The sequence below is a fragment of the Nocardia coffeae genome, assembly GCF_019890715.1.
Lineage (GTDB): Bacteria > Actinomycetota > Actinomycetes > Mycobacteriales > Mycobacteriaceae > Nocardia > Nocardia jiangxiensis.
Window position 1 is genome coordinate 57,672 of sequence record NZ_JAINZY010000006.1, and the last position, 115,343, is coordinate 173,014.

Below are 115,343 nucleotides of genomic sequence, written 5' to 3' on the forward strand. Positions count from 1 at the left end.
GCGGCGGCTCTCGGTTGGATGGTGTGCGAACCCATTGACATACATATGGCATTGTGGCATACATCTGTCATGCGAATTGCTCATCGCGACACCTACGACGCGGTCAAGGCCGACCCGACCGCACCGCTGACGGTCGAGCGGCCGCCGCTGTTCAGCCCCGCCGCAGCGGCACAGGACGAAGCGAATCCGACATCGGCGGTCGGCCGGTTCGGGGCGATGCTCCTGCCGCTCGAGTACACGACGTGGGTGGACGAGTCGACCTCCTACGTCGATACCTGCTATCTGGGGGATTGGTCGCCGCTGAGCAAGGCGCGCATTGAGGGTCCGGGTGCGGGCGAGTTCCTGAGCCGACTGGGGACCAACGACCTGAGCGCGTTCCGGGTCGGTGCGAGCAAACATCACCTGCAACTCGACGACAACGGCTGGATCGCCTCGGAAGGGATCCTCCGTCGCACCGGCGCACAGGAATACGTGTACACCGCCGGAAGTACGAGCTGGTTGCAGTGGCAGGCCGGGCTGATCGGGCGCGAGGTCGAGGTCACGGACGTGTCGGCGGAGAGTTTCGTCTTCGGGCTCCAGGGTCCGCGCTCGCTGATGGTGCTGGAACTGCTCACCGATGCGGATCCGGGCTCGATCCCGTTCAACGGCAGTATGCGGATCGATGTGGCCGGGACGACCGTGGACGTGCTGCGTACCGGTATCTCCGGCGAACTCGGCTACGAACTGCACGGTCCGGCCGAGGCGGCCGACGAGATCTGGCGAGCCGTCCGCGACGCGGGCCGGGTGCACGGCCTACGACAACTAGGTTTTCGCTCGCAGCCGGTGCAGCACGTCGAGGCGGGCATCGCCACCAGCGGGCTCGACTATCTCCCGGCGTCCATCCTGACTCCCGGCGCCCCATGGGAATTCACTCGCGGACTGCCGGGCGGCAGTTTCGTCGCGGGCGAGGTGACCGAATACTTCCGTCGGCCTGCGGAACTCGGGTGGCGCGGCCGGGTGCACAGGGGGCACGAGTTCATCGGGCGCGAGGCTCTTGCCTCGGCGGGTGAGCCCGCACGCACGCTCGTCGGGCTGGAATGGAACGTCGAGGATGTCGTCGGGATCTACCGCGCGCTGTTCGAGACCGGAGACCGGGTCGATCCGATGGAGATGCCGAAGGCGGCCGGGCCGTCCTTCGATCGCGTGCTGGTCGACGACGCGGATGTCGGTGTGTCCAGCGGCCGGGAGTACAGCGCGAACCTGCGCGGCACACTGTCGTTGGCGGTGATCGAGCGGGCGCACGCCGAGCCCGGAACCCTGGTGACGGTCGTGTGGGGCAGGCCCGGCACCCGCCAGGTGCCGGTGCGTGCGACGGTGCGCCGCTTGCCGTTCAAACCTGACCGTCGTCGGATCGACCCGAATCGCTAGTGCGCCACCGGCGCCAGCGCGGTGATCGATTCCCGGTCGACACCGAGTGTGCGAGTTCGCCGGTCGGTTAGGCTCGACGGCGTGGAAATCGGTGCCGTGTCGACCAGTGGCGTCGCGACTCGGCCCGGTTACAGCGCGGCCAAGCAGCGAACGATCGATACGGCGCTACGGCTGTTCGCCGAACACGGCGTCAGCGGCACCTCGTTGCAGATGATCGCCGATGTGGTCGGCATCACGAAAGCCGCTATCTACCACCAGTTTCGGACCAAGGACGAGATCGTGGTGGCGGTCGTGGAATCCGAACTGGCCGGGTTGGCGGCGGCGGTGTCGGTCGCCGAGTCCCAGGACGACGCGGTGCGAGCCCGGCAGGTGCTGGTCGAGCAGGTGGTCGCGCTCGTGGTGCGGCGCCGGCAGTTGGTCGGCATGTTGCAGACCGATCCGGTGCTGGTGCGCTCGCTGGCGGAGAACGCGCCGTTCCAGCGGATGATCGAGGGGCTGATCGCGGCGCACATCGGCGATGTGGGCGACAGCGGGGTCAAGGTGAAGGTCGCGATGGTGTCCGCCGCGATCGGCGGTGCGGTCACCCATCCGCTCGTCGCCGACCTCGACGACGAGGTGCTGTACGCCCATCTGCTCGAGATCACCCATCGGCTGCTCGAGATCCCCGGCTGACCGCGCTGTTCACCGGGCGACGGTGAGCAGTCCGGCCTGGCTGCGGGCGATCACCGCGGACCACAGCGTCCACTGGCCCGACGGGATCAACGGATCGAAACCGGTGAGCACCGCGACCCGTTTGAGTCGGTAGTCGACGGTGTTGACGTGGATGTTGAGCCGGTGCGCGATCGCCTGACGGCTCAGCACGCCGGGCAGGTGCAGACGCAGGGTCTGCATCAGATGCGGGGCGTGTTCGATCGGGGCGAGCACCGCGGCGAGTTGGTCGCGGGCCGGACCGGGGCGGGTCAGTTGATACTCCACGGCCAGATCCGCGAGCCGGTACAACTTGCCGATGCGGCCGAAAACCAGTGCCAGATCGAGTAATTCGTGCGCTCGACGGACCGCGTCGCCGATCGCGCCCGGTGTCGCGGACGTGGTGGCCGCGGTGAGGCCGACTCCGGCCGCGGAGGACAGCCGCGTGAGTATCCGGTCCAGGATCGCCTCGTCGACGGGGGAGGGGATCAGCAGGGTGCCGCCCTGATCGGACAGCCGCGCCAGTGCCGTGCGGCCGGTCCGGCGTTCGAGTTCCAAGGTGACCCTGGTTCTCGCGGTCGGACGCAGCGGGCCTTTCCTGCCGCGCAGGGGAAATGCCACCGCCACTACCGCGTAGGAGGGCGCCACCGCGATACCGCATTCGCGGGACAGGCCGGTGGGGTCCTCGCCGTCGAGCAGCGCGGAGATCAGCCGCTGTCGCGGGGATTGGCGATCGCCGAGTTCGGTCAGATACGCGGTCGAGATCGTCGCCAGCACCGAGGTCAGGGTTTCTACGACCGCATCGGGCAGTCCGGAGTCCGTCGCGGCGCACGAGTCGAGACGGTAGGCGTGCACGACACCGTCGGTCAGGTGTTTGTGCACTGCCGCCAACGGAATTCCCGCTTGCGCCCATTCGATCGCGGCGGTCTCGGCCTCGTGGGTGGTCCGGGTGGAGGCGACGCCCTCGACGATCGAGCCGACCAGGACGCGGCCGGCCCGGGTCGCCATCGGGTCGGAATCCGTCGGGGGCGGTGAGAGGGCCAGAGACGTCGAACCGCCTGAGTTCATCTCTGTCTCCGATTCTCGTCGTCGAGTGGTGAACGGCGGGAGATGTCGGAATATCGCGCAGTGCCGAACATCGAAACCGTGACCTAGCCGATCAGCTAGTCAGAGGCTAGCCGAACGGCAAGCCGGGGACAAGACCTCTTCTTCCGCAGATCGGCGCTGTCGGTTGCGGCAATGATTCGGCGCCCTCGGAAAACCTGAACTAGCCGATCAGCTAGCTGGTATGGCATAATGTTCGACCGGCGTGCGGTACCGGCTTCGAATGCTATTTCGTGCGCGTATCAACCAGGCAGCCGGAAGAGTCGTTGCGCCAGATGCATCAAATGGGATCGCAGGGTTGCGTTGTCGAAATTCGCGACCAGAGGATGTGCGGCCGCGCCGCCGATGGCGGCCATCAACATCGCGGCCGGAACCTCCGGAGTCCCCGTCGAATCACCCGTCTCCAGCACCGCGAACAATCGATCCATGACCCGATGGAACGGCTCGTAATCGGCGAGGAACTCGACGATGACCGGATCGGTCTGCAACATCCCGACCAGGCCGCGACGTTCGATGGTCAGGTCGATCATCCGGCTCAGCACCATCTCGCGTGCGGTCACGTCGCACTGTTCGGCCTCGGCCTCGTCGACCGCGGCCTCGAGCCAGGCCAGTTCGGTGGTGGCCACGCCGAGCACGATCTCGAACTTGGTGCGGAACTGGAAATAGATCGCCGCCTTGGTCACCCCGACCGCGTCGGCGATCATCTGCAACGACGTTCCGCCCACTCCGTGTTGACCGAACAGTTCCACCGCCGCGGCAATGGTGCGCGCCTGTGCCGGGCTGTACGCACCACGATCCGCCGAATCTGCCGGCGCGGTGTCGAGGGAACTCACAGGACGAGAATAAGCGATAAATCAGCTGGGCGGTAACCGGCGAGGCGGTTTTCCGCCGATGGCGGTGTCGCTGTTGTGGGCGGGGTCAGGTTCCCGGCTTTCGACTCTGTTGATTCCCCGGATATTCGTTCTCCGGATCGAGCGTTCTCGGCCCCGTCGCTAGCGTCGTTGCCGCAGTCCGAAGGGATTTCAATTCTCGAATTCTATGTCGCGTGCATTTCCTGCACGTATTGGAGGTCGATCGATGTCTGTCATCACCCGTCGTGCGCTACTCGGTGGGGCGGTAGCGGCGGGAATAGCCGGTGCGGGAACACGAGTCGCGGGCGCGGCCGGGAATCCGGTCGGAGCCGCGGTCGGCAGGGTGCGGGTCACGCGGGAGGAGCATCGGGCGATCGTGATCGGATCCGGCTTCGGCGGCGGGGTCACCGCGTTGCGGTTGGCGCAGGCCGGTGTGCCGGTGCTGGTCCTCGAGCGCGGACTGCGGTGGCCGACCGGGCCGAACTCCGAAACCTTCCCGCGCGCAACGTCTCCCGACAAACGGATCCTGTGGTACGGGTCGGCGCCGGAGCTGTTCGGCAGGCCGGTCGGGTTCGATCGGTATGCCGGTCTGCTCGAGACGGTGACGAGTGCGAACATGACCGCGTTGTGCGCGGCCGGTGTCGGCGGTGGATCGTTGGTCTATCAGGGAATGACGCTCGAGCCCGCGAAAGCGGTGTTCGAAACCCAGCTTCCGGAACAGCTGGACTGGGACACCATGCACCGGGTGCACTACCCGCGGGTGGCGAAGATGCTCCAGATCGCCGTCGCGCCCGACGAATTGATCGAAACCCGCAACTACACGGCCGTGCGGGTCTTCGCGGATCATGTGCGAAGGGCCGGGTTGCCGGTGTCGAAGATCCCGATGCCGATCGACTGGAACTACGCGCTCGACGAGATCCACGGCAGGATGAAGCCGTCGTACACCAACGGCGACGGCGCCTTGGGGGTGAACAACGGCGGCAAGCATTCGGTCGATGTCACCTATCTCGCCGCCGCGGAGGCGACGGGGAAGGTCACCGTGGCGCCCCTGCACCACGTCACCGATATCGAGCGGGCGAAGGACGGCCGCTGGACGGTGCACGTGGACCGGACCGATGCCTCGGGCAAGGTCGTGGAGAACAAGGTCCTCACCACTCCCGCACTGGTGATGGCTGCCGGGAGTCTCAACACGACGCGATTGCTCGTGCGCGCACACGCCGAAGGGCGGATCCCGGATATGCCCGACGGGCTCGGCGGCGGATGGGGTACCAACGGCGATCGCATCTACACCTGGACCTGCCTGGATGCCGATGTCGGCTATCCGCAGGGCGGCCCGGTCGTGTACGGCAGCCTGAACTGGGAGAACCCCGCCACCGCCGCGACGGTGATCCAGGCGTCGATTCCCCCGATGGGCCTGGACGCACGCACCACGATGCTGGTCGGCTACGGCGTCAGCAATGCCCGTGGCCGGTTCGTCTACGACTCCGCCCGGGGCGAGGCCGTGCTGCAGTGGGCGAAGGAGGGCGATGCCGCCGCGCAGAACGGTTACATCGGACCGCTGGTCCGCAAGGTCGCGGGCCCGGCGAGCGTGCTCACCGACACCAATGCGGCGGTGCCGTCCACCTGGCATCCGCTCGGCGGTGCGCCCATGGGACCGGTGTGTGATCTGGACGGCCGAGTGCGCGGACACCGCGGCCTCTACGTCCTCGACGGCGCGCTGATTCCGGGCAACTCCGCGGCCTGCAACCCGTCCATGACCATCGCCGCGGTCGCCGAACGCGCCCTGGACAACCTCGTCCGCCACGACGTGGGCTCGATCATCTGAGCCGTCCGCAATACCCCGGCCGTCACAGGACAGGGCGGGCGCCATCGTTCCGGCGCCCGCCCTGTCCGCTGGTCGGCGGGGTGGTTACGGGGTGATGATTCCGGCGGTGCTGGGTGTGCGGCCGTGTCGCATGACGAGGGCGATGACGAGTGCGACCAGGACCATGGCGGCCATGAACCAGAAGGTGAGGACGTATCCGCGGTCGGCGAAGACCTGGGGGATGGGCTGGGTGACCGAATGTCCCATGACCTCGATGTGGGCGTTGAGCGGGTGCGCGGCCTGGAATGCGGCCAGGATGGCGGTGCCGATGGCCGAGCCCAGGCCCATCGTGACGCCGAGCATGCCCGAGCCGATGCCCTGCTGTCGTTCGGGCAGGGCGTCGACGATCAGGACCGAGCCCGCGGTGTAGAACAGCGCGAATCCGATGCCGAACACTCCGGCCAGGATCGCGAACGCCTGCCACGAGTAGTGCGGGATGGCCAGTGCGAAGCCGACCGCGCACAGGGCGGTGATGACGCAGGCGACGATCGCGTGGATGCGCACGCCGATCCGCCGGGCCAGCAGGCCGCTGATCGGGCCGACGATCATCGCGACGATGCCGGTCGTGATGCCGATGTGCAGGGCGTAGGCCAGCAGGCTGAAACCGCTACCGTAGTGGTAGCCGGGATCGAGCGTCACGTGCACCACCGACGACGGTAGCGTCACACCGGTCATCTGGTGCGCCTGGTCGATGACCCCTTGCACCACAGACTGTTTCAGCCCGTCCGGGCTCGGCGTCTGGGTCATGTAGCCGGTCGCGGTGGGCATGACCGCCAGCACGCCGATGCCGAACAGCATCAGCAGGAGGGTGAGGCTGACCTTCGGGCTCAGCAGCAGGCGCACGTCCATGATCGGTGCGCTGGAACGGAATTCGATCAGTACGAAGGCCGCGACGAGGATCAGGCCGCCGATGAGCCAGGCGAGTGTGGCCGGATGTCCCCATTTCCATTCCTGGCCCTTGTCGACGTAGATCAGGATCAGCAGGGTGCCGGCCGAGAGGGCGAGGATGCCGAAGGGCTGGATGCGTTGGCGGACCCGGAGTTTCGTCTCCGGTACGACGACGGCCATGACGGCCATCGCGGCCAGCACGTAGATGACCAGGAACCAGAACATCGCGCGCCAGTCGAAGTTGTCGACCAGCAGTCCGGCGATGACCGGGCCGAGCACGGCAGAGAATCCGACGCCGCTGGCCACGACGCCCAGCGCTGTCGGAATGTGCTTGCGTGGCAGCAGGTCCCGGACCAGGCCGTAGGTGATGACGGTCATCGCGACGGTGAACGCCTGCAATCCGCGCCCGACCAGGAACACCCACCAGTTGCTGGTGACCGCGTCGATCAGGCTGCCGATCAGGAAGAACACCCCGCACAGCAGGAAGATCTTCTTCTTACCCCACATATCGCTGAGCTTGCCGAGGATCGGTGTGGTCGCCGCGCCCACGATGCCCGGCAGGATCACCGCCCAGTTGATGTCGGCTCCGATGTCCGAGAACGTCTTGGTGATCTTCTGCAGAGCCGAGCCGACCATCGTCAGCTGGAAGGTGGTGACTTCCGAGAGCAGCACCATGGCGACCACGATGGCGAGGATCCGCCACCGCGAGGCGTCGTCGGCGAGGCGGCCGGTATCGGGCGGAGCTATGTCGTCCGATTCCGGAGTGTTGGGCAAGGTGGCCATCGGCCCTCCCACGCGGAGTTGGTAACAAGACTCTTCGAAAGGTAGAGCGTTGTTCTCGCGGTGTCCGGCGTATGCGCACTGTGAAAATGCACAGGAATGCGCGCTCGTCCTTTGGCGCGGATCGGCGGGAACAGATGCGAAGAAAGGGACCGGCCACAGCTGTGGCCGGTCCCTTCTCGGGTGTTCTCCGGTCGATCTAACGCATCGCGGGGCATTCGTCCGGTGCGGGCGCACCGCGGAGCCTGCCGTCGATCCAGTCGGTGGCGCCGTTCGCTCCGTTGAGCATGGCGGATACGTGATCGCCGGGGACCGTGCGGAATTCGGCGCTCACACCGAGTTCGCACTGGCGGCGGTACATCTGGCGGGGTCCGTCGATCGGAATCCAGAAGTCGTTGTCGCCGTGGTAGATGTACAGCGGGACAGTGGATTTGCGGTCGGTCAGGCTCGTGAGGCGCTCGATCCGCGCGGCGATATCGCTCTCCAGCGGGTGATCGATGTTCGTCGCGACGTCGATCGGGATACCCACCGCGCCCAAGGGGCCGTCGGCCTCGCCGCAGATGTCCTTCAGCGGCGAGATCGCCGCCCACTGGGCGAGATGATTCATGTACCGCAACATCTCGGGATGCTCCCGGGACATCGCCAGCGTCACCGACAGCAGGATGCCCGATGCGCTGTGGCCGTTGAACACGTGCGCCACCGCGCCGTAATCGGTCACCAGACCGCCGATCGCCGCACCCGCCAGCGATCCGCCCAGGTCCGGCGCGTACTCGTGCTGGAGCATCGCGGTCGCGTAGGCGGCGATGGCCCCGCCGGAGTAGCCGGTCACCGCGTAACGGCTGTCGCGGAATTCGGTGGGGAACTGCGACCGCACGGCCCGAATCGAGTCGAGGGTCAGATGCCCCGCGACGACCGGTTCGGCGTACGCCATGTACGGCCCCTCGTGATCGGGGATGAGCACCGCCTGCCCCTTGTTCAACGCCGCCGCGACCGAGGGCAGGAAGACGTTGATGCCGTTGTTGTCCCGAACGCCGTGCGCGATCGTGTATCCGGGAGTGCAGGGCAATCCGAGGGCGTTGATCGGCATGGTGTCCACGTCCACCGGCCGGGGGCCCGGACCGGGCCACGCGGCGCCGGGGACGAGCAACGTCGCCGTGCCGAACGAGGGTGCGCCGCTCGAGGAGGTCGTCCGGAACTTCAGCAGCGACGCGCGCGCGAGCGGGGCGTTGAACATCGCGGCCGCCGTCGCGGTGATGTCCCGCGTCTGGATCGACTGCCCCGGACTCAGGTCGGCGAGGTCGGCGGGCCAGCTGTCGAACGTCGGATCCCCTGTGGGAGTGGGCAGTACGGACTTCCACAGGGCCGAATCCGTACCGTCCGCCTGCTGTGGCGCCGGTGCGGGAAGTTGCGGCAGCGGAATATTGCCGTCGATCCATTTCTGCAACGGGGACGGCGCCGCGTCACCCGGCGTCGTGGAGAATTGCGGATCACCGGATGACCCGTCATCCGCGTGCGCGGGCTGTACCGTCCACAACGTACAGCTGGCGATCAGTGTGATTACAGTCAGTATCAGGGTTCTCAAACCAGCATCCTTGTTCCGAGTGCCGTATCGCTGCACGCCCTTGTACATCAGTATTTGTCGGTACTCATTCCGCTCCGATGCCCGTTCGGGCAGGAGTGTTCACCGTGTGTGACAGAAACGTCGTTCGTGTCAGTGCGCCGGGCATTCGTTCGGCGCGGGTTCACCGCGAAGGCGGGCATCGAGCCAATCGTTCAATCCGGGATATCCGGTGAGGAAACCGATCAGATGCTCGCCGGGGACGTCACGGAACACCGCGGGCACGCCCTTGCCGCACTGCTGCTGATACATCTTCTCGGCATCCTCGATCGGCAGCCACCAGTCGAGTCCGCCGTGGTAGATGTACAGCGGCACACCCGATGTCCGGTCGGACATGTCCAGCTGTGCGTACATCTTCTCCGCGTACGGGCTGTCCAGCGGGTCGCCGATGTTCGCGGCTATATCGATCGGGAATCCGGCCACGCCGAGCGGTCCGTCCGCGTCGCCGCAGATGTCCTTGATCGGCGAGGTCGACACCCATTGGGCGAGATGATTCATGTACTGCAACATCTCGGGGTGTTCGCGCGTCATCGCCAGCACCACCGACAGGAGAATGCCGGATTCGATATTGCCGTTGAATCGGTGCGCCACATCCCGGTAATCGGCGACCAAACCGCCCGCGGCGGCTCCGACGAGAATATTCTTCAGGTCGGGCGCGTATTCGTTCATCAGCATGGCCGCGCCGTAGGCGGCGATCGCGCCACCGGAATATCCGTTCACGGTGAAACGGCTGTCGGTGAATTCATTCGGCGTGCTGTTGCGCACCGCACGAATGGAATCGAGCATCACATGTCCGGCGATGTTCGGTTCGGCGTAGGCCATCCGCGGGCCCTCGTGATCGGGCAGCACGACCGCGTACCCCTGACCGAGCGCCGCCCACACGGTAGGCAGGAATACACCCAGATCGGTGTTCGGTTTGTCGAATATCCCATGTGCCATCGTGTAACTCGTGGTGCAGTGCGCCCCGAGCGAGTTGATCGGCAGTGCGTTGACCTGGACGGGCCGAGTGCCCGGCCCGGTCCACTTGGCGGCCGGGACGATCAGCGTCGCCGTGCCGAACGAGGGGGTGCCCGTCGCCGAGGTGGTCCGGAATTTCAGCAGGACCGCGCGTTGAATGGGGACCGCCACGAGCGGGGCCGCGGTGGCCGTCACGTCCCGTGCTTCGAGGATCTGGCCGGGATGCGCGGCGGCGAGATCGCCGGGCCAGGCATCGAAGATCGGATCCCCGGTGGGCGGGGACAGCACGCCGCGCCACAGGGCTGTGAGCTGGTCGTCACCGGTGTGCGGCAGTGCCGGAACGGTGTTGTCGATCCACTGCTGCAGTGGCGTGGGCCCCGCGGTGCCGGGCATCGGCTGCGTGCTCGGGTTGATCTGCGCACCCGGATCGGCGTGCGCCGATTGTGCTGTCACGGAGGTACATCCGACCAGCGCCGCGGTAACCGCAACGGCCAGTAACGCTTTCACAACGAATCCTCGCATCGAAATACCCGGTTCGGGCGAACCTTCACGAGTATCGGTCCCCGGTACCGCTTTTCACGAATCGACGACCGATCTCTGTGACCGATTCGGCATCCGCCGAAGCCGACTTGTGCCGGATCCCAACCTCCGATCGGGGAAATCTGTCGGAGACTCTACCCGCGCGCGGAAGTTCCACCACGCGTGCGTGATTCGGTCGTACCGTGGGGGATTCGGTCTAATCGGGCGCGTGTGACCCGGTCATCAGGGCGGCGAGATCCTCCGGCGCCAGGAAGGACGGCGGGGGCGGCGGACCCCAGTTGTACAGCCCCTTGGCCCCTTCGACGACCTCCGGCTTCCACAGTGCGTCCTCGACGATGCAGTCCAGATCGCTGTAGTACTCGGAGAAGTTGCCCGCCGGATCCTTCAGGTACCAGAAGAAATTCGACCCGATGTGGTGGCGGCCCAGCCCCCACACGTGACGTTCGGGATTGCCTTCGAGCATCGCGGTCGCGCCCCGGCCGACCTCGTCGACGTCCTCGACCTCCCAGGCGGTGTGATGCAGGAAGTTCAGCGGAGCCTGCTGGACCAGGACGTTGTGGTGGTCGGTGGAACACCGCATGAAGGCGGCGAGTCCCGGAACCTCGTCGCTGATCCTGAAACCCAGTCCCTCGGCGAAGAACCGTTGGCTGGCTTGCTGATCCAGCGATCCGATCACGACGTGTCCGAGTTTGCGCGGACGCACCGGGGCGGTGCGCCCGATCCCGTCGGCGCGCGCGTTGACCCGGTCGATGCGGCCCGGACCGTTGGTGGCCGCCGGGGCCGCAGGTTGTTCCCGGATCTCGGGGGAGACCGCGACCACCACGGTGAGTGCGGAATTCGGGTCCTCGACGGTCAGGTTGTCCTCATCGAGCCGGTGGGTGACGCCGAGCTTGTCCAGTCGTGCGGCGATGCCTGCCAGATCGTCGCTGTCGTGCACGCCGAGGCCGAGTTCGAGCAGTCGGCGCTGCGGAGTTCGGGCCAGCCGCAGTTGTTCGCCGCCGTCGACGGTGCCGAACCGATTGCCGCCGAGGTCGGCGAGTCCGAAATCGCGGTAGTAGTCGGCGGTGCTGTCCGGATCGGGTACGCCGATGGTGATGGCGGTCAGACGGTGCAGTCCCATTGTCGGATCTCCTGAAATTTGTCGGAACTGGTTGTGTCGCAGATGGCTTCGAGATTCAGTGTGAGCAGGCGGCGATGCCGTCGAGGATCGGGGTACGCGGGCGGGCGGCGAAACGTGAATGGGTGCCGAAGGTTCGGTGGCCGTAGACCAGCGGAGCACGCTGACTGGATGCCGCGCGGGTGACCAGGCCGATCAGCAACAGATGATCGCCCGCCTCGACGGTCTGCCACAACTCGCAGGCCGCCCAGCCGGCCACCCCGTCCAGGCGCGGCAGGCCGTCGGTCGGCGACCAGTCGGTGGCGGAGAATCGGTCCGCGTCGCGGCGGGCGAAGACCATCGCCACCTCGTCCTGCGTGGCGGCCAGCACGTTGACGGCGAAGCGGCCGGATTCCTCGATGCGGGTCAACAGCGCCGAGCGGCGGTCCAGTGCGATCGAGAGCAGTGCCGGTCGCAGCGACAGTGATGCCAGGGAGCTGACGGTGGCGCCGTGCGGTCCGTTCTCATCCGCGGTGGCGACCACGGTGACCGGTGCGCACACCCCGGCCATCAGATCGCGAAACTGCTGGTCCAGCATGGTTGCGCACCTCTCCGGCGAATAAATCATGATTAATTGGTTCACCCAGTCTGCGGTGATCCCGGTCACGCGTCAAGGGGGTGGGGTGAATTAATCATGATTTTTTGGGCACGGGGTGGCTCAATCGTCATGATTAATTGCTAGAGTGACCTCAGCGCCGGGTGGCTTGCCGCGAGTTGCGGCTCCCTCGGGGTGAGGAGGGAACGATGAGCGCAGGCGACCACACGGGCGGCGGCGAGGACGCCGCCATGATCGACGCTGCCTCCGAAGGCCCGGCCTACTCGCGTGAGATATGGTCCCGCGCAATCGATGTGGGCAGTACGGTCGCACTCGGCGGATCCCGTGCCGAGGCCGCGGCCGGGCAGATCGCCCGCCTGGCCGCCGCGGTTCGCGCCGGTGAGCGGATCGGCAGCAAGGACGATCTGCGCAAGCTCTGCGGGGTTTCGGTCGGCACCATCAACGAGGCGATCAAACTCGCGCAGACTCGCGGGGTCATCACCTCCCGGCCCGGACCGGGCGGTGGACTGTTCGCCTGCGACCCTTCGCCGCTGTCGCGAATGAACGGCTGGTTCCGCACGGCCGCCGACGACGACTCGGCCTTCGCCGAGTCCGTGCAGATTCGCGACGCCATCGCCCCGCTGCTGATCGACGAGGTGCTGCGCTGCTACACCCTCGCCGATCAGGAGGCTCTCGCCGAACATCTCGCCCGAGTGCACCGCGCCCAGGAGTCGAACGTGGTGTCCGACTACATCTGGGCGGCGTGGGATCTGCACGCCTACCTCGCCGATCTCGGCAAGGGGGGCCTGCTGAACACGCTCTATCTGAGCATCATGGATGTCGGAACCACCTACCTGCGGGCGAAACTCGAAACCGTCGCGGTCGAGGACATCGATCCGACGCCGATGACCCGGACGATGGAGGATCTCGTCGACGGGCTGGCCCGCCGCGATCGCGAGGCCGCCGTCGACGCACTGCGTCGAACCGTTCCGACCATGGTCCTGTCGTCGTCCGAATCGGTGTCGGACGGGACCGTGGATCGCTCGGAGTAGTCGTGGTCGGGACGGCGAATCCTGCCCTCCCGCAATCGAATCGGTGACTTCGCTGCGGAGCCTCGCCCGGGTTCCGCGGTGTGCTCATGTCCGGGTGGAGCCGCGGTCCCGCCGCTTTGCGGATAATTAATCATGATTATTTCGCTGAAACCCTTGACAGGTGACCCGCCTCACTTCAACACTGAGAGCGCCGGGAATTAAACATGATGAATTAGCCGATCCGGACCTCGATGGTCGGCGTTCCCCATCACCGGAGCTCGAATCGCCGCGCGCTCCGATCGACGCAGAGTCCTCGAGCAGGAGACCAAGATGACCGCTACCGAAACCCACACCGTGCCGAGTGCCGACGAACTCGTCACGCGGGCAAGGGATCTCGCGCCGCTGTTGGCGCGCAATGCCGCCGAGGGCGAGCGGGAGCGCCGCGTTCCCGAGGAGAGCATCCAGGCCCTCACCGACGCCGGATTGTTCAAGATCGCGATTCCGAAGCGCTACGGCGGATACGAGACCTCGGTACGCACCATGCTCGAAGTGTCCGGTGCGGTCGCCGAGGCCGACGGTGGCACCGCCTGGGTGCTTACCCTGACCAACGTCTGCAACTGGATGGCGGGCCTGTTCCCGCAGCAGGCGCAGGACGACGTCTTCGGCGCGGACCCGGATGCCAAGGTGTCGGGGGTGCTGGCGCCGACGGCCGAGACGCGCAAGGTGCCCGGCGGCTGGCGGGTCACCGGAAAGTGGTTCTACAACTCCGGTTCCTGGCATGCGACCTGGGCCGGGCTCGGCATACCGCTGACCGACGAATCCGGTGCGGTCGTCGACCAGGGCACCGCGCTGATTCCGCGCACCGATCTGGACCTGCAGGACACCTGGTTCGTGGCGGGTATGCGGTCCTCGGGCAGCAACTGCCTGATCGCCGAGGACGTCTTCGTACCCGAACACCGGGTGATGCGAGTGCTGCCCGCCCTCACCGGCGACTACGGCACAGAGCACACCGACGAGGCGCTGTACCGGTCGGCGCTGGTACCGGTCCTGGCGCTGGTGCTGATCGGTCCGCAGCTCGGAATGGGCCGGGCCGCATTGGATTACGTGATCGGCAAGGCCGCGAACAAACCGATCTCCTACACCTTCTTCACCGCGCAGCGGGAGTCGGTCGGGTTCCAGTTGCAGATCGCCGAGGCGGCCCGATTGATCGATACCGCGAATCTGGTGGCCTACCGGGCGGCCGACGAGATCGATGCGGCGGCGGCCCGCGGCGAATACCCGGATTTCGCCGCTCGGGCCCGGATGCGGTCGGACACCGGCTACGTCGCCGAATGCGTCACCCGCGCGATCGAGATCCTGCTGTCCGCGCATGGCGCCGGATCCTTCGCCGAAGTCAGTCCGCTGCAACGGATCTGGCGTGACTCCGCGACCGCGGCCCGGCACGCCATCGTCTCGCCGCAGATCGGCTACGAGATCTACGGCAAGGCGCTGCTGGGCGTCGAAGAGACCATCACCCCGCTGATCTGATTCATCGTCACCGACAAGGAGTTCTCATGCGTATCGCCAATCTGTCCGGTCGGCTCGTCCTGGTTTCCGCCGACGGCTCGGCCGCCGTGGATGTCGAACAGGCCAGTGCCGGCCGCTTCGGCCCGGACCCGCAATCGATCTACGACGTCTGGGCGGAGTTCTCGGCCTGGGCCGCCGATATCGATGCCACGGCCGGAAAAGCCTTCACGGCAACCGATCTCGGCGCACCGGTGCCCGCGCCGCGCCAGGTGCTCGCGATCGGGCTGAACTACCGCGAACACGCCGCCGAATCCGGATTCCAGGCGCCCGATCAGCCGACGGTCATGTTCACCAAATGGGTGTCGTGTCTGACCGGTCCGGTGACGCAGGTGCAGCTGCCACCGGACGGGAAGACCGACTGGGAGGTCGAACTGGTCGCGGTGATCGGGACCCGGGCCCATCGGATCACCCCCGAGCAGGCGTGGGATCACGTCGCCGGGCTCACCGTCGGCCAGGATCTGTCCGAGCGCATCACCCAGACCGCCGGTCCCGCACCACAATTCAGCCTCGGGAAGTCATTGCCCGGATTCGGCCCCACCGGGCCGTGGGTGGTCACCACCGACGAGTTCGACAATCGCGACGACCTCGAGATCGGCTGTTCGATCAACGGCGAGCAGATGCAGAAGGGGCGCACCCGCGACCTGATCTTCTCGGTCCCGGCGCTGATCTCGGCACTGTCACAGAAGATTCCGCTGCTGCCCGGCGATCTGCTGTTCACCGGCACCCCCGCCGGGGTCGGCGCCGGGCGGACGCCGCCGCGGTTCCTGCAACCCGGCGACGAGCTGGTCAGCTACATCTCCGGTATCGGCGAGCTGCGTCAGCGGTTCCTGGCCTCCTGATTCGCGGACCGCAGTGAGCGAGACATTCACCATGCCGGGAACAACCGGCGCACAACAGGTCCCAGCGACCGGCCCAGCCGAGGTCGACTGGACGCCCGCTGATTCGCCGGGCCCGGCGCGACTGACCGATTTCGCTCGTGTCGCCGGTGCCCGGATCGGCTGCGAACTGCCCGACTACCGGGCGATCCATCGATGGTCGGTGCGGGATCCGGCGCAGTTCTGGTCCACCGTCGCAACATATTTCGACGTCCTGGGCACCGGGCTGGACGGTCCGGCGCTCACCTCGGCCGAGATGCCCGGCGCGCGGTGGTTTCCGGGAGCGACGGTCAATTTCGCCGAGAATCTGCTGCGGCACGCCGAGGATTCCCGGCTTGCCTCGTGTGCGGCGGTGGTGACCATCGACGAAAGCGAGACGGTCACCACGATGTCCTGGCGCGAGCTGCGTGACCGGGTCGCCGGGCTGGCCGCGAGCCTGCGCGAGCTGGGTGTCGGGCCGGGGGATCGGGTGGCCGCGGTGCTGCCGAACACCCCGGCGGCGATCATCGGGTTGCTCGCGGCGGCCTCCGTCGGCGCGATCTGGACGATCAACTCGCCGGAGCTGGCCGTCCCGGCGACGGTCGCCAGACTGTCCCAACTGGAACCGGCGGTGCTGATCGGTTGTGGCGCATATGAATTCAATACGAAGGTGATCGACTGCGTCGACCGGCTGGTGGCGCTCGCGGAGGCGTTGCCGTCGGTCCGGCACCTGATCGTCGAGGGCGTCGAGACGCTGCCGAAGACCGGTCGGGGAGTGACGGTGCGCGACTTCGGCGAGGCCGCGGGCCGCTCGGCCGCACCGGACTACGCGCCCACCGCATTCGACCACCCGCTGTGGGTGCTGTTCTCCTCGGGCACCACGGGTGCGCCGAAAGGCATCGTGCACGGGCATGGCGGAATGCTGCTGGAATCACTCAAATCCATTGCACTCCAGTATGATTGCGGACCTGATGATATCTGCTACGTCACTGCCAACACCTCGTGGATGGTGTGGAACGCGATGGTCGACGCGTTGTGCGTCGGCGCGGCGGTCGTCACGTACTCCGGATCGCCCACCCACGGCGGCCCGGATCGGCATCTGCGCAATCTCGCCCTGACCGGGGCGACGTTGTTCGGCACCGGAGCGGCCTATCTGCAACTGGTCGAGCGGGCCGATGCCGACGTGTCGGCACTGGATCTGTCGGCGCTGCGTTTCCTGTTCTCCACCGGCTCACCGCTACCGGAGTCCACGTGGCGGTGGGCGCGCGACACCCTCGGCCCGGCAGTGCATATCGGCTCCGATTCCGGCGGCACGGACATCTGCTCGTGTTTCGTCGGATCCAATCCGCTCGAACCCGCGCGGATCGGCGTCTCGCAGGGGCCGATGCTCGGGGTCGCGGTCGAGGCGTGGAACGACGACGGCGAGCGCGTCGTCGGGGAGGTGGGGGAGATGATGATCACCGCGCCGATGCCGTCGATGCCGCTGCGTTTCTGGAACGACGACGACAACGAGAAGTACCTGGCGGCCTACTTCGATCGGCATCCCGGTGTGTGGCGGCACGGCGACTGGATCACCGAAACCGCCGACGGCGAATTCGTCGTGCACGGGCGTTCGGACGCCACGCTCAACCGCCACGGTGTGCGGCTGGGCTCCGCCGATATCTACGCCGCCCTGCGATCGGTGCCCGAGATCGTCGACAGCATGGTGATCGGCGTCGAACGCCCCGGCGGCGGGTACTACATGCCGCTGTTCGTCGTGCTGGACGCCGCTGCGGAACTCGATGACGCTCTGCGCGATCGCATCGCCACGGCCATTCGGACCGGCGCGGGCGCGCGGTACGTCCCCGACGAGATCGTGCGCGCACCAGCCATCCCGACCACCCACACCGGCAAGAAGATCGAAGTGCCGATCAAGCGGCTGTATCTCGGTCAGCCGATGGAGCGGGCGGTCAACCTCGACGCGGTGTCCGATCCGGGCAGCGTCACCTTCTACCGTGAACATGCCGCTCGCATCCTCGCCGAGTCCGGTGACGCTCGGTGACCACGGCCAGATCCTTATCCGAAACGAGGGCCCATGAGTGATCACACCGCCGATATCGTCGCCGTCGGGCAGTTGGTGTTGCGCGAGCGGCAATGCCGGGACCGCGGCCGGTGGGCGGAGATGCGCGCCTGCTTCGCCGAGGACAGTGCGGTGCGGCTGAGCTGGTTCCGGGGCAGCGGAGCCGATTTCGTGACCGCCTCCGAGCAGATGGCCGCGCGCGGAGACAAGGGCATTCACCGCATGCATCCGCCGGTGGTGGACATCCGGGGCGAGCGGGCCCTGGTCGAACTCGGTGCGGGAATCGAGACCCGGACGGTCCTCGACGACGTCGAACTCGATCTGGTCTCCTATGCCAGGCTCAGCTACCGTGCCCGGCGCTACGCCGGGGAATGGCTGATCACCGCACTCGATCCGGTCTACGAACGCGACACCCTCACCCCGGCGCTGCCGGGGACCACGCTGCGGATCGACCCGGACGTGCTGGCCGGATTCCGTCCCGCCTACCGCATGCTGTCGTATGTGCTCGGGCGTCGCGGCTACTCGATCGGCGACGACCTGTTCGGCGACGATCGACCCGAGCAGGTTCGCGCGCTGGAACAGGCGAATCTGACCTGGCTGCACGGCTGACCGCTCGTGACCTTCCCGATAGGAGCGACCCAGTGACCATCGGCTCGACCACATCCGCGCCTCGGACGGCGCTGACCGGCGTGCGCGTCTTCGACGGCACCCGGTTGTCGCCGCAGCGCACCGTGACCATCGACGGCTCGGTGATCGGCGACGGAACCGCCGCGGACGCCGACACCACGATCGATGCCGACGGTCAGGTGCTGCTGCCCGGCCTCATCGACGCGCATATCCATCTGCACGGTCGCGAGACCCTCGAACAGCTGGCTTCGTGGGGTGTGACCACCGCCCTCGATATGGCCAGCTGGCCCGCCGAACTCGCGGGATCGTTGCGAAACATCCAGGGGCTCACCGATATTCGCAGTGCCGGACTGCCGGTCATCGGGCCCGGCGGCCCGCACGCCCACTTCGGCATGCCGGAGCAGGCGTTGCTCGCCGACCCGGACCGGGCCCGCGGCTTCGTCGCCGATCGGGTCGCCGAGAGGGCCGATTACCTCAAGATCGTGCTCGAAGCGCCCGAAGCGGGCGGACCCGATCTCGCGGTGGCCGCCGCTGTCATTGCGGCGGCCCACGACGCGGACCGGCAGGTCGTCGCGCACGCCTCCTCGCCCGGGGCGTACGCGTCGGCGGTCGATCTCGGGGCGGACATCATCACGCACATTCCGCTGGGCAGTCCGCTCGGACCCGATCTGATCGCACGCATGCGCGCCGACCGCCGCGTCGCGGTGCCGACCTTGACCATGATGCGGGCGCTGTCGCAGATGCGCAGTGCCGCAGACGCTTTCGCGGAGGCCAGTGCGAGCGTCGGCGCGTTGTACGCGGCGGGAGTTCCCGTGCTGGCCGGGACCGACGCTGCCGAGCAGCCCGGACTGCCGCGCCTGGTCGCACACGGGGAGAGCCTGCACGCCGAACTCGAACTGCTGGTCGAGGCGGGACTGTCGACGGTGGATGCGTTGCGCGCGGCGACGGTGCTCCCGGCCCGATACTTCGGCATGCCCGATCGCGGTGTCATCGAAGCGGGTAGGCGCGCGGATCTGATCCTGGTCGACGGCGATCCGCTCGCCGACATCACCGCCACTCGGAATATCCGCCGAATATGGTGTGCTGGAACCGAATACACCGCTGTCGCACCACGTGTCGCCGAGAAAGGCCGACTATGCCCGCGCCGTCCGATCCGCTGATCGACGTCCACGCCCACTTCGTCACCGACCGCTACGTCGCGGCCGCCCGTGCCGCCGGACACGAGCATCCCGATGGAATGCCGGGCTGGCCGGAGTGGAGTCCGGAGGCGCATCTGGCCCTGATGGACGAGTCCGGCATCGCGACCTCGATGCTGTCGGTGTCCTCGCCCGGCGTGCACTTCGGTGACGATTCCGCCGCCCGCGAACTCGCTCGCGAGGTCAACGAATTCGCCGCCGGAGTGGTGCGTGCGCATCCCGGCCGCTTCGGTCATCTCGCGGCGGTGCCGCTGCCCGACATCGACGGGTCGCTGGACGAAATCGCTTATGCGCTCGATGTTCTCGGCAGCGACGGCGTCGCGATCGAGACCAACGCGCACGGTCGCTATCTGGGCGACGCGCACTACGATCCGATCTGGGCCGAACTCGATCGCCGCGGGGCGGCGGTGTTCGTCCATCCCACCTCGCCACCGCACGCCGAGGCGATATCGGTGGGGCTGCCGCGGCCGATGCTGGAATTCCTGTTCGACACCGCGCGCTCGGCGACGGATCTGCTGTTCGCCGGAGTTTTCGAGCGGTATTCCGGCATCCGATGGATCTTCACCCACGGCGGTGGCGTCCTGCCGCTGCTCGCCGATCGCATCCAGCTGTTCCGGAGCGCGTTCGCCGGCGATCAGCCGGGCCGGGCGACCTCGGAAGTGCTGCGCGGCCTGTGGTTCGATATGGCGGGAACGCCCTTCCCACACCAGATTCCGGCACTGGAGGCATCGGTCGGCCTCGATCGCCTGGTCTACGGCAGCGACTACTGCTGGACGCCATCGGCCGCCGTGATCGCGCAGATCGCCGGCATCGATGCTGCCGACCGACCGGGCGAGCCCACCTGGCGCACCCTCACGACCGACCATGCCCGTGAGCTGTTTCCGGCGCTGAAGCGGCAGGACGCCCAGTGATGCCATGAGTCGCCTGCCGACGTCGGTCGGCAGGCGACTCATGGCGCTGAAGTACAGCACGCGCCGAATGCGACCAGCACTCGGACGAGTTGAATCCGGTCCGGCCGACGCCCGTAGCCGGCCGTCGGCGACGGAACTACGGCAGTCCCAGGATTGGCGTGCCGCCGCGACGATGAGACTGCCGACACCCCGGCCGAGATCACTGTCTGTTCGGCGCAGGCAGCGCGCTCGGCTCGGGAACGCCCAGGGTGATCGCAGCGCGCGGGTCAGCGCAGCCCGGCGAACAGATCGGTCTCCTGGTCGGGTGCGTCGGGGACGCGATTGAGGTGGCGGGTGAAGCTCTCGGCCGAGAAGATCATCTGCTGCAGGTCCGACGGCATGCGCAGGAACGGCACGCTGTCGCCCTGGCTGGCGTGGGCCTCGAGCGCCTTGACCTTGCGCTGCGCGTAGGGAGCCACATCCACGACCGCGGTGATCAGCTCCATCGGCGTGCCGAAGTCCTCCGGCGGTTCGAAGTCGACAAGGCCCCTGGAACGCAGTTCCTCGAACATCTCGAGGGAGCTCTCGCGCGGGATCGCGGTGTAGTAGAGCTTGTCCGGAATACCGGTCTCCGTGGTGGCCGCGACCGCGATGCGGTTGGCCTGAATGTGGTCGGGGTGGCCGTAATTGCCGTTCTCGTCGTAGGTGACGACCACCTGGGGGCGATAGTGCCGAATGAGATCGGCCAGTCGCGCGGCCGACTGCTCGACCGGAATATTGCGGAAGGCTTCCGGGTCCTGGTTGCCGTCCCAGCCGTCCATACCCGAATCGCGATAGCCGAGCAGTTCGACATGCTCGATACCCAGCAGCGCCGCGGACTCGCGGAGTTCGGAGAGTCGTTGTGCGCGTACGGCATTCGCGTCGTGCCCGGGTTCACCGGGTTTGATGCCGCCGGGCGCGTCACCCTCTTCGCCGTTGGTGCAGGTCACCAGCACGGTCCGGATACCTTCGGCGGCGTACCGCGCGAAAACCCCACCGGTGCTGATGACTTCGTCGTCCGGATGGGCGTGTACGGCCATGATCGTCAGTTGGTCGGCCATGAGTCCCCGTCTGTGTGTGCTCGGCGATGCGGTTCTGTCACTCTAGGAAGGAACACCGACACGAACGCGGTGATTCCGCGCGCAGCGGAATCGGTCCGCCGGGCTAGCATGAGCCGGTGAGCTCATCGTCGGGGCAGGTGGGAGTGGATCCCAGCGCACTCGAGGCATTGCGGATCCCGCTGACGGGGTACTGCTACCGGCTGCTCGGCACCGCCGCCGACACCGACGACGCCGTGCAGGAGACGTTGATCCGCGCCTACACCCGGATCGATTCCTACGATCCCGGCCGGGCCCGGCTCTCGACCTGGGTGCACGCCATCGCCACCAACGTCTGTCTGGACATGTTGCGCGCGGCCCGACGACGCATGCTGATCTGGGACGGACCGTCGGCGCGCGATTTCGATCCGGGTGCGGTGCTGCCCGACCGTTGGCTCGATCCGATGCCCGACGCGCGGCTGATCGACACCGAGGATCCCGCCGAACTGGTCGTGCAACGCGAATCGGTGCGACTGGCCTTCGTCGCGGCGCTGCAGCATCTGCCGCCGCGGCAGCGGGCGGTGCTGGTCCTGCGCGACGTGCTGGCCTTCACCGCCGCCGAGACCGCCGACATGCTCGGCGTCAGCACCGCGGCGGCGAACAGCGCGTTGCAACGCGCCCGCGTCACCTTGTCCGCGGCGCGCACGACCGTGTCCCCGTCCGATCTCGACCCCGCCGACGAGGATCTGCTGCGGCGATACACGACCGCCTTCGAGAACCACGACGTCGCCGGGTTGACCGCGGTGCTGTGCGCGGACTCCGAATCGGGGATGCCGCCGTTCGCCTGGCGGATCACCGGCCGCGATGCCACGGTGGAGATCTTCGCCGCGACCGATGCCTGCGCCGGGGACCGGATGGTGCCGGTCCGGATGAACGGCGTGACCGGCGTGGGCCAGTACCGTCCCGATGCCGAGGGGGTGCTGCGCCCGTTCGCGCTGGTGGCCGTGCACGCGCGCGACGGCCGGGTCGCGCAGGTGGTCACCTTCCTGGGCAGCGGGACGCGGTTCGCCGAATTCGGGCTGCCCGAGACAATCTGATCGCGGACCGATTATTTCCGGTCCTCCCGGTCGTAACAGTGCTGACCCCTCATCCTCCGATCGGAAGGATCGGCAATGACCGACACCGACAACCTCACCCCCGAGCGCGAGCACACGATCGCCGAACGCGAGCGTCTGGCGAACCTGCTCGCCGGATTGACCCCCGCCCAATGGGCGATGCCCTCGCTGTGCGACGGATGGCGTATTCGTGAGGTCGTCGCCCACATGACCATGCCTTATCGGACCAGGACGCTGTCGTTTCTGGCGGGGCTGATCGCGGCCCGCTTCTCCTTCGATCGCTATGCGGACCAGGCTGCGCACCGCGACACCGCCCGGCTCTCGGACGACGAGTTGCTGGCCGCGTTGCGCGACAACGTGCGGCACCCGTGGCGTCCGCCGGGCGGCGGGGCCGCGGGCGCGCTGAGCCACGACGTCATCCACGGCCTCGACATCACCGAGCCGTTGGGGCTCGCGTCCGCACCGCCGGAACGTATCGCCATGGTCCTGCACAGCTCGACGCCGAAATCGTTCGCCTACTTCGGGATCGACCTGACCGGGCGGCAACTGCGCGCCGACGACGCCGAGGTCGTGATCGGCTCGGGTACGCCGATCATCATGTCCGCCAAGGACATTCTGCTCACGGTGACCGGCCGCCACCCATTGCCGACGAACTGACCGCCGTCCTGCACGCCGGTGAGAATCGCGGTGGGCGTTCGATCTTCGAGTGCCCACCGCGCTCGGACGGGTCATCGAGAACGAATGCGAGATGACCACAACCCGCCCTCGACCGCTCAGGTTAGGTTATGCTCTCCAATACTGTCTGCGATGAGGGGGAGTTCGGTGAGTCTGTCGCGGCGGCGGTTTCTGGGGGTCGGTCTGGCGGGTGCGGGCGCTACCCTCGCGCTGGCGGCCTGCGGTTCCGGACCCGGGGGTGCAGGCGAGCCGCGTTCGGGTGGGACATTGCGGATCGGTGCGCTGGGGCAGCCGTCGAAGATCGAACGCGATCCGCACCAGACGTTGAGCAACGACAGCGATTTCCTGATCACGTCGCTGGTCTTCGACGCGCTGACGGTGCCGGGAGCGAATCCGAACGTGGCGCCGCGGCTGGCGGCGCGGTGGACGCAACAGCCCGATCCGCGGGTGTGGCGATTCGAGCTCGCCGCGGGCGCGACCTTCCACGACGGTTCGCCCGTGACCTCGGCGGATGTGGAGTGGTCGCTGCGTCGGCTGCGCGAAATCGCCGGGGAGACGAAGGTTCCGGTGGCCTCGGCGCAGGATGTCGTCGCGGACGGGCCGTCCGCGGTGCGGCTGACCACCGCGTCACCGAATCGCGAGCTGCCGCTGCTGCTGCGGCTGATGACCTTCACGGTCAAGCAGGGGACCACCGATTTCACCCGGCCGATCGGCACGGGTCCGTTCCGGCTCGAATCCTTCAACGACGGCAATGCCCGGCTGGTCCGCAACGAGCACTGGCACGGCGGCGCGCCGCTGCTGGACGCGATCGAGGTGCAGCGGTTCGACAGTACGGCCGCGATGACCAACGCGATCCTCGCCGGACAGATCGATCTCGCCTCGAACGTGGGCGCGGTGGCCGGGCGCACGGCACGGACCCGGCCGAATCTGACCGTGGTCCGCCGGGCCGACGATGTGGTCATTCCGTTGGTGATGCGGACCTCGGACGGCCCGTTCGCCGATGTGCGGGTGCGGCAGGCGCTGCGGCTGGCCGTCGACCGGGAGGAACTGGTCAAGCAGATCACCTCCGGGTACGGCACGGTCGCGAACGACGTTCTCGGCACCGGGGATCCGACCTACGACAAGACCCTCCCGCGCCGCAGCCGCGATATCCCGCGTGCCCGGCGGTTGCTCGCCGAGGCCGGATTCGACACCTCGGCGAAATATCAGTTGTTCACCAAGGAGGAGGCCGCCGGTGAGGTCGACTTCGCGAAGGTCTTCGCGAACCAGGTCAAGGACGTCGGCCTGAACATCGAGGTCGTGATCCAGGACGCCAACGTCTTCTACGACCAGACCTGGCTGAAGGCGCCCCTGTACACCGCGAACTGGGGAACCAACGATTCGGTGATCTTCTTCGCCAGCAAGACCATGTACTCCGGCACGAAATGGAACGAATCCGGTTTCAAGGACCCGGAATTCGATACGGCCTATCTGTCGGCGTCGACCGCGGTCGACGACGCCACCTACACCGCAGCCAGCCATACCCTGCAGCGGATCGAGTACGACCGCGGCGGATATCTGGTGTGGGGGACCGCCGACGGGGTCGACGTGGCCTCCTCCGCCGTGCACGGACTGCCGCGGTTGGGCGGATACGGCCGGGTGCAGCTGGAGAAGGCGTGGATGTCGGCGTGAGCACGGCCGTGCGGGCGGCGTCGTCCGGGCGGCGGCGACGCGTCGGCATCGGCATTGCTCGCGTGGTGGGCCAGCGCGTACTGACGCTGCTGGTCGTGCTGATCATCGTATGGGCCGCAGTCGATCTGCTGCCCGGCAATGGCGTCGCCGCCGTCCTGGGCCGCGATGCCACGGCCGAGCAGATCGCGGCGCGCGAACACGCTCTCGGACTGGATCGGCCGCTGCCGGTCCGGTTCGCATCCTGGCTGGGTGGACTGTTCACCGGCGATTTCGGCACGACCGTGCGGGGCACGTCGATCAATGCCTTGCTGGACACGAAGTTTCCCAACACGCTGCTGCTCGGTGGTGTGGCATTGGCGGTGACGGCGGTCGCGGCTCTGGCCGGTGGCGCCTGGTGGACGCTGCGCCCGCGCGGTCCGGTGGCGCGCGTGCTCGGCCCGACCACGACGATGGTGATCGCGATACCCGAATTCGTGATCGCGACGCTGCTGGTGTTCGTGTTCTCGCTGGGCGCGGGGTGGTTTCCGGCGGTGACGCAGATCGATCACGCGGGGCGGCCCGCACAGTGGTCGATGCTCGTGCTGCCGGTGCTGGCGTTGGCAATTCCCCAGTCGGGCTGGAATATTCGCGTCACCCGCGCGGCCTTGGCGGAGGCCGCGGCCCTGCCGCATGTGCGCGCCGCCGAACTGGACGGGCTGTCGGCCCGCCGGATCATGACACACCACGTCCTGCCGCTCGCCGCACCGACGATCGTGGCGTCGCTGGTGACCTCGGCCGGGATGCTGCTGGGCGGGGCGCTGGTGGTCGAGACGATCTTCAACTATCCGGGCATCGGGTCGGTGCTGGCGAGTTCGGTCACCGATCGGGACGCTTCGGTCGTCGTCTCCGTGGTCGCGGTGACGGGCGCGGCGATCACGCTCGCGCTGTTGCTGGCGGATGCGTTGCGGGCGTGGGCAGTTCGGGGGCGGCTGTGAGTTCGTCGATGCGATATGTGCGGACGGGCGCGGTCGCGTTTCCGGCCGCAGTGGTCGTCCTGCTGGCCGTCGCCGGGCCGTTCCTGGCCGCACACCCGGCCACCGAACCGGTCGATATTCCGTATGCGACGCCTTCGGCGGCCGCGCTGCTGGGCACGGATCACCTCGGCCAGGACGTCGCCGGCCGAGTTCTGCTCGGGGGCTGGGGATTGCTGCTGCTGGCCGCGGTCATCGCCGTGCTGGTGACCGCGGCGGCCGCGGTGACCGGGGCGGTCGCCGCGTTGCGGCCCGCGATCGGCGCGTTGATCGAGCGAACCACCGATGCGCTGATGCTCGCCCCGCCGGTGCTGGCGATTCTGGTGGTCATGCTGTCGTGGCCGGAGTCGGGCACGATCGGGCTGGTGGCGATCGCGGTCGTCGTCGGGACACCCTACGCCGCACGGGTTTTCGCGGCCGCCGCCGCGCGGACCGCCGTCTCCGGATATGTGGAGGTCGCCGTGGCGAGTGGAGAGCGGTTGCCGTACTTGATTTTTCGTGAGGTGTTGCCGAACCTGCGGGAGACGGTCGCGACACAGTTGGGGTTGCGATTCGTGGAGGCCACCTATCTGGTGAGTACGGCGGCGTTTCTGCAGCTGCCGACCTCGCTCGGGGAAACGAACTGGGCCCTGATGGTCCGGGAGAACAGCGCGGGCATCATGCTCAATCCCGCGGCCGTGGTCGCGCCCGCGGTGGCCATCGGGGTGCTCGCGGTCAGTGTGAACGCGACCATCGGTGTCTTCGGCCGACGGATGGTGACCGCGTGAGCACACCGGCGATCGTGATGGATGCCCTGACGTTGGTGAATATCAACGGCGACATGGTGTTACGCGATATCTCGGGCAGCGTGCCGCACGGTGCGGTCACCGCGGTGCGAGGCGCTTCCGGCAGCGGTAAGACCACTCTGATGCAGGCGGCGGTCGGCCATCTGCCGCCCGCGATCCGGCATCGGACAGGGTCGATCTGCGTCCTGGACCACGACATCCTCGCTCTCGACCCGCGTCGGTTGCGTGAGTTGCGACGCACGCGGATCGCGTTCGTCGGCCAGGATCCCGGATCGGCGCTGAACCCGACGATGCGGGTGCGGGCGCTGCTGACCGAGCTCGCACCCGACGACGGCGCCCGCGTGCCCGCCGAACTGCTGGCGCGGGTGGGGTTGTCCGGTGAGCTCGCCGGTCGCCGGGCGGGTGAACTGTCCGGTGGGCAGCAACGGCGGGTCGCGCTCGCGCGTGCGCTGTCCCGCGATGCGCGAATCCTGCTGGTCGACGAGCCTTTCGCGGGTCTGGATCCGGCTGCCCGCCAGGACATCGCACGAGTTCTGCGGGAATTGGCCGACCACGACGATATGGCGATCGTGCTGTCCGGACATCAGCACGCGCAACTGGATGCTCTGGCGGACCACGACATCCATCTGGACCGCCGGGCGATCGGCCACTCGGCTCCCCGCTGCTCTGCTGCCGATCCGGTCGCGAAAGAAGGCGTTTCGGTACTGTCCTGCCGCGGTATCGGTGTGCGCCGGGGCGAGAGCGTCGTGCTGTCCGATATCGACTTCGACGCCGATCGCGGTGGTGCGATCGCGGTGATCGGGGAATCCGGCGCGGGAAAGACCACTCTCGCCCGGGTCCTGGCCGGACTCGAACCCCGGGCGACCGGATCGATCCGGCTCGACGGGACCGCGATCCCGCTGACCGCGCCGCGCCGCACCGAAAGCGTCTGCCGCGGTATCCAATTGGTGCCGCAGGACCCGAGCTCGACGCTCAACCCGCGCCGGATCGTCGCGGAGATCATCGGCCGTCCGCTGGCCCGCCGCGGCCTGCGAAACCGTGCGGACCGCGAACGCGCCGTCGAGGAACTCCTCGACGCCGTGGGCCTGTCCCGCGATCACCTGCACCGCCGCCCCGCGGAACTGTCCGGCGGACAACGACAACGAGTCTCGATCGCCCGCGCCCTGGCCCATCAACCGCGAGTGCTGATCTGCGACGAGGTCACCTCCGCCCTCGATCCGGCCACCGCCACCGCCATCATGGACGTCCTGCGCGAAACCACCACCAACGGCACCGCCCTGATCATCATCAGCCACGACCTCGAACTCGTCGCCCGCTACTGCGATCGTGCCGTCGAGCTTCGCGACGGTATCCTCACCGCCTCCGGTTCTTCGGGCGAGAACACCGCCCAACCGGAACTGCGGCAGATCGCGGCGGGGTAGAACAGGCGCGGCCCTGTAGCCCTGCAATTGCGTTCTCCTGCAACCGAAGTCGTACCTCTATGTGACTGTCGGTCGGCCACCGACAGGTATTGGGTGGTTTGTACCGAATGATGCTGTGGCCGAGATGATTTCGCCGTCTCACGGGAGCAGCGCCGACACATCTCTTCCCGCGGCTAGGAGTCCACGATGGACTCGAAGGCGCTCTACTGCGCACTCGGAAGGGATTGCGGCAGGGCGAATATGGACAGGACACTGTTTTCGAAGCGGGTCATGGCGCCGATTCGGTCGCCGACGAGGGTCAGGACGAACAGGCCTGCTCCGTGGATGCCGGTGGGGGTGTGTCGGTAGACCCCGAATGCAGGCTGGCCGTTGGCTCGCGTAGGCACCAGTTCGAATCGCTGTCCCGTGCCGAAAATGAGTGCGCAGAAGCGGGCCACGTTGTCTCGGCCCCGGTATTCCAGCGGCATCGGTGGCATCGACATGAAGACGTCGTCGGTCAACAGAGCCACCAACGCACCGATGTCGGCAGATTCGTAGGCGCTGACGAACTTCGCCACGATCGCGTCCTCGGCAGGCGAGTCGCCGGCAGGCGGTTTCGCTCGGGTCGTGGTCACCGGCCCTCGGCGCTGCATTCCCGCACGCGCGCGTTTGAGGGCGCTTTTGACCGATTCGACGGTCGTGTCCAGCATGTCGGCCACTTCGTTCGCGTGGAATCCGAGGACGTCGCGCAGGATGAGGACGGCGAGCTGGCGAGGCGGCAAGATCTGCAGGGCGGTCACGAAGGCCAGGGAAATGGATTCGGCTTGCTCGTAGCGCGCCTCCGGACCGAGCGGCACACTGATCGCACCGTCCAGGAGGGCGTCGGGATAGGGCTCGAGCCAGTGGATTTCGCCGAGTCCCGTGGGTTCGGGGGGTTCCATTCCCGGGATGTCCCACTGCTGTGCGGGACGTCGGCGAGCGGAGCGCAGCGCGTCGAGGCACCGGTTGGTGGCGATGCGGTAGAGCCAGGTGCGAACCGACGCGCGCCCGTCGAATCGTTCGAGACCTCGCCACGCGGCGAGCATCGTGTCCTGGAGAGCGTCCTCGGCATCCTGAAACGATCCGAGCATCCGATAGCAGTGCACCTGTAGCTCGCGACGGTGTGGTTCGGTCAGCGCGCGGAATGCCTCGCCGTCGCCGGCCTGTGCCCTGGACATCAGGTCCGTTCTCGCCGGCTCCACTCCCGCCGCTTCATTCCTCGTGTGCAGTTCCATGCCGTATGGACACCGGCCGAGGCGCGAACGGGGCGGTCGCGCAGCGCCTCCTTTTCCGATGTCGCGGCGTCGATACCGGTGACAGCCGACAACATCGTCGAAGGAGCACGGAAATGGGAAAGATCGTCATCAGCTCGAATGTCACACTCGATGGCGTGGTCCAGGACCCGGACGGTGAGGAGGGCTTCGCGCGGGGCGGCTGGTTCCACCAGTTCGTAGCGGGCAAGGACCTCGAAGACTGGGTCGCCCGCGAGACGCGGGAAGCGCTGAATGCCGAGGCGCTCCTGCTGGGCGGGCGGAGCAGTGAGTGGTTCGCGGCCCGGATGCTGGCGCGCGACGGCGCGGATCTCCGCGTCAGCCCCGAGTGGGCGAACAGGGTGAGAAGTATGCCCAAGTACATCGTGTCGTCGACTCTCGAAGATCCCCGGTGGAACAACGCCACGGTTCTCGACGGTGATGTGGTCCAGGAGATTTCGGAGCTGAAGCGGAAAGTGGACGGGGAGATCCTGGTCTACGGCAGCTATCGCCTCGTGCGCACACTGATGGAACAGAGCCTGGCCGACGAACTGCGGCTGGTCGTTTTCCCCGTCGTGCTGGGAACCGGCCTGCGAATCTTCGACGAGACCAGCGACAGGACGCCGCTGCGCCTGGTCGACACACGAAAGATGGGTGAGGGCCTGGTGTTTCACACCTACGAATTCGTGCGAGGCCAACGGCTGTAGACGGCGGCGAAGTCGCGTTCGTCGGTGTTGCTGTCCAGCGCCAGGGGCAACTTCTCGCCGTCAGGCGCAGTTCTGGGATGTCAGCCCGGCGCGGAGCTTGGTGAGGAAACGCCCGAGGTGCGGGTCGGAGTCCGGGATGGTGGGGGAGTCGATGTCCCACCAGTGGCCGCCGTCGAATTCCCCTGGGTCCAATGCGTAATCGCGGTTGCGGGATCCGCGGATGACGTACCACAGGGAGACGTCGGTGTGGGGGAGGGCTTTGCCGACGGTCTGTGTCACGGTCAGGAACAGCGGAGTGTCGCCGACGACGGTGAATTCGGCATCGATGTCGAGTTCTTCGGCCACCTCTCGTCTGGCTGCGGTGAGCGGGTGTTCTCCCGGTTCGATGTGCCCGCCCATCGGCAGGTGCAGTCCGGCCAGAAGGTGTCGGCCGAGGAAGACGCCGGATTCGTCGGGGTCGACGAGGACGACGTAGGAGACCAGGTGCCGGGGTGGGGTTGCGGGCTTGGCGCGGCGGAAGATGTCGTCGGTGTCGGCGAGCCAGGCCAGCGTGTGGTCGATATGTTGCTGTTCGAGGGGGTCCAGCGGTGCGATTGCTTGCACGACGTCGTGGACGAGGGCGGTGGCGGGGTGCATGCCCGTGGACCATAGCTGCGGGTACCGACAATTCGAGGTTCGGACGTCCTCGGGATGACGGCAGGTCGGAGTCGTCACTTTCGGAGTTGCCTAGCCGGACGCTCCAACGGATCCAAACCGGTCAGGGCAGCACTGGCAGCCCAGAGCCTGGCGGCGGCCTCCAGGTCGGTCATGTGCGCGTGCGGTGTTTCGCGGCGCGGTCGTCCACGGAGGCCGAAAACCCTTGGCCCCCACAGTTGTCCACCGGTGATCTCGGTGTCGAGGACGGCTCGGACGATGCTCTGGGCGCCTGCGTGTTTGCCGTGCAGCGCAATGCCTGCGGGCAGTCCGCGCAGGCGCTGGGCCGTGGTGCTGACGAACAACGGCGGCCTCGACGGGGTCAGCGAATCCAGGGCACCACCGGGATGGGCGACGATGCCGGCGGTGTCGGCGCCGCGTGCGCGCAGTCGGCGATCCAATTCGAAACCGAACAGCATCTGGGCCAGTTTCGATCGACCGTAGGTGCGCTTGGGCCGATAGTCGCGCTCGGACTGCAGATCGTCGAGGTCCAGCAGTTCCGACCGCGCGGCGAAGCTGCCGACCGTGATCACCCGGCTGTGCGCGGCGGCGGTCAGCATCGGCGCCAAATGAGCGACCAACGCGAAGTGGCCGAGATGGTTTGTCGCGAACATCAATTCGTGCCCCTGAGCGTTCACGCGGCGTTCGGGGCCCGACAGCAGTATCCCGGCGTTGAGCACGACCGCGTCCAGGCGTTCGACGTCGAGGGCGTCGACCGTCGCGGGTAGCGACGACAGGTCCGCCAGGTCCAGGCGCACCGACCGCAGTCGAGCGGCCGGAACCCGCACTCGGATCGCCTGTATCGCGAGGTCGGCCTTGGCGGCGTCACGACAGCCCAGCACGACGTCGGCGCCCTCGGCCGCGAGTTGCTCCGCGACGAAATATCCGATACCCGCACTGGCGCCGGTAACCAGAATCGTTTTCCCCTCGGCGCGACACCCGCTGTTCAACGTCATGCCGGCAACCCTGACACCGTGCTCTTGCACCGCTCTGACATTCCACTGGCGTACCGGCCCATCCCGATCGCAGGGCCCTCGGCTGCACCGATGAATTTCGGCCGGATCCGTCGTCGAAACCTCCGGATGCACCGACAGACAGGAGTCCTGGCATGACGAAGCCGTTTCGATTCGGGGTCGTTGCCCCGCTCACAACCGACCTGCCGACGTGGCGAGATCGCGTGCGTCGCATCGCCGACAGCGGCTACTCGACGCTGCTGGTGCCCGACGTCCCGCGCTGGCAACCCGCGCCCGGTCCCTTGGTGGCCACCGCCGCGGCCCTCACCGACCTGCGCGTGGGCACGTGGGTGTACGCCTCTCCGTTGCGTCCGGCCTGGATGACGGCGTGGGAGGCGCACTCGCTGTCGCTGTTGACCGACGGTCGGTTCGAGTTCGGAATCGGCACCGGCAGGCCGGGAATCGAGGACGAACTGCGCGAACTGGGACTGCCCGTGGTCCCGCCCAGTGAGCGACTGGACCAGGTGCGTGAAACCATCAGGGCGCTGCGAGATCTCGATGGCCCCGATCGTCACACGCCGGTGGTGATGGCCGTGCGCGGTCCCAAGGCCCGGGTTCTGGCGGCCGAGGTCGCGGACACCGTCACCTTCGCACTGCGACAACACGAGTCCCGTGCCGAAGTCACCCGGCTGGCACACGAATTCCGCACGCGCGGAGAGCTCGAGCTCGCGCTGCACGTGCCGATCATCGGTGACGCGGTCGCGCCGTTCATGGCCCCGCCCGATACCGATGTCGCTGCGCTTCCGGCGGATTCACTGGCCGTACTTCCGAAGGACCCGGTCGCCGCCGCCGAGGAAATCCAGCGGCGGCGGGAGGAGATCGGGTTCTCCTACTTCGTATTCGGCGCAGACTCCGCCGACACGTTGGCACCGGTCGTGGCCGAACTGGCCGGGCGTTAGTTCGGACCGGCGTGGGATGACCCGAGGCGGCACTCGCCAGTCGGCCGGGACGACGCGAACTCGATCACGCGAAGTCGGCCGTGATGTAGTTCGCCGCCGCGGTCGTCCAGGGCACGTTCATGCCCGGCATGTTCTGCGCCGAGTAGAGCACATGCTGGCCCTGCGGATACGGGGTCAGGTAGCCGATCACACCGTTGACCGCCTCGGTATAGCGTTGCAGGTTGGTCAGCGGGTTCCCCATCAGGAATTCCAGCAGCTGGGCGAAGATCAGATAGCCCACATTGCCCAGGCGCGCGCCTTCGACGAACGAGAACGGGGAGATTCCCACATCGATGATGCGTAGCGGCGAATCGGCCGGTGAGGCGGTGATGATGTCGCCCGGATTCGCATACTCCCGGGTCGCGACCGCGCCGGGCCAGGTTCCGCGCTGGCCGTGCAGGCCGAATGTCGTTGGCGGGCACAGGTTGTTCACTGAATCTCCCGCTTTGCGCAGCGGATTGGCGATGAAGACGGCGAACGCGATCTCCAGGGGACTGCCGTCGGTGTTGGTGTACTGCCCCGACGCCACCCCCTCGAGGATATGGCTGGCGCAGATCCCGCCCAGCGAATAGCTCAGCAGCCCACAGACATTCGGCGATTGCTGGATCGCCTGCACGCCCGCGGCGGTGCCCAGTTGCACCGAGGTGTCCAGCGACGGTCCCCACAGATTCGGGTCCGGGCCGACCGAGGCGGGCCAGTCGGGTTCGAAGAAACTGAAACTATCGGTCGAGAGTAGATCGGTGATCGAGGCCAGCATTCCCGCGGGCGATCCGTCCGCGTTCCGCGTCTCCCCGGTCCCTCGCAGCGTGATGATGTCGATCATGGGTTCTCCTTGATCGCAACGGTTTTCCGGTACCTCCAGGGTAGAACCGAAGTGGTGATTCGGAACACATGTCGGCGTTGTTCCTCACTGATCGATCCCTGCGGGCGGCGAGGTCGTGGCATGGTCGCGCGATCCGGGTTCCGGACGGCGCTCGTCGACGACGATCCGGCCGTTCAGGATCGTCGTGCGTAGTGCGCGGAGGTTGCCGATGTCGGCGGTGGGATCGGCGGCCAGCATGATCAGGTCGGCGCGCTTGCCGGGTGCCAGGACGCCGATGTCGGGGCGGGCGCACTGCCGCGCCGCGCCGCTGGTGGCCGCGACGAGCGTCTGGACGGGCGTCATCCCGGCGGCGACCATCAGCTCGGCCTCTTCCAGCGTGTTCGCCCCGAATATGCCTCGGCCGGTGAAGGTATCGCTGCCCAGTGCGATGCGCACGCCGGCATCGGCGACCTTCCCGAGGTTGCCGCGGGCGTCCGGGTGGATCGCGTCGTGGATCCAGAGCGTCGGCGTGTAGGTGACGTCGCGGTCGATCATCAGCTCGATCAGCGAATCGTCGGTGATGGGTTCGATCGTGACGCCGTGTTCCAGACCGTCCGCCCCGGCCTCGATCGCCTCACGCGCCGCGACCTGCTGGGTGGTGTGCACGGTCACCCGCAGTCCTCGGTCGTGTCCGGTGTCGATACCCGCCCGAAGGAGATCCAGGGGCAACCGCACCAGTTCGACACCGGCCGGGAAAGCGGGATTCTGCCAGCGGTATTTCGGTGAGTCGTGGTGTGCGCAGGCACCTTCCGAGAGAAGTTTTATCGCGTCGACTTCGCGGTCGGCCAGTTGATGTACCAGGTCGCGCATCTGCCGCACGTTGTCGATCTCGCCGGTGAATCGTGCACGCGCCCAAGGGTTGCCGCTGAAGATGGTGGACGCGGGGTGACCGTCGCGCCGGGTGATGCCGCAGCCGGTCGCCAGCAGCCTGGGGCCGCGCAGCGTGCCCGCGGCGATCCGGGCTCGTGTCCCGAGGATCCCGTCGGTCGGATCGCCGACCGATTTGATGGTGGTGACGCCGTGCTGCAGGAACAGGTCGAGTCGTCCGGGCAACTCGTTGCGCTGGACCGGACTCCTGGTCGACCTGCTTCTCCAGCGCCCGGCGAGATTCAACGAATTGCACGCCGCGCTGCCCACCCTGTCCAAGCGCGTCCTGAGCGAGCGACTCGCCGAACTTCAGAACGTCGCACTGGTCGAGCGTGAGGTGGATCCCGGGCCGCCGATCACCGCGACCTATCGGCTCACCGAACGTGGTCGTGCGCTCGGCCCCGCGATGGACGCGCTACGGGTGTGGGCCGGTGCGCCCGTCGACGATCAGGGGCGTCCGATCCCACCGGGAGCGGACGCAGACGACACCGCCGAGCGGGACCGCCCCGCCGCGGTGGAGTAGATCTTCGGCCACGCGCTGGTCGCAGTTACTTTCGCGCCGAACGCCGTGCTCGCGCCGACCTGCCGTGCAGAGACTGCTCGATCGCGGCGGCGCGGGCGGATTCCTCGCCGTAGAGCAGGCCGTAGGTGAAGCCGTTGCCGCCGGAGAGGTGCGCCTGGATGCCGAGCGTGCGCAGCTCCCCGCGCGCGACGACGGCATCGTGGTGGTCGCCGAGTAGTTTCTGGAGCTTCTTCATCCGCCGGGCGTCCTTCCGGTGACCGGTCGCCTCCGCCGCGTACCGGCTGCGTTTCGCCGCCTTGCGCACCTCGTGCAGACCGCGATCGGCGCCGAGGCTGTCGACCCTTTCGAAGGCGCGCTCGACGCGGCGATGCGTCTTGCGCAGTGCCTTCGCTTCTCGTTTGCTGCTCATCGGCAGCGAATCGAGGTCCTCGAGACCGTTCAGCAGCGTGAAGTAGCGGTCGCTGTGCAAGGCATCGATGACGTGATCGCGGGCGGTCGCTCGACGACGGGCGAATGTCCGGGTGAGCTCTCGGCGCACATCGCCGAGTACCAATTCGTCCGGCAACGCGTCGAGCTGGTCGACGAGATGCCCCTGTAAGACGTCGACATCCCGCGCCTCGCCCAAAACCCCTGCCAGCCACTTCAATTCGTCACGCAGCGGTCGAGATCCCCCGAACGCCTGCAGCACGCTGCGCAGTCGGCGACCGGCCACTCGCATCTGGTGCACCGAGTCGGGAGCTTGTCGGCGGACTCGCGTGTCCTGCCGGATCATCTCGTCCAGTTGCCTACGGAAGTATCGGGAGACCTCGTGCTTCGGCAATGGCCGCGCGATGATGCGGTCGCCGAGCAGGTGTAACAGCTTCGGCGGGCTGTCCAGTGGTTTGCCGAGCCTGGTCTCGACGGCGTCGAATACGGTCCGGTCGCCGCCGACCAATTCGACCTCAGCCTCCTGCCACGCCTGGACGGTCGACGACCGGCCGAGCGTCTGGGCGGACACCTCGTCGGCGACGACCTCCGCGGACACGTCGTCCCGGACATCCAGCAGACGCCACTGCCGCCGTTTGGTCCGGATGTGCGCGACCGGTGTCAGCGGCTCGCCTCTGGTGATCCCCAGTACGACCTCGGCCAGCTCACGCGGCACGCCCGCGGCCGTGTCGCCCGGCGGCATCCGGATCTCCTCCCGGCTGTCGCTGTTCTGCGCGGACGGCAGCTTCAAGTGCCAGCCCGCATCGGCGCCACCGGTCCTGCGGCGCAGCGTGATACCCCTGGCGGCCAGCCTGAGGTCGGCCGTGTCGTAATAGACGGCATCGAGCAGCTGCTGTTCCGGGGCCGGGTCGAGTGTCATCCCCGCAATGCCATCGAGCGCGGCACCACCCGTGTCCGGCAACCGGTATTTACGTTCCGTTTCTTTCGCTCGAGTGACCACCATGTCGGTCGGATACCACCGAGTTCGGCCGCCAATCGCAGCTCGGACGATACTTATCCGCCGAAGCCGACCAGCCCGTCGGCGAGTGTGCCGATCTGCAGGGCCGCCAGCGCCTGCCGACGCGTATCGGGGCAGTTCTGCGTCGTGATGCGGTCCACGATCGTGCGATCCGCGATCACCTGGGTGTTGAGCCCGCCGTTGCGGGCGGCCCAATCGTGCACGATGAAATTGAAGTCCGCCTTGCGGGCCGTGGAGCCCTGATCGCGCCACTCGCCGATCTTCGGAGAGATCATGTCGCACAACTGCTTTGCCGCCTCCGGAGTCACCCGATCGGGCCGCGGGATATCCGCTGTCGCGGACGGGGAGACGAAGGTGATGGTGATGCCCGAGTGCGAGGTCGGTGTCGTGGGCAGCGGACCGGCGCCTGTGGTGCACCCGGTCACCGTGGCCAGGCACATCAGCGCTGCGGTGAGAGCGATGGTCGTCTGTCGGATCGGATACACGTGCATTCCCATGGCCGGAGGTCATCCAATTGTCCAGTGATGCCGCACATTCCGTGCGGCAATCGGATGAGGTCGCGGACCGGGAGCTCGGTGCCACAGGCTTGCACCGGCCCTGTCTTGCTTCATACGCAAGAGAGCATGTGCTCATAGCAACGTCACCGTAGTGTCGGCACAGGGTCGTTCCCGCAGATTCGGGAAGTCGACCGGCCTATCTATCCGAGGAGAATCGCGATGGCCCGCATGAAGAACCCGGCACGGATCCTGCCCGACACGCAGCGGGCGATACAGGCCCTCACCGTGGCGACCCGCAGTGGCGGCGTTCCCGAAGCGACCCTGGAGCTGGTCCATATTCGGGCCAGCCAGATCAACGGTTGCGGGTTCTGCGTCGACAACGGCGTGCGGTCGGCGCGCGCGAACGGAGAATCCGAGGACCGGCTGGCCGCAGTGGCCGTCTGGCGGGGGACGCCGTACTTCACCGACGCCGAGCGGGCCGCTCTGGACCTGGCCGAGCACGCGACTCGCCTCGCCGACCGCAGCGACGCGGTGCCTGATGCGGTGTGGGACAACGCGGCAAGTCACTATGACGAGAAAGCGCTTGCCGCACTTGTGGTTTCGATCGCGACCACGAACTTCTTCAATCGAATCCTGGTCACCACCGAACAGGTCGCCGGTAGTTGGTGATCCCGATGCGCTGCAACAGTTTCGACGCCTCCTCTCGCTCATGGTCCAGGCTCGGTGTCACAGCAGAGCGGCGATCTTCTTCGCGGTTTCCTTCGCCGATCCGGGGTTCTGCCCGGTGACGAGGTTGCCGTCGACCACGGCGTAGGACACGAACGGTAGTTTCGCCTTCTCGTAGCGGGCGCCGCGCTTGTTCATCTCTGCCTCGGCGTTGTAGGGCACGAGTTTGTCCACGCGGGCGAGAACCTCTTCCTGCCAGGCGAATCCGGTGACCTTGCGTCCGGCGACGAGGTAGGAGCCGTCGGAGAGCGTGGTGTCGAGCAGGCCGCAGTAGCCGTGGCAGACCGAGGCGACGATGCCTCCGCGTTCGAAGATCTCCCGGGTGATGCGCTGCAACCCCTCGCTGCCGGGGAAGTCGTACATCACCGCGTGCCCGCCGGTGAAGTAGATGGCGTCGTAGTCGGCCGAGTCGATGTCGTCGGGGCCGACCGTGTTCTCCAGCAGCGTCATTCGTGCCGAATCGGCGCGCCATGCCCTGGCGGTCTTGTCGTAGTTCGGGAACTTCAGCGACCGCGGTTCCAGAGGTGCGGGCCCACCCGCCGGGCTGACCAGGGTCTGGTCGAACCCGTGCTGTTCGAAGACCTGCCAAGCGTGCGTGAGCTCGGAGAGCCACAGGCCGGTGGGGTGATTCGGATCGTCGTAGTGGCCGACATTGGTGACGACGTTCAAGATGCGCTTGGTCATATGTGGTCGTCCTTCGTGAGTAGTTGATCAGCCCCGGGTGCGAACCGAGGTGGGGACCGGCATGTGGAGTGCGTTCTGTCCTTCGGTCATGACATCGAGCCGGATCGTCCTGATCGGCCGCAGCGAACGGATGTCGTCGGCGACACGGCCGACGCCGAGTTGCAGGTCGACGCCGCGGGGCAGGGTCGCGGTACCGGCGGACAGGACGTTGGTCTGACTCAGCGTCGAGTGCCAGGCGCCATCGATCGTCGTGTACGAGGTCAGGCTCGAAACCTGTTCGCCCGAAACATGTTTCATCTGGTGCGGGGTGCGCGCGGAGAAGGCCACATCGGTGTCGCCGTCGGCGTTCGCGACGCGCGCGGCGGAGTGCTCGTCGTCGATGTCGACGTCGATGTCGGTCACCCATTTGGGGAAGCCGTAGCCGTCGTGGCCACGCACCTGGGCGATGTCGCTGTTGACCGGAAGGGACAGGACGTAGGTGTGGAGGTGGTCGTTCTTCAGGCCGGTGAGCAGGTCCAGGAACCCGGGGCCGCGGTGGCGGGCGGGCTTGACCGCGATGCCGACGGCGGCCTCGGTGTAGAAGTCGATGTCACACACGTCGTAGCGGAAGAACATCACCGAGACCAGGCCCAGACCGGGGGTGAGCTCGACCGGAGCCAACTCGTGCGGGAGCCGGGAACCGATCGCGCGGGACGGCGCGATCATCGTCAGTCGCGCCGTGGAGATCCGGTAGTAGAAGTTCGGTGTCCAGGTCGGGCCGATCGGCGAGTCGACCTTCGTCTTCGGCATCCGCCGGAAGAACTCGACACCGCTCACCCGCGGATCGGTCGCTACGGCGTCGAGGTCGGTGCACATCCGGTAGCGGTCGTAGAGGCCGCCCTGCGCGACGTCGACCGGGCGGCCGCCGAGATCGACGGTGACCGTCTGTGACGTGGTCGCACCCATGAACACTCCTTATGTTGACATCGCTAACATCGACGACGTTAGAGCCGAATGTGAGCACTGTCAACACCTGGTGGTGGCGGCCATGCGCGTCGGTATCGAAGGGTTACGGAGTACGCACCGAAAGGATCGCGGCGAACGCGGCGCGCACGTGATCGGCCACCTCGCGGCTCGACTGCGCCGGGAGCTTGCCGTCCAGATGCAGGAAGGCCAATCCGTGGGCCAGCGCCCATCCGGCCGAGGCCAGCGCCTCCGAGCCGCCGTCCGGAAAGACCTGTGTCATGGCCAGTTTCAGCAGATCGTGAATCTCCGCCGCGGCCTGGACCCGGTCTTCGTTGTCCACATCGCAGGCGTTGCCGAACATCAGGCGGAACAGCGCCGGTCGGCGCAGCGCGAATTCGACGTAGGTGACCGCCAGTTCGGCGAGATCGGACGTCGATGCCGGGAGCTTGCCCCCGGCGGTCAGGTCCGCCTTCAGATCGCGCAGGCCCTGTGCGGCCAACGCGGATTCCAGCGCCTCGCGGTCGGTGAAGTGCCGGTACGGCGCGGTCTGCGAGACGCCCGCGTCGCGCGCGATGGCGCGCAGTGAGAACGGTTCACCGGCTTCGAGTCGGTGCATCGCCGCCCCGAGGAGTGAGGCTCGCAGATCACCGTGATGGTAACCACTCTTCGCTGAAGTTGACACTGAACACATTCCTTTCTAGCCTCATGTTAGCAATGTAAACATACCGCTTTCAGGAGCAGCGATGTCATCCGCAGTCCCCACCTCCACCAGGCCCGGCGGTTCGGCGAAGACTTCACCGGTCTTCGCGCCGTTCACGCTCCCCAACGGCTCGGTGATCCCGAACAGGCTGGCCAAGGCCGCCATGGAGGAGAACATGGCCGTTTCCGGGCAACTCCCGGGAAAGTCCCTGTTCCGGCTGTACGAGCGCTGGAGCCGGGGCGGGGCGGGGCTGATCATCACCGGCAACGTGATGGTCCACGCACAGGCACTCACCGGGCCGGGCGGCGTTGTCCTGGATGCGGATTCGCCGCTGGAACCGTTCCGGCAGTGGGCTGCCGCCGCCAAGAGCGGTGGCGCACGGGTGTGGATGCAGATCAACCACCCGGGGCGGCAGGTCCGCGCGGACATGCCCGGCCTCGCCTGGGCGCCGTCGGCGATCCGTGTCGATGTCGGCAGGAACAGCAAGCGTTTCGCGCAGCCGGTCGCGATGACCGCGCAGCAGATCGCCGAGACCGTCGAGCGCTTCACCGAAACGGCCCGCCGCGCAGCGGAAGCCGGGTTCGACGGCGTGGAAGTCCATGCCGCGCACGGCTATCTGCTGTCCCAGTTCCTCTCGCCGCTGACCAATCGGCGCACCGACCGATGGGGCGGCAGCCTGGAGAACCGGGCACGGCTGCTGCTCGACATCGTCCGTGCGGTCCGGGGCGCGGTCGCTCCCACGTTCGCCGTCGCGGTCAAACTGAACTCGGCCGACTTCCAGCGCGGCGGTTTCGACCGCGACGACGCCGCGCGCGTGATCGAGCTGCTGGCTCCGCTCGGCGTCGACGTCGTCGAACTCTCCGGCGGCAGCTACGAGGCGCCCGCCATGACCGGCCAGGCCACCGACCAGCGGACCCGCGCCCGCGAGGCGTACTTCCTCACCCTCGCCGAAGAACTCGCGACGACCAGCCCGCTGCCGCTGATGTTGACCGGAGGGGTCGTGCGGCGGCCGGTGGCCGAGGAGGTCCTGGCCGCAGGTATCGATCTCGTGGGCATGGGCAGCGCGCTGGCCGTCGACCCCGACCTGCCGAACCGGTGGCGTCGGGACGACGCCGCCACGGTCGAGCTCGCGCCGGTACGGATGAAGGACAAGGCGGTCGCGTCCGCCGCGAGCATGTCCCGTGTGCGGCAACAACTTCGCCGCCTCGGCGCGGGTCGGCGCACACGCCCCGGAATGAACCCCGCACTCGCCCTGCTGAAGGAAACCGTTCTCCAGCAGCGCGCGCTACGTCGGTACCGCAGCTGGCCGGCCGGTCGCGCCTGACCGCGTAGGAGCGCCGCAAGCGTTGCGCCAGGATGGTGCAAGAGGGGTCGAAAATCATTGGGTCATGGATGAATTCGATGTAGTAGTAGTGGGCGCCGGGCCGGTCGGTCTCTTCCTTGCCTGTGAGCTGGGTCTGGCCGGTTGTGCTGTCCTGGTGCTCGAGCGGGAGGCGGAGCTCGGCTCGCCGTGGCGGGTGGAGCCGCTCGGGATGCGGGGTTTGTTCGCCACCTCGGCCGAGGCGTTCTACCGCCGCGGGATGCTGGGTGCCCTGCTGAAAGCGACGGGTGTCCCTGATGATTCCGGCGAGAATTCCGAGGGAGACGAACCCTCGGGCCCGCCCATGGCGGGTCACTTCGCCGGTATGGAACCCGACCCGGCCGATATCGACCTCGCCGCACTGCCGTTCCGGCTGCCCACCCCGGCGCCGGACGCCATGGTGGCCAGCCTGGACGCGGTCGAAACGGTGCTGTCGCAGCGGGCAGCCGAACTCGGTGTGCAGATCAGGCGCGGCGCCGCGGTCTCGGCCCTCGTGCAGGACGAGAACGGTGTGGTCGTGCGGGCCGGCGACCACGAATACGCGGCGCGCTGGGTCGTCGGATGCGATGGCGGACGCAGCGCGGTGCGCAAGCTCGCCGGGTTCGATTTCGAGGGCACCGAACCGCGGTTCACCGGCTACATCGCGCTCACCACCATCGCCGATCCGGAGAAGCTGGGCTCCGGGATGATCAACCGGACGCCAACCGGCACGTACGTGCGAATGTTCGCGGACGGGCAGATCGGCATGATGGATTTCGACGGCGGTGCCTTCGACCGCACACAGCCGCCGACCCGCGAGCACCTGCAGACGGTGCTGCGCCGGGTGTCGGGCACCGACGTGACGTTGAGTGAGGTCCAGCTCGCGTCGACCTTCACCGATCGGGCGAAGCAGGCGACGACCTACCGGCAGGGACGCGTCCTGCTCGCGGGCGACGCCGCGCACATCCATTCCCCGCTCGGCGGGCAGGGCCTGAACACCGGGCTCGGCGACGCGATGAACCTGGGCTGGAAACTCGCGGCGACCGTGCAGGGGAAGGCGCCGGACGGACTGCTCGACACCTACACCGGCGAACGTCATCCGATCGGCGCCCGGGTGCTCGACTGGTCGCGGGCTCAGGTGGAGGTGATGCGGCCCGACCCGCACGCCCGCGCGGTCCAGGCGGTCATCCGCGACCTGATCGCGACCCGGGACGGCGCAACCTATGTGTTCCAGAAGGTTTCGGGCTCATCGATCCGCTACGACCTGGGCAGCGAGCAGCCGCTGATCGGCCGCAGCGCACCGGATTTCCATCTCGTGGACGGCACCCGGCTGGGTGATCTGATGCGGGACGGGCATGGCGTCGCACTCGATTTCACCATCGACCGATGCCTGCGTGGCTCGGCCACGGGCTGGGCGGACCGGATCCGGTATGTGGCCGGGCCGGTGCGGAACGACCTCGGCTTCGGCGCTGTGCTGATCCGGCCCGACGGCATCGTCGCGTGGGCCGGTGATCACGCCCCCGATCGGGCAGCGTTCGAGCGAGCCGCCGGTGACTGGTTCGGCGATCCGGAAGTATGACTCGCACCTGCTTGCCGCCGACGGAGTGTTCGCCGAACTCGCCACGACGACCGAACCCGAATCGTTGACCGCCCAGAGCTGAGATTTGTCTTCGGCGACACGCGAATCCGCTCGGCAGCAAGCCTTTTCGCGAGCAGTCACCAGTTCGTCGGAAGGTGATCAATCAGGTTGCGCAGGGACGGACCGGCGATGGTGCGGACGAATGCGCATTCGCAGAGGCGTCCGGCGTCGCCGAGATCGAGGGTGAGTTCGACCGAGTCCGACAGCCGGTACGGACGGCTCTGCACCAACGAACCGAGAATCCGGCGCATACGCGAGAGTTCGGCGCGGATGGCAACGGCGTGATCCGGGTCGCCGTGCACGGCGGTGCTCAGCTCGGTGACCGACGCACCACGCCGACCGCGCAGGTGCAGCACCAGCAGGATTTCGGTGTGACGCGGGGAAAGTGGTGTACGCCAGTCATTTTCGTCACCGGTGGTGATCACGACGGGCGGGCCGGACAGGTCGAGTGTCATCCGGATCCGCGTGGTGGTGGCGCACGGGCGCACCAGCCAGCCGTCGAGCAGTGCTTCGGCGGTGCACAGGCCCAGGCCCGGGACATGCACTGCGCGTTCGGTATTGGGGATGGCGATGCGTCCGGTCGGGGACAGGCCCGTGGAGTGTGCGACCCAGCCGTGGTCGTCGATCAGCAGCGCGGGACCGGTCAGCGAGGCCAGCATGGGCATGGCGGTCTCGCGCAGGCGCCGGAGGCGCTCGTGCTGGCGGTGCAGCAACTGCCCCTCGGCGATTTCCACAGCGGCGCTGACGAGGGCGGTGAGGGCGGGGTGCAGTGTCAGCGCCGGGCCGCTGATGTCGACGACGCCGATGAGTTCGCCGGTGCGTGGGTCGTGTATCGGCGCGGCGGTGCAGTACCACGGGTGCTGCGACTGTTCGAAGTGCTCACCGGAGAACAGTTGCACGGGAACGGCTTCCACGAGTGCGGTGCCGATGGCGTTGGTGCCGACGGTGTTCTCGGTCCAGGTGGCGCCCTCCCGGAAGCCCAGATCGTCGGCGTGGCGGCGCACCTTCGCGTCGCCCGAACGCCAGAGGATCGCGCCATCGGCGTCGGTGACGACCATGATCATCTGGGAGGAGTCGGCGACTGCGGCGAGTACCCGGGACAGGTCGTCGATCACGTGGTGCAGTGGTGAGCGGTGCCGGCGTTGCTCGATGTCCTGCAGCGTGAGGACCGCGCGGGTATTGGCTCGGTCGGGCGACAACCCGGCGGCCAGAACCCGTGACCAGGATCGCGCGACCACGGTCCTGGGCTGCATGGGAAATCGGCTGCCGCTGATGACCGCATCGTGCATGCGGACGAGCTCGCGCGCGTAGCGGGGGAGGTCGGTCCCCGGGGTGATCGCGTCGAAGCTGCCCACATGTCCTTCCTCATCCGCGGGGCTCGCGCGGACCCGTGGGGGAGCACGCCGCGCCGCGCTCGTCGATGATGCAACCTCTTGCAACGATTGTGACATCGGTTCGGGTGGCGTGTGCTGTAGGTCACAGATCTACGCGGAAGGAGTATCCGATGACCCGGACACTGGAACCAGCACATACGAGCCCGGACGGGGCGGGTCCGCAGCAGCGGGTGCACACGTGGCTGCGGGAGTTCGAATCGGCTCTTGCCGCGCGTGATGCCGAGCGGGCCGCCGGTCTGTTCGCGGTGGACGGTTTCTGGCGCGATCTGGTGGCGTTCACCTGGAACATCACCACGCTCGAGGGTCGTGAGGGGATCGTCGAGATGCTCCGCGTCCGCCTCGAGGATGCCGATCCGCGAGGATTCCACACGACCGAGCCCGCGACCGAAGCGGACGGGGTGATCACGGCCTGGATCGGCTTCGAGACCGCGGTCGGTCGCGTGACCGGTCATCTGCGGCTCACCGACGCGGGCGCGTGGACGCTGCTGACCAGTTTGCGGGAGTTGAAGGGACTCGAGGAGAACAAGGGCTCGCGTCGGCCCAAAGGCGCTGAGCACGGGGCGAATCGGAACAGAGTCACCTGGTCCGAACAGCGCGAGATCGAGGAGCGTGAACTCGGCCGTTCCCGGCAGCCGTACGTGGTCGTCGTCGGCGGCGGGCAGGGCGGGATCGCGCTGGGTGCGCGGTTGCGGCAGTTGGGTGTGCCGGCACTGGTGATCGACAAGCACGACCGTCCGGGCGATCAGTGGCGCGGGCGGTACAAGTCGCTGTGCCTGCACGACCCGGTCTGGTACGACCACCTGCCCTACCTGCCGTTTCCGGAGAACTGGCCGGTTTTCACGCCGAAGGACAAGGTCGGCGACTGGCTCGAGATGTACACCCGGGTGATGGAGATCCCGTACTGGTCGAAGACCACCTGCACGTCCGCGTCCTACGACGAGCAGACGGGGGAGTGGACGGTGCACGTCGAGCGTGACGGGGAGCCGGTCGTGCTCCGTCCGCGGCAACTCGTGCTCGCCACCGGGATGTCCGGCAAGCCGAGTATCCCGGACTTACCCGGTATGGACCTGTTCCGCGGCGAGCAGCACCACTCCAGTCGGCACCCGGGGCCGGACGCGTATGCGGGCAAGCGCGCGGTCGTCATCGGCTCCAACAATTCCGCGCACGACATCTGCGCCGCGCTCTGGGAATCCGGCGCCGAGGTGACGATGGTGCAGCGGTCCTCGACCCACATCGTGCGCTCGGATTCGCTGATGGACATCGGGATGGGTGATCTGTACTCGGAGCGGGCGGTGGCGGCCGGCATCACCACCGACAAGGCGGACCTGATCTTCGCCTCGATGCCGTACCGGATCATGCACCAGTTCCAGATCCCGGTGTACGACGCGATCCGCGAGCGCGACGCCGACTTCTACGCGCGGCTCGAGCGAGCCGGATTCCAATTGGACTGGGGCGAGGACGGTTCCGGCCTGTTCATGAAGTACCTGCGCCGCGGATCGGGCTACTACATCGATGTCGGCGCGGCCGATCTGGTGGCGAACGGCGATATCGCACTCGCGCACGGGCAGGTACGCGAATTGACCGAGGATGCCGTCGTGCTCGACGACGGGACCGAACTGCCTGCCGATCTGGTCGTCTACGCCACCGGATACGGATCGATGAACGGCTGGGCGGCGGATCTGATCGGGCAGGAGGTAGCCGACAAGGTCGGCAAGTGCTGGGGATACGGGTCGGGCACCGCGAAGGATCCGGGCCCGCACGAGGGCGAACTCCGCAACATGTGGAAGCCGACCCAGCAGGACGGGCTGTGGTTCCACGGCGGCAATCTGCATCAGTCCCGGCACTATTCGCTGTATCTCGGGTTGCAGCTCAAAGCGCGCTACGAGGGCATCCCCACGCCGGTCTACGGCCTGCAGGAAGTGCACCACCCGAGCTGACCGGTTCCGGGCGACGGCCGGGTCCGTATGACCCGGCCTGCCCCCTTCACGCGCGGGTGACGTCGTGGGCGGCGAGGAGGCGGTCCGCGGTGTCCTCGACGGTGGGCATCGCGGCGATCTCGGCGGCCACCGCCCGAGCCGAGCTGGTCATGTCTGCCTCGGTGATCAGTGTATCGAGATGTGCCGCAGTGATTTTGGATGCCGGGACCGACAGGCCCGCGCCGCGGTTCTCGACCGATTCCGCGTTCCAGCGACGGTCCCCGGGCGCGGGTGTGGCCAGTTGCGGGATGCCCGCGCGCAGGGCGGCGAGCACCGAGCCGGCGCCGCCGTGGTTGACCATCGCGGTGCAGGTGGGCAGGGCACGGTGCAAGGCGATCCAGCCGACGGTGTGGACGTTGCCGGGCAGGCGTGCGGAGCGCGCGATGGCACGGTTCGGGCGGACGATGACGATGTCCGCGTCCACCTGCGGGGCGGCGCGCAGCACGGCGCGCAGCATGGCGTCGGGCCCGTCGCCGAGCATGGTGCTGCGAGTCACGACGATGCGCGGCCGCACCGGCGGGTCGTGGAACACCGGGGGGACCGGCGCGCCCGATGGCGCATACGGGGTGTACCGCAGAGGCCAACCGGGCACCGCCACGATACTGGGCGGGGCGAGCGACAGGGTCGTCGCCGCGTCGGGCTCGTCCCGACCACACAGCAGCCGCAACAGCTCTCGGCGGATCAGCGTGCCGTTGTCGAGGGCGATGTTGTGCAACACGGTCGGGACACCGATCCGGGCCGCCGCGATCGCCGCTGCGGCGGCGAAGGGTTCGTGGACGACCAGATCGGGTTGGAACCGTTCGGCGGTTCTGGTGAGAGGGGCGATCATCGGTTTGTTGGTCACCGCGAAGACATGGGCGCCGCCCCGGGGGTCGGCCCTGCCGGTCATCGATCGCACCGCCAGGACCGGATGCAGGCCCAGCCCCCGCACTACCGCCTGCACATTTCCGATGCCGGGCGCGATATCGACCGCATCGATATCGTCGGCGACCGCGGCGACTGCCGCTCCGCCGCTGGCCACCAGCACCTCATGTCCCCGATCGCGAAGGCATCGTGCCAGCGGCATCATCGGGAACAGATGCCCGATCAACGGTGTCGCGGCGAACAGGATCCTCACGACGCCCGGCCTCGGTCGGGCCCGCCGGTAGCCCAGACCCGTCCGATCTCGACGTTGCAGGGGCCACCATCCGACACGACCACAGTCTTCACGGTGTCGATACTGCCGCGCCGGTAGCCCGGTTGCATGGAATCATGCACCTCGGCCGTCCGGTACTTCGCCGCCGAGTCGATGAATTCCTCGGCCGCGTCGCGGGTTTCGGTGTCTACACGAGTCGCGTCACTGGGAGCGTTCGATGGTGACCTTCAGGTTCTTCATGATCGGCTGGTCGCTCTGCGTGCTGTAGTCGCCGATCGCGCACAGGACGTTGAGTTCGGGCATGTAACCGGCGGCGCAGCCGCGCGGGATGTCGTAGGGAATCGCCTTGTAGCGCTGCACCGATCGGGTGCTTCGGTCCCGGGCGAAGCTGGTGATGTCGACCTCGTCGAACAGTTCCAGGCCGCGATCGCGCATGTCGTGCTCGTTCATGAACACCAGGGTGCGCAGTTTCTGCACGCCTCGGTAGCGGTCGTTGTCGGAGTAGATGGTGGTGTTCCACTGGTCGTGCGAGCGCATGGTGGTCAGCGTCAGCGTGCCCGGTTCCGTGGTGAGGTCGGGCAGGTCGGCGGCGGAGAATTCGGCCTTGCCGGACGGGGTGAGGAAGACCAGTTCGCGGGCGGGCTGCTTGATCCGGAAGCCGAGCGGCAGCCGCACACGGCGGTTGAAATCCTCGAAGCCGTCCAGAACTTCGGCCATGGTGTCGCGGATCCGGTCGTAGTCCTCGACGTAGTGGTCCCACGGTGTCCCGCTGTGCGGCAGTGCGGCCCTCGCGATACCGGCGATGATGGCGGGCTCGGACCGAAGCTGTTGGGAGGCAGGCTTTTTCATGCCCTTGGACAGATGCACCATCGCCATCGAATCCTCGACGGAGGTCTGCTGCAGGCCGCCGCGCTGTTCGTCGCGCTCGGTGCGGCCCAGACAGGGCAGGATCAGTGCCTGCCTGCCGTGCACCAGGTGGCTGCGGTTGAGCTTCGTGCTGACCTGGACGGTGAGTTCGCACCGCCGCAGCGCGTCGAAGGTGTAGGCGGTGTCGGGGGCGGCGAGCGCGAAATTGCCGCCCATGCCCACGAAGACCCGCACATCGCCGCGATGCATGGCCTCGATGGTGGCCACGGTGTCGAGCCCGTGCGCGCGCGGCGGATCGATCCCGCACACCGTGGCGAGCCGGTCCAGGAACGCCGCGGTGGGGCGGTGATCAATCCCGCAGGTGCGGTTGCCCTGCACGTTGCTGTGTCCGCGCACGGGGGAGGGGCCGGCGCCCTCGCGGCCCAGATTGCCGCGCAACAGCAGCAGATTCACGATCTCACGGACCGTGTCGACCCCGTGCTCGTGCTGGGTGACGCCCAGGCACCAGCTGATGATCGACCGGTCGGCGTCGCAGTAGATCCGCGCTGCCTTGCGGATCTCGGCCTCGCTCAGCGCGGACTGTTGCTCGATCTGCGTCCACGGCGTCGCCGCCACCTTCGCGCGGTAGGTATCGAAGCCGGTGGTGTGGCGCTCGATGAACTCGCGGTCCAGCGCCTTCGGGTCGGTGTGCGCCTCCTCGAGCACGGCCTTGGCGATGCCGCGCAGGACCGCGAAGTCGCCGCCGATGCGGGTTTGCAGGTTCATCGTGCCGATGGGCGTGGCTCGGAAGGTCGCCATCCGGGCGAATTCGTGCGGGATGATGGTGCGCCGCGAACCGGCCTCGATCAGCGGGTTGATGTGCACGATCTGTGCGCCCCGCCGGTCGGCCTCGGCCAGTGCGGTGAGCATGCGCGGGGCGTTGGAGGCGGCATTGACGCCCATGATGAACAGCGCGTCGGTGGTCTCCCAATCCTCCAGGTCACAGGTGCCTTTGCCGGTGCCCAGGGATGCTTGCAGTGCGCGTCCGCTGGCCTCGTGACACATGTTGGAGCAGTCGGGCAGATTGTTGGTGCCCAGTTCGCGGGCGAGCAACTGGTACAGGAAGGTGGCCTCGTTGCCGAGGCGTCCCGAGGTGTAGAACGAGGCCCGGTCGGGATCGTCGAGTTCGCGCAGTGCCCGCCCGACGACCTCGAACGCCTGGCTCCAGGTGATCGGGACATAGCGGTCGCTGTCCGCGTCGTAGCGCATCGGCTCGGTGAGCCGGCCCTGGTTCTCCAGGTCGTGATCGCTCCAGCCGGACAGTTCGGTCACGGTGTGCGCGGCGAAGAACTCGGCCCCGACGCGCTTGTGGGTCATCTCCCAGGTGACGTGCTTGATCCCGTTCTCGCAGATGTCCAGATGGATGCCCTTGATCGAGTCGGGCCAGGCGCATCCCGGGCAGTCGAACCCGCCGTTCTCGTGATTCATCTTCAGGATGGCCAGCGGGCCCAGCAGCGGCTCGTGTTCCTGGCCGATCATGAACTCGGTGACCGACCTGGCCGCACCCCACCCGGCGGCGGGATGGTCGTAGGGCCGGAACTTCGGCGCCGCCGTGGCGTCCTTCGCGCCGCTGGGCCCGGAATCCGCGCCGGGCCGGTTGGTGAAATCGATGGCCATCGCAGATCCCTTACTAGGCGAACGCCGGGCCGCGCAGGGTTTGCTCGGGCGGGCAGCCGTAGTGGAGTTCGTAGACGGTGGGGAACAGGCTCGGCTGGAATCCCCACGCGGTGGCGATCGCGTCCACCGTTGTTTCTCCGGGCCGGTAGAACTCGAGATCGGCGTGCGTCCCCGCCAGCCTGATTCGTGCCACGTCCGCGGCCAGCGGCATCCCGCGGTGCCGGATCCAGCACTCCTGCAGTGCGCGCACACTCAACCCGGCTTCGGCTGCGAGTCCGGAGACGGTCAGTTGCTCGCCGGGGAACGCCTCGAGATAGTCCAAGCACCTGTGGATCACGTGCGGACCCCAATTCGGCACGGTGGCGGCCAGCGCTTCCCGGTCCGGATGGTCCAGCGACAACAACAGTCGCACGAGTAACTCCTGCTCGATAGCGGGTCGTCCGATCAGCGGCACATCGGCCTCGTCCGCGGCGATCCGCCGGACGGTCGACAGCCACGTTCGGTCGGGCACCTGGGGCGCCTCCGCCGGATGGACAGGGTGTCGGACCGTTCGGCCCAGCAGTGCCTCGAGCATGTCGGACAACGCGCGCTGACCGACCTCGACGGCCACGACCCGCCCTCGATCCGGTGAATCGACGAAGGCGTCGACCGACGGCTCGACGACAACGGCACGACCGGGCAGGACCTCCACCTCGTGCCGGCGATCGACCACCCGCATCATCCGCCCCACCGGGATCTCGACCAGATATCCGTGCTCGTCCGGCGTGTGCATGTGCATGCCGGTCACCGAGGATGTCAGCTCGACCCGGACGGGGCCTCGCGTGACCTCGCGTGTACGTGGAATCGCTTGTTGCTTCATGAGCACTCCGCAGCTATCGAAGCCCCCGCAACAAGAGGGTAGCTTGAAATTCGCTGCGATGCGGGAAACTTCGCGAACCGGGTGACCTGGCATACCGTCCGGCCGAGATGCGACGCGAAATATGCACTCGCATAACGCAATACCGCGCTGACTCGATCGACCCCGCTTCCCGGGAGCGGGGAACCTCACCCCTCGGGTTCAGGTCCGTCCTGGCTAGGCTTCCGCGATGAACACGCCGCAGGCCGACAGCCTTCCCGGTCGACGAGAGAAGCGAGGACTCCGGTCACGGCTCGCCTGGCGATTGTTTCTCGCCTGCACGGTTGCGTGTTGCGCGGGCCTGCTCATACATTCCAGCGACCCGGCCGGTGCCGAATCGGTGCTGTGGACGTTGTTCTCGATCGTCGCGGCGGTTGTGTTCTTCTACGGGATGGTGGGTTACCTGAGCCGGGTGGTCGTGTCCCGGCGGCTTCGGGTGCCGGAACTCGGTCCCCTGCTCGCGCCTGCGCTGGTGGTGGCGTGCACGGCGGCGGCATGGAGCGTGGACCTGCCGATCATCGTGCGCTGGCAGTTCTCGGAGCGGGCCTTCGGTGATGCCGCGCGGCAGGTGCGCAACGGTGTCGATCCGCGGACGTTCGAAGGTCACCGGCTCGGTCTCTACCGCGTCGACGATACGGACCACCCGACCTCGAGCATCTACCGCGACGCCACTGGTATCTATTTCGCGACCGGCCCCGCGGCGGGCCAATGCGCGAACAGGTCCGGGTTCGCCCAGGTCACCGGCGACCATCCCGCGGATGGCGCATTGCATCATCTCGGCGGTGACTGGTATTGGTTCTGCTTCGACAGCAGCGGAGAGAAAACAATCGTGCCGGACCATCCCATCGGAGGGTGAGGTTACGCAGACCCGCTTCCACCACCCGGCGCACACTGCCGAATGGGACTGCGCCACCATCGAATCCGACCTCGACGCCGTCTGCGCGCTTCTGCTCGACGGCCTGCCTCAGAAGGAGAACCTCTCGTGACCACTCTTGTGACCGGTGCTCGTGGCTTCGTCGGCAGCGGTGTCCTGACTCGGCTGCTGGAGGCGGGCGAACCCGTCCGAGCGTCCAGTCGCAACCCCGAGCCCGGCGAGTTCCCCGACGGCGTCCAGGTCGTCCGCGCCGACCTGACCGATCCCTCCACCCTGCCCGCAGCCCTGGCGGGCGTGACGAAGGTATTCCTCTACGCCCACCCGGACACGGCCGTGGAGTTCGCCGCCGCGGCGGTCGCGGCGGGCGTGCAGCACGTGACGCTGCTGTCCTCCGGCACGGTCCTGCAGCCGAATGCGGAGCGGAACCCGATCGCGGTCCGCCATATGACCGTGGAGAAAGCTCTGGTGGACTCCGGCCTGCCGCACACCTTCGTGCGTCCGGGGTACTTCGCCACCAATTCGCTGCGGTGGACCTCCATCCGCACCGAACGGGTGTTCCGGACGGCCTTCCCCGAGGCGACCACCTCGCCGGTGCACGAGCGGGACATCTCCGATGTGGCCGCGCACGCGCTGCTCCACGAGGCCGGTACGTCCGCCTCCCACTCGGTCCTGGGCCCCGGCCCGATCACCCAGCGCGACCAGATCGCCGCGATCGCGGACGCGCTCGGCGAACCCGTGCAGCTCGAACAGGTCGACGTCGAGACCTACCGCGCCGAGCTGCTCGCCGAGCTGCCGCCGTTCCTGGCGGACATGTTCATCCAGTTCCGAGGCGTCGTGCCGAACCCGTCGCCGGAGATCGCCGTCGACTCGGTCCCGGATCTACTGGGCCGTCCCGCTCTGTCGTTCGCCGAGTGGGCCCGAGACCACGCGGCCGACTACCGCTGACATTCGAGCCGGGCCACCGCGTTGTCGGTGAGCCACCGTGCCTCCTCGTCGCCCATCGCGGTGGTCGCGTATCCGACGCTCAGGTCGAGGCTGCCGAGCCGCTCGTTGGCGATCACGAACAGCGACGGGCCGAACATGTCGAGCGAAACGGCCCGGGTGACGTCCTCGAGCGTGTAGGGGCCGTAGCTGGTCCGGAGGCCGGACTCGCCCGCTGTGGTGACGGCAAGTCCGTCGAGGCGCCGGTGGTTGCGCAGCGTCGGGCCGATTTCGCGCCGATACACCTCGCCATCCGGGAACTTCATGATGGCGGCGGACTCCCAGTCCTTGGCCAGCGTGGCGATCAGTTTGAACGAGACGTCGCGGGCGGTTGCCCAGAAGTCGTCGGTGATCGGGTGCTCGGTACGCAGGATGTCGACGTAGCAACCGTAGGTCTCGGGCGGCAGCGTGAGTGTGCTGAGGCGACGGAGGTCGACCGTGGTCAACAGGGTCATGACGTCGAGCCGGTACCGCTCGCGGATCGCCAGCAGGAAGGCGGCGGTCACCGCACCGTGCAGCGTTGTTCTGTTGGCCTTGATGGCATCCGCGAGCGTTGCGGTCGCGCTGGGCCCGAGGTGACGCTCCAGTACGCGCGTCTCCTTCTTCCGACCGCGGATCTTCTGCTTGGGTAGCCGGATGGCCGGCGTATAGGTGCTCTTCTCGCGACCGCCGGACTTCTTGCCACTCGCGGGTTTGCTGGGCAGACCGGCTTCGATCGGTGGGGGCAGGGCGGTGTGGAGCGACGAGTTGTGTTGCGCCACGGCCGGATCGGCGAGGAATTCCAGAAGCCGGCGAGCGAGCATGTTGGCGGACTGGGCATCGAGCGTCGCATGATCGGCGCAGACGACGATGTGGTTGATCTCGGCATCGGGCGATTGCCGCACCAGCGTCGTCCGCAGGCGCGGATGGGTGCCCTTCCGGATCGGTGTGTGCATGTCGGCGGCGAGAACCTTGCGCCAAGCGTCCGGGTCGGGGTCGTCGACCACCCGCACCGGGATTTCCGGTGTGCCCTCGGTGTCGAACCAGCGCCGGCGGTAGGCGAAGGGCGGCAGCGGGCGCCAGACGATCTTGCCGTAGCGGATATGAGCGCGAAGGATGGGGTGCTGGGTCTGTAGCCAGGCGAGCGCGCGCCGCACCTGCGCCGGATCGAGGCGGCCGCGCACGTGCAGCACCTGCAGGGTGATCAGTCCCCGACGCGCATGCAAATGGTTGAGCAGTTGTTCTCGTTCGCCCAGTGGGCGCGTTTCGCCCAAACCGTCCTCCCATGTTTCGAACGCCATTTCAGGTCGCGATGAAATTGGTTATCATGCTGACGACATAAAGGACTCGAGCGATGGATGATATCGAACAACCGATTGTCGATTATATCTCCGCCATGATGGCCGAGGCCGGCGGAGGGCCGGTGGATCGCGAGACCCCTTTGCTGGAGATCGGTCTGCTGGACTCGATCAGTCTGGTAAAGCTGGTGCATTTCCTCCAGGAACGATTCAAGATCAGTATCCCTGATACGGAGATACGGGCGGAGCTGTTCGAATCGCCCGCGAAACTGGCGGCCTATGTCTCGCAGCGAGCGACTCAGCCCGCCTGAAGCTCCCGCAGCCGCGCGCGCAGCACCTTGCCGGCCGCGCTGCGCGGCAATGCGTCGATGAATGCGATCTCGGCCGGGACCTTCTGAACCGACAGCCTTTCGCGCGCATAGCGGATCAACTCGTCGGCCGACACGTCCGCCCCTCTGACGACGAACGCGATCAGGCGATTACCGTTGCGCGGGTCCGGGTCCGGCAGACCCGCCACTGCGGCTTCGGCGACGGCGGGCAAGGTCATGAGCGTCTCCTCCACCTCGATGGGGTCGATCTTGTAGCCGGACACCTCGATCAGCAGCTTGCTGCGGCCGTGGATGAAGATGCGGCCTTCGTCATCGAGCGAGGCGAGATCGCCGGTCCGGAACCAGCCGTCGTCGAACGCCTCGGCGTTGGCCGCGGCATCGCCGAGATAGCCCCGCATGAGCGAGGACGATCGCAGTTCCATTTCGCCGACGGACGGGCCGAATTCGGTGTCGAACGGAACGATGCGGACTTCGGCGTCGCCCGCCGGTTTGCCCACCGAAGCCCAGCTCGCGTCGAGGTCGGCGGAGTCATTGTGCGAGAACATACTGGCCTCGGTCGAGCCGTAATCCTGACGAATTGTGATACCGAGGCGCTCGCGCACCACTTCCAAGGCGGACCGCTTCAGTGCGACGCCGCCCGAGAAGGCCAAGCGCAGCCCGAGATCGAAATTGCCGGGTTGACCGGCGATGATTTCGTACATTGCCGGAACGGCGCCCATAACGGTCACCCGCTCGCGGACCATGGCGTCGAGCAGTTTCCCGCGCGAAAGCGCCAGCGGGAGGGGATCGCTCCAATAGAGCGCCGTCGCACCCCCGGCGACGGCTTGGATAGCGCCCAGCAGGAAGCCCATCGAGAAGCTGCCCGGCAGCATGTCCAGGACGATGTCGTCGGGCTGAATCTCCCAGGCCGTGCTGGCGCGTTCACCATCGGCGATGAGTTCGGCGTGGGTGTGTGGCACCACTTTGGGCAACCCGGTCGAGCCGGATGAGAACAGGTAGAGCGCGGTCGTGTCGCCTGGCAGTTTCGGCAGTGGGGTGGTCGCAGTTGCTTCGGGCAGGGCGTTCGTCAGGAACGATGGAATGCCGGGGGCCGCATCCGCGATGAGCGTCTCGGCAACGGCGGCACGGTCGGGAGTCGAGATGACGGCCTTGGGCGCGGTTTTCTGCGCGAGGATGGCAAGTTCGGATCGTGTGGCCGTCTCGCTCAGCGGCATCGCGATGGCGCCGATGGCGAACAGCGCGTGGGCTGTTGCGAAAAGGTCGGGTGAGTTCGGAATCAGCAAGGCAACGGGATCGCCGCGCTCGATGCCACGTTCGGTGAGGCCGCCGGCGAGTCGGCCGATCCGCTCGACCACAGCGGCGTAGGGGGTGAATGCTCCGCCCTGCCGCAATCCGCTGGTGATCGGTGCTCGAGCTGTCAACGTGAGCAGATTGTCGTAGATCATCGTCACTCCCTCGAATCAGGCCGTGATCTTGGCCCGCACCGTCGCGTGCAGTTCGCGCAGGCGCGACCGCTCGGTGATCACCTCGAGCACCCGCGTGCCGTGTGCATGCCCGGCCAACTCGACGGCCAGCTGATCCGGATCGACCTGGCGGTGCGGAATGCGGTAGGCGGCGCACAGCGCGGCCAGATCGATGCCGTGCGGGGTGCCGAACACCCGCTCGAACGCTCCGGCATACTTCGGTTCCCCCTGTTCGAGCAGCTCGAAGATGCCGCCGCCATCGTCGTTGGCGACCACGATGGTCAGATCGGCCGGGTGGGGTTCGCCGGGCCCGATCAGCAGGCCGGACACGTCGTGCAGGAAGGTCAGATCACCCAGCAGCGCGACGGTGCGGCCGTGGTGATGCAGCGCCGCGCCGACAGCCGTGGACACGGTGCCGTCGATGCCCGCGACACCGCGGTTGGACAGCACGGTGACACCCGGCTGCGGGTACGACACCAGGGCTGCGTCGCGCACCGGATTGGACGCGCCGAGCAGCAGTTGGTCGCCCTCGCGCAGCGAGTCCATCACCGTCGCCGCCACGTGCAGTCCGGTCGGCTTCGGTTGCTCGGCGAGTTCGGCCCGGACCACCCCGATCGCTCTCGCGTCGAGTTCACGGCACCGCACCAGCCACTCCGGGTCCGGTTCGCCTCTGACGATCGCCCGAGTGCCGGTGCCGACCACATTGCCGGAGACATCGGGCCAGCGCGGCCCGGTGGTGACCACGTAGACGATCACATTCGGATCGGCCAGCGTTTTCGCCACCGGACGGTGCAGGGTCGGACGGCCGGTGATGATGGCCTGGCGCGGCTTCAGCAGCGGCAACGCCAACGGGTGCAGTGCGGGGCCGTGCATGGGGGCCGTGGGTTCGGCGACGGTCGGCAGCTCGGACAGTTCCGGCCGGAGTCCGGCGCCGTGGCCCGAGATGACGACCGTGTCGGGGGTCAGGTCGATGTCGAGTGGCACGTCGAGCGTGGCGTACTGGGTGCGCGTCCAGGCCCGTCCGCCCTCGCGTCCCTCGGGCGCGCGCTCGCCGGGGGCGAGGTCGGGCACCAACGGATCGGGCAGCGGGATGTCGAAGTACACCGGGCCCGCGTTGCCGGAACGGGCGCCGCGGGCCGCGGCGAGTACCCGGCAGACCGTCGAGCGCCACAGGCTGTTCCGGCGCTCGTAGGACGCATAGTCCTCGGAGGTGGACTCTCCGTCGGCGAGGCCGAGCCTGATACTGGTGCGGACCTGAATGCCGAGCAGACCGAGCTGCTCCACGGTGTGGTTGGCGCCGGAGCCGAGCAGCTCGTAAGGCCGATCCGCGCTGACCACCACCAGCGGCACCCGTGCGTAGCTGGCCTCCATCACCGCGGGACCGAGGTTGGCCACCGCGGTCCCCGAGGTCATCACGACCGGCACCGGTCGTCGGCTGGCCACCGCCAGTCCGACCGCGAGGAAGCCCGCGGTCCGTTCATCGATGCGCATGTGCATCCGTAGCCGGCCCGCCGCATCCGCTGCCCGCACAGCAAAGTTCAACGGCGCGTGTCGTGTGCCGGGACACAGCACAACGTCCCGGACACCCCCACGTGCGAATTCGTCGACGACCACGTAGGCCTGCGCTGCGGACGGATCCACAAATCAAGCCTCTCAGACAGTCATGTCGGCGTCGACGGCATTCGGTCCATCCTCGGAATGCCCTTCGCAGGTTGGTGCCTCCGGCGGGGCACTATGAACATGGGACCGAGACCGGGTCTGAACTGGTGTTTCTTTCCGGGCGGTTGGTGATTGAAGCGGTTACCGGCTGTGAACCGCGCACCATGCGGAATTGCGTGTACTCATTCGAACCATGGCCAGTCGGAGCGCATCGGTAATCGTGAACCTGTTGGTGAGCGTCGTGACGTAGAGTGCGATTTCGGGGGGATAAGCCGAGACCGCCGTCGAGTGCGGCCCGGATCGACCTCCCGATCGCTCCGGAGGCCGCCGGCACGACCGCGTGGCCATGGCTGAATCGAGGTCGGCGCCCACGTGGAGACCACAGCGAATTCCCCTGATGCAGTGACGTCCTGTTCGACCGACGCGGCGACGACCCGCGACGTGTCGCGCCCGGCGCGCCTGCACGCCCACAGCGCCGTCTCCACGGCCCTGGCGATGCGCAGCGATCACGCGTTGCGCGAGCTCGTGGACGCGGCTACGCCGATCGGCGTCGGTATCGGCGGGAAGTCGGCGCTGCTGGAGGTCGCCGGAACCCCGGTCTTCGTGAAGCGGGTGCCCCTCACCGACCTGGAACGGCAGCCCGAGCATGTCCGGTCCACGGCGAACCTGTTCGACCTGCCACTGTTCAGCCACTACGGCGTCGGTCTGATCGGCGGGGCGGGCTTCGGGGCCTGGCGCGAGCTCGCTGTGCACATCATGACGACGAACTGGGTGCTCGCCGCCGAACACGAGGGCTTCCCGCTGATGTACCACTGGCGGGTGTTGCCGGACACGACGCCGCTGCCGGTCGAGCTCGCCGACATCGATCGCGCCGTCGCCTACTGGGACGGCCGACCGCAGGTACGCCACCGGATCGAGGCCGTGCGGGACTCGTCGGCGAGCATCGCGCTGTTCCTGGAGTACATCCCGCAGACCCTGCACGAGTGGCTGAACGACCGGATCGAGGCGGGCGGCGAGGCCACCGACCGGGCGTGCGCCATGGTGGAGCGGGAACTGGCCGTCGGCACCGCGTTCATGAACAGCCGTGGGCTGCTGCACCTCGACGCGCACTTCTGGAACATCCTGACCGACGGCCGACGCCTCTACTTCGGTGACTACGGCCTCTCGCTCTCCTCGGCGTTCGACCTCTCGCCGCAGGAGGCCGCGTTCTTCGACCAGAACCAGAGCTATGACCGCGGCTTCACTGCCACCTATCTGGTGAACTGGCTGCTCACCGCCCTGTACGGGGTGAAAGGCCGGGAGACGCGCGCCGCGATGGCGCGCGCCATCGCCGAGGGCAAGCCGCCGGAGGACATCCCCGGGGGAGCCGCCGCGGTCCTCACTCGGCACGCGCCGGTCGCCGCGGCGATGTCCGCGTTCACGCGCCCGTTCCAGGAGGTGAGCCGGAGCACCCCGTATCCGGACGAGGAGATCCGCCGCCTGCTGGACGGCCACGGCTCTGTGCTCGCCCAGCCGTCCGACGGACCGGAAGCGGATGGGCTCGGCACCTCGCATGACGAACGAGTGGAGTCGACGCAGCGGACCGAAACGCAACAACTCGCCGGAGAACGGGAGACGCTCACCGGCGTCCTGGAGTTCCATCGAGACACACTGGCCCGGAGGTGTTCCGGGCTCACCGCCGACCAGCTTCGTCTGCGGGCTGCGGAGCCGTCGGAGTTGTCGCTGCTCGGACTCGTCCGCCATCTGACCGATGTCGAACTGGGTTGGTTCGGCCGCGTCCTGTCCGGCGCGGACACCCCGTTCGCGTATTGGCAGGCCGACGTCCCGGACGGCACCGACTTCGATGTCGACGCCGCTGACGCGGACGAGTCACTCCGGTTGTGGCACAGCGCATGTGCCCGATCGCGCGAGATCGTCGAAGCCTGCGAGTCGCTGGACACCTTCGGGGTATACGGGCCGGACGGCGACCGCTTCAGCGTGCGCTGGATCCTCACGCACATGGTCCAGGAATACGCTCGTCATAACGGGCATGCCGACCTCATCCGGGAACGGATCGACGGCCAGACCGGCGTATAGACGGAAGACGGACCGATGAGTTCAGGCGATCGCCGTCGTCGATAGAGGGGAATCAGGAATTGCGGCTGCCGCTGTGATGCGACGGATCGAGGGCCATCATCGCGCTCGCACCGGCAGGCTGCGTTGAACCGGGAGGTTTGTGCAAGTGTCGAACGTTGTTTCTCGTGACGAGCTGTGGGCGATGACTCACGCCGAGCGCGCGGCATTGGCCGAGGATCTCGCCGATGTGAACGACTCGCAGTGGGCCCGGCAGTCGCTGTGCGGACGTTGGACGGTGGAGGAGGTCCTCGCCCACCTCACCGCCGCGGCAAGTACCGGCAGGTCCCGCTGGCTGATCAGCGTCATCCGCGCCCGCTTCGATTTCGACGAGCACAACGCCCGGCTCGTGGCCGCTCACCGCGGCGCAACACCCGCGGAGACTCTGGACCGATTTCGGGCGATCATCACCAGCACCACCGGGCCGTCCGGCCACACGGCAGCCTGGCTCGGTGAGGTGGTCGTCCACGCCCAGGACATCCGACGCCCCCTCGGCCTGCCCCGTGAGCCCTCGATCGAGTCCGTCACCGAGGTCGCCCGGTTCTACGCGAGCCGGAACTTCACTGTTCCCAGCCACAGTTCGATAGAAGGTCTGCGCCTGGAAGCGACCGACGGCCCCTTCGCTACCGGAACCGGGCCCCTGGTCAGTGGAAAAACGATCGCATTGACCATGGCGATGGCCGGCAGAGCCGCCTATTACGACGATCTCACCGGCCCCGGCGTGCCCACCCTGCGCAGTCGGCGTGACTGAAGTTCAGATCCCGAAGTGGCCGCCGAAACTGTGGCCGCCGACCCCGTAGCTGGTGTGGCCGCCGATGGAGGGAGTGGTATGCGGCGGGTCCGGAATCCGTCGAGAGTCGACCCATATGCTCGGTGTGGCCGCACGCCACCAGATTTCGAAATCTACGCCAGTGGCCTGCTCGATTTCCACCCGATCGCGCTCCTCCCAGCGCACCGTGTAGCCACAGTAGGTCTGCTGCAGGATCTGCGCGAGTGTGCCGATGGCCATCGTCGAACCGCTCGCGCGAAAAACGTGAACGATCCGGTCGGCCTCATCGGCCTCGTAGCTCCAACAGGTTTGCGCGGCCAGCGCGTGAAACTGCTTGTCCTGCTCGGCTTTCCGCACGAAGGCTTCCCGCCGTTGCGCCGCTTCCTCCTGCGCCTGCACCTCGGCTTGCTGTACGCGCGTTGCGATCAGCTCCCGGATGGGCCGATATTCCCCGTCGATATCACGCAACTGCTTCTGGAACTCGTCGAATGCCCGCCGCAGCCCCGAGCTGTCGAACCGTCGACCGGTAGCTCGCCAGCCGTAGCCTCGCCGCAGCCTCGGCCGATCGCCTCCGACGATCCTGAGCCCGAGATCATGGACAAGCTGCACTTCGGCAGCGCGCAGCGCGTCCTGGGTGGACGTTTGGACCCGGGACCACCGGGCGCGTTCGTCGGCGGTCGCCTGGATCTCGATGCGCGAGGCACCGACGGTGTTCGGCCTTTCCCTGCTGAAGGTGGTCCACTCGTTCCCGAGCCAGAAATCCCGGTACGAGGTCGGCTCGAGTACGTACATCTCGAAAGTCGTTGGCGGCAAGTCGAAATTCCCACGCCGCCACCTTTTTGCCAGGGCAAACTCGGGCCGGGAGACGTAGCGGTGCAGCATCACCGAAACCATCGCGATCCTCCCTCACGCGTATCCGTCCACGATAGCGCCGGAACGCAGGATGTGATGCTGACCGGGGCCGACGGCGATCTGGATGCCGCGAGTCATGAAGAGTGAGAGATGGTTTCGCTGATGTACACCTAGCAGGACCACGTGGAGGGTTTGTGGTCCTTCCACGTACGACTCCCCGGCGCTGAGACCGGGTCGGGCGGGCGAGGCTCGTCGCTGCGTTACGGAGACGTGCCGTTCACGCCGGGGACCACACAGTGTCCCTGGTGGTCGACCCTTCCGATGACCATCATGTCGTAGCCGGTACAGGATGCGTTGAACGCTTCGCACGTGTGGTTGTCGGTCACCACCTTGTTCGGTCCGCACGCGGTGCCGGGCGGGCCGAGCGGATCGGCCTGAGCCATCGAACCGGCCAGGACGATGGCGAGTGTGGCACCTGCAACGGCGAGAGAAGTGGACAGGAACGACATCGAGAAGCCTCCTTTCCCCGCCGTCATTTTACTCCGCGCTCGCGGCGTAATCGCAGGTTGATCCCAGCAAGGCTGCAGGCCGTTGACCTGCAGCTTTGTCAATCTGCGGACCTGGCTGGGCGCTCCGGGCGGATCAGATGTCGCCGGATCATCGCCGCCGTGCTCGCTGAGCTGCTTCGCGATCGGTGAGGATCTGCTTGCGGCGCTGCGTCATCGCTTCGGCCGGTGAGTCGGCGCCGATGATCGCGTCGAATACCGCGCGTGCGTCTTCGAGGGCATCGCGTGCGCCGACTCCGGCGGCCGGAGTGATGGCGTGGTCGGCGTCCCCGATGAGGATCACCGAATCCTGAGGTGCGCGTGCCTGTTCCAGGGAGACGTTGCGGGCGTTGCTGACGTGCACCACTTCGGTGTGCGCCAGGAAAGCCGACACCAGTGCTCGGCTGGAAGGCGTTGCGGCCAGGACGGTTTCGGCCCATTCATCGACCGGTCGCATTCCGATATCGTCGCGGGTACCGGGAAGAGGCTCACGCGGGATCCGCACGAACCACAGTGCTGCCGTGTCCTGCGGACGCCAGATATGTCCGAAAGTACTTCCGGCACTGCCGTCTTCGGCGACCTCGGCGAAGAAGTGCAGGACCGCGGGGGCGGTGGTCGGGGGCGGATCCAGTGGGGTGCCGGTCATCCCGTACAGCACGACATCACCGGCGTAGACCGGGGTGCGGTCGGGTTCCAGGCCCGCGCGGACGACCGAGTCGATACCATCGGCGCCGACCAACAGTCCTTCGGCAGCGACGACGTCCGCGCCGCGCTGGATCGCGTGGCTGTCCTCGCTCGAGGTCACCCCGGAAATCGGTGCGCCGTAACACAGTTCCGCGCCGGAGTCCGCGACGAACTCCGACAGCACGCCCATCAGGTTGCGGCGCAGCCAGAAACGATGACCGCGACTGGGCATCGCACTTCGCCGACCGCGACTGTCTTCGTAGTCGAGCCCCGCCAGCGGATACGAAACCTCCTGCAACGCAGAGCGATCGACGCCCATCGCCGCCATCGCGTCGTGCCCGCGCCCATCGATGAACAGGAACGCTCCGGCTCCGGGACCCGGATGCTGTTGCTCGTAGATCGCGACCGGGTGACCTTTCCGCGCGAGACCACCAGCCAGGCAACTGCCCGCGATCCCACCACCGATAACGCTCACCATGTCCTGCGACCTCCTAGCGTTGGCGTGTCGACGGCCCCGCCGCAAGGGGCACCCATCCAGACTGCCACGCCCGCCCGGACATTCGCCGAGGGCTCGAGCGGACAGCATCACGTGTCCGTCGATCCTGCCATCCTCGGCAAGCGGTCTTCGGACAGGGCGGATGACGCATGCCGCCGGACACCGCTCCACGTCGACAGATCCGGCCGCCCAGTTCCGAAAGATCTGTGAGACAACGGAATCCGAGTGAGTTCGGGGGCCGCCACGCCACCGAACACGGGAGATCTACTAGAAGGCGCCCTTGATGAGACCGCCGTCGACCCGAATGGTTGCCCCGCTGACGTACTCGGCGTAGTCGCTACACAGGTACGCGACTGCTGCAGCGATCTCTTCAGGTTTGCCGAAGCGTCCCCGGTCGTTGGGGATGAGCGAATTCACCGCGTTCGGCTCGATGTCCTCCCATGTCTCGCCCCATCCGCGGGCGGGACCTATGTCGGTCACCAGGTCTTTGGTTGCCTCCACCAGCATCGCACCGGGGGAAACCACGTTGGAAGTGACCCGAGTGCCCTTCAGTTCTCGGGCGAGCGAGACCGCGAGGTTGTGGCGGGCTGCCAATGTCGCGTTGTACTGGGGGTGGGTGTCCATCGGTTGCAGTGCGAGCCCGCCTCCGATGGTGACCGCTCGGCCCCAGTCGCGTTCGCGCATCTGCGGCACGAGCCGTCGAATCATGCGCACGCCGGAAATGACGTTGGCGTTGTAGGTCGACGCCCACTCGTCCGGTGTTGCTTCGTCCCACGACAGGTGGCGGTAGAAACCGGCGTTGTTGACCAGGATGTCGACCGGGCCGTCGGCGAGTGCGACGTGCGCAACCTCGTCCGCCGCGGCGTCGGTGGTGAGGTCCCCGAGTGCCACTATCGCGACGCCGCCGGCCTTCCGGATGGTGTCGGCGACTCGGTTGGTCCGCGCCTCGTGGCGGCCGTGCACGATGACGGTGGCCCCTTCGGCGGCCAGCATTGTGGCGATAGCTTCGCCCAGGCCGGCGCTCGAACCGGTTACGAGGGCACGCTTTCCGCGCAGATTCAGTTCCATTTCGACTCCTGATTGTTCGGTCTCGAGCGGCCGACTCGGGGTTCTCCTCGGGGCTGTCGGAGGTCTGAACGGCGCTATATCTACAACTGTAGACTTGCTCGCAATGTAAGTCTACAGCGGTATACATGTGCGGTACGCTGTTGTCATGAGCCAGGGAGCCGACGCCGCGCCGCCCAAGCGGCCACGTAATGCCGCCGCTACTCGGGATGCGATCCTTCGATCGGCGGTGGTCGCCTTCACGAAGCATGGATACGACGGCGTGGGTGTGCGTGAGATCGCCCAGTCGGCCGGGGTGACAGCGATGTTGGTCAATCGGTACTTCGGGTCGAAAGAGCAGCTGTTCGCCGAGGCGGTGGACGTTGCGCTCGAGCCGCGCACGGTACTGTCGGACCACCCCGAGACCCTCTCTCGGGACATCGCGGCCCGGCTGGTGGAACGAACCGCGCCGGAATCAGAGCATCTGGACCCCTTCCTCCTGATGCTCCGTTCCGCGGCCAACCCGAAGGCCGCAGAGGTGCTCCGAGCCGGCATCGAAAGACATGCGGGGCGTCATCTGAGCGATCTGCTCGAAGGCCCGGATGCCGACGAACGGGCGATGCTGGCTCATTCCCTCATCGCCGGCTTCTGGCTGATGCGCAGGATGATCGGCAGCAGCGCGCTCGTCCAGGCCGACCCCGACGGGCTGGCTCGCCGCCTACGAGAATTGCTGGATGTAGTTGTCACCGCTCCCGCTGTGCCGGTCTGAAGTGATAGCCGCTCGGCTCGTATGGGGCTACCGTTGTGAGAGCAATGGTTCGGTTGAGCCGTTGTTGTCATGGCCTCACAGGTGGATCAGCTGAGGGTTGGCCATCGGCGCCCGAGGTTGTCCGCACGCTTGCTGAACTCGCGTTCCGAACGCTCGACCCGGACGTCCGAAGGACAACTCGGTCCTTCGAGGTCGTCCCGAGGGGTCGTGCTGGTTACCTGGGAGGGACGGAAATGAACTATCCCAGTGATGTCGGCGGGAAGCCCGTCATGACGATTACCGCGCGTGACCGGGCCGACCGGCTCGATCTCCTCGGCCGGTTGCGGTCCGCCTTCCAGGACCTGCCGGATGCTCCGTACGAGCTGTCGAACGATCGCATCGAGGCATATCTGAAGACCTCGCACGACGTCGGGGGGATGCGCGATGCGCCGATCGAATTCCTGGAGAAGGAAGGCGAGCACTGGGAGCACAACACGTATGTGATGGCCGAGGTGCTCGGGTGGCGTGGCATCTGGCTCTCGGAGGAGCGCAGGCGCCTGCACAACGTCGACCTGGGCAACACGATGTACTTGGGACTGCCCTATTACGGCCGATGGTTGCTGGGCGTCGCGCGGGTGCTGATCGATAAGCACCTGGTCTCGTTGACCGAACTCACCGCCAGGTACAACGAGGTGAAGGCCCGTGTCGCCGATCTGGCGCCGCACGAGTTGCTGGAGCCGAAGCCGCGAACCATCGCCGACGGCAAGGACATTCCCCGCAACAAGCACCACGTGCACGCGGTCGGCAAGGGCGATCCGCAGGTGTACGCCGGTCAAGCGCCTCCGGCCGAATTCGCGGTCGGCGACGCGGTGCGGGTCCGTGACGAGCAGGCGCTGTTCTACACCCGCACCCAAGAGTTCGTTCGCGGCGCTGTCGGCGAGATCGTGACGCTCGCCTACGAGGCTCCGGCCGCCGAGGACGAGGCGTTCGACTACGAGGCCCTCGGTTCACCCCGGCCCGAGTGGTTCTACATCGTCCGCTTCGCGATGACCGAGCTCTGGCCGGACTACACCGGCGAGCCGACCGACACGCTGCAGACCGAATTGCCCGAGCGCTGGATCCAGGCTGTGTGAGAGGCGAAACTCCAACTCCCGGAAAGGCTTTCGACGCCATGTCAACGACTGGGCACCAGCACGAGCATCGTCCGCCCGCGCCGATGGTCGAGGAGGTGTCCGACTTCGAGGTCCTGGAGGTCGCCGTGCGCGAACTCTGCCTCGAGAAGGGCATCTTCACCGCCGAGGATCACCGTGCGTTCACCGAGTTCGCCGAACGAATCGGCCCGCTGCCCGCAGCGACGCTCGTCGCCAAGTGCTGGCTCGACGAGGAGTTCGAACGCACCGCACTCGCCAACCCCATCGAGGCGTGCAAGGCTGTCGGAGTCGACTGGCTGGAACCCACAGGCTTCGGCACGCCGAGCGACTTCACCGCACTGCACATCCTCGAGGACACCCCCGACGCTGCACCACGTCATCGTGTGCACGCTCTGCTCCTGTTACCCGCGGCCGCTGCTGGGCAACTCGCCCGAGTGGTACCGCACGCCCAACTATCGTCGCCGGGTGGTGCGGTACCCGCGTGATGTCCTGGCCGAGTTCGGCACCTACCTGCCCGCCGACGTCGAGATCCGCATCGAGGACTCCAACCAGAAGCATCGGTTCATGGTGCTGCCGATGCGTCCCGAGGGCACCGAGAACTGGTCCGAGGACGAGCTGGCCCGGATCGTCACCCGCGACTGCCTCATCGGCGTCGCGCTGCCCAAGCCCGGCGTGAGCGCCAACGTCACGGCCGACCGGATTCGCGAGGCGCATCGGGGAGGGAACTGACATGGCGGGCACCAGGGAGCAGAACCGGTCCGCTGTGGTCGCGAAGGTCGACCCATCGCTGTTGAGTACTCACGTCCCGGTGCTCGATGACCTCGCCTCCCGCCACGAGCAGCTGTGGCCGGCACTGAGCCGGAAGTGGTCGGTCAGCAATCCCGTACCCCCGTGGAAGAGCAGTCTCGACGGGATGTGCGACGCACTCGACGATGCTTGCCTCGCGCACCCGGGAACAGTCCTGTCGTTCCGGGAACGCCGCAACGAAGAGGACGCCCTGTCCCAGGAGCGGTACGCGGACCTGCCGTTCCCCGAGAGTCAATTGCTCGCGCTGGCCCATTCGCTGGTCTGGCGCGGCGTCATCGACGAAGACACGCTGCGCGATCGCATGGTGAGTGTGCGGCAACGCCTCGAAGCCTGACATCGCCACCGAGACCAACTCTGGCCCAGGGCCCGAAAGTGACGAGTCGTTCGATCAGAACCTGTGCCGCCGAGGATAGGCTTTGTCGGTCGAATACCGGCTCGGAGCGCATCGCGAAATCCCCTGCGGCAGAACGGAGCGACATGTCGAGTGGTCATTCTTCGGATGATCGTTCTCAGGAACCGTCGGCGGTGAATCGCCGGACGGCCCTCGGCACGGGCGCGGCGGCACTGGGCGGTGCGGCGCTCGGGGCGGGCCTGACAGCGGCGGCGGCCTGCGCCGAGACGACGCCGAACGCACTGCCCAGCGCGAGCGAGATCGACGCCAACCTCAACAAATCACCACATCTGTTCCACCTCACCGCCGCCGATCCGGACCGTTACGACGGCGGTACCTTGCAGGGCGCGCACGAACAGAATTTCCCGGTGCTCGCCGGACAGAACGGCGCTGCGTATTTCGTGCGGCTCGAGCCAGGCGGCGTCCGCGAACCGCACTGGCATCCCACCGCGTGGGAACTCAACTACCACATCTCCGGCACCGCGAAATGGACTCTGCTGGGCACACATCCGGACGGGAGCTATCACACCGACGTGTTCGAAGCGCACGCCGGAGATCTGGTCTTCGCCCCACAGGGGTTCTTCCACTACTTCGAGAACGCGCGCACCGACGCACCGCTGGAACTACTCATCGTGTTCAACACCAGCGCCCCCGAAACCAGCGACGACATCGGCCTGCTCGCGGCGCTCAATGCGATCCCGCGGGAGGTCACCGCAACGGGGCTCGGCGTTCCCGTCTCGGCCCTGGCCTCGATCCCCACCGAGATCAAGCCGATCGTCATCACCACCAGCCGCCACTGAGACCGAGGGCCACGGTCACATCACTCGGGTGACAACCGGGCACGGTGTATCGGGACGACGAGCCGCGTCGGCTTTCGCTGCCGAGTTCTGTTTCCCCACAGTGATTTTCGGTCGCCGTAGGACATGTGGGTCAGGTGTCGCGGGGGGCCTTCGGGACCTAAGGGCCGCTGCTCCCACTCCGCGCGCAACGGGTGGTCTAAAACAGTCACAACAACCACTCCAGCCCGGTTTCACTACCCCTTGTTGGTTCGAACCGCGGCAGGTCGACTTTTCTGCAGCTCAGCAGTCTGGTCGAAGAAGATGCTGCTGTAGATAGAAAAAGCCGCAGGTCGCTGACCTGCGGCTTTCACTGGAGTGGTCCTAGCTGGTTTCGAACCAGCGACCTCTCGCGTGTGAGGCGAGCGCTCTCCCGCTGAGCTATAGGACCAGGTAGTGCGGGTGTTCCGGGGGGAGTGGATGCTCCGTTCCGAACGAGATGGAACTTTAACACGCATCACCCGGGCCACGCCAAATCGCGTCTCTATCTGGGGGTTCTCGGTGGGGTGGGGAAGTGGGGTGGCGGTGGTCGGTTGGCTCGTGTTGCGATGGCTTCGCGGGTGGGGATTCGCGATGGGGTACCTGCGGTGGATGGTCGGGGGCAGGTTCGAATTGGGCTGCCGGACATGGGGTTCGAGGGGCCCCGATCAGGCTGCCGGACATGGGGGTCGAAGGATCTTTTGATCGGTGGGGTGTGGGGAGGGGGCTCGGGGGAGGGCGTCGTCGGCGGGAACGGGCCCTGAACGGAGGGTGGCGCTGTGGGGATCCGGTGGCCGGCCCGGCCTGCGGAACGACATGGATGTAATTCCGATTTACCCGCTCTCACCAGCCGATTTGTTGATGGCGCAGGTGGTGGGCTAATGTTCTCTCTCGCAGCCGGAAGGCAGGAAAGAGCCGGACGGAGGCACACTGCACATTACAGTGCATGCGGATGTAGCGCAGCTGGTAGCGCATCACCTTGCCAAGGTGAGGGTCGCGGGTTCGAATCCCGTCATCCGCTCGAAGGCCAACCCGGCCTTGGTTGGCGGTGTGGCCGAGTGGTGAGGCAACGGCCTGCAAAGCCGTGCACACGGGTTCGATTCCCGTCGCCGCCTCTAGTAGGCGAACCACGCGCGATTAGCTCAGCGGGAGAGCGCTTCCCTGACACGGAAGAGGTCACTGGTTCAATCCCAGTATCGCGCACCGAAAAGGCAGGTCAGCCCCGGTTTTCACCGGGGCTGATTGCGTTTGTGCTCAACGTGTGCCCAACGAAGGCCGTTGCTGAAGCGTTACTCGATATAGAGGCACAGGATGCTCCTCACTCGGCCGACGTGAACGCCGCGCGGCAACGTCCGCAGATGATCTGCCCAACATCGTAGGCAGTTCGCGATACGCGGATCTTGCGTCCACAGTCGCATTCGGCGGCGAGTCCGTTGTTGTTAGATTTGCGTCCGCTGCGGTGGTCGGGTTCGCGCCGGCGGTAGGCCACGAGTGCATCGGTGAGTTCCTCGAGCTGGTCGCGGTAGCGGGTTCGGGTGCCCTCGGGCATGGTGGTGAGCGACCATCCGATTTTCGGGTGCTGAGTCAAGGTCAGCCCCAGTTCTTCGCCAAGTTCGCGGTATCGCTCGTTGTGCCAACGGCCTTGGCGGCTGGTCTCTTTGATGTCGCGGGCGACGGCGAGACCGTGCGCGGCTTCGTGCAGCAGCGTGCCCAGCACATCGATTGCGCCGCGTTGCAGGCCCTCCCCGCCAACGAACAGCTCGTGCATGAGGGCGAGGTCTCCGCCGGTCGATCCGGCGCCGACGGTCAGGACGACGTCGGGTACTTCGGGGTGGTGGGATCGTATTGCTGCCCATGCTTCTTCCAGGGCGGCGACAAGTAATCCTGTGATGGTGTCGGAGTCGGTCATCTCCGGGCCTTCCCGGGGGCTCGGTGACACGTACGTGTCAACCGGCCGAACGCGGGTGTGACACGTACGTGTCAACGGGTGGGTGCCCGGGAAGGCGTGGATTCCCTGAGCGCGCGCCGCGCCGTCCCGGGGCAGGCCCGCGGCCTGCCCTCACCGCCTGCCCAGGGCCGCAGAGGTCTCCGGAATCCAGGGAACGCGCCGGGGCGTGCGCGACCGAATTTCCTTGCGGCACCGATGTGTGGCCACCGGTCCGCGACCGAAATTCGGTCGTGCCGGGCGCGGGCCCTGGAATCTGGAGGAGCGGCCCGCACAATGCGGCGGCGCACAGGGAATCCCGGCCGAAGTTATTCGACTGAACTGGGCGAGCACCGGGCCGAGAGCCCGGACCGTGAGCAGACAAAGCAGCGACTCACAGCAATATTTGCTGCGGTTGTCACCAACGCACAGCGCTCGGCATCCTATCTTCACACTGCCGTCATATAGGCGCCATTCGCCGAGTTAGTTGACCCCATCTAAAAGGACAAGATGATTGATCCGTCATAAAGCAGCTATATTCCTTCAATGTCGCTCTCTTGATCCCGTCTTGCGCGATCATAAAGTTTATCGGAAACATTTGGCGCCGATTCCTCCAGGTCATTGAATTCTGCTACAAACTGCGAAAGGACATGTAGATTTTCCTTTTCGACAGATTGTGGCGCGGCAAATTCAATTAGCAATAGATCCATTTTTCGCTTCAGTGCAAGGTACTTGGCGCCCATAATACGATGCTTCTCGCTTCTTTCGGAATATCCAAAAAAAGTCTGCAGCGCAGCCAGCACCGCAGAACCGACGGACACAATGCCAGTAAGAACAGTGAGTATGGAGTTCGGGCTACCTGCAAAAGTGCCGAATACAGCTGTACCAACAGCGGTCGAGAGAACTATCGCAGGAATTCCTAGCCAGTAGTGCATCGCACTGCTGCGATGAGCTGCCATATATTGCGCTCGCCCAGCACGATGCGCACGTATTCGGAGGCGTTCCAGCTGTGAAATCAAAAGGGAGCCGGACTCAACACTTGACATTGAATCTTCAATCATATTCATCTGTCACCTGTACTCATCAGCTGCTTCGGACCACGGGCCCGAACGACGCCAGCGGTCGAGAGAAAAAATTCTAATCCCAGACTCCGCTAGTGAAGTTATAACTTCGGCGTACGGATCAATTTCGGGACCTTCGAAAAACTCTTTGATGAAGGAATTAGTGTCACTGCTAACGCCGCGCCTAATCATGTGTTCACGTTCCTGCTGAAAGCGCATGATTAGGTCCACGACCGTTGTCGTAATCTCAAACGCTGCCAGGTTTGAACCCGTATTCGATTCGACTTTCCTAAACAGTTCTGTCCATGGGCCATTCGGTAACAAATAGATCCCTCTGCCTCCGGACGCAACGATATCGTACTCATCAAGGCCGTCTAATTCGATATTGCCTGTAGGGACAAGCATATTCAACGGAACATCCACTCGTCTGCGACCGTCCACGCTTGCGCGAATTCCCCTGAACAAATTGGCCCACTCGAGGGTTCGCGTATTAATGTTTGGATGTCTAATCCACAGCGGAGCTTCTGGAATTTGCTTCGACCATCGGAAATCCAACCGTCTACTGCGCAGATCTGCGAAGATGCCACTGACTTCCCATTCATCGGTCAGGAGTCTGGAGGCGTAACCGGTGCCCGTCTCAAGAATCGGCCCTTTAGGCAGTGGAAATTCTTCCAAATTGGCCGTAGAAACGATTCTTTCGAGAGGAACATCGACAGGTAGTTCCCGAGCAAGATAATTCGCATACCTGGTGAGGGAGCTTTCGATGCTGAAATATTCGTCTCGTTCGGCAAGATCCGCGAGTGAGGCAATTGACCGTTCATCACCATCGTCCACAACATACATAGGAAGCTTTCGAATCTCATTCAATGCCAGAGATTCACGGGAGACTCGGCTATCCCGTTCTTGCCTAACGCGAAATAGATTCTCGCACATAAAACGTACTTCAGTGCTCGCCCAACTTTTTGAAAATCCCCTTTCGGCGTGCAGCACGTCAGCCTCCGCATTAATGTGCCGACAATAGGCAGAATAGATCCCGCTCAGAGTTTCTGCGAACTGTGGCGTATCGTCGAGAGCTGAACGTGCAACGTTCGTCCTTGGGGCGCCTGGTCCGCTCGCATTTGCGATCGCATACACCACTATTCCTTCAAATCCAGGAGTACCGCCGCTGACACGTACTCCCTCAACGCAAATTCCTAATTCTGTACTCCGCACATTCTCATTGACATGAAGGAGTTCCCATTGCCGAAAATACGGTTGCCAACGCACCGCATACGCAACGGTCAATCCGCGGGGGGAGTAATTGCGAACTTGGATTTGACCACTATCCAGCTGATCTCTTAGGCCTTTTGATCTCAAAAGATCAACCAATATTTCGTTCAGCGACTCACCTCCGATCGAGACGGCAGGTTGGTTATCAACTTGAACAGTCAGTGAGCATCTAGGAATAACGAAGTAACTTGCTGCAATTGCCGGAACATTCTTCAAATCCGCGCTTGCGCGAATGCTCATTTTTACCTCAGTACCATGTGCTGCGATCAGTTTTGGAACGTCAGTACTGTCTTTCTGCAACAACCTGATGAGGTACTTGCCATGCACGTCTCGCAGAGAAAGATGACGAGCTTTTTCATCATCTGGATGGCTCGTCGTTATTTCGACTGAATCTGCGATCATAAATGCTGACAGCACCCCAATCCCGAAACGGCTGATGGGCGAAAAATCTGGGTAACGCTCCTTGAACTTCGCCTCCTGGTATCGACTAGCGCCCACTTTCAGGAAATTATTCTCGATAATATCCTGGCTCATCCCAGTACCATTGTCGCGCACGGTCAAAGTGCGATTTGCGGTGTCCCAGTGAATCTCAACGGTGCCCATATCAGCGAGGGCATTGCCGGTTTCATCCGCGTGCTGCAGCCTGACAGCGTCGATCGCATTTTGCGCTATCTCTCTGACAACAACATTTGTATCGTTGTACAGTGTGTGCCCTGTCAGCAGCTCAAGAATCTTATATTGATCTAATTCAAAAGAGAACTGTTCGGCAAGAAATCCCTTAGCCGAAACATTAGAATCATCGATATATCGCCACGAGAATTTATGATGGAAACCATATTTCTTCTTGCTTTCCGAAATCCATTTGTAACTTTGTTGAAGCTCTTTCCCTGCGTAGTCCAGGTAGCTAGTTAGGCGAAAGTACCCTTCCGGGTTCGTGAAGTCCGCATGCACTTCCACTGTATCCCGCTCCAAGTCGGGATCCTGATTTCCATCCCTGTCTTTCGCATACTGGCCAGTTATCGAGATTACGGCCATCTGTTTGACCCATTCCGTATTGCTGACCGGATTAGTTGGGTTTATCATCCTAAAGGAAAGTGACGGGGTGCGATCTCGACTAACATGAAGGAGATCTGCTGTACGGAGCATAACCGCGATGTACTGGAGATTGACGGATTCTTTATCCGTTCTTCCGTACCGCCGACGAACCCGATATTTGCCGGTGTCGTCCAGGTCATTCAAATGATGGCTTTCGCATATCAGCCCGAGATCGTCCAGAAAGTTCTCCTCTAGACCGGCAACCAATTCCCTCACAGCGATAGCTTGCTCAGTAGCAAATCCGTTAATCCTACTGTCTATACCGCTCAGCCATTCTCTGATTCTGATTGCATGCTTATCGCGGACAAATTCTTGATATAAAAATTTCTCCGACTCTTGCTCGCCGAATTCGCTCTGCTTATGCTTGTAGTCGCGACCAACTCTGTCTGATGTTAGAAGATTTGTTTCCCTATATCGCGGATAATCGCTTGTTGAGCGCTCGTCGTACTCCTTCGTGGTGACTAGCATTCCCAAGTCATGAAAATATATTCCCAGAACGAGCATTAGCCAATCAGCATCGCTCAGTGCGTCGATTTCGTCAGGTTGAATAAGCCAATCGAGCATCTCCAACATGGCGTCGACATGACTTATGTCATGCTTGGTGTATTCGCCGAATATCGAGTCACGACCAATGAGGCTAGCCAAGTCGGCGACGCCGTTCTTTATGCCTAGTAGATTTATTCCTTTGAATGCTTCGAGGTCCTGCGCTTTCTTAGCTCTTTTCTCTGCATTCGTGCTAAGTTTAATTTCCAATGTAACCCCCTTGAAGGTCAGAAATATTTATTCTTACTACCATGCTCGCTTGATTCCAGTCGCTGATGCCCCCGGGGTGACGATAAATCAGGTGTCGTTAGACGGGTGCTGTTAGTCCGTCGCGACCGATACAGGATGATGGGGCCGTCTCCGCTCCATGGAGTGTCAGCCCGAACCTGTTCGATATGCACTGCCGTAACTCTCTCCCTACGGAGGCAGGCAGGTGTTCTCGCAATGTCGTATTGTTCACGGACCCCCAATCGCTGTGGCGACAAGACACGCTACACGCCTACGACGCGACACACCGACAAGCTTCTCGTCGTCCGATGCGCCGAACCTTTGGCAACACCGACTCCGCCGGGTCGTACGTCGCCGAAGTGCATCGCGATCGCTCTAATTGGGACTATTCGGCCAACCGCTTCTTCCTAGCCAGCAACACCGCCATGGGTCGGGCCGGTGCTGGATTGGCGTCCGTCCTACCCCCACCACCTTCACGATGGAGCTACGCACAGCGAAGGTCCCAACCGAACTCACCTGACGGAACTGACCGAGCAACGGCCCGATGGATCGGCCCGTTCGCAGCCGCTCAGCTACTGGCACGCAATATTTGCTCCGGCCGCTACCACCGCGCAACGCTCCGGGCGCCACCTCATACGCCACCGCCACGTACGCACCCCTCGTTACCGGACGCCACCTAGCTCCCAACCGCAACGCTTCTTACCCAACGCAACCACTCGTCTTTTTCCCAACCCACTTCTCACATCACAGATTTCATACCTCCCCACCCCTGACGACTACTCCACTGCTCCCCTCGCCCAGATCACCATATACACAGCGAAGCGTGCATATGGTGATCTGGGCGAGGGGAGCAGTCACGCACCCAACGCGGCTGGTCAGGGGTGGGGAGACGTAGAATTCCGTTGCAAAACTCGCCTACTGATCTTCCCGAGTTTTGCCCGCCGTTTGCGGCCGTGTGTCAACTTACGCAACATATTTACAGATCACGTGTGGCGTTGTGCGCGGGTTTTATCTGCTGATTGCGCCGGGTAACCGGCGTTGCCGCAGCCGAATTCGTGCCGATACGCGCCGATCGCCCCGCGGCGGTGTTGGCTGATCGGGCTTCGTTTCGCCCGTGCCTGGGTGGGGGTGCGCGATGGTACCGGCGCTGCCTCGCTGTCAAGGGCGACTCCGGTGCGGTCAGATCGGTGGGGTGCGGATGCGCCCTTGACACCGAGGAACCGCAGCGCCGACGCGGGCAGAGATGCCGGGCAGGCGGGGCCTGCCCGCATGGTGCGCGCACCCCTACCCCGGCCCTCAGCGAATCGCTGGCGTTCGGCTCTCCGACGGGAGCCCGGCGCCCGCCGGCCGATGGGGGCCTGGTAGAAAAAGGGCGGAGCCCGTGCCTGTCTCTAGCAGGCACGGACTCCGCGTGGTGTCGATATTCAGTTGGTATTCGGTTGTGTCCGGAGTGGTCAGCCGAACAGGGTCAGCTGATGTCGGTGGGCTTTCCGGTCGCAGTCTTCCCGGTACGCTCGTGCGAGCCGTTGCGCTTTCGCCTTCGACATATCGAAGTCGACAGCGATCGCAGCCCACGTCGAGCCGTGGTCGTACTGCTCCTGAATCTCCCGTCCCAGCTTCAACTCTCGCTGGGCCGACATCTGCTTACTGCGGGCCATTGGTATCGCCCCCGATATCGACCGTGTGCAGGGTCTGCCCGCAGTCGACGCAGTAAACGAACCTCGTGCCGACCCGGCGAACCATATGCGCACAGACGCCGTAGGCGTCGGCTCGCTGACATTCGCCGTTGTCGATTTCGCAGCCTGCCTCTTGGCAGTCCGAGCACAGCTCGGGCCGGTCCATGGGGCCGATCACGATCTCGAAGCAGTCCCGGCACCCGCACCAGGTGTAACCCGATTCCGCAGTGGTCATCAGGCACCTCCTACCGCGGACACCGCCAACGGCAATGCCTGCTGGACCGGCCGCACTGCGTGCAGAGGCGCAATGGCCTCGGTGCGCGTGGAGCGTGGAGCGTTGGCGATGTACCTCGCCGCGGTGCGCGGCGAGACCTCCAACACTCGGCCGATCTCGGCGTAACTCCGGCCTTCGGCACGCAACGCTTTCGCGCGAGCGACCTTGTCCGGATCCCACCGGCTGATCCGCTGCCTGACGGGTCGGGCCGGCGCCGCGTGAGCAGAACGCCGCACACTAGAACGCGTTCTAGGTACGGTGATCACATGAGCAAGACCGAGTCGATGGTGCGCATCGGCATCGCGTACGTCCTCGCCTTCGGCGCGGCGGGTGCCTGGCTGGCGTGGGGCCCGCGGACTTCTCACCTGTGGCTGGACGGACTGATCGCCGATCTGATCGCCACGCTCGTGGTGTTCGCCGCCAGCCGGTCGCATCGGAACTCGAGCTTCTACGACGCGTATTGGAGTGTGCTGCCGCCGCTGCTGATGATCGCGTGGTGGTCGGAGATCGGCACGCACGGAGATCGGACGCGCGCCTGGCTGGTGCTGGGGGTGATCGTGTTCTGGGCGGTTCGGCTGACCGGCAACTGGATCTACGCGTTTCCCGGTCTGCCGCACGAGGATTGGCGCTATCCGCTGCTGCGCGCCAGGGGTGGCAGGGCCGAGGTGGTGGTCGACCTGATGGCCATTCACGTCATCCCCACCCTGCAGGTATTCGCCGGGATGCTGCCGGTGTACGTCGTGCTGACCGACACCCGCCGCGGGATCGGGTGGCTGGACATCGTCGCGGTCGTGGTCGGCGTCGGCGCGGTGGTGCTCGAGTTCGCCGCCGATCTGCAGATGTACCGCTTCGCCGCACGCCGCCGCCCCGGCCAGGCGATGGACCGGGGGCTGTGGAGTTGGTCGCGGCACCCGAACTACTTCGGCGAGTTCGTCTTCTGGGTCGCACTGGGCCTGTTCGGCCTGGCCGCCGCACCGCGCGACTGGTGGTGGGTGTTTCTCGGCGCGATCTGTATGTACGCGATGTTCCAGGGCGCGAGCATCCCGATGATGGAGCAGCGCAGCCTCGAACGCAGGCCGGGCTACCGGGACGTGATCGACCGGGTGCCGCGTTTCGTTCCGCGTCCCCCGCGCGAGCAGAGGCAGCCCGCGGCATGAGCCGCCCTCGAATTCTGGTCGCGGGTCTGGGCGATACCGGTCTGCTGACCGCGATCCATCTCTCGAAACATGCGGACGTGGTGGGTATTTCGAGCAAGCCCGGCCTGGTCAGTGGTCAGGAGCTCGGTCTGCGTCTGGCCCGTCCGCGCGAGTGGGCCCGCGACTACTGGGTGGCCTTCGATCGCTACCACCGGCTCGATTCGGTGCGGACCGTGCACGGCACGATGACGCGAGTGGACCTCGAGGCCCGCCGGGTCCACCTCACCGGACCCGACGGCGCCGCGGGCACCGAGCCGTACGACGTGCTGGTGATCGCGACCGGCGTGACGAACGGCTTCTGGCGTCGGCCGAACCTGCAGACCGGCGACCAGGTCGCGGCAGCGATCACGCTGGATCACGAACGGCTCGCGGCCGCCGGCTCGGTGATCGTTCTCGGCGGCGGGGCTGCCGCGGTGAGCAGCGCCCTGAACGTGGCCACCACCTGGCCGGACAAACGGGTGGACCTGTATTTCCCTGGTGGGCAAGCACTTCCGCATCATCACCGCAAGGTCTGGGGCACGCTGAGCAAGCGGCTCGAACGCCTCGGTGTCGGGTTGCACCCGCGGCACCGCGCGGTGGTGCCGGACGGATTCGGCTGCGACGAGATCACCAGCGGACCGGTCGAGTGGAGTACCGGGCAATCCGCGAGCAGCGCCGACGCTGTGCTGTGGACGATCGGCCGGGTCGTTCCGAACACGACGTGGTTGCCGGGCGAACTGCTCGACGAGAACGGCTTCGTCGTGGTCGACGAGTACCTCCGCGTCCGCGGTGCGCCGGGCGTGTACGCGATCGGCGACGTGGCCGCGACCGATCCGCTCCGGACGTCGGCCCGGAGCCGCGCCGACGGCCTGCTGGCACACAACATTCGGGCCGACCTGGACGGCGGCACGCCGAAACCGTTCGAGCCGGCGGCCCGGCGCTGGGGTTCGGTGGTGGGAGCGCAGCGCAACAGCCTGGAGGTGTTCAGCTCGGGCGGCCGCGCCTTCTGGATCCCGGCATGGTCGCTGCTGCAACCGCTCATCGTGTGGCGAGGTATCTATCGCGGGGTCAGAAAATCCGGTTAGCTTTGTTGTGAGCCTCGAGCGCCGCCTCGAGATCGAGACCAGCGAAGCCTGGGCGGCGACGGTGCGTAAGAGTTCGTCCGGCCCCCGAAGGTTTGGGAATTGGTGCACTGCCGGGGCCGCAGGTGCGCACGTCGCACGCGAAAAGGTCAGGTCCGGTGAAAACCGGACCTGACCTGCTTTGCGCCGGGGTGTGGCTCACCCGGGCACGATGATGAGCTTGCCTCGTTTCGAACTTCCGTTTCGTTCCAGGTCTGTGAGCGCTGCGACCGCTTCCGATAACGGCACCGTTCGTGCGATCGGTAGCTCGAGGTGACCGTCGCCGGCGGCGCGCGCGACCGCTTCGATATCGGCTGTCACTGCGTGCGCGATCACCGCGTGGAATGGGCCGGGCAAGGCGCTTCTCGCGATGTTCGCCGGGCTGGGGCTAGTGCTGACGATACGACCGTTGGGCGACAACATTTTCCGTGCCTCTTTGATCGGCAGTTTCCCGACGGTGTCGAAGACGATGTCGAATCGCTGTGCGAGTGCGGCGGCATCGAAGTCGAAATCGACGACGGGATCTATGCCGAGGGCGCGTGCCTCGTCCGCCGAACCGGCGCGGCAGCTTCCCGCCACCCTCGCTCCGTGTGCGGACGCGAGTTGCACGCCTGCGCGGCCGACCCCGCCGAGGCTCCCGTGCACGAACACCGCCTGGCCGGGCTGTAGCTTTCCTTTGTTGAACAGGGCTTGGTACGCGGTGAGACCGACGGTGGGAAGCGCGGCCGCTGCCTCGAAGGACAGGTTGGCGGGCTTCTCGACGATGCCTTTGTGTTCGGCGACGACTACGTCGGCGAACGCACCGGACCACTTGATCGGTGCGCCGCCGAGCACTTCGTCACCAACGCGCAGCCGGGTGACGTCGGCGCCGACGGCCTCGACGACACCGGCGAAGTCGTACCCCATGCCTCGCGGAAAGCTGCGGCCGGTCATCATCTTCATCGCGCCGTCTCGGATCCCGAAGTCCATGGGGTTGGCGGCAGCCGCTCGCACCCGAACGAGGACGTCCTCGGCGCCGAGTTCTCTGGGCTCGAAGTCCTCGAGCCGCATCACTTCCGGACCCCCGTATCGGTGGTACTGAATTCGTTTCATCGTCGGTACTCCTTCGGTGATGTCGTGTGTCAACGGTGCAGGGGCAGTGCGAGAACGGATTCGAGGAATGCCAGCGTTCTCTGGTGCAGCGGCGGTGCATTGAAGTGGGGGGAACCGTGGTCGCCGCCGGCGATCTCCACCAGGTCTGCCCGAACTCCCGCCTCGGTGAGCGCGCGATGCAGGCGTCGGCTCTGTGCTATACCGACGCGGCGATCATGGTCGCCGTGGGCGATCAGGAAGGGAGGCGCGCCGGGGTGCGCGAGGCGGCACAGGTTTCCGCGCTCGACCGCGTCCGGCCGGCTGGCGGGCTCGAATCCGAAGAAGCGCGCCAGTGTGCTGTCCGGACCGGTCATCAGTTCGATGGCGTCATCGTGTGCGTCTTCATCGTGTCTGAGGAAATCGGTTGGCCCGTAGTGCTCTACAACGGCGGCGAGTCCGCAGGACACCGCCGAATCCGGTTCGGTGCTGCCCACCAGGTCGCTGCCGTCGCCCGCGAGTGCCACGGCGCTGATGAGGTAAGCGCCTGCGCTGGAACCGAAGCCGACGATGCGGTCGGCGTCCAATCCATAGTTGTCGGCATTTGCCCGCACCCACCGCACGGCGGCGGCGACATCGTGGATGGCAGCGGGGAAGACGGCCTCGCCACTGAGCCGGTACTGGACCGACACCACGGCGAGTCCTGCCTCGAGGAGATATCGCCAGGGCCCCATCTGCTTGATACCGGCGAAGAATCCGCCCGGGTGTGCGTACACCACAACGGGAACGGGTGTTGTCACCGGACGGTGCGGGATGTGTAGATCGAGCGTGAGCGGCCGGAATCCGGCGAGGGTGGCGTACGCGCGATCCAGATGGCTCACCACCCCGGGGAAGACTTCGACCGGCGCCAGGGCGGCGAATTCGGGCCGGATCACGGTCGAGATCATTTCTTCGGGGATGTCCACTGGTGCACCAGCTATGTGCATTGGTTGCTCCCTCTCTGATCAAGTTGCAGCAGAATGGTTTTCGTTGCGGATCAGGACTCGCGCGGTGCGGTGTCGACGAGTGCGCGGCTGAACAGCCGGCCGAACATGTCGACCGACAACGATCGCGGAAGAGCGTGTTTGATCAGTAGGTCCGCGGCCTTGTTGGTGACGCCGGGGATGACACGCGCGCGCTTGCCCAGGTTGTGCAACGCTGCCTGGACCACCTGCGACGGCGCCATCCTCGTGCTGCTGATCTTTTGGAAGTCGAGGCCGTTGGATCGTTGCGCGCCTTCGGTCTTCGTCATCCCGGGGGATACGACCAGGACGTCGACGCCGTGGTTTTTCAGTTCGTAGTGCAACGCCTGGCCCAGTGATGACACGTATGCCTTCGCTGCCGCGTAGTTGGCCGTGAACGGCGTGGCGCTGGCTTCGAGGCTGGACGCCACGAGGATGATGGCTCCGCGACCGCGGCGGGTGAACTCGCCCCCGAAGTGGTGTGCCATCCGCAGTGGCACGGCCGCGTCGAGGGTGAGGACGTCGAGTTCGGTGGCCAGCGAGTTGTTCACCAGCGGTCCGGCAGAAGAGATTCCGGCGTTCGCCACGACGATCCCGACGTCGAGATCGCTGACCTCACGGGCCAATTCGTCCACGGCGCCGTCGGCGAGAAGGTCCAGCGCGAACACGATGTTGTCGGTGCCGTGGGTGCGGGAAAGCTCGGCGGCCAGAGCCTCCAGGCGGTCTTTGCGGCGCGCCACGAGAACGACGTTGACGCCGGCGGCACCGAGGTGCCGCGCGAATTGCTCGCCGATGCCCGAGGATGCCCCGGTGACGATCGCGTACTGGCCGTACGCGGCGCGAAAGTCTTTCATTGTGATTCCTTTCCGCAGGGTGATGGTTACCGCGGTATCGATGACGATGCCGTCATGACACCAAGTGTCGTCAGGCTATCACTCACGACACTTGGTGTCATCAGATCGCTGTGCGCTTTAGGATGTGGGCATGAGTCGCTGGGAGCCCGACGCGGCAGGGCGGTTGGGAGTGGCTGCGGTGGAGCTGTTCGCCGACCGCGGATATGCAGAAGTCACGATCGTGGAGATCGCTGAGCGTGCGGGATTGACCAAACGCACGTTCTTTCGGCACTTCGGCGACAAACGCGAGATTCTGTTCGCCGGTCAGGATGCGTACCGCGAGATGTTCGCCGACGCCATCGCCGGTTCGCCCGCCGGAGCCACCCCCATGGAAGCGATCGGCGCGGCACTGGCTGCGTTCGCTGCCGGCTTCGCCGACGACCGCCGGGAGTTTCTGGCGAAGCGTCAGGCGGTCATCGACGACAATTCCGATCTGAAGGAGCGTGACCTGCTCAAGGCCGCCGCTCTGACCACGGTGATGGCGGATGCACTTGTCGCGCGTGGGGTGGAGTCACCCACTGCCGCCGTGGCCGCCAACATCGGTGCGCTCGCCCTCGGCGATGCCTTCCAACGCTGGCTGCAACCCGGGAATCGGACATCCATGGCCGAGCTCGCCGAGCAGGCGCTGCGAGAACTGAGAGTGGCAATCGAGACGTTGCGCTGACGGCCCGTCTGTTGGCTTGACGTTCCAGCGGGTGGAAGGTGCAGGTTGAGGGCATGGACGACGCGGTGGTGCGGTACACGATCGGGGAGCTCGCGGAGCGTACGGGGTTGTCGGCGCGCACGATTCGGTTCTGGTCCGACAGCGGGGTGATACCGCCGGTGGGGCGATCCGCGGGTGGTTATCGGTTGTACGGCGCCGAGGCGGTCGGGCGGCTGGAGCTGGTGCGGACGTTGCGAGAGCTCGGGATCGGGCTGCAGCGGGTGCGGGAGTTGCTCGATCGGCAGGTCACGCCGGCCGAGGTCGTCGCCTGTCATGTCGAAGCGCTGGACGCGCAGATCCGGACGTTGCGACTGAATCGGGCCGTATTGCACAGCGCCGTCCACCGTGAAAATCAGACCGAAGGATTGTCCCTCATGCACAGACTCGCCAATTTGTCCGCACGTGAACGGCAGCGTCTGGTCGACGGTTTCGTCGACCGGGTCTTCAGCGGTGTCGAGGATCCGGACGCGCTCGTCATCGCGGAATTCATGCGGCAGACACCACCGCGGCTACCTGACGACCCGACCTCCGCGCAGGTGGATGCCTGGTTGGAACTGGCCGAACTCGTCTCGGACGCCGAATTCGAGCGCACCATGCGAAAGATGGTGCTCAGCGGCGGATCCGACTATCGGATCGACTTCGGCCTGCAGATCCGGCCACTCGTACTCGAACACGCCGGGCAGGCCGTCGAGCGGGGGATCGCACCCGAATCCGATTCCGGCCGTGCGGTTCTCGACCGCATCGTGCCCGCCGGCCTCGGTGCGACCGACACCGCGGCACTGCTCGAATGGCTGGATCTGGTCGCCGAACCGCGAGTCGAACGGTACTGGGAACTGCTGAGCCTGATCGACGGTCGCCCGCTGGGACCGCGCGCGGTGCCAGCGTTCGCCTGGCTGGCGGACGCCGTGCGCGCCCACCGATGACCCGTGTGCGGCTCAGCTCGCCGACGCGCGGTAGGCGGCGATGTCGAACGTCGCGTTCTGCTGGCGGAACGATGTCGCTGAGTCCGGCCACAGCAGCGTGAGACGGCCGGTGCGTTCGTCGCGGTACCAGTTCGTACAGCCGCCGCGGGTCCAGACGGTGTCGCGGGCCAGTTCGTCGATGTGGCGGGTGGAGGACTGCACCGCCTCGGGAGTGACCTCCAGGACCTTGTCGGCGGTGGAGGCCAGATGGTCCAGAGCGCCCAGCACGTAGTCGATCTGCGTCTCGATGACGTAGATCGCCGAGTTGTGCCCCAGCGCGGCGTTCGGGCCGTCCAGGACGTACATGTTCGGGAAACCGTCGACGGTGGTGGAGGCGTGCGCGACCATGCCGTTGCTCCACCGCTCGGCCAGCGGCAGTGCTCCCCGGCCCAGGATCTGCCGGGCGATCGGTAGCCGAGTGGTGTCGAAACCCGTTGCGAACACCAGTATCTCGGGGTCGAAGACGTTTCCGCTCGCGGCCTGGACGCCCTCCTCGGTCACGCGCGTCACCTCGGTCGGCTCGAGCCGGACGTGATCGAGTTGCAAGGACGCGTAGTAGTCGTCGGAGAACAGGATTCGCTTGCAGCCGATCTCGTAATCGGGCGTCAGCTGCCGGCGCAACTCGGGGTCCCGCACCTGGCTCGACAGGTGATCCAGCGCTCGCTGCTGCAGCAGGTCGATTTCGGGATGCCGCCGTTTGCGGGCCGGGATGCTGCGCTCGGCCTCGGCGAACAACTCGTCCCGCAAGGTCGTGATGGCGGCCGGGTCGGTGGCGAACTGCGACATTTCCTCGCGGCTGTACAGGCGGTCGCCGCGGGGGAGAACGTAGGGCGCCGAACGCTGGAAGACCACGACCTCGCTGGCCTCGCCGGCCAGCCGCGGCAGGATCTGGATCGCCGAGGCTCCGGTCCCCACCAGCCCGACCCGTTTGCCGACCAGTGACACCCGGGGATTCCAGCGCGCGGAATGCCAATGCCTGCCGCGGAATTCGCGCAGATTCTCCACCTGGGGAATCTTCGGTTCGGTGAGTCGTCCGGTGGCCGCGACCAGGGTGGTGGCCGCAAAGCTGCCGCGACTGGTGTGCACGATCCACCGGCCGTCCGACTCGCGCCAATGCGCTTGGCGCAGAGTGCAGTTCAGCAGCAGATGCGGCTCCAGGCCTTCCTCTCGCACGCAGGTGCGCAGATATTCGTGAATCTCCGCACCCTCGGCGAAGATTCGCTTCCAGCGCGGATTGGGCAGGAAGGAGAACGAGTACAGATGGGCCGGAATATCGCATGCCACACCGGGATAGCGGTTGTCCCGCCAGGTGCCGCCGACGTCGTCGGCCTGTTCGATGATCACGAACGATTCGCGCCCGCGCCGGGCCAGCTGGGCGCCCATGCCGATTCCCGCGAAACCGGCGCCGACGATCAGCACGTCGACCGGGGTGAGTTCAGACATCGGCGTATCCGGTGGTGCGCTGCCGCGCGGTGCGGCCCAGGGCTTGCGCCGCCTGTTCGATCTCGCGCGTGCTGAGGGTCAGCCCCGCCTCGGCGAAGGATTCGGGGGCCAGGCGGCCGTCGAGCAGTAGTCCGCCCAGGTCGTTGGCACCGCCACGCAGCAGGTCGACCGACGCGTCGAAGCCGAATTTCGGCCATGCGGCCTGGATGTTCGCGATCCGGCCGTGCAGCAGCAGACGTGCCACCGCATGCACCGCGCGCGTCTGCCGCCAGGACGGTCCGGGCAGGGATCCGACGCCGGGCGATACCGGGCCGGGACTGAAGGGCATCGCGATGAATTCGTGGAAACCGCCGGTGCGATCCTGGATCTCGGCGAGCAGCCGCAGATGGGCGACCTGCTGCGCGGGCGTCTCGATGTGGCCGTAGACCATCGTGGAGGTGGAGAACAGACCTGCCCGGTGGGCGGTCTCGATGACCTCCGTCCAGGTGCGCACCGGCAGGTCGGGGCCGCCGAGCAGGCGGGCACGCACGTCGTCGTCGAGGATGCGCGCGGCCGTGCCGGGGACCGAGCCGAGTCCGGCCTCGCGCGCCGCGGCCAGGAAATCGGGCAGCGGCATCTCGCGGCGCGCGGCGCCGTCGAGCAGTTCGGGCGCGCGGAACGCGTGCAGGTGGATCGGCCCGGCCTGGGCGATGGCCTCGATCAACGCCAGGTAGTCGTCGTCGCTGTCGGTCGGAAGCGGTCCCTGCATGCAGATCTCGGTCGCGCCCAGCTCGCGCGCCTCGGCCACCAGGGCGGTGAGGCGGGCGCGGGCGGGCGCGCTCGTGCCGGATACCGCGGCGGTGTCCAGGTTTCGGTTCACCGCATAGGTCAACACGTCACCGGTGGCCTGGTGACGTAGCAGATCGGCGGTTCGACACAGTTCGTCCAGCTCCGGCCCATCGGCGCCCAGCAGCGCGACGTACCCCTCGTCGGGCAGGGCCGCCGGAGCATCGGCAGCCTCGTCGAGCCATTTGCGTACCAAGCCCGCATCGGGCAAACCGGATCCGGCGACAACAACATCACCCACGAGGGCAACCATACCGCCGGGCGCCGACATGCCTCGGCGCGTAGCCCGCGAGCTGCCGTAACGACGCACTGGTTCCGGTCGGAGCCGGGAAACGGACTGTCCGGCGCGTGCGAGGCGAGCGCTCGATGACCGCCACGATCGAACCGGGGTCGGTATGCCGGAATACGTTGGGCTACTTGCCCGCATGGGGTATATCTGCGTGGGGTATATCTCCCATCGTAAAGATTCGATCCGACAAGGAGTTCCCCGTGGCCGACGGCCCGATCGACCTGCGTACCGACGTAGCGCATCCAGCCCGGATGTACGACTATTTTCTCGGCGGCAAGGATTTCTACGATGCCGACCGGGCCGCGGCGGAGCAGGCGCTACAGGATTTTCCGGCGGTCCGGGTGACCGCGCGCACCAACCGCGATTTCATGCGGCACGCCACGCGTTTTCTGGTCGGACAGGGCGTGCGGCAGTTCCTGGACATCGGTACCGGTATTCCGACCGAGCCGAATCTGCATCAGGTCGCTCAGGAGGGCGCGCCGGAGGCGCGGGTGGTGTATGTCGACAACGATCCGATCGTGCTGGCGCACGCGCGGGCGCTGCTGGTGAGCACCGACGCGGGCCGCACCGCTTACGTCCAGGCCAATGCCGCGGATCCGGCCGCGATCCTGGCCGCCCCCGAGCTGAACGAGACGTTGGATCTGACCCAGCCGGTGGCGGTCTCGGCGATGGCGCTGCTGCACTTCGTGCCCGGCGACGTCTACGAGATCGTCAAGGCGCTGATGGAGCCGCTCGCGCCCGGCTCGTACCTCGCGATGTCGCACGTCACAACGGATTTCGACGAGGGCCCGGAGGATCCGGACGGGATGATGCGACTGCTGCAGGTCTACATCGACCGCGGAATTCCGGTGCGTCCGCGCAGCCGCGCCGAGGTGTCCCGTTTCTTCGACGGACTGGAACTGCTCGAGCCCGGCGTCGAGGTGATCCACCGGTGGCGCAACGACGGCATCGAACACCCGCCGAGCCACGACAAGCAGGTCTCGCTGTGGGGCGCGATCGGCCGCAAGGTCTGAGCGCCGCCGAGCGGTAGCGCCACCCTGCGCCCGATCGGCGTCAGTCCCGGGCCTCGAGCATGGGGACCAGGAAGCGCTGGGCCAGGGTGGTGAGCTGGGCGTCGTCGTCCAGGTCGATGAGCCGGCTCGGGATGGCCAGGAAGGACGCGCAGACGCGGACCATCAGTTCGGCGACCATATCGGTGTCGACCGCCGGGCCGATATTTCCCGCACCCTGTTCGCGGCGCAGCTGACCGGCGACGAACTGGCGGACCGCGGCGACCGTGCGTCCCTCGTCGCGCATCAGGATGCTGACCAGCAGGTCGGGGTCGGTTTCCAGCAGGCCGCCGATGAGCGGGTTGCTGCGGATGGCCCGCAACGAGCTGACGAAGCCCATCACCACTCGGTCGCCGACGGTGCTCGCCTGGCGGATGTCCAGGAGGAATTGGTCGAAATACCGCCGGAATTCCCGCAGGATCACCTGTTCCACCAGGGTGTCCTTGGTCGCGAAGCGACGGTAGACGGTGATCCGGGAGACCTCGGCGCGGCGGGCGACGTCCTCCATGGTCGAGCGCTGGATACCCATCCGGCAGAACTGGTCGTACGCCGAATCCAGCAGGCGCAAACGGATTTCGTCGACCTCGTCGACCTGTTCGAGCGCCTCGGTGTAGGCGCGGGCGATCAGCCGTTCCGCGCCCGAGGCCGTTCCCGATTCCACCTGTGCCACGACTCCTCCTACCCGCGCGATCTCCGTCCACGATGTGCCGACAAGAGTGAGACGACAAGATATGTGATGTCTGCCGACGTTGATCTCGTCGAATGGTACTGAGATACGATGCTCGATTCAGCGTATCACCCGGTTTGCCCGGCTCGGTGCGGTGAATACGCCGGAGCGTCGCGGATCGCGTGGCGATCGCGACGTGGCGCGGGGAGCGGAGGCGGACCGCTCGCCTCAGCCGATATCGAGTTGTTCGAGCTCGCGGCGCAGCAGTTTGCCGGTGGCGTTGCGCGGTAGTTCCTCGAGGAAGATCACCTCGCGCGGCACCTTGTGCCGGGCCAGATGCGTCTTGACGTAGGTCATGATCTCCTGCGAGTCGCCCGGGGTTCCCTGGGCCGGGACGACGAACGCGCGCAGTCGTTTGCCGAAATCGTGGTCGTCGACGGCCACGACGGCGGCCTCGAGTACGTCGGGGCGGTCGACGAGCAGATTCTCGACCTCGAGCGGGTAGACGTTCTCGCCGCCCGAGATGATCATGTCGTCCTCCCGGCCGTCGATGAAAAGCCTTCCGGCGGAATCGAAATGGCCCAGATCGCCGCTGCAGAGCAGGCCGTCCACGATCTCCTTGTGCCTGCCGTCGGTGTACCCGGAGAAGCTCAGGCCGCTGGAGACGAAGATGGTGCCGATCGCGCCCGGTTCGGTGACCGCGCGCCGCTGCGCGTCGTAGATCGCGACCCGGCAACCCACCGGCGGACGCCCGACGGTTCCGGGTGCGATGCGCATGTCCTCGGGGGTGGCCACCGCGGCCACGGCGACCTCGGTCGAGGCGTAGAGGTTGTACAGGACCTCGCCGAAGATCTGTTCGGTGCGGCGGCTCAGGTCGGGGGACAGCGACGACCCGGCGGCGAAGACGACGCGCAGTGTCGAGGTGTCGTACCGGGACAGCACCTCCTCGCCCAGATCGACGATGCGTTGCAGCATGGTCGGCACCAGAACCAGTGCTGCGGCACCGTATTTCGCGATATCGGCGAGGGTGCGCTCGGCGTCGAAGCGCCGCTGCCGGCAGACGATCGCGTTGCCCAGCGCCCAGCCGAGGGTCAGCTGGGACAGGCCGGTGCCGTGGAAGGTCGGTGCGGCCATGATCATGACCGAATCGCGGGGCAGCGGTATCCGATCGAGGAACTGCGCGGACTGCAACGGCGAAACCTTGTCGCGCGGAGCGCCTTTGGGCGTTCCGGTGGTTCCGCTGGTGAGAATGACGATGCCGCCGGGACGTTTCGGGGCCGTCATCGTGCCGGTGGGATGGGCATCGATCAGGGCCTCGACCGTGCTGATCTCGCCGGACGTGGTGTCCGGGTCGTCGACCCAGGTGAGGAAGCGGGGGACGGTCGCGGGGATGTCGTCGAGCAGGCCGAGGAATTCCTCGTCGAGCAGGATGGCGCCGACGTTCTCGCGATCGGCGACCGCGGCCAGTTGCGGACCGCCGAATCCGGTGTTCATCAACACGATTCGCACGCCGAGCTTGCCGGCGGCCAGCAGTGACAGCATCATGCCGCGGTGGTCGCGGCACAGCAGCGCGGCGACGGTTCCCGCGCCGATGCCCGCCGCGGCCAGTCCGCGGGCCAGCGCGTCGGACTGCTGGTCGAGTTGTTCGAAGGTGAGTGTGCCGCGTTCGTCGATCAGCGCATTCGATGCTCCCCGGGTGCGCCGGGCGTGGCGCAGGACGGTCACGAAGGGCCCGTAGATTCCCGAGTCATGCACGGTTCGTATCAGCTCGACGGGGTGCTGAGGTTCGACGACACCGCGCCGGAACAGCACGGACAGGGCCGCGAAGGGCTCCGCGATCGCCTTCACCGCTGCTCTTGAACTTGATGGTGCCCTCACTTACCACTCCTGATCGATCGCTAAGCATGAGTGAATTCACCTGTTTATCAGCATGTTACTGTCGTATCCGCGTTGCGCGGGTCACAATAGGTGAACAAGAATGTTGAGTAACTTACAACATCGTTTGCCGGGCCGCGAGCCCCACCCGGGGTGCATTGTCAGGCGCTGTTCACACTGACATGATGGTGTGAAAATCGTCTCATCGACTCGTGGAGTATCCATGTCTCTCCCCACCCGATTCCTGCGTCGGCACGATCCGGCCGAGGATGCACCGACCGACCGGAAACGGTTCATGGCCGGTCCCGCGGCACTGCTCGGCGGCCCGGCGAACGTGATCATGCAACTGGGCCTGGCGCCGGTCGGCCGGGGCGTGATCGAGAGCAAGGTCCAGAGCGGTCGCTACGATCTACATCCGCGCAAACGTGGTCGCACGACCTTGACCTACCTGGCCGTGGCGATGCTCGGCACCGACGAGGATCGCGCGATCTACCGCGCGGCGGTGAACACCGCGCACCGCCAGGTCCGTTCCGACTCGAAAAGTCCGGTGGCCTACAACGCCTTCGACCCTGAACTGCAGCTGTGGGTCGCCGCATGTCTGTATCGCGGCACGGTGGATTCGCTGAACTTCTTCTACGGCGGCATCGACGAGGAAGCCGCCGACGAGCTCTATCGCGAGGCCGCGCGATTCGGCACCACGCTGCAGGTGCGCCAGCAGATGTGGCCGCCGGATCGAGCCGCGTTCGCGGAGTACTGGGATACGCACGTGGGCGAGATGTCCTTCGACGACGAGGTGCGCCGCTACCTGCTCGAGCAGGTCGTCGATCTCGGGCCCTATTCCAGGTTCGAGCAGATCCTGTTCGGGCGGGTCAATCGGTTCTTCACCACGGGCTTTCTGCCGCAACAGTTCCGGGACGAACTGGATCTGGCGTGGGGGCCGGGGCGGCAGCGGGCGTTCGAGGTGGTGATGCGGGCGATCGGTGCGGTCTTCACCGTTCTGCCCGAGAGCTTCCGGCTGTATCCGTTCGAGACGTACCTGCGCGAGATGCGGGCGCGGCACGCCCAGGGCAAGCCGCTCGTCTAGTGCGAAAAATCCGCTTCCTCGGCTTGTGATGGCAGACACAGTGTGCTGATATAGAGATACGCAGATGCAGACTTTGTATCTCTGTATCAGTGACTCGACGAAGAGGAACGTGGCATGGATGGAATCGGACTCAACAGACGTGACGCGTTGCGAGTGGGCAGCGGCTTCGTGGGAGCCGCCGGCGCACTCGCACTAGGGGCGCGAACGGTCCGGGCCGAACCCTGGACCTGGTCGCCCAGCGGTTCGGTCCTCGGCAGTGGCCAGGGCGCGGACCCGATGACGGTGTGGGACGCCGAGGCGGATCCGGTCGTGGCCGATGTGATGGACCACGCCGATGTGCCCCAGGTCAATCGGCTGCTGGCGACCTGGATCAAGAACGATCAACCGATTCCCGCGGGGCTGCCGAAGAATCTGCGCGACTTCATGGAGTACGCGCGACAGCTGCCCTCGTGGGCCGATTCGGGCAAGCTGGCCGACTCGTTTCAGTTCCAGCAGAAGCGCGGAACCTATCTCGGGGTGCTCTACGCGTTCGCCAGCGGCATGATGTCGAACGTCATCCCGCACGAGGCGCTCGCGGTGTACTACTCCCGAGGCGGCTCGCACCTCAAGGAACGTATCGCCAAGACCGCGAAATTCGGCTACGACATCGGCGCGGTCAACGCCTACGCCCCCGGCGGGGAAATGATCGTGACCTGCGTCAAGACCAGGATCATCCATGCCGCCGTGCGGCATCTGCTGCCGACCGCGCCGGTCTGGCCCAAGGGGCACACCCCGATCAGCCAGGACGATCTGATGGTCACCTGGCACAGTCTGGGCACCAGCATCATGCGCGTGCTGACCGAGTGGAAGATCCCGATCCCGGCCGCGGAATCGGTTGGGTACCTGCACAGTTGGCAGCTCGCGGGGCATCTGCTCGGTATTCGCGACGAGTACATCCCGGTGTCGTGGGACCAGGCCAACGCCCAGGCCGCGCAGGTGCTGGACCCGATCCTCGAGCCCACGCCCGAGGGTCGGTGGCTGGCCAACGAGCTGTTGAATCTGGGTGCGGACCTGGATCTGACCCTGCTCAGCCGGGGGATCCTGGGCGCGTTCACCCGATTCATCCTGGGCGACAAGATCGCCGACGAGTTGAACGTCGCGCGGGAGCCGGTCTGGGGACCGCTGCTGCAGTTCAGCTGGGGTCCGTTCCTGGCCGTGCGCGAAGGCATCCTCGGCGTCGTCCCGCCCAGCAAGGACGCCTACTGGATGTTCGACGAGTTCCTGCGGCAGTTCACGATGTGGTACGTATCCGAACTGCGGATGCCGCTGAGCATCGAAATCCCGCAGACCAACCGGTAATTCACGATTCACCGGAAGCGGTGAACGGGTTCGGGTGTGCGGAGAAAGTCGGATCTCTTAACGGTTCTCCCGCCTGAGGGCGGGAGATTTCCAGCTCAGACCGCAACCGAACCATCCACCCGCAGGAGGTGATCCGATTGTCTGACATCCTCGACACTGACGTGGCCCCGTTCTGCCACGGCCAGAATCACTCTGGCAGCGTTCCGGTCCCGGCTGTCGGCGTAACCGCAGTCCGGGCACCGGAAGTCTCTCTCGTGCAGTTCGAGTCGCTTGGTTCTCGCGAAGCATCGACTGCACGTCATGGTCGTGTATGCGGGCCGGACCATCACCACCTTCCGCCCGGCCCGCCTGGCACGCTCGATCAGTTCACGTTTCGCCGCGCCGATCGCAGCGTCCGCGGCGTTACGTGCCAGGTTGGATTTCGCCAGGAACCTTGGTTTGAAGTCCTCGACGGCGATCAGGTCGTGGTGGTCGACAACGCGTTTGGCCCAGACCCGCGAGTCGTGCATGGTTCGGCGGGCAGCTTTCTTCGTCAGCCGGGCAGCATGTCTCCTGGCCTCCAGGTATCCCCGCGACTGAGGGCGGCCTATCCGGTGACGCCGCGCCATCTTGCGTTGCGCCTTCGCCAACTCCGCAGCGCATCGCCTGCGGTGGCGGACATGAGGGAGATCGAAGGCGGGATCGGTGGTGGTCGCAGTGGTGCTCACACCCCAGTCGATCCCGATACTGCCCTGGCCGCACGGGCGGGCCGTGATTTCGCGTCGTACGACAAACGAGGCATACCAGTGTCCGAGACTGTCCCGGTTGACGCGGACCGACGTCGGCTCGGACGGCAACTCCCGCGACCACACCACCGGAACCGCAACACCCTTCGGCAGGATCAAACGACCCTCACGGATCGAGAACCCCCGCATGGTGTACTCCAGCGACGGCAGGGAACTCTTGCGGGACTTGGTCTTCGGGCGACCACGCCCCTTCACGGTGAAAGACTTATCCAGCGACTGCGCGTAACCGCGCAGCATCTGCTGTTGCGTGACTTGGGAACCTTCACGCAGCCACGGCATCGTCGCTCGCGCGCGGGTCAGCAGCTTCCCGAGCCGCGCGAACGTCGGCTTCTGCCCGGACCTGTCCTGGTGAACTGCCTCGTTCCACAACCATCGACAACGCCCCCATTCAGCCAGCAGCGCTTTCTCGGCGGTGCATCCGGGCCGAAGCCGGTACGTGTACCGCACCACCTCATCCATTCGAACATACTATCGAAAGAAATAGTCGTGCGGCACAAACGACACACCCGTCTATGTCGCTCCGCTGTAAACAACGGAGTATCCAAGGCGGATGCCCGATGAACAACAGTCCGAGTCTGCAGCGAATTCGTCGAGTCGCGGCCGGGATCTCCGTGGCCGCGATTCTGGCGATCGCCGGACTGACCGTCGAAATAGCCTGGGAGGAAGGTACTTTCAGCCTCGCGGTTACCGAGGCGCCCGGCATTCTGCGAGAGCTGCCGCCGTCCTGGACGCCGACGCCATCGGTGCAGAACATGCTGGACGTGCGGGCGCTGCGGCGTGCGTCATGACCAGTCCGTGGTTGTGGTACCTGTCGCGGGCGGCCGGAGTCGTCACCCTGATCCTGCTCACGCTCGTCGTCCTGCTGGGACTGCTGACCACCGCGCATCCGCGCCCGCACAGTGCGGCGATGGCCGTGGCGATGGGAGTGCATCGCACGCTCGCCCTCGGCATGACCGTTTTCCTGGCGGTGCACATTCTGACCGCCCTGGTCGACACCTACGTCCATCTGGGCTGGTGGTCGGCGATCGTGCCGTTCGCCTCCGGCTATCGCCGTGAGTGGGTGGCGTTGGGCGCCATGGCATTCGACATCCTGCTCACCCTGAACCTGACCTCGCTGCTGCGCCATCGGCTGCCGGTGCGAGTGTGGCGCGCGGTGCACTATCTGTCCTACGCGATCGCGCCGCTCGCGGTCGTGCACGCACTGACCACGGGTGCTCCGGACAATCCGGTGCTGCTCGGGGTCGCCGCCACCTGCGCGGCGGCCATGGTGGCCGTCGCGGCATGGCGCTGGCTCGGCCGCAATCCCGATACCCGCCGCCGCGCGCAGATCGCGGCACAGGAGTGGTCATGAGCGCACTGTCCGAACTGCTGCTCGACGCCGGACTCACCGGACGAGGCGGCGCGGGATTTCCCACCGGCATGAAACTCGAACTGGCCGAACGCCACAACGCCGAGCTGATCGTCAATGCCTGTGACGGCGAGCTCGATTCCGGCAAGGACGCCTGGGTGGTCGCCCACCATCTGCCCGAGGTGCTGGAAGGCGCACGACATCTCACGCGCAGGCATATAAGGATTGCGGCGCATCGGGATTCGGATACTCTCGCGGCGTTGCACGCGGCGCGGGTGGACACCGTTGTCGTGCCGCGCCGGTACGTCTCCTCGGAGGAGTCGGCGCTGACCCGGCTGGCCTACGGCGGGCCGGCGCGACCGCTCATGCGCTCGGAGCCCGTCACCGCGGGCAGCCGCGATCCGCACGGCCGACGCCTGCCACCGACGCTGGTGCTGAATGCCGAAACCGTGTGGCGCGTACAGCAGATCATCGAGAACGGGCCCGAGTGGTTCCGCTCGTACGGCACTGCCCAGGAGCCGGGACCGCAGTTGGTCACGCTCGCCAACGGGGTGGGCTCGCCCGGTGTGCACGCGGTCGAGGCGGGCATGGGTCTACACGAGATCCTCGATCGCGCAGGGGGACTCACCGTGCCGATGCAGGCGGTGTGGGTCGGCGGGCTCGGCGGTGGATTTCTGTCCGCTGCCGATGCCGAGGACGCACTCTGGTCGCGGGAGAGCCTGGCACGGTTCGGGATTCGTCCTTCCGTCGGAACGTTGCGGGTCATCGAGGCGGGGATCGACCCGTGGGGTGACCTGCTGGAGGTGCTGGCGTACGCGGTCGGGGAGTCGGCCGGGCAGTGTGGGCCCTGCATGTTCGGGCTGCCCGCGTTGCTCGAGGATCTGACGAGTGTGTTGCGGCCGCGTCCGCCCGTCGGCGCGGCCGATCGTCTCGCCCGCAGGCTCGAGCAGGTGACCGGCCGGGGTGCGTGTGGTTACCCCGACGGTGTCGCCGGATTCCTCGGCTCGGCGCTCGAGGTGTTCGGCACCGCCTCGCCCCCGGCCGGAAGATCGCTGCCCACCCCATCCTCAGGACGCCCCCATGTCACCGATGAACCGCCTTCTCGGCACCGCCGCACCCTCGGATACGAGCGTGCTCGCCGTCGATCGCATCGCCTGCACCGGACACGGGATTTGCGCTCACATTCTGTCCGGCGCAATAGATCTCGATGACTGGGGTTATCCGATCCTCCGCGATGCCGCCCCCGATCAGGGGCTCGCCGCCGAGGCGATCAAACTCTGCCCGTCCCGCGCGTTGCGCTGGCAGCGGCGGTGAAATCCGCGCCGATCGGCGCGGTTCGTAGTGAACAGGATTCCGGCCGAGAGTCGGTCGCGAAGACAAGGAGTGCACGAATGGATTTCTGGGTCGCGATTCAGAACATGCTCAACCAGTTGGACCTGGGGTCCGCCGGGATCGGCAGCGCCACACCGGTGGCGTTCGCGGATTCTCGAATCCTGCGATGAGCCGGGCGGACTCGGGCCGTGCGCGATATCGGTCCGGCCCGGTCCGCACCACATCGATGTTGAAAAGGTTTGTGCCGCTGTAGATGTGGGCAGTTACGGCGCCGAGGTGCGCTGCCCATCGGCGAACGAGTCGTCGGAATGCGTTCGGAGAACGCCGACGAGGAGTCGAGAGGGGGATCGGTGGGTGGCGTCTCCTGAGGGAAGATGATCTACCTGACCTATTGCGTACCGGAACCACGGCATGCCATCCGCTTCAGCCTTGAGCACGTCAAGGGAACCGATGGCGCGGGGGAGCGACATCACGGAGCGGGTCGCAGGCCCTCGAGCAGTTCGACCATCGTGCGGCCCATGGCATTTCGGGCCTGCTGGGCGTCCTCGGCGCGGGCGATGGTGAGGGCGGCGGCAGTCAGTGCGCCGTACAGGGCGGTGCCCAGGGCGTCGGTGTCGGCGGTGACGATCGAGTGGTCCTCGCGCAGAGCGGCCAGGGCTGCGGTCAGGACGCCTTCGACATGGCGTTCGCCGTGTTCCCACCACTGCACGAAGCCCAGGGCGGTGGGGCCGTCGCGGAAGCAGATCTGCTGATATTCGGGATCGAGGCAGCGATCGAGGAAGGCGCTGAGGCCCGCGAGCGTGGCGTCCCAGGGGGAGTCGACCGAGCCCGCGGTGCTCGCGATCATGGTCACGGTTCGTTCGTCGACGAGTTCGAGGACCGCGCGAAACAGTGCCTGTTTATTCGTGAAGTGGTGGTAGACAGCGCCTTTGGTAACCCGGGCGAGTACGGCCACCTGATCCAGCGAGGTTCCCGCGAAGCCCTGGTCGGCGAAGAGTCTCGCCGCGTTCTCGACGAGTGCGCGCCTGGTCTCCGCGGCGTTCTCCTCCCGGCGGGACATCATGTGGGCCGATCTCGGCCGCCTGCCGCAGCTCGTGCGGCAGAGCCGGGAGAGGCGTCGGGCCGGCGGAGCTCCGGCGGCCGATTTCACCCTGACCATGCGCTGGCAGCCGGGCTCGGCCGCGAGCGCACCGGGGCCGTACATGTTCAGCCTCACCCAGTTCAGCCCGTCCCGGGCCACGGACGTCCCGGCGATCTGGCTCGCCGCGACGAGCCTGGCCACCCAGCTCGTGCGGCTCGACGACGCGGTCGGCGTGACGACCTACATCCGCCCGGCCCGCGCCCGTCAGATCGGATCGCTGTCGGTATGGGCCGATCCCGCCGGGCTGGAGGCGTTCATGCGGCTTCCCGATCACATCGAGATCATGAACAAGTACCGCTCCCGCGGACTTCCGGTCCGGTCCGCGACCTGGTGGTCCGGCGACCTCGACCCGGACGCGGAGGTCCTGCACGGACTGCGTCTGCTCGATACTCACGACACCCAGCGCGTCACATTGGATCGTGCGTGAGATATGTTGCAGCACTGTAGCTTACGGGGTCATCGGCAGGCTTCCCGCGCAGGCCGAGCCGAGGCGCTGCCCGCGTCGTCGAGTGTCACCACGATGAATCGGGGGCGGTAGATGCTCGCGTGGCGGTACACCTCGCTGCCGGGGGCGGTGTTCAGGCTGTTGACGTTGTAGGAGACGACAAGTCTTGTGGGGGTGGAGAATTCGGGGTGGACATGGGCGTTGTAGGCGTAGACGGCAGGATCGTGGTACGAGCCTGACCCGCCCGCCTCCGGTGTCAGGTAGAGCGTGACGGCGGGGCCGAACGGGCCCATCGGGGTCGGGGCGTAGCGGGCGGTGATTCGATTGCCGAGTGCGCCGTCCTGCATGGTGACCAGCTGATAAGCATTCGCCCGGAGGCGGTGGACGGAGAATTCGGCGGAGACCCCGTCGGCGATCCGCGTCGAATCGGATTCGGAACTCGACCATCCTCGGCCGGTCCAGTACGAGAAACGCTGCCGCAGATCGGTTCCCGCGATGCGTGCGATGTGGAGGTGCTTGCGGCCCGCGACCGGTTCGATGCCGTAGACGTACGTCCACGCACCCTCGGGCTGCACCCACTGCCCCCACTGGATGCCGCGCGAGCGGGGCCACGGTGTGATCGACGCGGGTTCGTGCAGGTCGTCCGGGTTCAGGCGGGCCAGCGCCGAGCCGACGAAGGTGACATCGAGCGAACCCGGTCCGGCAGAGCGCCACTCGGTGAGCGGAATCTGGAGTGCGCCATCGAGATACGTCGCCGCGCCCAGCCAGAACCAATCCGCTGGATTCGGCGGTGAGAGCAGCGAATCCGGTTGCGCCACAGTCCCTCCCACGATGTTTGACAGGTGGCCGTCGGCGTCGCGGACGAGCAGGGAGTTGTGTACGAATCCGGCGTCGGCCGGACGGCTCGGCGGGGTGATGGGCGGCAGGAACGTATCGGAGAACGCGAACACCTCACGGCCGCCGGGCAGCGCGGTCGACCAGGTCGAATCGCCGCCGGTCCAGCCGTGTCCGGAGTCCCCGTACGCGGTGAGGGCGTCATCGAGGCAGGTGAGCGGACGTGCGTTCGCGACGGCGGGTGCGGGATCTCGGGGAGGCGGCCACGGTACGAACAACCCGAGCCCGACGGCCACGACGACAACGAGTGCGAGCAGTCGAACTGCGGCCCACGGCACGTGTGGCCGGGACCCGCGAGCGGATCCGCTCACCGGTCGGAACCCGAAACGTCGGTCGGGTGCGCGATCGTCACTATCGTTCCGGTCGGTTCGGAGGTTGCCAGTGCCCGGCGGCCGAAATTACGGTGTCGGTTAACACAGTTCACTACCTCCCGAATCGAGGCCGAAGATTGTCGAAACCAGTGGCGAGAGTACGGCCGTGCGGGAGGGCCGTGACATCCGGGCAGGACGAGTTCGGCGCTGCGGGGCTCGGAGCGTCGGCGGGCGGCCGCGGTCCAGTGCGTGAGGCGGTCCTATCGTGAGCGCGGCGGCCGGGCGGCGGACCTTCGACCTCGATGACGTCCGTATCCATGCGCTGACCTGGGGCGATCCGACTGCACCGCTGGCGCTGTGCCTGCACGGATATCCGGATACCGCGTGGACGTGGCGGCATCTCGCGCCCCGATTGGCGGACGAGGGGTATTACGCCGTCGCACCGTTCACCCGTGGGTACGGGCCGTCCACGATTCCCCGCAACGGTGACCTCTCGGTCGGCGCACTCGTCGCCGACGCCCTGGACGTGGTCTCGCTCGTGGACTCCGACGACGCGGTCCTGATCGGCCACGACTGGGGTGCGATCACCGCGAACAGCATTGCGGCGATGCATGATTCACCGTTCCGAAGGATCGTCGCGCTGGCCGTGCCGCCGCTGGGCTGCCTCACCCCCGCGCGCGGTCGGCTCGTCGAGCAGATTCCGCAGATCCTGCTGCAGTCCGTGAAGAGCTGGTACGTCATGGTCAATCAGCTTCCGGTGGTGCCGGAGAGGGTGTTCGATCGGATGACCGCACTGCTGTGGCGGACCTGGTCGCCCGGCTACGACGCGAGTGTGGATCTGCGCTACCTGGCCGAATCCGTGCAGGACTCCGCGCAGCGCAGCGCGGTCATCGGCTACTACCGGAGTTTCGCACGGCCCCATCGTCTCTCGGATCGGCACGCCGCCTTCCAGAACTACGTGCTGGCCCCACCGCAGCAGCCGAGTCTGCAACTGCACGGGCTCTCGGACGGATGTATGCGACCACAGCTGTTCGATGCCGTCCGCGGCAGGTTGCCCAGGGGCAGCCGCATCGTGCCGGTGTCCGAGGCCGGGCACTTCCTGCACCTCGAGCAGCCCGAGGTGGTCGGCGATGTGATCTCGGAGTACCTTTCCGGGTGAAAAATTCTCTGCGCTAACTGTTTTCGCAGGGCCCTCGATATCGTGCGGCTTCGTCGAAGGTACGGCCGTTCGTTGCTGGAAGGTTCAACCGGATTCATCATGAGTTCGGTTGCCGCCGCAGCGTGCCGGTGCGATCGTAAATATCGTGGCCATGCCCGAACGGACCCATGGGGCCGGATACGCCGAGATCACTCCGGCCTACCGGTTATTGGACATCGTGCAGAGCACGGCGTTGCGCCGCGCCGAACGACGGCTGTGTTGCGAGTTCACCATTCTGTTCGAGGCCAACACGATTCACGAATACCTCTACGATTCCTACGCCGAACTCGGGACGCAGGCGTCGGTACAGCTGTATCTGCCGGTGCTGGCCGAGCGTTTCGCCCGGCAGCGGCTGTACGCCCGCGCCCGCGTCGAGGGACGGATCGAACACGCCATTCCGGTGGTGCTGTTCCTGTGCACCTTCAATGCCGGGCGTTCGCAGATGGCGTTGGGGTTCTTCGAACGCTACGCGCAGGGACGCGCCCTGGCCTGGTCCGGCGGGTCCGAGCCGAGCGGCGGACTCAATGCGGCGGCGGTCGCGGCGATGGCCGACGCGGGGATCGATATCTCCCACGAATTCCCCAAGAGCTGGACCGACGAGATCATTCGGGCCGCCGACGTCATCGTGACGATGGGCTGCGGGGATATGTGCCCGCTGGTGCCGGGCATCCGGTACGAGGACTGGATCGTGGACGATCCGGCCGGTCTGTCGGTCGCCGAGGTGCTCCCGATTCGTGACGAGATCGGCCGTCGCGTCCGCGATCTGCTGGCGAGCCTGGATCTTCCGGTCGCCTGCTGATCCGGCCGGGGCTCGACACCTGCCCGATGACGTTGCCGGACCGAGATATTCGCCCGCTCAGGTGGTCTGATCCGAACTGTCGCTGCCTGATTCGAGTTCGGCGACTCGCTCGTGCAACCGGCTGCGGATCTGATCGGGTGTGTACGAACGCCGTTTGCGTTCCGCGCGCACGATCACCACTCCCGTCGCGGCGACGCCCGCCGCGCCTGCCAAACCGAGTACCTTCCACCAGCGCATGTGCCTAGGCTACTGGGTATGGCGGAGAAGAGCATCCACCTGGACCGGGCACTCGAGCTCACCAGGACCGGGGATCTGTGGTTGTTCCGGGGGCATTCGGCGGCGGACCGGGCGATTCGGATGACCACGAACAGCCCGGTGAATCACGTCGGCATGGTGATCGCGATGGATGATCTACCGGTGCTGATCTGGCATGCCGAACTGGGCAGGTCGCTGCCGGACATGTGGTCCGGCCACCATCAGCGCGGCGCGCAGCTGCACGATCTGCGGGATGCGGTGCTGGTGTGGGTGAATCGCTACGGCCAGCGCGCCTGGTTGCGTCAGCTGGACCGTCCGGTGTCCGCCGAGATGGAGGATGCCGCGCTGCGCACCGTGGCCCGGCTGGACGGGCTGCCGTTCCCGTCGACCTCGACCCTGGCCGCGCGCTGGTTCGGTGGCCGGTTGGCCCGGGTGCGGGGGAGAAAGCGTGCGGCCCAGCAGGATTCGCCGTCGGGACAGGATCTGCGCAGCGCCTATTGCGCCGAGATCGTGGCCCTGACCTATCAGTCGATGGGGTTGCTGCCCGAGCGACGCGCGAATTGGTATGACCCGGGCCGGTTCTGGAGTGGAGACACCCTGCGGCTGAACGAGGGGTACCACCTCGGCGGCGAGATTCCGATCGACGTTCCGCAGACCTGATGACCGGCCTGCTCGCCGATCCGCAGGCGGTGCCCGTCGAGGTGCGCCCGTATCTGACCGAGCTCGTGCGGCGAACGCGCGAGGTGTGCGGATCGCATCTGGTGAGTGTGTTCGCCGTGGGATCGATTGCGCTGCAGGACTATCGGCACGGCCGCAGCGATATCGATGTCACGGTCGTGGTCGATCCGTCGCTGCCGGGACCGGTGGTGCGGGAGCTGGCGGACTCGCTCACGGACCAGACCTGCCCCGCCACGGGTCTGGAACTGGTCCTGTACGACGCAGACTTCGCCGCTCGGCCGTCGGCTGCGGCGGGATTCCGGTTGAACCTGAATACCGGGCCGCTGTTGCCGTATCAGGCCACCTACGATTCGTCGGGGTCACCGGCGTTCTGGTTCGTCATCGATCGGGCTATCGGGTATCAGTCGGGGCGGTTGCTGTTCGGCAGGCCGGTGCGGGAGGTACTCACCGCGCCGTCGCACGAGGATCAGCTGGCCGCGGTTCTGGACTCGGTGCGCGACCATTCGCGGGGTGCGGGGCATCTGGCCGACAATCGGATCCTCAACGGCTGCCGTGCTGTCGTCTTCTGCCGGACCGGTCGCTGGGTCGCGAAATATGCTGCCGGACAGATCCTCTCGAACTCGGAGCCGGAATTCCGGCCACTCGTGGGCCGTGCGCTGCGCAGTTTCGAACTCCCTCGTGCGGAGGCGTGGGATCTGCCTCCGGACGAGGTGCGGGACTTCCTGGACCGGGTGCGGGAAATAGTCGAGCGAACCGTCCGGAATGCGGACGGCTGACCAGCGCAATGGACGACGGCCCGTACAAGTGCGGGACAAGCCGATACGAGCGCCGGAGCGGCCGATCGGGCAGCATGGACGACGATGCCGTACACACTCGCCGATGTCCTGCCGTCCGTCGCCGCATCCTTCGGGATGGACGTGGCCGCCCCGCTGTGGCTCGTGCCGCATCGTGATGTCGTGGTGCTCCTGATCGATGGTCTGGGCGCCGAGCTGCTGGCGCGACACCGGGATGTGGCGCCCACCCTCGCCGAGCACGTCGCCACCACGCTGACCGCCGGATTTCCCGCGACGACCGCGACCAGTCTCACCAGTCTGGCCGTCGGTGCGCCCTGCGCCACGCACGGCGTCATCGGGTACAGCTTCGCCGTGCCGGACACCGGAGGTCCGCGGCTGCTCAACGCACTGCGCTGGCGGCTCGACACCGCCGTCGGAGACGACGCTCTGCACACCCATCCGCCCGAGACCGTGCAACAGCGGCCCAGCCGGGTGCAGGATCTCGCGGCGCACGGCGTCGAGGTGCACTACGTGATTCCGGGCTATCAGCGCGACTCCGGTCTCACCAGGGCCGCTTTCCGCGCCGCCGGAACGGTGCACCCGGCCGCGACGCTGGACGAGCTGCGCGCTGGAATCCTCGCGGTCGCCGAGCATTCCGGTGTCGAATCCCGGTTCGCCTACGCCTATTTCGCCGACCTCGACGCGACCGGACATCTGCACGGCCCCGGGTCACCGCAGTGGCTGGAGATGCTGCGTCGGGTCGATGCCTGCGTGGCCGGACTGCTCACCGATCTGCCCGGGACGTGCGCACTGCTGATCACCGGCGATCACGGAATGATCCTGGCGGACAACGTCATCGACCTGGACGCCCGGGAACACCTGCACCGCGACGTGCGGCTGATCGGCGGCGAGGCGCGCGTGCGGCACATCTACCTGGACGACCCCGCGGCATTCGCCGATGTGCGGGACCGATGGACCGGTGAATTGTCCACGCACGCACGGGTGGTCGGCCGGGAGCAGGCCCTGGACGAGCACTGGTTCGGCCCGACCCCGCCCGACGAGATCATCACCGCACGCATCGGCGACCTGATCGCGGTCGCACAGGGCGGCACCGTGCTGGTACGTCCGGGCGACGAGCCGCTCGAGTCGACCCTACTGGGACATCACGGGGCCTGGACCGCGCAGGAGCAAGTGGTGCCGCTCATTGCCACCGCCGGTGCGATCTGCGAGCGCACCACGAGCTGAGAGGACAGGACAACAAGCTTGTGTATCAGGCGGTTCGTCCTTTCCCGGTCGGGTCGCCGGCGAGGGCGGAGTGTCGCGCAATCGCCGCTTCGACGCGCGTGGGCGTGGCGAGCATGTCGCCGTTGCGGTGTGGATGACTGAAGTTCTCGGTGAACTCGTCGCACAACGTGCGCAGCTGCGACATGGCCCCGAGCAGCTGCTGCAGGTGCGGCGGCGTCGGCGTCTCGATCATGGTGTTCACCCAGGTGCTCAGGCCGTCGACCCGCTCGCGCCGGCGCAATGCCACCTTCTGCGCGAACCGCTCGTCGATCACCCCGTCCTCGATGATCGCGTCTGCGGCGACCTGCGCCTCGAAGGAGGCCGAGTTCGCGCCTTGTCCCGTCACCGGGTCTACGGTGGCGTGCGCATCGCCGAGAGAAAGCACGACCGTCCCGCCGTCGAGCAGCCGGTAGTCGTTTCGCACCACCGGCCGGACCGCGCCCTGCAGGATGTCGCCGGGACGCATCAGCGCGAAGCGGGACTGCTCGACGCGCTCGAACACCGTCGGATGATGAACCCGCAGCTTCTCGAGCACCAACCGGCGGTAGGCCTCGGGATCGTCGGATTCCTGCTGTGTCATCAGGATTTCGAGATCACCGCCCGGGACATTCTCGAACAGCAGCGCGCTCGCCCATCCATCGAACGTGGTGATCGGCAGGTCCAGCAGTTCGCCGTGTCCGGGGGAGATGCTCATGGTCACGGCCCGCGGATCGGTCTGGTCGACCCCGGCCCAGAACCCCACGGCCAGGTGCCGCTGCGGCTTCGCGTAGGGGGAGACTTCGGGCCGTTCGCCGAAGTACTCGGTGAACGATCGCTTGCCCGCGGCCACCACGATCAGATCGTGGTGACCGGCGAGCTGGTCGAAGTCCTGCGGCTCGACGGTTCGCTGCTCGATTGTGCCACCACGGTTTTCGTACTCGGCCATCAGACGCGGCAGGTAGATGCGGTAGTCCAGGACTCGCGACGGACGCAGGAAATCGCCTCGGAACACCGGCGGACCGTCCGGCACGTTCAGGTGGTGATAGTGCACCTGGTAGCCGAATTCCTGTGCAGGCCAGAAGTTCACACCCATCGCCTCTTCGCGGGCGATGGTCGGGGCATGGTGGGACACGGTGTTCTGCGGGCGAACCGTGGCCACCTGTTCCGCGGTCTGGTTCGTATAGATGCGGGTGTGAATCCCGGCCTGCTGGAGCAGCAATGCGAGGTGCAGCCCCGCGGTACCCGCTCCGATGATCCCGATGTCTGGCATCTCGACTCCTCCGCGCCCCGGTTCCAACGTACCGGCACCGAGTGATTCAGGCCACGTCGTGAACCGGCGCGATGATCCGACCGGTCCGGAGCTGAGCGCGGATTATCTTCCGCGCCAGCAAGATCCACCGTTCGTCCGCCGGTACGGGGTGTCGGTCGGCAACAGGCGGGACAGCGCTGGTGCGTCCGGATGTGGGCCGATGGAATCGACGCCACCGGGACATCACGGCGCCTGGATCGCCGACGAGCAGTTGGTGCCACTCATTACCGCCGCCGGTGCGATCTGCGAGCGCACCACGAGCTGACGCGGCACGAACGCGACGCCGCGGCGCGAAACCTGGAGGCGCAATCCGCTGCGGCGGGCCAGGATTCGCGCGACGACGAGCGCAGCCAGCGCGGACACCGCACCGCAGGCGAACAACCCCATCCGCGGACCGTACCGCTCGGTGACCCAGCCGACGATCGGTCCGCCGATCGGGCTGCCGCCGGTGAACACCATCATGTACAGCGACATCACCCGCCCGCGCATGGACGCCTCGGTGGCCAGCTGGACCATCGAATTGCTGGAGGTGTTGAAGGTCATCCCGATCAGGCCCACGATCGTCAGCCCCGCGGCGAACACCCAGTACTCCGGCGCGAACGCGGTCACCGCCTCGAGGACGCCGAAGCCGACCGCGGTGAGCACGATCATCCGCAGCCGCATCTTCGTGCGCCGGGACGCCAGCAGCGCGCCGACCAGGGATCCGGCCGCGAGGGCGGTGTTGAGCAGACCGTATCGGCCGGCGTCGATGTGGAAGATGTTGTACGCGAAGCCGGACAGCACGGTGGGGAAGTTGAAACCGAACGTTCCGATGAAGCCGACCAGCACGATCGGCCAGATCAGTTCCGGCCGCGACCGCACATAGTGCAGCCCTTCGCGCAGTTGACCTTTCTCCCGTGGCACCCGCGGCATGACGTGCAGTTCGGCGGGACGCATCAGCAGCAGCCCGCCGATCACCGCCGCGAAGGACAGCGCGTTGATCGCGAAGGCCCAGCCGGAGCCGACCGCCGCGATGACCGCACCGGCCACCGCGGGCCCGATCAGCCGGGCGGTCTGGAAATTGGCCGCGTTGAGGCTGACCGCATTGCGCAGCTGGCCGCGGGAGACCATCTCCGAGACGAACGTCTGCCGGGTCGGGTTGTCCACCACCGTGACCATGCCCAACAGCAGAGCCAGCAGATACACGTGCCACACGTGCACGGAGCCGGTCAGCGTGAGGATCGCGAGGATGGCGGCGAGCAGACCCATGGCGGCCTGCGTGAGGATCAGCAGCTGCCGTTTGCGGAAGCGGTCCGCGATCACTCCGCCGTAGAGGCCGAACAGCAGCATCGGCAGGAACTGCATGGCGGTGGTGATGCCGACCGCGAAGGAACTGCCGGTGAGGCTGAGCACCAGCCAGTCCTGCGCGATGCGCTGCATCCAGGTGCCGGTGTTGGAGACCACCTGGCCGAGGAAGAAGTAGCGATAGTTGCGGACTCGCAGGGAGGTGAACATGCCCACCCGGGAGCGGGAGGGCGGGACCAGATCGGTGGCGTCCGGATCGATGTCAGGGGTGTGGTGGGTGAGGTCCTTCGCGTCGCGGTCGCTCGATGTCACGTACTGCCTCTCCGGGTCGCGATGTGTTCGGTCGCGGTACCGGAAGGCATCTCACAGCTGTGCGAGACGTTCCAGCACCGGAGCGGCCGAACGCACCAGCTCCCACTCCTCATCCGTGAGCTCGCCGACCAGGTCCGCCAGCCAGGCGTCCCGCAGTCGACGGCTCTGCTCCAAGATCTCCGCGGCGGGTTCGGTGGCGATGACGAGCACCTGCCGCCGGTCCTGCGGATGTGGTTCGCGCCGCACCAGCCCCTTGTCCTCCAGCAGCGCGATGATTCTGGTCATCGACGGCGGCTGGACGTGTTCCTGACGGGCCAGCTCGCCCGGAGTCGCCGGGCCGGTGCGGGAAAGCGTTGCGAGCACCTGCATCTCGGTCGAGCTCAGGGTGTGCTCGACCCGTTGGTGACGCAGGCGGCGAGCGAGCCGCATGACCGACGCTCGAAGCGTGGTCACCGTGGCGAGATCGCCCTCGGAAGTCCTTCCACCCACGCTTATTAGTTTACCTTATTAGAGCGTCTAAGTTAATTTCGGTCGCGGGTGACGGCGGTCTCGGAACCCGGATCGGGCACGGTCCGTGCTGGGCGTGTTCGGGCCATACGGGAATATGGGACGCATGAGTGATATGCCGGCCCTGTTCAAGGTCGACGACGACGGGCGCTACCTCCCGGAGAAATGGGCGTACGGACGATGGGGAGCGGACATGCTCAACGGTCCGGCGATCTGCGCCGCGGCGGCGCGCTCACTCGAGCGGGAACACGGTCTGGAGGGCTTCGTTCCGGCCCGATTCACCATCGATCTGTTCAAGGCGGCCAAGGGACAGCCGCTCGAGGTGCGAACCGAGGTGGTGCGCGCGGGACGTCGGGTCCACGTCGCGGCGGCCAAGGTGCTCCAGGGTGAGGTCGAGGTCGCCGAGGCTCGGCTGGTGCAGTTGCGCGCCGCGGACACGCCGCCCGGGGACGAATGGCATTCGGAGCATCCGTTCGATCCGCCGCCCGATTCGGGTCTGGACTGGTGGCACGAGAGCGACCACGAATGGTCCACGAGTATGGCCGACCATCAGAACTCCGGACGCAAGAGCCTGTGGATCGTGCCGCTGACAGCGGTCGAGGGTGAGGAACGCAGTCCGTTCGTGCAGGCCGTGACCGCCGCGGAGTCCACGAGCCTGGTGACCAACTGGGGTTCGCAGGGGATCGGGTACATCAATGCGGATCTCACCGTCGCGCTGGATCGGGTTCCGGTCGGGGATCGGATCGGTCTGCGCGCCGAGACGCATCTGACGGCCAACGGTCTGTCGGTCGGTACGGCGACGCTGTTCGATTCGGTGGGGCCGATCGGGACCGGGATGGTGACCGCGGTGTCCAATGCCGCTGCGCAGATCGACTTCTCGGGCGACAAGTAGCCGCTACCGCCCGCGGTTCACCATCCGGGCCGCGGCCTCCCGGGCTGCCGCGCGGTCGGTCTTGCCGCCCGGACCCAGGTGGAGCCGATCGACCGGGACGACGTACTCGGGGAGGTACTCCGCGCTCACGCCTTCGGCGCGGAGCCAACTCGCCAGAGTGTCGGTGGTCAGGTCGGTGTCGGCGGTGAGAACGACCACGGCGCAGACGCGTTCGCCGAAGATCGGGTCGGGCACGCCCACGACGGCGACGTCGGACACTGCCGGGTGCGCGCGCACGAGGTGCTCGATCTCCACGATCGAGATGTTCTTCCCGCCGCGGATGACGAAATCCGCTGTGCGGCCGACCACTCGGACCCGGTCGGTGTCGTCGACCTCCACGATGTCGCCCAGCAGCATCCAGCCGTCCGCGGTGAACAGCTCCGCATTCGCGGCCGGATCGTCCCAGTAGCCGGGGGAGATGAGCGGTCCGCGCACCGCCGGTTGGCCGCGGCGCGGTCTGCCGGTGGCGTCCGCGCCGGTGTCGTCGAGGATTCGAACGGTCATCGAGGGCAGGATTCGACCGCAGGTGCGCAGGCGGGTGTCCACATCGTCGTCCAGGGTGGTGCGGCTGACCGCCCCGGACTCGTTGGACCCGTAGAACTGGAGAACGCTTGCGCCCGTGCGCTGTTCGAAGGCGACGGCGTCGTCGTAGGGGACCGGCTCGCCTCCGGTATAGAGGACGCGCAGGCTGGACAGGTCGTGCCGACCGGCGTCTTCGGAGCGCAGCAGCATTTTGAATTGCGTACTGACGCAGCACAATACGGTGGCTCGTTCGCGCTCGACCAGCAGAGCGGTTCCGGCCGCGTCGAACCGCGCGGTGAGTACGACCGGGATGCCCAGCAGCGCGGGCAGGAAGTGCGCCGACCAGAGGCCGAAGCCGTAGGGCGCCGGGACGACCGAGCAGATCACGTCATCGGGGCCGATTCGCCCGCCCGACATGGCTTCCCGGGCGAAGGCGACCCAGCGGCGTTCGGTGTGGGTGACGACCTTCGGCAGTCCGGTCGTGCCCGAGGTCGAGTTGAGGATGGTGATGTCCGAGGTCGTGAAAGGTTCGGTGGCTTCGGAGGCGGCTTCCTCGGCGAGCTGGTGCCGGGTGACGCGGCACGAATCCTCGTCCAGAACAACGACATTCGACGGCGCGATGCCGTATTCGCGCAATTCGGCCAGGAGTTCGCGCCACGAACGTCCGCTAATCGACTCGACGGTGACCAGAGTCGAGGCTGCTGTCCGGGCCATGATGTGTGCGATTTCGCGCAGCCCGGAACGGATGGCGATCGCCGCCGCGACCCGGTTCGCCCGATAGGCCCCACACAGTGCGGCATGGACCACGCCGGTGTCGGGCAGCAGCAGGGCCACGCGAGAGCGGGGTGCACCGGCACGGCGTAGTTGTGTCGCGATGTCCTCGGCGAACCGGTCGTACTCGCGCCAGGTCATCGATCGTTCGGCGGTCACGAACGCCGCGGCGTCGGGGATCTGCCGAGACCAGGTCTGTACGAGTTCGTCGACGGACAGATCCGCGTACAGCTCCGGCGTGCTCGCGAATCCACCCGGGCGGAGCGAATCTCGCCGCACTTCGCCGTCGGTCATCACGGTCACCTCACTTCGTCGGCATCACCCGCCACCTCCGAGCATGCCGGGCGCTGCGGCCGTTCGGATACCGAACGGTTGCCGTCAGCACGATACCGCCGTCCCCGCTGCGCTCCCGAGACGGTCGTTGCGGTGCCGGACGGGCCTACCCGCCGCTGTGCTCCGTTCGGTCGGGATCATTCGCCCGAGATCGGCTGAAACGTAGCGTGAGGAGCTGGAAGGGCCTGAGCTGCAAGCGAACCCGGGCTCCATCGGGCAGCGCCGCAACTTCCTCGGCGACCGGGCGTTCGAGCAGGTCGCAGATCTGGAACCCGGACGTGGCGAAACCGGGGGTGACCAGGGCTGTCGCGCGGCCGCCGTGCGCCTCGTACACCCGCAGCACGACGTCGCCGCTCCGATCGTCGGCGAGTTTGACCGCGCTGGTGACGACGGCGTCGTTGTCGATGGTGAACAGCGGCGCGACGGGTTCGGCGACACCGCGACGCGGTGTGGTGAGGTTGATGCGATAACCCTCGCGCACCGCATCACCGATCCTCGCCCCGGGAATCAGCATGTGCCGGAAGCGATGTGAGCCCTGATCGGCGGCCGGATCCGGGAAGCGGGGCGCGCGCAGCAGCGAGGCTCGAACGGTCGTGGTGGTCCCGGCGTCGGGCCGGACCGTCCGGGTGACGTCGTGTCCGTAGGTGCCGTCGTTGACCACGGCCACGCCCCAGCCGGGCTCGCCGAGGTGGACGAACCGGTGGTTGCACGCCTCGAATTTCGCGTACTCCCAGCTGGTGTTGGTGTGCGTGGGGCGGAACATGTGGCCGAACTGGGTTTCCGAGGCGTACCGGTCGGCGTGGATATCCAGGGGGAAGGCCAATTTCAGGAATTTCTCGGTCTCGTGCCAGTCGACGGTGGTCTCGATGTGCAGCGCCCCGTCGCGCAGTGACAGCGTCTGTTCGACGCTCGAGGAACCGAACGACCGGCCGATGCGCAGAACCGCTCCCGTTCTCGAATCCGGCTGTACGGCAATGAAATCCACCTCGGTGAGGTCGGTGACGCGGTTGCGGTGGAACAGGTCCACATCCCAGGCGTCCCACGCGTTGGGCAGGTCCGGGTGCAGTTGCAGCAGATTCGCGGTCGCGCCCGGCGGCACCGTTTCGCGGCGGCGCACGAGATCGAATGCCGAGACCACCAGCCCGCGCGCATCCACTTCGACCCGGATCAGCCCGTCGTCCAGGACGTGTCCGCCGTCGGCGCGCTTGGTCACCGTGCACGGCCGGTGCGCCCGCGCTGGCCCCGCCGCACCGGCCGGAATCGAGAACCATTCGTGCGGAGCGGGATTGAAGACGTTCGGCCCGGCCTCCCCGCCGCCGAGCGTCCACTGTGCCTGCTCGACGAGCGTCGTCAGTTCCCGTGCCACCTCGGCGTGGGCCTGTTCGGTCTCCCGATGCACCCAGGCGATGGACGATCCCGGCAGAACGTCGTGAAACTGGTGCAGTAGCACCGTCTTCCAGATCCGGTCCAGGTCCTCGTACGGGTAGGCCGCATCGGTGCGGACCGCCGCGGTGGCCGCCCACAGCTCGGCCTCGCGCAGCAGATGTTCACTGCGCCGGTTGCCCTGTTTGGTCCCGGCCTGGCTGGTCAGCGTGCCGCGATGCAATTCGAGGTACAGCTCGCCGACCCACACCGGGGGATCGGCGTATTCGGCCTCGGCGCGGTCGAAGAACGCGGCGGGCGCGGTCCACACGACTTTCGGCGAACCCTCGAGGTTCCGCATCCGGGCGGCCTTGGCGATCATCTCGCGCGTCGTCCCGCCGCCGCCGTCGCCGAAGCCGGTCGGCGCGAGCGAGGTCGACGCGCGCCCCTTCTCCTTGAAATTCCTTGCGGCATGGGCGATCTCCCGGCCCGTCATGGCGCAGTTGTAGGTGTCGACCGGCGGGAAATGGGTGAAGATCCGGGTGCCGTCGATGCCCTCCCACAGAAAGGTGTGGTGCGGGAACTGATTGGTCCGGCTCCAGGAGATCTTCTGGGTGAGCAGCCGGGTACAGCCGGCCGCGCGAATGATCTGCGGTAGCCCGGCGGCGAATCCGAACGTGTCCGGCAACCACACCTCCCAGCTCTCGATGCCGAACTCCTCGAGGAAGAACCGCTTGCCGTACACGAACTGTCGCGCCATCGCCTCCGAGCCCGGCATATTCGTATCCGCCTCGACCCACATGCCGCCGGTGGGGACGAAGCGTCCCTCCGCGACCGCCGCGCGCACCTTCTCGTAGACCTCCGGCCGGTGCCGGGCGAGCAGGTCGTACTGCGCGGCCTGGGACATCGTGTAGATGAATTCGGGTTCGTCGGCCAGCAGCGCGGACATGTTCGCGGCGGTCCGGGCCACCTTGCGCACCGTCTCGCGCAACGGCCACAGCCATGCGGTGTCGATGTGCGCGTGCCCGACCGCGCAGATCGTGTGCGCAGAACCGATGGCGGGCGCGGCGAGCGCCTCGGTCAGGCATGCGCGCGCTGCGGCTGCGGTGGCGTTCACATCCTGCAGATCGATGGCGTCCAAGGCATTTTCGATGGCGCGGGCGATGTCGTAACGGCGAGCGGGATTCTCGGGCATCTCGTGCATGAGCTCGCCGAGTACCTCGAGATCCTGGACCAGCTGCCAGACCTGCTCGTCGAAGATCGCCAGATCCATTCGCCCCAACCGGTACTGCGGCTCGTCGCCGGAGGTGGTCCGATCACCCAGCGGCGTCGGCCCGGGGAACGGGACGACCGGGTTCGAGGCCGCCTCGACGTGCAGCAGCACATCTTCGCCGCCGACCGCGGGCGATGCCACCCGGACCCAGCTGTTCTGCGGATGCAGCCCCTTGACCGGTGATCCGTCCGGCCGATAAACCAGTCCCTCGCACTGGAATCCGGTCATCCCCGAGTCGAAACCGAGATCGATGATCGCCTCGACGGTCCGCCCGGCCCACTCCTCGGGCACCGTCCCCGCCACGGTGAGCCAGCTGGTTCCCCACGGCGCACCCCAGCGCGCGCCGGACTCGATCGGCGTGCGTGGTGCGGCCACACCCTCGGTCACCGGAACCGGCTCATCCGGTGCGACCCAGATGCCCACGGTGAGTGGTGTGGACTCCGGATGGATCGCCGGGACGATCCGTTCGGTGAGGACGCGCGCGAGGCGGCCCTCGATCAGCAGGCGGTCATCGTGCATGGCGCTGGCTCCCATCGGACCGGGGACGTGACGAAACCGAGGCGTCCTCATTGTCCGGCAGGATGGTGAATTCTCCGTGCCGCGTGGTGAATTCCGTTGGGCTGCTGGTGCGCTCAGCCCTGCGAACCGTTGCCGATCCCGGTAGCCGCACCGAGTAGGTAACCGACGACTCCGCCGAAGATGCCGATGGGAATACCCGCCGCCAACGCGCCGGCCACAGCGCCCACCACGGCGCCGACGCCCGCACCCGCGAGGCCGCCGCCTATTATTCCCAGCGGCGCGCCCATCCCGAGGGTCGGAACGGCCAGGGCGACTCCGCCGATGATCGCACCGATCGAACCGCCGATGATCGCTCCCGGCACCGCTCCGAATACTGCGCCCGGGATTCCCCCGACCAGCGTGCCGATGACGATGCCGGCGGTCCCGCCATTCACCGTCTGCTGGGTGACCCTGTTCGAATAGTTGTCGTCGACGGGGACCGGGTGCAGCCCGCCGGGCCGGGCGGGTTCGGCCGCGCGTGTGTTCCCCCAGGGGATGACCCGCATGGGCTCGGCATGCCGCATCATCCGGGGGAGCTCGCGGACCGCATGGTCGGCGCCCGGTGCGAGTGCGGGCGCAGCCGTTCCGAGGTGCACTCGACCAGGGCGCTGCGCGGCCGGAGGGGCGATCGGGAACGGGTTGCCGCCGTGTTGCACCAGGTTGGTCCAGAGCTGCTCGAAGGGTGCGGGAGCCGGAACGCTCGGCTGTGCCGCCGCGGTGCCCGTTGCCCCGGCGCAGGTGACCACGACGGCTATAGGTATCGCGCCGACGACCGGTAGCAGGGCGCGTCGCAACGCGCGGGGTCGGGAGTGTCTGGACCGACGAGTCATTCGAACACCCTCTCGCTGGATTCGGCTGGGAACAGCGTCGGTGGCGAGAGGGTCGCGCGGCGGGCGAACGATCCGGGCCGATGCCCTGGGCCCGCTGACCACGTGAAGTGCATATGTCCACCTCTCGAAACGCTGTCGGATGAGGTAACACAAGCTTGCGGTAAGTCAAAGGGGTGACAGGCGTTGTGTCAAGGCCCGATGGTTGCTGGGGGCTGGTGAGTTTCGGTGGCTCCATGAATCAGTGCTGGCCGGAGTCAGAATGTGGGTTGTGCTCGTGAGATGCCAGGTATGCGGTGAGCCCGTCCTGGGCGAGTGGACGGACCTCCGGACCGGCGAGATCGGAATCGAGCAGTCCGAGCATGGCCGCGACGGCTCAACCGAATCCCGGTCCTGCGCGATGCGATGCGCGTCGCCCGATACGAATTCTGAACCGAGGCAGCGTTTCTCCTGCGTTCGGTATCCGAGAGTGGCTGCTCGCATCCGGCCCGTCGATGTGCCGTCGCGAGTAGGCTTGCTGCAATCGGTTCCGTGGCGGTCACAGAACCGGGCGGGGGAGGTGCCACGGTGGATGAGCAGTCGGCTTCGACGGTCTATGGCAACGTCGGCGAGTTCGTGGAAAACTATCTGAGCTTCGTCTATGCGCGACAGGTGAAAGATCGCAGTGACACCGTGTGGTGCACTGAATGGTGGCGACATCCCGAAGCGGTCATACGTCTGGAAGCCTTGTGGCGGGCCTGGGAATATTTTCGAAACGTGGGCCTTGTGGGTATGAGCGCATGGTTTCTCGATCACGCCGACGCGCATATGCGGCGGTTGTTCGACCCGCGCGGTCCCTTCCGATATTGCAGTGCCCAGGGAGGGCATCGAACATTCCTGGCGCCGTTGCCCATGGAGTCTCCCGAGTTGCCAGCGGCGAATTCATCCGGCCTCGCCCACTCGGCGCAGGTCGACCCGCTTCATTGTGTTTACGCCGACGCGGGGCAGTTCGTCGAGAACTATCTGAGTCTTCTCTATCAGCGACAGGTAAGCGATCCGAACGATGCGGCGTGGTGTCCGCAATGGTGGAGGCATGCCGAGGCGGTCGTGCGTCTGGACGCTGTGTGGCGAGCCTGGGAACATCTCAGACAAGACAGCATGCCAGGCATGAGCCGGTGGTTTCTCGATCACGCCGACCCGCAGATGAAGAGGCTTTTCGATCATCGTGGCCCGTTCAAGTACTGCGGCGTGCGGAATGGGCACCGAGATGCGCTCGAACCGCTGCCTGTGATGTCGCCACCCGATGCCATGTTCGACAAGCCCGCTGCCGAAGGTCTCGCAGCGAGCAGTACCCACTTCGAGAGTCTCGTCCAGTTCGTCGAAGACTATGTCAGTCCGGTTTATCGACGACAGGTCGTCGATTCGAATGACACCGTATGGTGCCCTGAATGGTGGATGCACACCGAAGCGGTCGTACGTCTGGATACGCTGTGGCGAGCCTGGGAAATCCTCGGACGTGATGGCGCGACAGGTATGAGCGTATGGTTGCTCGATCACGCCGACCCGCATATGAACGAACTGTTCGACCAGCGCGGCCCCTTCGGATCCTGTAGCGCCCGTAACGGACACCGGGATTCGATTCCTCCCCTTCCGCTCCGAACGACGAACTTGTTTGCGAGCCCGGAGTCGCCCGACCAAGCCCCGCGGTGACACCCGCAGAATTTGCGAGCGGTTCGACGGTCACGACGCCGAGCGGTCGTGTCTCCCGCCGCACATGGTCGTGGTAGGCCGGTGTCTCCCTCGGTACAGTCGGCGTACCGAGTCTCGGAAGGAGCCAGCTATGGCCGCGTTACCGTGGGACCGCAGTCCGGGGCTGCGTGAGCACCTCGCCGATTTCTATCGTGACCTGCATCGGCATCCGGAATTGTCGTTGCAGGAGTTCCGGACCGCGCAGCGGGTGGCCGAGGCGCTGGGGCCGACGGGGTTCGAGGTGACCACCGAGGTCGGCGGGACCGGGGTGGTCGGGGTGCTGCGGAACGGGGACGGGCCGACGGTGCTGCTGCGGGCCGATTTCGATGCGCTGCCGGTCGAGGAGAAGACCGGGCTGCCGTATGCGAGTTCGGTTCGGGCGCAGGACCATTCGGGTGCCGATGTGCCGGTGATGCATGCCTGTGGTCACGACATGCACGCCACCTGTCTGGTCGGCGCGGCCACACTGCTGGCGAATTCGACCGCGGAGTGGTCCGGGACCGTGGTGGCGGTGTTCCAACCGGCCGAGGAGCTGGCCTGCGGTGCGCGAAATATGGTGGCGGACGGACTGTTCGAGCGATTTCCGAAGCCCGACATCGTGCTGGCGCAACACGTCGGCCCGCTACCGGCTGGGATGATCGGCTACGGCAGCGGCCCGGTGATGTCCGGTATGGACGCGGTGCAGGTCAGGCTGTACGGCCGGGGCGGACACG

Annotated in this window: 103 protein-coding genes, 4 tRNA genes and 1 pseudogene (1 of these 108 only partly in view); 56 read left to right on the forward strand and 52 right to left on the reverse strand. The window is 66.5% G+C overall.

Features of this window, described 5'->3' with window-relative positions; genetic code table 11:
• The first annotated feature begins 69 nt into the window (after positions 1-69).
• Complete coding sequence (locus K7711_RS22300; protein WP_222971396.1) at positions 70-1,407, forward strand: hypothetical protein; 1,338 nt, start codon at positions 70-72, stop codon at positions 1,405-1,407.
• Positions 1,408-1,488: 81 nt separating this feature from the next.
• Entirely contained in the window at positions 1,489-2,079 is a 591-nt protein-coding gene (locus K7711_RS22305) for a TetR/AcrR family transcriptional regulator (RefSeq protein ID WP_308014884.1), read from the forward strand.
• 9 nt (positions 2,080-2,088) lie between these two features.
• Here the strand turns inward: K7711_RS22305 and K7711_RS22310 are convergent, their stop codons facing one another.
• Positions 2,089-3,102 carry a PucR family transcriptional regulator gene (locus tag K7711_RS22310; protein ID WP_222971397.1) on the reverse strand — a complete coding sequence of 338 codons (1,014 nt, stop codon included), beginning with the start codon at positions 3,100-3,102 and terminating at the stop codon, positions 2,089-2,091.
• 338 nt (positions 3,103-3,440) lie between these two features.
• Positions 3,441-4,031, reverse strand: a complete 591-nt coding sequence (locus K7711_RS22315) for a TetR/AcrR family transcriptional regulator (RefSeq protein ID WP_308014885.1) — start codon at positions 4,029-4,031, stop codon at positions 3,441-3,443.
• 244 nt (positions 4,032-4,275) lie between these two features.
• On the opposite strand from K7711_RS22315, the gene K7711_RS22320 reads away from it, so the two are divergent.
• Positions 4,276-5,874 (forward strand): GMC oxidoreductase, encoded by a 1,599-nt coding sequence (locus tag K7711_RS22320; protein ID WP_222971398.1) that lies wholly within the window; start codon positions 4,276-4,278, stop codon positions 5,872-5,874.
• Between the two features lie 84 nt (positions 5,875-5,958).
• Here the strand turns inward: K7711_RS22320 and K7711_RS22325 are convergent, their stop codons facing one another.
• The 5 genes from K7711_RS22325 to K7711_RS22345 form a co-directional block, all read right to left on the reverse strand.
• Positions 5,959-7,584 (reverse strand): MFS transporter, encoded by a 1,626-nt coding sequence (locus tag K7711_RS22325; RefSeq protein WP_222971399.1) that lies wholly within the window; start codon positions 7,582-7,584, stop codon positions 5,959-5,961.
• 196 nt (positions 7,585-7,780) lie between these two features.
• On the reverse strand, positions 7,781-9,163 hold the full coding sequence (locus K7711_RS22330; RefSeq protein WP_235747616.1) for a lipase family protein: 1,383 nt from the start codon (positions 9,161-9,163) through the stop codon (positions 7,781-7,783).
• A gap of 129 nt (positions 9,164-9,292) precedes the next feature.
• Complete coding sequence (locus tag K7711_RS22335; protein WP_308014886.1) at positions 9,293-10,663, reverse strand: lipase family protein; 1,371 nt, start codon at positions 10,661-10,663, stop codon at positions 9,293-9,295.
• 229 nt (positions 10,664-10,892) lie between these two features.
• Positions 10,893-11,816, reverse strand: a complete 924-nt coding sequence (locus K7711_RS22340) for a VOC family protein (protein ID WP_222971402.1) — start codon at positions 11,814-11,816, stop codon at positions 10,893-10,895.
• Between the two features lie 55 nt (positions 11,817-11,871).
• A complete protein-coding gene (locus K7711_RS22345) occupies positions 11,872-12,390 on the reverse strand; it encodes a flavin reductase family protein (RefSeq protein ID WP_222971403.1) in 519 nt (172 codons plus the stop codon).
• Positions 12,391-12,596: 206 nt separating this feature from the next.
• Here K7711_RS22345 and K7711_RS22350 point away from each other — a divergent pair, with 206 nt between their 5' ends.
• The 7 genes from K7711_RS22350 (at position 12,597) to K7711_RS22380 (ending at position 20,631) form a co-directional block, all read left to right on the forward strand.
• Positions 12,597-13,439, forward strand: coding sequence for a FadR/GntR family transcriptional regulator (locus K7711_RS22350; protein WP_235747617.1), 843 nt, complete (start codon positions 12,597-12,599; stop codon positions 13,437-13,439).
• 309 nt (positions 13,440-13,748) lie between these two features.
• Positions 13,749-14,945 carry an acyl-CoA dehydrogenase family protein gene (locus K7711_RS22355; RefSeq protein WP_222971404.1) on the forward strand — a complete coding sequence of 399 codons (1,197 nt, stop codon included), beginning with the start codon at positions 13,749-13,751 and terminating at the stop codon, positions 14,943-14,945.
• Between the two features lie 26 nt (positions 14,946-14,971).
• Positions 14,972-15,823 (forward strand): fumarylacetoacetate hydrolase family protein, encoded by an 852-nt coding sequence (locus K7711_RS22360; RefSeq protein WP_222971405.1) that lies wholly within the window; start codon positions 14,972-14,974, stop codon positions 15,821-15,823.
• Positions 15,824-15,836: 13 nt separating this feature from the next.
• Positions 15,837-17,879 (forward strand): acetoacetate--CoA ligase, encoded by a 2,043-nt coding sequence (locus tag K7711_RS22365; RefSeq protein WP_308014887.1) that lies wholly within the window; start codon positions 15,837-15,839, stop codon positions 17,877-17,879.
• Positions 17,880-17,912: 33 nt separating this feature from the next.
• Positions 17,913-18,506: a nuclear transport factor 2 family protein gene (locus tag K7711_RS22370; protein WP_222971406.1), complete on the forward strand. Its 594-nt coding sequence runs from the start codon at positions 17,913-17,915 to the stop codon at positions 18,504-18,506.
• A 32-nt stretch (positions 18,507-18,538) separates the two neighbouring features.
• Positions 18,539-19,684 carry an amidohydrolase family protein gene (locus K7711_RS22375; RefSeq protein WP_308014888.1) on the forward strand — a complete coding sequence of 382 codons (1,146 nt, stop codon included), beginning with the start codon at positions 18,539-18,541 and terminating at the stop codon, positions 19,682-19,684.
• On the forward strand, positions 19,660-20,631 hold the full coding sequence (locus K7711_RS22380) for an amidohydrolase family protein (RefSeq protein WP_222971407.1): 972 nt from the start codon (positions 19,660-19,662) through the stop codon (positions 20,629-20,631). The genes K7711_RS22375 and K7711_RS22380 overlap by 25 nt, the downstream gene beginning before the upstream one ends.
• 266 nt (positions 20,632-20,897) lie before the next feature.
• On the opposite strand, the gene K7711_RS22385 is transcribed toward K7711_RS22380, so the two are convergent.
• On the reverse strand, positions 20,898-21,710 hold the full coding sequence (locus K7711_RS22385) for a PIG-L family deacetylase (protein WP_222971408.1): 813 nt from the start codon (positions 21,708-21,710) through the stop codon (positions 20,898-20,900).
• A gap of 116 nt (positions 21,711-21,826) precedes the next feature.
• Between K7711_RS22385 and K7711_RS22390 the strand changes: the two genes are divergently transcribed.
• The 6 genes from K7711_RS22390 (at position 21,827) to K7711_RS22415 (ending at position 28,363) form a co-directional block, all read left to right on the forward strand.
• On the forward strand, positions 21,827-22,783 hold the full coding sequence (locus K7711_RS22390) for an RNA polymerase subunit sigma-70 (RefSeq protein ID WP_222971409.1): 957 nt from the start codon (positions 21,827-21,829) through the stop codon (positions 22,781-22,783).
• Between the two features lie 75 nt (positions 22,784-22,858).
• Positions 22,859-23,458: a maleylpyruvate isomerase family mycothiol-dependent enzyme gene (locus K7711_RS22395; protein WP_222971410.1), complete on the forward strand. Its 600-nt coding sequence runs from the start codon at positions 22,859-22,861 to the stop codon at positions 23,456-23,458.
• Positions 23,459-23,608: 150 nt separating this feature from the next.
• On the forward strand, positions 23,609-25,147 hold the full coding sequence (locus K7711_RS22400) for an ABC transporter substrate-binding protein (protein ID WP_222971411.1): 1,539 nt from the start codon (positions 23,609-23,611) through the stop codon (positions 25,145-25,147).
• The gene (locus tag K7711_RS48975) at positions 25,144-26,121 is read left to right on the forward strand and encodes an ABC transporter permease (RefSeq protein ID WP_308014889.1); all 978 of its coding nucleotides are present in this window, start codon (positions 25,144-25,146) and stop codon (positions 26,119-26,121) included. The genes K7711_RS22400 and K7711_RS48975 overlap by 4 nt, the downstream gene beginning before the upstream one ends.
• Positions 26,122-26,129: 8 nt before the next feature.
• Positions 26,130-26,924 carry an ABC transporter permease subunit gene (locus K7711_RS22410; protein ID WP_222971412.1) on the forward strand — a complete coding sequence of 265 codons (795 nt, stop codon included), beginning with the start codon at positions 26,130-26,132 and terminating at the stop codon, positions 26,922-26,924.
• Positions 26,921-28,363 (forward strand): ABC transporter ATP-binding protein, encoded by a 1,443-nt coding sequence (locus K7711_RS22415; RefSeq protein ID WP_222971413.1) that lies wholly within the window; start codon positions 26,921-26,923, stop codon positions 28,361-28,363. The genes K7711_RS22410 and K7711_RS22415 overlap by 4 nt, the downstream gene beginning before the upstream one ends.
• A 203-nt stretch (positions 28,364-28,566) precedes the next feature.
• Here K7711_RS22415 and K7711_RS22420 read toward each other — a convergent pair whose 3' ends face one another.
• Positions 28,567-29,616 carry a sigma-70 family RNA polymerase sigma factor gene (locus tag K7711_RS22420; protein ID WP_268929404.1) on the reverse strand — a complete coding sequence of 350 codons (1,050 nt, stop codon included), beginning with the start codon at positions 29,614-29,616 and terminating at the stop codon, positions 28,567-28,569.
• 113 nt (positions 29,617-29,729) lie between these two features.
• On the opposite strand from K7711_RS22420, the gene K7711_RS22425 reads away from it, so the two are divergent.
• The gene (locus K7711_RS22425) at positions 29,730-30,338 is read left to right on the forward strand and encodes a dihydrofolate reductase family protein (RefSeq protein ID WP_222971415.1); all 609 of its coding nucleotides are present in this window, start codon (positions 29,730-29,732) and stop codon (positions 30,336-30,338) included.
• A 60-nt stretch (positions 30,339-30,398) separates the two neighbouring features.
• Here K7711_RS22425 and K7711_RS22430 read toward each other — a convergent pair whose 3' ends face one another.
• On the reverse strand, positions 30,399-30,974 hold the full coding sequence (locus K7711_RS22430) for an NUDIX domain-containing protein (protein ID WP_222971416.1): 576 nt from the start codon (positions 30,972-30,974) through the stop codon (positions 30,399-30,401).
• Positions 30,975-31,048: 74 nt separating this feature from the next.
• Positions 31,049-31,987, reverse strand: a complete 939-nt coding sequence (locus K7711_RS22435; protein WP_222971417.1) for an SDR family NAD(P)-dependent oxidoreductase — start codon at positions 31,985-31,987, stop codon at positions 31,049-31,051.
• A 152-nt stretch (positions 31,988-32,139) separates the two neighbouring features.
• Between K7711_RS22435 and K7711_RS22440 the strand changes: the two genes are divergently transcribed.
• Positions 32,140-32,943, forward strand: a complete 804-nt coding sequence (locus K7711_RS22440; protein ID WP_222971418.1) for an LLM class flavin-dependent oxidoreductase — start codon at positions 32,140-32,142, stop codon at positions 32,941-32,943.
• A 64-nt stretch (positions 32,944-33,007) separates the two neighbouring features.
• Here the strand turns inward: K7711_RS22440 and K7711_RS22445 are convergent, their stop codons facing one another.
• Both K7711_RS22445 and K7711_RS22450 read right to left on the reverse strand, forming a co-directional pair.
• Positions 33,008-33,805 (reverse strand): hypothetical protein, encoded by a 798-nt coding sequence (locus K7711_RS22445; RefSeq protein WP_222971419.1) that lies wholly within the window; start codon positions 33,803-33,805, stop codon positions 33,008-33,010.
• Between the two features lie 84 nt (positions 33,806-33,889).
• A complete protein-coding gene (locus tag K7711_RS22450; RefSeq protein ID WP_235747618.1) occupies positions 33,890-34,897 on the reverse strand; it encodes an amidohydrolase family protein in 1,008 nt (335 codons plus the stop codon).
• A gap of 4 nt (positions 34,898-34,901) precedes the next feature.
• Here K7711_RS22450 and K7711_RS22455 point away from each other — a divergent pair, with 4 nt between their 5' ends.
• Positions 34,902-35,234: a winged helix-turn-helix transcriptional regulator gene (locus K7711_RS22455; RefSeq protein WP_222971421.1), complete on the forward strand. Its 333-nt coding sequence runs from the start codon at positions 34,902-34,904 to the stop codon at positions 35,232-35,234.
• 25 nt (positions 35,235-35,259) lie between these two features.
• Here K7711_RS22455 and K7711_RS22460 read toward each other — a convergent pair whose 3' ends face one another.
• Positions 35,260-36,663: a CYTH and CHAD domain-containing protein gene (locus K7711_RS22460; protein ID WP_222971422.1), complete on the reverse strand. Its 1,404-nt coding sequence runs from the start codon at positions 36,661-36,663 to the stop codon at positions 35,260-35,262.
• A 50-nt stretch (positions 36,664-36,713) separates the two neighbouring features.
• Positions 36,714-37,175, reverse strand: coding sequence for a hypothetical protein (locus tag K7711_RS47730; protein ID WP_235747619.1), 462 nt, complete (start codon positions 37,173-37,175; stop codon positions 36,714-36,716).
• A gap of 228 nt (positions 37,176-37,403) precedes the next feature.
• Here K7711_RS47730 and K7711_RS22470 point away from each other — a divergent pair, with 228 nt between their 5' ends.
• Entirely contained in the window at positions 37,404-37,844 is a 441-nt protein-coding gene (locus K7711_RS22470) for a carboxymuconolactone decarboxylase family protein (RefSeq protein ID WP_222971764.1), read from the forward strand.
• Positions 37,845-37,901: 57 nt separating this feature from the next.
• Here the strand turns inward: K7711_RS22470 and K7711_RS22475 are convergent, their stop codons facing one another.
• The 3 genes from K7711_RS22475 to K7711_RS22485 all read right to left on the reverse strand — a co-directional run bounded on the left by K7711_RS22475 (position 37,902) and on the right by K7711_RS22485 (position 40,212).
• Positions 37,902-38,585, reverse strand: a complete 684-nt coding sequence (locus K7711_RS22475; protein ID WP_222971423.1) for a type 1 glutamine amidotransferase domain-containing protein — start codon at positions 38,583-38,585, stop codon at positions 37,902-37,904.
• A gap of 27 nt (positions 38,586-38,612) precedes the next feature.
• Positions 38,613-39,530, reverse strand: coding sequence for an acetoacetate decarboxylase family protein (locus K7711_RS22480; RefSeq protein WP_222971424.1), 918 nt, complete (start codon positions 39,528-39,530; stop codon positions 38,613-38,615).
• Between the two features lie 103 nt (positions 39,531-39,633).
• Entirely contained in the window at positions 39,634-40,212 is a 579-nt protein-coding gene (locus K7711_RS22485) for a TetR/AcrR family transcriptional regulator (protein WP_222971425.1), read from the reverse strand.
• Between the two features lie 61 nt (positions 40,213-40,273).
• On the opposite strand from K7711_RS22485, the gene K7711_RS22490 reads away from it, so the two are divergent.
• The gene (locus K7711_RS22490) at positions 40,274-41,554 is read left to right on the forward strand and encodes an NADH:flavin oxidoreductase/NADH oxidase family protein (RefSeq protein WP_222971426.1); all 1,281 of its coding nucleotides are present in this window, start codon (positions 40,274-40,276) and stop codon (positions 41,552-41,554) included.
• Positions 41,555-41,618: 64 nt separating this feature from the next.
• Positions 41,619-43,148, forward strand: a complete 1,530-nt coding sequence (locus tag K7711_RS22495; RefSeq protein ID WP_222971427.1) for an FAD-dependent oxidoreductase — start codon at positions 41,619-41,621, stop codon at positions 43,146-43,148.
• Positions 43,149-43,285: 137 nt separating this feature from the next.
• Here the strand turns inward: K7711_RS22495 and K7711_RS22500 are convergent, their stop codons facing one another.
• Positions 43,286-44,563: a GAF domain-containing protein gene (locus K7711_RS22500; RefSeq protein WP_222971428.1), complete on the reverse strand. Its 1,278-nt coding sequence runs from the start codon at positions 44,561-44,563 to the stop codon at positions 43,286-43,288.
• A 149-nt stretch (positions 44,564-44,712) separates the two neighbouring features.
• Here K7711_RS22500 and K7711_RS22505 point away from each other — a divergent pair, with 149 nt between their 5' ends.
• Positions 44,713-46,539, forward strand: a complete 1,827-nt coding sequence (locus tag K7711_RS22505) for an NAD(P)/FAD-dependent oxidoreductase (RefSeq protein ID WP_222971429.1) — start codon at positions 44,713-44,715, stop codon at positions 46,537-46,539.
• Between the two features lie 46 nt (positions 46,540-46,585).
• Here K7711_RS22505 and K7711_RS22510 read toward each other — a convergent pair whose 3' ends face one another.
• From K7711_RS22510 to K7711_RS22520, 3 genes are all read right to left on the reverse strand, one after another.
• The gene (locus K7711_RS22510; RefSeq protein ID WP_222971430.1) at positions 46,586-47,695 is read right to left on the reverse strand and encodes a glycosyltransferase; all 1,110 of its coding nucleotides are present in this window, start codon (positions 47,693-47,695) and stop codon (positions 46,586-46,588) included.
• A gap of 219 nt (positions 47,696-47,914) precedes the next feature.
• On the reverse strand, positions 47,915-50,236 hold the full coding sequence (locus K7711_RS22515; protein ID WP_222971431.1) for an FdhF/YdeP family oxidoreductase: 2,322 nt from the start codon (positions 50,234-50,236) through the stop codon (positions 47,915-47,917).
• A 13-nt stretch (positions 50,237-50,249) separates the two neighbouring features.
• The gene (locus tag K7711_RS22520) at positions 50,250-51,095 is read right to left on the reverse strand and encodes an AraC family transcriptional regulator (protein ID WP_222971432.1); all 846 of its coding nucleotides are present in this window, start codon (positions 51,093-51,095) and stop codon (positions 50,250-50,252) included.
• A 226-nt stretch (positions 51,096-51,321) separates the two neighbouring features.
• Between K7711_RS22520 and K7711_RS22525 the strand changes: the two genes are divergently transcribed.
• Positions 51,322-51,987, forward strand: coding sequence for a hypothetical protein (locus K7711_RS22525; RefSeq protein WP_222971433.1), 666 nt, complete (start codon positions 51,322-51,324; stop codon positions 51,985-51,987).
• 126 nt (positions 51,988-52,113) lie between these two features.
• On the forward strand, positions 52,114-52,950 hold the full coding sequence (locus K7711_RS22530) for an SDR family oxidoreductase (RefSeq protein ID WP_222971434.1): 837 nt from the start codon (positions 52,114-52,116) through the stop codon (positions 52,948-52,950).
• Here K7711_RS22530 and K7711_RS22535 read toward each other — a convergent pair.
• The gene (locus K7711_RS22535) at positions 52,941-54,266 is read right to left on the reverse strand and encodes a phthiocerol/phthiodiolone dimycocerosyl transferase family protein (RefSeq protein WP_222971435.1); all 1,326 of its coding nucleotides are present in this window, start codon (positions 54,264-54,266) and stop codon (positions 52,941-52,943) included. The genes K7711_RS22530 and K7711_RS22535 overlap by 10 nt on opposite strands.
• Before the next feature lie 53 nt (positions 54,267-54,319).
• On the opposite strand from K7711_RS22535, the gene K7711_RS22540 reads away from it, so the two are divergent.
• Positions 54,320-54,574: an acyl carrier protein gene (locus K7711_RS22540; protein WP_222971436.1), complete on the forward strand. Its 255-nt coding sequence runs from the start codon at positions 54,320-54,322 to the stop codon at positions 54,572-54,574.
• Here the strand turns inward: K7711_RS22540 and K7711_RS22545 are convergent.
• The gene (locus K7711_RS22545; RefSeq protein WP_222971437.1) at positions 54,562-56,037 is read right to left on the reverse strand and encodes a class I adenylate-forming enzyme family protein; all 1,476 of its coding nucleotides are present in this window, start codon (positions 56,035-56,037) and stop codon (positions 54,562-54,564) included. The two genes, K7711_RS22540 and K7711_RS22545, sit on opposite strands and share 13 nt — an antisense overlap.
• A 15-nt stretch (positions 56,038-56,052) precedes the next feature.
• Positions 56,053-57,696 (reverse strand): 2-succinyl-5-enolpyruvyl-6-hydroxy-3-cyclohexene-1-carboxylic-acid synthase, encoded by a 1,644-nt coding sequence (menD, locus tag K7711_RS22550; protein ID WP_222971438.1) that lies wholly within the window; start codon positions 57,694-57,696, stop codon positions 56,053-56,055.
• Positions 57,697-58,116: 420 nt separating this feature from the next.
• Here menD and K7711_RS48980 point away from each other — a divergent pair, with 420 nt between their 5' ends.
• Both K7711_RS48980 and K7711_RS22560 read left to right on the forward strand, forming a co-directional pair.
• Positions 58,117-59,790, forward strand: coding sequence for a mycothiol transferase (locus tag K7711_RS48980; RefSeq protein ID WP_308014890.1), 1,674 nt, complete (start codon positions 58,117-58,119; stop codon positions 59,788-59,790).
• 145 nt (positions 59,791-59,935) lie between these two features.
• Positions 59,936-60,577: a maleylpyruvate isomerase family mycothiol-dependent enzyme gene (locus K7711_RS22560; RefSeq protein WP_308014891.1), complete on the forward strand. Its 642-nt coding sequence runs from the start codon at positions 59,936-59,938 to the stop codon at positions 60,575-60,577.
• 3 nt (positions 60,578-60,580) lie between these two features.
• Here the strand turns inward: K7711_RS22560 and K7711_RS22565 are convergent, their stop codons facing one another.
• The 4 genes from K7711_RS22565 to K7711_RS22580 all read right to left on the reverse strand — a co-directional run bounded on the left by K7711_RS22565 (position 60,581) and on the right by K7711_RS22580 (position 64,240).
• Complete coding sequence (locus K7711_RS22565) at positions 60,581-61,477, reverse strand: hypothetical protein (RefSeq protein ID WP_222971439.1); 897 nt, start codon at positions 61,475-61,477, stop codon at positions 60,581-60,583.
• Positions 61,478-61,707: 230 nt separating this feature from the next.
• Positions 61,708-62,058, reverse strand: a complete 351-nt coding sequence (locus K7711_RS22570) for a hypothetical protein (RefSeq protein ID WP_235747621.1) — start codon at positions 62,056-62,058, stop codon at positions 61,708-61,710.
• Positions 62,059-62,104: 46 nt separating this feature from the next.
• Complete coding sequence (locus K7711_RS22575; protein WP_222971440.1) at positions 62,105-63,154, reverse strand: FAD-dependent oxidoreductase; 1,050 nt, start codon at positions 63,152-63,154, stop codon at positions 62,105-62,107.
• A gap of 285 nt (positions 63,155-63,439) precedes the next feature.
• Positions 63,440-64,240, reverse strand: a complete 801-nt coding sequence (locus tag K7711_RS22580) for an SDR family NAD(P)-dependent oxidoreductase (protein WP_222971441.1) — start codon at positions 64,238-64,240, stop codon at positions 63,440-63,442.
• Between the two features lie 145 nt (positions 64,241-64,385).
• On the opposite strand from K7711_RS22580, the gene K7711_RS22585 reads away from it, so the two are divergent.
• The 5 genes and pseudogenes from K7711_RS22585 (at position 64,386) to K7711_RS22605 (ending at position 68,113) form a co-directional block, all read left to right on the forward strand.
• Positions 64,386-64,985 carry a TetR/AcrR family transcriptional regulator gene (locus K7711_RS22585; RefSeq protein WP_222971442.1) on the forward strand — a complete coding sequence of 200 codons (600 nt, stop codon included), beginning with the start codon at positions 64,386-64,388 and terminating at the stop codon, positions 64,983-64,985.
• 233 nt (positions 64,986-65,218) lie between these two features.
• Positions 65,219-66,097, forward strand: coding sequence for an SH3-like domain-containing protein (locus K7711_RS22590; protein WP_235747622.1), 879 nt, complete (start codon positions 65,219-65,221; stop codon positions 66,095-66,097).
• A 38-nt stretch (positions 66,098-66,135) separates the two neighbouring features.
• Positions 66,136-66,844: pseudogene (gene scnC / locus K7711_RS22595) on the forward strand (thiocyanate hydrolase subunit gamma).
• A 1-nt stretch (position 66,845) separates the two neighbouring features.
• Positions 66,846-67,256, forward strand: a complete 411-nt coding sequence (locus K7711_RS22600) for a thiocyanate hydrolase (protein ID WP_235747623.1) — start codon at positions 66,846-66,848, stop codon at positions 67,254-67,256.
• 191 nt (positions 67,257-67,447) lie between these two features.
• Positions 67,448-68,113: a cupin domain-containing protein gene (locus K7711_RS22605; RefSeq protein ID WP_308014892.1), complete on the forward strand. Its 666-nt coding sequence runs from the start codon at positions 67,448-67,450 to the stop codon at positions 68,111-68,113.
• Positions 68,114-68,468: 355 nt separating this feature from the next.
• Here K7711_RS22605 and K7711_RS22610 read toward each other — a convergent pair.
• Positions 68,469-68,540, reverse strand: a tRNA-Val gene (locus K7711_RS22610).
• A 536-nt stretch (positions 68,541-69,076) separates the two neighbouring features.
• On the opposite strand from K7711_RS22610, the gene K7711_RS22615 reads away from it, so the two are divergent.
• The 3 genes from K7711_RS22615 to K7711_RS22625 all read left to right on the forward strand — a co-directional run bounded on the left by K7711_RS22615 (position 69,077) and on the right by K7711_RS22625 (position 69,331).
• Positions 69,077-69,149: transfer RNA gene (locus K7711_RS22615), tRNA-Gly, on the forward strand.
• 23 nt (positions 69,150-69,172) lie between these two features.
• Positions 69,173-69,243 (forward strand) — tRNA-Cys (locus tag K7711_RS22620).
• Between the two features lie 16 nt (positions 69,244-69,259).
• Positions 69,260-69,331, forward strand: a tRNA-Val gene (locus tag K7711_RS22625).
• 115 nt (positions 69,332-69,446) lie between these two features.
• On the opposite strand, the gene K7711_RS22630 is transcribed toward K7711_RS22625, so the two are convergent.
• The 5 genes from K7711_RS22630 to K7711_RS22650 all read right to left on the reverse strand — a co-directional run bounded on the left by K7711_RS22630 (position 69,447) and on the right by K7711_RS22650 (position 76,159).
• Positions 69,447-70,037, reverse strand: coding sequence for a hypothetical protein (locus K7711_RS22630; protein WP_222971444.1), 591 nt, complete (start codon positions 70,035-70,037; stop codon positions 69,447-69,449).
• Positions 70,038-70,585: 548 nt separating this feature from the next.
• Entirely contained in the window at positions 70,586-71,119 is a 534-nt protein-coding gene (locus tag K7711_RS22635; RefSeq protein WP_222971445.1) for a DUF4231 domain-containing protein, read from the reverse strand.
• A gap of 3 nt (positions 71,120-71,122) precedes the next feature.
• Entirely contained in the window at positions 71,123-74,230 is a 3,108-nt protein-coding gene (locus K7711_RS22640; RefSeq protein ID WP_222971446.1) for an HD domain-containing protein, read from the reverse strand.
• Between the two features lie 1,472 nt (positions 74,231-75,702).
• Positions 75,703-75,906 carry a hypothetical protein gene (locus tag K7711_RS22645; protein ID WP_222971447.1) on the reverse strand — a complete coding sequence of 68 codons (204 nt, stop codon included), beginning with the start codon at positions 75,904-75,906 and terminating at the stop codon, positions 75,703-75,705.
• Positions 75,893-76,159, reverse strand: coding sequence for a hypothetical protein (locus tag K7711_RS22650; protein ID WP_222971448.1), 267 nt, complete (start codon positions 76,157-76,159; stop codon positions 75,893-75,895). The genes K7711_RS22645 and K7711_RS22650 overlap by 14 nt, the downstream gene beginning before the upstream one ends.
• Positions 76,160-76,464: 305 nt before the next feature.
• On the opposite strand from K7711_RS22650, the gene K7711_RS22655 reads away from it, so the two are divergent.
• Positions 76,465-77,355, forward strand: a complete 891-nt coding sequence (locus K7711_RS22655; RefSeq protein WP_222971449.1) for a DUF1295 domain-containing protein — start codon at positions 76,465-76,467, stop codon at positions 77,353-77,355.
• Positions 77,352-78,458: an FAD-dependent oxidoreductase gene (locus tag K7711_RS22660; protein WP_222971450.1), complete on the forward strand. Its 1,107-nt coding sequence runs from the start codon at positions 77,352-77,354 to the stop codon at positions 78,456-78,458. The genes K7711_RS22655 and K7711_RS22660 overlap by 4 nt, the downstream gene beginning before the upstream one ends.
• 195 nt (positions 78,459-78,653) lie before the next feature.
• On the opposite strand, the gene K7711_RS22665 is transcribed toward K7711_RS22660, so the two are convergent.
• The 3 genes from K7711_RS22665 to K7711_RS22675 are packed head-to-tail and all read right to left on the reverse strand — an operon-like array spanning position 78,654 to position 81,417.
• Positions 78,654-79,586 carry an NADP-dependent oxidoreductase gene (locus K7711_RS22665; RefSeq protein ID WP_222971451.1) on the reverse strand — a complete coding sequence of 311 codons (933 nt, stop codon included), beginning with the start codon at positions 79,584-79,586 and terminating at the stop codon, positions 78,654-78,656.
• Between the two features lie 29 nt (positions 79,587-79,615).
• Entirely contained in the window at positions 79,616-80,548 is a 933-nt protein-coding gene (locus K7711_RS22670; protein ID WP_222971452.1) for an alpha/beta hydrolase, read from the reverse strand.
• Positions 80,549-80,598: 50 nt separating this feature from the next.
• A complete protein-coding gene (locus tag K7711_RS22675) occupies positions 80,599-81,417 on the reverse strand; it encodes an SDR family NAD(P)-dependent oxidoreductase (RefSeq protein WP_222971453.1) in 819 nt (272 codons plus the stop codon).
• A gap of 178 nt (positions 81,418-81,595) precedes the next feature.
• Between K7711_RS22675 and K7711_RS22680 the strand changes: the two genes are divergently transcribed.
• Together K7711_RS22680 and K7711_RS22685 are read left to right on the forward strand one after the other, a co-directional pair.
• Positions 81,596-82,120, forward strand: coding sequence for a TetR/AcrR family transcriptional regulator (locus K7711_RS22680; protein ID WP_222971454.1), 525 nt, complete (start codon positions 81,596-81,598; stop codon positions 82,118-82,120).
• Between the two features lie 53 nt (positions 82,121-82,173).
• Entirely contained in the window at positions 82,174-83,082 is a 909-nt protein-coding gene (locus tag K7711_RS22685; RefSeq protein WP_222971455.1) for a MerR family transcriptional regulator, read from the forward strand.
• A gap of 12 nt (positions 83,083-83,094) precedes the next feature.
• On the opposite strand, the gene K7711_RS22690 is transcribed toward K7711_RS22685, so the two are convergent.
• Both K7711_RS22690 and K7711_RS22695 read right to left on the reverse strand, forming a co-directional pair.
• Positions 83,095-84,564: a flavin-containing monooxygenase gene (locus K7711_RS22690; protein ID WP_222971456.1), complete on the reverse strand. Its 1,470-nt coding sequence runs from the start codon at positions 84,562-84,564 to the stop codon at positions 83,095-83,097.
• Entirely contained in the window at positions 84,557-85,630 is a 1,074-nt protein-coding gene (locus tag K7711_RS22695) for an FO synthase (RefSeq protein WP_222971457.1), read from the reverse strand. Before K7711_RS22695 ends, K7711_RS22690 begins: the two co-directional genes overlap by 8 nt.
• A gap of 248 nt (positions 85,631-85,878) precedes the next feature.
• Here K7711_RS22695 and K7711_RS22700 point away from each other — a divergent pair, with 248 nt between their 5' ends.
• Entirely contained in the window at positions 85,879-86,691 is an 813-nt protein-coding gene (locus K7711_RS22700; RefSeq protein WP_308014893.1) for an SAM-dependent methyltransferase, read from the forward strand.
• A 40-nt stretch (positions 86,692-86,731) separates the two neighbouring features.
• On the opposite strand, the gene K7711_RS22705 is transcribed toward K7711_RS22700, so the two are convergent.
• Entirely contained in the window at positions 86,732-87,397 is a 666-nt protein-coding gene (locus K7711_RS22705) for a TetR/AcrR family transcriptional regulator (RefSeq protein WP_308014894.1), read from the reverse strand.
• A gap of 225 nt (positions 87,398-87,622) precedes the next feature.
• Positions 87,623-89,242, reverse strand: a complete 1,620-nt coding sequence (locus tag K7711_RS22710) for an acyl-CoA synthetase (protein ID WP_308014895.1) — start codon at positions 89,240-89,242, stop codon at positions 87,623-87,625.
• 250 nt (positions 89,243-89,492) lie between these two features.
• Between K7711_RS22710 and K7711_RS22715 the strand changes: the two genes are divergently transcribed.
• Positions 89,493-90,353: an oxygenase MpaB family protein gene (locus K7711_RS22715; protein ID WP_222971460.1), complete on the forward strand. Its 861-nt coding sequence runs from the start codon at positions 89,493-89,495 to the stop codon at positions 90,351-90,353.
• Positions 90,354-90,467: 114 nt separating this feature from the next.
• Positions 90,468-91,691 (forward strand): oxygenase MpaB family protein, encoded by a 1,224-nt coding sequence (locus K7711_RS22720; RefSeq protein WP_222971461.1) that lies wholly within the window; start codon positions 90,468-90,470, stop codon positions 91,689-91,691.
• A gap of 95 nt (positions 91,692-91,786) precedes the next feature.
• Here the strand turns inward: K7711_RS22720 and K7711_RS22725 are convergent, their stop codons facing one another.
• Positions 91,787-92,935 carry an RNA-guided endonuclease InsQ/TnpB family protein gene (locus K7711_RS22725; protein WP_222971462.1) on the reverse strand — a complete coding sequence of 383 codons (1,149 nt, stop codon included), beginning with the start codon at positions 92,933-92,935 and terminating at the stop codon, positions 91,787-91,789.
• A gap of 98 nt (positions 92,936-93,033) precedes the next feature.
• On the opposite strand from K7711_RS22725, the gene K7711_RS22730 reads away from it, so the two are divergent.
• The 4 genes from K7711_RS22730 to K7711_RS47735 are packed head-to-tail and all read left to right on the forward strand — an operon-like array spanning position 93,034 to position 95,138.
• The gene (locus K7711_RS22730; RefSeq protein WP_222971463.1) at positions 93,034-93,264 is read left to right on the forward strand and encodes a hypothetical protein; all 231 of its coding nucleotides are present in this window, start codon (positions 93,034-93,036) and stop codon (positions 93,262-93,264) included.
• Positions 93,261-93,827 (forward strand): ferric reductase-like transmembrane domain-containing protein, encoded by a 567-nt coding sequence (locus K7711_RS22735; protein ID WP_222971464.1) that lies wholly within the window; start codon positions 93,261-93,263, stop codon positions 93,825-93,827. Before K7711_RS22730 ends, K7711_RS22735 begins: the two co-directional genes overlap by 4 nt.
• On the forward strand, positions 93,824-95,035 hold the full coding sequence (locus K7711_RS22740) for an NADH-ubiquinone oxidoreductase-F iron-sulfur binding region domain-containing protein (protein ID WP_235747624.1): 1,212 nt from the start codon (positions 93,824-93,826) through the stop codon (positions 95,033-95,035). Before K7711_RS22735 ends, K7711_RS22740 begins: the two co-directional genes overlap by 4 nt.
• On the forward strand, positions 94,956-95,138 hold the full coding sequence (locus K7711_RS47735) for a ferredoxin (RefSeq protein ID WP_308014896.1): 183 nt from the start codon (positions 94,956-94,958) through the stop codon (positions 95,136-95,138). Before K7711_RS22740 ends, K7711_RS47735 begins: the two co-directional genes overlap by 80 nt.
• A gap of 487 nt (positions 95,139-95,625) precedes the next feature.
• On the opposite strand, the gene K7711_RS22750 is transcribed toward K7711_RS47735, so the two are convergent.
• On the reverse strand, positions 95,626-96,219 hold the full coding sequence (locus tag K7711_RS22750) for a TetR/AcrR family transcriptional regulator (RefSeq protein WP_222971466.1): 594 nt from the start codon (positions 96,217-96,219) through the stop codon (positions 95,626-95,628).
• On the opposite strand from K7711_RS22750, the gene K7711_RS22755 reads away from it, so the two are divergent.
• On the forward strand, positions 96,218-96,724 hold the full coding sequence (locus tag K7711_RS22755; protein ID WP_222971467.1) for a hypothetical protein: 507 nt from the start codon (positions 96,218-96,220) through the stop codon (positions 96,722-96,724). The genes K7711_RS22750 and K7711_RS22755 overlap by 2 nt on opposite strands.
• Before the next feature lie 29 nt (positions 96,725-96,753).
• On the opposite strand, the gene K7711_RS22760 is transcribed toward K7711_RS22755, so the two are convergent.
• Positions 96,754-97,947: a DUF5005 domain-containing protein gene (locus K7711_RS22760; RefSeq protein ID WP_222971468.1), complete on the reverse strand. Its 1,194-nt coding sequence runs from the start codon at positions 97,945-97,947 to the stop codon at positions 96,754-96,756.
• Between the two features lie 265 nt (positions 97,948-98,212).
• Between K7711_RS22760 and K7711_RS22765 the strand changes: the two genes are divergently transcribed.
• Positions 98,213-99,106 carry an alpha/beta fold hydrolase gene (locus tag K7711_RS22765; RefSeq protein WP_222971469.1) on the forward strand — a complete coding sequence of 298 codons (894 nt, stop codon included), beginning with the start codon at positions 98,213-98,215 and terminating at the stop codon, positions 99,104-99,106.
• 151 nt (positions 99,107-99,257) lie between these two features.
• On the forward strand, positions 99,258-99,944 hold the full coding sequence (locus tag K7711_RS22770) for an arsenate reductase/protein-tyrosine-phosphatase family protein (protein ID WP_222971470.1): 687 nt from the start codon (positions 99,258-99,260) through the stop codon (positions 99,942-99,944).
• Positions 99,945-100,001: 57 nt separating this feature from the next.
• On the opposite strand, the gene K7711_RS22775 is transcribed toward K7711_RS22770, so the two are convergent.
• Positions 100,002-100,181 (reverse strand): hypothetical protein, encoded by a 180-nt coding sequence (locus tag K7711_RS22775; protein ID WP_040830491.1) that lies wholly within the window; start codon positions 100,179-100,181, stop codon positions 100,002-100,004.
• A gap of 18 nt (positions 100,182-100,199) precedes the next feature.
• Here K7711_RS22775 and K7711_RS22780 point away from each other — a divergent pair, with 18 nt between their 5' ends.
• From K7711_RS22780 to K7711_RS22790, 3 genes are all read left to right on the forward strand, one after another.
• Complete coding sequence (locus K7711_RS22780) at positions 100,200-100,859, forward strand: hypothetical protein (protein ID WP_222971471.1); 660 nt, start codon at positions 100,200-100,202, stop codon at positions 100,857-100,859.
• On the forward strand, positions 100,859-101,653 hold the full coding sequence (locus K7711_RS22785; RefSeq protein WP_222971472.1) for an aminoglycoside adenylyltransferase domain-containing protein: 795 nt from the start codon (positions 100,859-100,861) through the stop codon (positions 101,651-101,653). The genes K7711_RS22780 and K7711_RS22785 overlap by 1 nt, the downstream gene beginning before the upstream one ends.
• Before the next feature lie 84 nt (positions 101,654-101,737).
• On the forward strand, positions 101,738-102,895 hold the full coding sequence (locus tag K7711_RS22790) for an alkaline phosphatase family protein (RefSeq protein WP_222971473.1): 1,158 nt from the start codon (positions 101,738-101,740) through the stop codon (positions 102,893-102,895).
• 25 nt (positions 102,896-102,920) lie between these two features.
• Here the strand turns inward: K7711_RS22790 and K7711_RS22795 are convergent, their stop codons facing one another.
• From K7711_RS22795 to K7711_RS22805, 3 genes are all read right to left on the reverse strand, one after another.
• A complete protein-coding gene (locus K7711_RS22795) occupies positions 102,921-104,183 on the reverse strand; it encodes a styrene monooxygenase/indole monooxygenase family protein (protein ID WP_222971474.1) in 1,263 nt (420 codons plus the stop codon).
• Between the two features lie 222 nt (positions 104,184-104,405).
• Positions 104,406-105,818: an MFS transporter gene (locus K7711_RS22800; RefSeq protein WP_222971475.1), complete on the reverse strand. Its 1,413-nt coding sequence runs from the start codon at positions 105,816-105,818 to the stop codon at positions 104,406-104,408.
• Positions 105,819-105,869: 51 nt separating this feature from the next.
• On the reverse strand, positions 105,870-106,307 hold the full coding sequence (locus tag K7711_RS22805) for a MarR family winged helix-turn-helix transcriptional regulator (RefSeq protein WP_308014897.1): 438 nt from the start codon (positions 106,305-106,307) through the stop codon (positions 105,870-105,872).
• A 124-nt stretch (positions 106,308-106,431) separates the two neighbouring features.
• On the opposite strand from K7711_RS22805, the gene K7711_RS22810 reads away from it, so the two are divergent.
• Positions 106,432-107,217 carry an acyl-CoA thioesterase domain-containing protein gene (locus K7711_RS22810; RefSeq protein ID WP_222971476.1) on the forward strand — a complete coding sequence of 262 codons (786 nt, stop codon included), beginning with the start codon at positions 106,432-106,434 and terminating at the stop codon, positions 107,215-107,217.
• 3 nt (positions 107,218-107,220) lie between these two features.
• Here K7711_RS22810 and K7711_RS22815 read toward each other — a convergent pair whose 3' ends face one another.
• The 3 genes from K7711_RS22815 to K7711_RS22825 all read right to left on the reverse strand — a co-directional run bounded on the left by K7711_RS22815 (position 107,221) and on the right by K7711_RS22825 (position 112,905).
• Positions 107,221-108,843 carry a class I adenylate-forming enzyme family protein gene (locus tag K7711_RS22815; RefSeq protein ID WP_222971477.1) on the reverse strand — a complete coding sequence of 541 codons (1,623 nt, stop codon included), beginning with the start codon at positions 108,841-108,843 and terminating at the stop codon, positions 107,221-107,223.
• Positions 108,844-108,988: 145 nt separating this feature from the next.
• Positions 108,989-112,036: an alpha-mannosidase gene (locus K7711_RS22820; RefSeq protein WP_222971478.1), complete on the reverse strand. Its 3,048-nt coding sequence runs from the start codon at positions 112,034-112,036 to the stop codon at positions 108,989-108,991.
• A gap of 113 nt (positions 112,037-112,149) precedes the next feature.
• Positions 112,150-112,905: a hypothetical protein gene (locus tag K7711_RS22825; RefSeq protein ID WP_222971479.1), complete on the reverse strand. Its 756-nt coding sequence runs from the start codon at positions 112,903-112,905 to the stop codon at positions 112,150-112,152.
• Positions 112,906-113,469: 564 nt separating this feature from the next.
• Here K7711_RS22825 and K7711_RS47740 point away from each other — a divergent pair.
• Both K7711_RS47740 and K7711_RS22845 read left to right on the forward strand, forming a co-directional pair.
• Positions 113,470-114,591, forward strand: coding sequence for a DUF4913 domain-containing protein (locus K7711_RS47740; protein ID WP_308014898.1), 1,122 nt, complete (start codon positions 113,470-113,472; stop codon positions 114,589-114,591).
• 130 nt (positions 114,592-114,721) lie between these two features.
• Positions 114,722-115,343: the 5' portion of an amidohydrolase gene (locus K7711_RS22845; RefSeq protein ID WP_222971480.1), read on the forward strand. Its footprint extends 638 nt past the window's final position; 622 of the gene's 1,260 nt are visible here — the first part of the coding sequence; it begins with the start codon at positions 114,722-114,724; its stop codon lies off the right edge, out of view.

Excerpts from the sequence above, each read along its gene's own strand:
- K7711_RS22300 (WP_222971396.1), top strand. The coding sequence starts at position 70 with ATGCGAATTGCTCATCGCGACACCTACGACGCGGTCAAGGCCGACCCG.
- K7711_RS22310 (WP_222971397.1), bottom strand. The coding sequence starts at position 3,102 with ATGGCGACCCGGGCCGGCCGCGTCCTGGTCGGCTCGATCGTCGAGGGC.
- K7711_RS22320 (WP_222971398.1), top strand. The coding sequence starts at position 4,276 with ATGTCTGTCATCACCCGTCGTGCGCTACTCGGTGGGGCGGTAGCGGCG.
- K7711_RS22325 (WP_222971399.1), bottom strand. The coding sequence starts at position 7,584 with ATGGCCACCTTGCCCAACACTCCGGAATCGGACGACATAGCTCCGCCC.
- K7711_RS22340 (WP_222971402.1), bottom strand. The coding sequence starts at position 11,816 with ATGGGACTGCACCGTCTGACCGCCATCACCATCGGCGTACCCGATCCG.
- K7711_RS22345 (WP_222971403.1), bottom strand. The coding sequence starts at position 12,390 with ATGCTGGACCAGCAGTTTCGCGATCTGATGGCCGGGGTGTGCGCACCG.
- K7711_RS22350 (WP_235747617.1), top strand. The coding sequence starts at position 12,597 with ATGAGCGCAGGCGACCACACGGGCGGCGGCGAGGACGCCGCCATGATC.
- K7711_RS22355 (WP_222971404.1), top strand. The coding sequence starts at position 13,749 with ATGACCGCTACCGAAACCCACACCGTGCCGAGTGCCGACGAACTCGTC.
- K7711_RS22360 (WP_222971405.1), top strand. The coding sequence starts at position 14,972 with ATGCGTATCGCCAATCTGTCCGGTCGGCTCGTCCTGGTTTCCGCCGAC.
- K7711_RS22370 (WP_222971406.1), top strand. The coding sequence starts at position 17,913 with ATGAGTGATCACACCGCCGATATCGTCGCCGTCGGGCAGTTGGTGTTG.
- K7711_RS22380 (WP_222971407.1), top strand. The coding sequence starts at position 19,660 with ATGCCCGCGCCGTCCGATCCGCTGATCGACGTCCACGCCCACTTCGTC.
- K7711_RS22385 (WP_222971408.1), bottom strand. The coding sequence starts at position 21,710 with ATGGCCGACCAACTGACGATCATGGCCGTACACGCCCATCCGGACGAC.
- K7711_RS22395 (WP_222971410.1), top strand. The coding sequence starts at position 22,859 with ATGACCGACACCGACAACCTCACCCCCGAGCGCGAGCACACGATCGCC.
- K7711_RS22400 (WP_222971411.1), top strand. The coding sequence starts at position 23,609 with ATGAGGGGGAGTTCGGTGAGTCTGTCGCGGCGGCGGTTTCTGGGGGTC.
- K7711_RS22410 (WP_222971412.1), top strand. The coding sequence starts at position 26,130 with ATGCGATATGTGCGGACGGGCGCGGTCGCGTTTCCGGCCGCAGTGGTC.
- K7711_RS22420 (WP_268929404.1), bottom strand. The coding sequence starts at position 29,616 with ATGGAACTGCACACGAGGAATGAAGCGGCGGGAGTGGAGCCGGCGAGA.
- K7711_RS22425 (WP_222971415.1), top strand. The coding sequence starts at position 29,730 with ATGGGAAAGATCGTCATCAGCTCGAATGTCACACTCGATGGCGTGGTC.
- K7711_RS22430 (WP_222971416.1), bottom strand. The coding sequence starts at position 30,974 with ATGCACCCCGCCACCGCCCTCGTCCACGACGTCGTGCAAGCAATCGCA.
- K7711_RS22435 (WP_222971417.1), bottom strand. The coding sequence starts at position 31,987 with ATGACGTTGAACAGCGGGTGTCGCGCCGAGGGGAAAACGATTCTGGTT.
- K7711_RS22440 (WP_222971418.1), top strand. The coding sequence starts at position 32,140 with ATGACGAAGCCGTTTCGATTCGGGGTCGTTGCCCCGCTCACAACCGAC.
- K7711_RS22445 (WP_222971419.1), bottom strand. The coding sequence starts at position 33,805 with ATGATCGACATCATCACGCTGCGAGGGACCGGGGAGACGCGGAACGCG.
- K7711_RS22460 (WP_222971422.1), bottom strand. The coding sequence starts at position 36,663 with ATGGTGGTCACTCGAGCGAAAGAAACGGAACGTAAATACCGGTTGCCG.
- K7711_RS47730 (WP_235747619.1), bottom strand. The coding sequence starts at position 37,175 with ATGGGAATGCACGTGTATCCGATCCGACAGACGACCATCGCTCTCACC.
- K7711_RS22470 (WP_222971764.1), top strand. The coding sequence starts at position 37,404 with ATGAAGAACCCGGCACGGATCCTGCCCGACACGCAGCGGGCGATACAG.
- K7711_RS22475 (WP_222971423.1), bottom strand. The coding sequence starts at position 38,585 with ATGACCAAGCGCATCTTGAACGTCGTCACCAATGTCGGCCACTACGAC.
- K7711_RS22480 (WP_222971424.1), bottom strand. The coding sequence starts at position 39,530 with ATGGGTGCGACCACGTCACAGACGGTCACCGTCGATCTCGGCGGCCGC.
- K7711_RS22490 (WP_222971426.1), top strand. The coding sequence starts at position 40,274 with ATGTCATCCGCAGTCCCCACCTCCACCAGGCCCGGCGGTTCGGCGAAG.
- K7711_RS22495 (WP_222971427.1), top strand. The coding sequence starts at position 41,619 with ATGGATGAATTCGATGTAGTAGTAGTGGGCGCCGGGCCGGTCGGTCTC.
- K7711_RS22505 (WP_222971429.1), top strand. The coding sequence starts at position 44,713 with ATGACCCGGACACTGGAACCAGCACATACGAGCCCGGACGGGGCGGGT.
- K7711_RS22515 (WP_222971431.1), bottom strand. The coding sequence starts at position 50,236 with ATGGCCATCGATTTCACCAACCGGCCCGGCGCGGATTCCGGGCCCAGC.
- K7711_RS22520 (WP_222971432.1), bottom strand. The coding sequence starts at position 51,095 with ATGAAGCAACAAGCGATTCCACGTACACGCGAGGTCACGCGAGGCCCC.
- K7711_RS22525 (WP_222971433.1), top strand. The coding sequence starts at position 51,322 with ATGAACACGCCGCAGGCCGACAGCCTTCCCGGTCGACGAGAGAAGCGA.
- K7711_RS22535 (WP_222971435.1), bottom strand. The coding sequence starts at position 54,266 with ATGGCGTTCGAAACATGGGAGGACGGTTTGGGCGAAACGCGCCCACTG.
- K7711_RS22540 (WP_222971436.1), top strand. The coding sequence starts at position 54,320 with ATGGATGATATCGAACAACCGATTGTCGATTATATCTCCGCCATGATG.
- K7711_RS22545 (WP_222971437.1), bottom strand. The coding sequence starts at position 56,037 with ATGATCTACGACAATCTGCTCACGTTGACAGCTCGAGCACCGATCACC.
- K7711_RS22565 (WP_222971439.1), bottom strand. The coding sequence starts at position 61,477 with ATGCTGCACCGCTACGTCTCCCGGCCCGAGTTTGCCCTGGCAAAAAGG.
- K7711_RS22575 (WP_222971440.1), bottom strand. The coding sequence starts at position 63,154 with ATGGTGAGCGTTATCGGTGGTGGGATCGCGGGCAGTTGCCTGGCTGGT.
- K7711_RS22580 (WP_222971441.1), bottom strand. The coding sequence starts at position 64,240 with ATGGAACTGAATCTGCGCGGAAAGCGTGCCCTCGTAACCGGTTCGAGC.
- K7711_RS22585 (WP_222971442.1), top strand. The coding sequence starts at position 64,386 with ATGAGCCAGGGAGCCGACGCCGCGCCGCCCAAGCGGCCACGTAATGCC.
- K7711_RS22590 (WP_235747622.1), top strand. The coding sequence starts at position 65,219 with ATGAACTATCCCAGTGATGTCGGCGGGAAGCCCGTCATGACGATTACC.
- K7711_RS22600 (WP_235747623.1), top strand. The coding sequence starts at position 66,846 with ATGGCGGGCACCAGGGAGCAGAACCGGTCCGCTGTGGTCGCGAAGGTC.
- K7711_RS22630 (WP_222971444.1), bottom strand. The coding sequence starts at position 70,037 with ATGACCGACTCCGACACCATCACAGGATTACTTGTCGCCGCCCTGGAA.
- K7711_RS22635 (WP_222971445.1), bottom strand. The coding sequence starts at position 71,119 with ATGAATATGATTGAAGATTCAATGTCAAGTGTTGAGTCCGGCTCCCTT.
- K7711_RS22645 (WP_222971447.1), bottom strand. The coding sequence starts at position 75,906 with ATGGCCCGCAGTAAGCAGATGTCGGCCCAGCGAGAGTTGAAGCTGGGA.
- K7711_RS22650 (WP_222971448.1), bottom strand. The coding sequence starts at position 76,159 with ATGACCACTGCGGAATCGGGTTACACCTGGTGCGGGTGCCGGGACTGC.
- K7711_RS22655 (WP_222971449.1), top strand. The coding sequence starts at position 76,465 with ATGAGCAAGACCGAGTCGATGGTGCGCATCGGCATCGCGTACGTCCTC.
- K7711_RS22660 (WP_222971450.1), top strand. The coding sequence starts at position 77,352 with ATGAGCCGCCCTCGAATTCTGGTCGCGGGTCTGGGCGATACCGGTCTG.
- K7711_RS22665 (WP_222971451.1), bottom strand. The coding sequence starts at position 79,586 with ATGAAACGAATTCAGTACCACCGATACGGGGGTCCGGAAGTGATGCGG.
- K7711_RS22670 (WP_222971452.1), bottom strand. The coding sequence starts at position 80,548 with ATGCACATAGCTGGTGCACCAGTGGACATCCCCGAAGAAATGATCTCG.
- K7711_RS22675 (WP_222971453.1), bottom strand. The coding sequence starts at position 81,417 with ATGAAAGACTTTCGCGCCGCGTACGGCCAGTACGCGATCGTCACCGGG.
- K7711_RS22685 (WP_222971455.1), top strand. The coding sequence starts at position 82,174 with ATGGACGACGCGGTGGTGCGGTACACGATCGGGGAGCTCGCGGAGCGT.
- K7711_RS22690 (WP_222971456.1), bottom strand. The coding sequence starts at position 84,564 with ATGTCTGAACTCACCCCGGTCGACGTGCTGATCGTCGGCGCCGGTTTC.
- K7711_RS22715 (WP_222971460.1), top strand. The coding sequence starts at position 89,493 with ATGTCTCTCCCCACCCGATTCCTGCGTCGGCACGATCCGGCCGAGGAT.
- K7711_RS22720 (WP_222971461.1), top strand. The coding sequence starts at position 90,468 with ATGGATGGAATCGGACTCAACAGACGTGACGCGTTGCGAGTGGGCAGC.
- K7711_RS22725 (WP_222971462.1), bottom strand. The coding sequence starts at position 92,935 with ATGGATGAGGTGGTGCGGTACACGTACCGGCTTCGGCCCGGATGCACC.
- K7711_RS22730 (WP_222971463.1), top strand. The coding sequence starts at position 93,034 with ATGAACAACAGTCCGAGTCTGCAGCGAATTCGTCGAGTCGCGGCCGGG.
- K7711_RS22735 (WP_222971464.1), top strand. The coding sequence starts at position 93,261 with ATGACCAGTCCGTGGTTGTGGTACCTGTCGCGGGCGGCCGGAGTCGTC.
- K7711_RS22740 (WP_235747624.1), top strand. The coding sequence starts at position 93,824 with ATGAGCGCACTGTCCGAACTGCTGCTCGACGCCGGACTCACCGGACGA.
- K7711_RS22755 (WP_222971467.1), top strand. The coding sequence starts at position 96,218 with ATGTGGGCCGATCTCGGCCGCCTGCCGCAGCTCGTGCGGCAGAGCCGG.
- K7711_RS22750 (WP_222971466.1), bottom strand. The coding sequence starts at position 96,219 with ATGATGTCCCGCCGGGAGGAGAACGCCGCGGAGACCAGGCGCGCACTC.
- K7711_RS22770 (WP_222971470.1), top strand. The coding sequence starts at position 99,258 with ATGCCCGAACGGACCCATGGGGCCGGATACGCCGAGATCACTCCGGCC.
- K7711_RS22775 (WP_040830491.1), bottom strand. The coding sequence starts at position 100,181 with ATGCGCTGGTGGAAGGTACTCGGTTTGGCAGGCGCGGCGGGCGTCGCC.
- K7711_RS22780 (WP_222971471.1), top strand. The coding sequence starts at position 100,200 with ATGGCGGAGAAGAGCATCCACCTGGACCGGGCACTCGAGCTCACCAGG.
- K7711_RS22785 (WP_222971472.1), top strand. The coding sequence starts at position 100,859 with ATGACCGGCCTGCTCGCCGATCCGCAGGCGGTGCCCGTCGAGGTGCGC.
- K7711_RS22790 (WP_222971473.1), top strand. The coding sequence starts at position 101,738 with ATGCCGTACACACTCGCCGATGTCCTGCCGTCCGTCGCCGCATCCTTC.
- K7711_RS22795 (WP_222971474.1), bottom strand. The coding sequence starts at position 104,183 with ATGCCAGACATCGGGATCATCGGAGCGGGTACCGCGGGGCTGCACCTC.
- K7711_RS22810 (WP_222971476.1), top strand. The coding sequence starts at position 106,432 with ATGAGTGATATGCCGGCCCTGTTCAAGGTCGACGACGACGGGCGCTAC.
- K7711_RS22815 (WP_222971477.1), bottom strand. The coding sequence starts at position 108,843 with ATGACCGACGGCGAAGTGCGGCGAGATTCGCTCCGCCCGGGTGGATTC.
- K7711_RS22820 (WP_222971478.1), bottom strand. The coding sequence starts at position 112,036 with ATGCACGATGACCGCCTGCTGATCGAGGGCCGCCTCGCGCGCGTCCTC.
- K7711_RS22825 (WP_222971479.1), bottom strand. The coding sequence starts at position 112,905 with ATGACTCGTCGGTCCAGACACTCCCGACCCCGCGCGTTGCGACGCGCC.